At 61.6% G+C, this 110047-nt stretch carries 117 protein-coding genes, 1 other RNA gene and 3 pseudogenes (2 of these 121 running past the window's edge); 73 read left to right on the forward strand and 48 right to left on the reverse strand.

The annotated features are described in order from the left end of the window. The 4 genes from viaA to BN1121_RS05820 form a co-directional block, all read left to right on the forward strand. Positions 1 to 636, forward strand: partial view of an ATPase RavA stimulator ViaA gene (viaA, locus tag BN1121_RS05805; protein WP_043157519.1) — the 3' end only. It extends 813 nt beyond the left edge of the window; the window shows 636 of its 1449 coding nt (coding positions 814-1449); its start codon lies off the left edge, out of view; it ends in the stop codon at positions 634 to 636. 29 nt (positions 637 to 665) lie between these two features. Further along, positions 666 to 2510 carry a tetratricopeptide repeat-containing diguanylate cyclase gene (locus tag BN1121_RS05810; RefSeq protein WP_005352834.1) on the forward strand — a complete coding sequence of 615 codons (1845 nt, stop codon included), beginning with the start codon at positions 666 to 668 and terminating at the stop codon, positions 2508 to 2510. 202 nt (positions 2511 to 2712) lie between these two features. Then, positions 2713 to 4299: a peptide chain release factor 3 gene (gene prfC / locus BN1121_RS05815; RefSeq protein WP_005352828.1), complete on the forward strand. Its 1587-nt coding sequence runs from the start codon at positions 2713 to 2715 to the stop codon at positions 4297 to 4299. A gap of 89 nt (positions 4300 to 4388) precedes the next feature. Further along, positions 4389 to 5342 carry a bile acid:sodium symporter family protein gene (locus BN1121_RS05820; RefSeq protein WP_005352825.1) on the forward strand — a complete coding sequence of 318 codons (954 nt, stop codon included), beginning with the start codon at positions 4389 to 4391 and terminating at the stop codon, positions 5340 to 5342. 22 nt (positions 5343 to 5364) lie between these two features. Here BN1121_RS05820 and BN1121_RS05825 read toward each other — a convergent pair whose 3' ends face one another. Beyond that, positions 5365 to 5832 carry a MarR family winged helix-turn-helix transcriptional regulator gene (locus tag BN1121_RS05825; RefSeq protein ID WP_005352807.1) on the reverse strand — a complete coding sequence of 156 codons (468 nt, stop codon included), beginning with the start codon at positions 5830 to 5832 and terminating at the stop codon, positions 5365 to 5367. Between the two features lie 61 nt (positions 5833 to 5893). Between BN1121_RS05825 and BN1121_RS05830 the strand changes: the two genes are divergently transcribed. Both BN1121_RS05830 and BN1121_RS05835 read left to right on the forward strand, forming a co-directional pair. Then, positions 5894 to 6349, forward strand: coding sequence for a carboxymuconolactone decarboxylase family protein (locus tag BN1121_RS05830; RefSeq protein WP_005352805.1), 456 nt, complete (start codon positions 5894 to 5896; stop codon positions 6347 to 6349). Positions 6350 to 6400: 51 nt separating this feature from the next. Then, a complete protein-coding gene (locus tag BN1121_RS05835; RefSeq protein WP_005352802.1) occupies positions 6401 to 6736 on the forward strand; it encodes a nuclear transport factor 2 family protein in 336 nt (111 codons plus the stop codon). Between the two features lie 113 nt (positions 6737 to 6849). Here BN1121_RS05835 and BN1121_RS19235 read toward each other — a convergent pair whose 3' ends face one another. Both BN1121_RS19235 and BN1121_RS05845 read right to left on the reverse strand, forming a co-directional pair. After that, the gene (locus BN1121_RS19235; RefSeq protein WP_005352800.1) at positions 6850 to 7794 is read right to left on the reverse strand and encodes a bifunctional helix-turn-helix transcriptional regulator/GNAT family N-acetyltransferase; all 945 of its coding nucleotides are present in this window, start codon (positions 7792 to 7794) and stop codon (positions 6850 to 6852) included. Positions 7795 to 7906: 112 nt separating this feature from the next. After that, complete coding sequence (locus BN1121_RS05845; RefSeq protein ID WP_005352799.1) at positions 7907 to 8947, reverse strand: alkene reductase; 1041 nt, start codon at positions 8945 to 8947, stop codon at positions 7907 to 7909. A 147-nt stretch (positions 8948 to 9094) separates the two neighbouring features. On the opposite strand from BN1121_RS05845, the gene BN1121_RS05850 reads away from it, so the two are divergent. Beyond that, complete coding sequence (locus BN1121_RS05850) at positions 9095 to 9658, forward strand: TetR/AcrR family transcriptional regulator (protein ID WP_005352796.1); 564 nt, start codon at positions 9095 to 9097, stop codon at positions 9656 to 9658. A 41-nt stretch (positions 9659 to 9699) separates the two neighbouring features. Here the strand turns inward: BN1121_RS05850 and BN1121_RS05855 are convergent, their stop codons facing one another. Further along, the gene (locus tag BN1121_RS05855) at positions 9700 to 10608 is read right to left on the reverse strand and encodes a LysR family transcriptional regulator (RefSeq protein ID WP_005352793.1); all 909 of its coding nucleotides are present in this window, start codon (positions 10606 to 10608) and stop codon (positions 9700 to 9702) included. A 206-nt stretch (positions 10609 to 10814) separates the two neighbouring features. On the opposite strand from BN1121_RS05855, the gene aguA reads away from it, so the two are divergent. The 3 genes and pseudogenes from aguA (at position 10815) to BN1121_RS05870 (ending at position 14533) form a co-directional block, all read left to right on the forward strand. Beyond that, positions 10815 to 11912 (forward strand): agmatine deiminase, encoded by a 1098-nt coding sequence (gene aguA / locus BN1121_RS05860; protein WP_005352791.1) that lies wholly within the window; start codon positions 10815 to 10817, stop codon positions 11910 to 11912. A gap of 141 nt (positions 11913 to 12053) precedes the next feature. Next, complete coding sequence (locus tag BN1121_RS05865; protein ID WP_005352788.1) at positions 12054 to 13757, forward strand: amidase; 1704 nt, start codon at positions 12054 to 12056, stop codon at positions 13755 to 13757. 195 nt (positions 13758 to 13952) lie between these two features. Next, positions 13953 to 14533: pseudogene (locus BN1121_RS05870) on the forward strand (integrase core domain-containing protein). A gap of 83 nt (positions 14534 to 14616) precedes the next feature. On the opposite strand, the gene BN1121_RS05875 reads toward BN1121_RS05870, so the two are convergent. Further along, a complete protein-coding gene (locus BN1121_RS05875; protein ID WP_005352783.1) occupies positions 14617 to 16146 on the reverse strand; it encodes a KAP family P-loop NTPase fold protein in 1530 nt (509 codons plus the stop codon). A 182-nt stretch (positions 16147 to 16328) separates the two neighbouring features. Here BN1121_RS05875 and BN1121_RS20150 point away from each other — a divergent pair. Continuing rightward, a pseudogene (locus BN1121_RS20150) lies at positions 16329 to 16457 on the forward strand (alpha-amylase family glycosyl hydrolase); the annotation flags it as partial. Between the two features lie 322 nt (positions 16458 to 16779). Next, positions 16780 to 17727, forward strand: a complete 948-nt coding sequence (locus tag BN1121_RS05880; RefSeq protein ID WP_005358774.1) for a transposase — start codon at positions 16780 to 16782, stop codon at positions 17725 to 17727. Between the two features lie 306 nt (positions 17728 to 18033). Here BN1121_RS05880 and BN1121_RS05885 read toward each other — a convergent pair whose 3' ends face one another. From BN1121_RS05885 to BN1121_RS20360, 6 genes and pseudogenes are all read right to left on the reverse strand, one after another. Further along, the gene (locus BN1121_RS05885) at positions 18034 to 19278 is read right to left on the reverse strand and encodes a DEAD/DEAH box helicase (protein WP_005358777.1); all 1245 of its coding nucleotides are present in this window, start codon (positions 19276 to 19278) and stop codon (positions 18034 to 18036) included. A gap of 66 nt (positions 19279 to 19344) precedes the next feature. Further along, on the reverse strand, positions 19345 to 20463 hold the full coding sequence (locus BN1121_RS05890) for an ABC transporter permease (protein ID WP_005358779.1): 1119 nt from the start codon (positions 20461 to 20463) through the stop codon (positions 19345 to 19347). Further along, on the reverse strand, positions 20453 to 21382 hold the full coding sequence (locus BN1121_RS05895) for an ABC transporter ATP-binding protein (RefSeq protein WP_005358782.1): 930 nt from the start codon (positions 21380 to 21382) through the stop codon (positions 20453 to 20455). Before BN1121_RS05895 ends, BN1121_RS05890 begins: the two co-directional genes overlap by 11 nt. Then, positions 21379 to 22323 (reverse strand): HlyD family secretion protein, encoded by a 945-nt coding sequence (locus BN1121_RS05900; protein WP_005358785.1) that lies wholly within the window; start codon positions 22321 to 22323, stop codon positions 21379 to 21381. The genes BN1121_RS05895 and BN1121_RS05900 overlap by 4 nt, the downstream gene beginning before the upstream one ends. Then, on the reverse strand, positions 22320 to 22961 hold the full coding sequence (locus BN1121_RS05905) for a TetR/AcrR family transcriptional regulator (protein ID WP_197065744.1): 642 nt from the start codon (positions 22959 to 22961) through the stop codon (positions 22320 to 22322). Before BN1121_RS05905 ends, BN1121_RS05900 begins: the two co-directional genes overlap by 4 nt. 127 nt (positions 22962 to 23088) lie before the next feature. Further along, positions 23089 to 25202 (reverse strand): annotated as a pseudogene (locus BN1121_RS20360) (AsmA family protein). Between the two features lie 161 nt (positions 25203 to 25363). Between BN1121_RS20360 and BN1121_RS05915 the strand changes: the two are divergent. Then, the gene (locus BN1121_RS05915; RefSeq protein WP_005358794.1) at positions 25364 to 25651 is read left to right on the forward strand and encodes a hypothetical protein; all 288 of its coding nucleotides are present in this window, start codon (positions 25364 to 25366) and stop codon (positions 25649 to 25651) included. A 31-nt stretch (positions 25652 to 25682) separates the two neighbouring features. Here BN1121_RS05915 and cydH read toward each other — a convergent pair whose 3' ends face one another. Both cydH and BN1121_RS05920 read right to left on the reverse strand, forming a co-directional pair. Then, positions 25683 to 25769, reverse strand: a complete 87-nt coding sequence (gene cydH / locus BN1121_RS20330) for a cytochrome bd-I oxidase subunit CydH (protein WP_152424726.1) — start codon at positions 25767 to 25769, stop codon at positions 25683 to 25685. A 102-nt stretch (positions 25770 to 25871) separates the two neighbouring features. Further along, complete coding sequence (locus BN1121_RS05920; RefSeq protein ID WP_005358796.1) at positions 25872 to 26072, reverse strand: hypothetical protein; 201 nt, start codon at positions 26070 to 26072, stop codon at positions 25872 to 25874. Positions 26073 to 26274: 202 nt separating this feature from the next. Between BN1121_RS05920 and BN1121_RS05925 the strand changes: the two genes are divergently transcribed. Continuing rightward, positions 26275 to 26976, forward strand: a complete 702-nt coding sequence (locus BN1121_RS05925; protein ID WP_005358801.1) for an SDR family NAD(P)-dependent oxidoreductase — start codon at positions 26275 to 26277, stop codon at positions 26974 to 26976. Here BN1121_RS05925 and BN1121_RS05930 read toward each other — a convergent pair. Together BN1121_RS05930 and BN1121_RS05935 are read right to left on the reverse strand one after the other, a co-directional pair. Beyond that, positions 26973 to 27437, reverse strand: coding sequence for a 2-amino-4-hydroxy-6-hydroxymethyldihydropteridine diphosphokinase (locus tag BN1121_RS05930; RefSeq protein WP_005358804.1), 465 nt, complete (start codon positions 27435 to 27437; stop codon positions 26973 to 26975). The two genes, BN1121_RS05925 and BN1121_RS05930, sit on opposite strands and share 4 nt — an antisense overlap. Positions 27438 to 27522: 85 nt before the next feature. Then, positions 27523 to 28497, reverse strand: coding sequence for a hypothetical protein (locus tag BN1121_RS05935; protein WP_005358807.1), 975 nt, complete (start codon positions 28495 to 28497; stop codon positions 27523 to 27525). Between the two features lie 169 nt (positions 28498 to 28666). On the opposite strand from BN1121_RS05935, the gene BN1121_RS05940 reads away from it, so the two are divergent. The 3 genes from BN1121_RS05940 to BN1121_RS05950 are packed head-to-tail and all read left to right on the forward strand — an operon-like array spanning position 28667 to position 31876. Next, positions 28667 to 30082 carry a sensor histidine kinase gene (locus tag BN1121_RS05940; protein WP_005358810.1) on the forward strand — a complete coding sequence of 472 codons (1416 nt, stop codon included), beginning with the start codon at positions 28667 to 28669 and terminating at the stop codon, positions 30080 to 30082. Positions 30083 to 30089: 7 nt separating this feature from the next. After that, positions 30090 to 30590: a hypothetical protein gene (locus BN1121_RS05945; RefSeq protein ID WP_043597487.1), complete on the forward strand. Its 501-nt coding sequence runs from the start codon at positions 30090 to 30092 to the stop codon at positions 30588 to 30590. 5 nt (positions 30591 to 30595) lie between these two features. Then, positions 30596 to 31876, forward strand: coding sequence for a sigma 54-interacting transcriptional regulator (locus BN1121_RS05950; RefSeq protein ID WP_005358815.1), 1281 nt, complete (start codon positions 30596 to 30598; stop codon positions 31874 to 31876). Positions 31877 to 31920: 44 nt separating this feature from the next. On the opposite strand, the gene BN1121_RS05955 is transcribed toward BN1121_RS05950, so the two are convergent. After that, the gene (locus BN1121_RS05955; protein WP_005358819.1) at positions 31921 to 32394 is read right to left on the reverse strand and encodes a DUF1097 domain-containing protein; all 474 of its coding nucleotides are present in this window, start codon (positions 32392 to 32394) and stop codon (positions 31921 to 31923) included. 356 nt (positions 32395 to 32750) lie between these two features. Between BN1121_RS05955 and msrP the strand changes: the two genes are divergently transcribed. After that, on the forward strand, positions 32751 to 33728 hold the full coding sequence (gene msrP, locus BN1121_RS05960) for a protein-methionine-sulfoxide reductase catalytic subunit MsrP (RefSeq protein ID WP_005358822.1): 978 nt from the start codon (positions 32751 to 32753) through the stop codon (positions 33726 to 33728). After that, on the forward strand, positions 33719 to 34363 hold the full coding sequence (msrQ, locus tag BN1121_RS05965; protein ID WP_005358824.1) for a protein-methionine-sulfoxide reductase heme-binding subunit MsrQ: 645 nt from the start codon (positions 33719 to 33721) through the stop codon (positions 34361 to 34363). Before msrP ends, msrQ begins: the two co-directional genes overlap by 10 nt. Here the strand turns inward: msrQ and BN1121_RS19245 are convergent. Next, positions 34251 to 34556, reverse strand: a complete 306-nt coding sequence (locus BN1121_RS19245) for a PepSY domain-containing protein (RefSeq protein WP_081606473.1) — start codon at positions 34554 to 34556, stop codon at positions 34251 to 34253. The two genes, msrQ and BN1121_RS19245, sit on opposite strands and share 113 nt — an antisense overlap. Positions 34557 to 34619: 63 nt before the next feature. Here BN1121_RS19245 and BN1121_RS05975 point away from each other — a divergent pair, with 63 nt between their 5' ends. The 7 genes from BN1121_RS05975 to luxS all read left to right on the forward strand — a co-directional run bounded on the left by BN1121_RS05975 (position 34620) and on the right by luxS (position 40154). Beyond that, positions 34620 to 34958 carry a PepSY domain-containing protein gene (locus BN1121_RS05975; protein ID WP_005358828.1) on the forward strand — a complete coding sequence of 113 codons (339 nt, stop codon included), beginning with the start codon at positions 34620 to 34622 and terminating at the stop codon, positions 34956 to 34958. A gap of 17 nt (positions 34959 to 34975) precedes the next feature. Then, on the forward strand, positions 34976 to 35632 hold the full coding sequence (locus tag BN1121_RS05980) for an AHA_4052 family stress response regulator transcription factor (RefSeq protein WP_005358831.1): 657 nt from the start codon (positions 34976 to 34978) through the stop codon (positions 35630 to 35632). Further along, the gene (locus BN1121_RS05985) at positions 35629 to 36978 is read left to right on the forward strand and encodes an ATP-binding protein (protein WP_005358833.1); all 1350 of its coding nucleotides are present in this window, start codon (positions 35629 to 35631) and stop codon (positions 36976 to 36978) included. The genes BN1121_RS05980 and BN1121_RS05985 overlap by 4 nt, the downstream gene beginning before the upstream one ends. A gap of 78 nt (positions 36979 to 37056) precedes the next feature. After that, entirely contained in the window at positions 37057 to 38679 is a 1623-nt protein-coding gene (locus BN1121_RS05990; protein ID WP_005358834.1) for an NAD+ synthase, read from the forward strand. A 9-nt stretch (positions 38680 to 38688) separates the two neighbouring features. Then, positions 38689 to 39027 (forward strand): nitrogen regulatory protein P-II, encoded by a 339-nt coding sequence (gene glnB, locus BN1121_RS05995; protein WP_005358847.1) that lies wholly within the window; start codon positions 38689 to 38691, stop codon positions 39025 to 39027. Further along, on the forward strand, positions 39027 to 39623 hold the full coding sequence (locus tag BN1121_RS06000) for a transglycosylase SLT domain-containing protein (RefSeq protein ID WP_005358850.1): 597 nt from the start codon (positions 39027 to 39029) through the stop codon (positions 39621 to 39623). Before glnB ends, BN1121_RS06000 begins: the two co-directional genes overlap by 1 nt. 21 nt (positions 39624 to 39644) lie before the next feature. Further along, positions 39645 to 40154, forward strand: a complete 510-nt coding sequence (gene luxS, locus BN1121_RS06005; RefSeq protein WP_005358852.1) for an S-ribosylhomocysteine lyase — start codon at positions 39645 to 39647, stop codon at positions 40152 to 40154. A gap of 62 nt (positions 40155 to 40216) precedes the next feature. Here the strand turns inward: luxS and BN1121_RS06010 are convergent, their stop codons facing one another. Next, positions 40217 to 41239: a GGDEF domain-containing protein gene (locus BN1121_RS06010; RefSeq protein WP_043158036.1), complete on the reverse strand. Its 1023-nt coding sequence runs from the start codon at positions 41237 to 41239 to the stop codon at positions 40217 to 40219. Positions 41240 to 41365: 126 nt separating this feature from the next. On the opposite strand from BN1121_RS06010, the gene rnr reads away from it, so the two are divergent. Beyond that, complete coding sequence (gene rnr / locus BN1121_RS06015; protein ID WP_005358856.1) at positions 41366 to 43747, forward strand: ribonuclease R; 2382 nt, start codon at positions 41366 to 41368, stop codon at positions 43745 to 43747. Positions 43748 to 44510: 763 nt separating this feature from the next. Here the strand turns inward: rnr and BN1121_RS06020 are convergent. From BN1121_RS06020 to BN1121_RS06030, 3 genes are all read right to left on the reverse strand, one after another. Then, a complete protein-coding gene (locus tag BN1121_RS06020; RefSeq protein WP_005349564.1) occupies positions 44511 to 45053 on the reverse strand; it encodes a P-loop NTPase family protein in 543 nt (180 codons plus the stop codon). Positions 45054 to 45929: 876 nt separating this feature from the next. Continuing rightward, a complete protein-coding gene (locus BN1121_RS19710; RefSeq protein WP_152424630.1) occupies positions 45930 to 46739 on the reverse strand; it encodes a hypothetical protein in 810 nt (269 codons plus the stop codon). A gap of 163 nt (positions 46740 to 46902) precedes the next feature. After that, on the reverse strand, positions 46903 to 48591 hold the full coding sequence (locus BN1121_RS06030; RefSeq protein WP_043157243.1) for a DUF262 domain-containing protein: 1689 nt from the start codon (positions 48589 to 48591) through the stop codon (positions 46903 to 46905). 853 nt (positions 48592 to 49444) lie between these two features. Between BN1121_RS06030 and rlmB the strand changes: the two genes are divergently transcribed. From rlmB to BN1121_RS06045, 3 genes are read left to right on the forward strand one after another with little or no spacing between them, the layout of a single operon-like run. Then, on the forward strand, positions 49445 to 50194 hold the full coding sequence (gene rlmB / locus BN1121_RS06035) for a 23S rRNA (guanosine(2251)-2'-O)-methyltransferase RlmB (RefSeq protein ID WP_005349571.1): 750 nt from the start codon (positions 49445 to 49447) through the stop codon (positions 50192 to 50194). Positions 50195 to 50196: 2 nt separating this feature from the next. Then, on the forward strand, positions 50197 to 50751 hold the full coding sequence (locus BN1121_RS06040; protein WP_043157253.1) for a Crp/Fnr family transcriptional regulator: 555 nt from the start codon (positions 50197 to 50199) through the stop codon (positions 50749 to 50751). A gap of 56 nt (positions 50752 to 50807) precedes the next feature. Further along, positions 50808 to 51257 (forward strand): GNAT family N-acetyltransferase, encoded by a 450-nt coding sequence (locus BN1121_RS06045; RefSeq protein WP_005349576.1) that lies wholly within the window; start codon positions 50808 to 50810, stop codon positions 51255 to 51257. Positions 51258 to 51260: 3 nt separating this feature from the next. Here BN1121_RS06045 and BN1121_RS06050 read toward each other — a convergent pair whose 3' ends face one another. Together BN1121_RS06050 and BN1121_RS06055 are read right to left on the reverse strand one after the other, a co-directional pair. Beyond that, on the reverse strand, positions 51261 to 51944 hold the full coding sequence (locus BN1121_RS06050) for a hypothetical protein (RefSeq protein WP_005349578.1): 684 nt from the start codon (positions 51942 to 51944) through the stop codon (positions 51261 to 51263). Between the two features lie 163 nt (positions 51945 to 52107). Then, positions 52108 to 52344, reverse strand: a complete 237-nt coding sequence (locus tag BN1121_RS06055) for a PA2433 domain-containing protein (RefSeq protein ID WP_005349581.1) — start codon at positions 52342 to 52344, stop codon at positions 52108 to 52110. Between the two features lie 146 nt (positions 52345 to 52490). Between BN1121_RS06055 and BN1121_RS20335 the strand changes: the two genes are divergently transcribed. Together BN1121_RS20335 and BN1121_RS20340 are read left to right on the forward strand one after the other, a co-directional pair. Then, complete coding sequence (locus tag BN1121_RS20335) at positions 52491 to 52667, forward strand: hypothetical protein (protein ID WP_231553008.1); 177 nt, start codon at positions 52491 to 52493, stop codon at positions 52665 to 52667. Positions 52668 to 52679: 12 nt separating this feature from the next. Continuing rightward, positions 52680 to 52931 (forward strand): EamA family transporter, encoded by a 252-nt coding sequence (locus BN1121_RS20340; protein ID WP_442853265.1) that lies wholly within the window; start codon positions 52680 to 52682, stop codon positions 52929 to 52931. Positions 52932 to 52974: 43 nt separating this feature from the next. Here the strand turns inward: BN1121_RS20340 and BN1121_RS06065 are convergent, their stop codons facing one another. Then, on the reverse strand, positions 52975 to 53826 hold the full coding sequence (locus tag BN1121_RS06065) for an alanyl-tRNA editing protein (protein ID WP_005349585.1): 852 nt from the start codon (positions 53824 to 53826) through the stop codon (positions 52975 to 52977). A 99-nt stretch (positions 53827 to 53925) separates the two neighbouring features. Continuing rightward, complete coding sequence (locus tag BN1121_RS06070) at positions 53926 to 55149, reverse strand: Nramp family divalent metal transporter (RefSeq protein ID WP_005349588.1); 1224 nt, start codon at positions 55147 to 55149, stop codon at positions 53926 to 53928. Positions 55150 to 55374: 225 nt separating this feature from the next. Between BN1121_RS06070 and rpsF the strand changes: the two genes are divergently transcribed. The 4 genes from rpsF to BN1121_RS06090 all read left to right on the forward strand — a co-directional run bounded on the left by rpsF (position 55375) and on the right by BN1121_RS06090 (position 57376). After that, a complete protein-coding gene (rpsF, locus tag BN1121_RS06075) occupies positions 55375 to 55773 on the forward strand; it encodes a 30S ribosomal protein S6 (protein WP_005349590.1) in 399 nt (132 codons plus the stop codon). 30 nt (positions 55774 to 55803) lie between these two features. Next, a complete protein-coding gene (gene rpsR, locus BN1121_RS06080; RefSeq protein ID WP_005308890.1) occupies positions 55804 to 56034 on the forward strand; it encodes a 30S ribosomal protein S18 in 231 nt (76 codons plus the stop codon). 48 nt (positions 56035 to 56082) lie between these two features. Then, the gene (rplI, locus tag BN1121_RS06085) at positions 56083 to 56529 is read left to right on the forward strand and encodes a 50S ribosomal protein L9 (RefSeq protein ID WP_005349591.1); all 447 of its coding nucleotides are present in this window, start codon (positions 56083 to 56085) and stop codon (positions 56527 to 56529) included. 103 nt (positions 56530 to 56632) lie between these two features. Further along, positions 56633 to 57376 (forward strand): ferredoxin--NADP reductase, encoded by a 744-nt coding sequence (locus BN1121_RS06090; RefSeq protein ID WP_005349593.1) that lies wholly within the window; start codon positions 56633 to 56635, stop codon positions 57374 to 57376. A gap of 49 nt (positions 57377 to 57425) precedes the next feature. Here BN1121_RS06090 and BN1121_RS06095 read toward each other — a convergent pair whose 3' ends face one another. Beyond that, on the reverse strand, positions 57426 to 57986 hold the full coding sequence (locus BN1121_RS06095; RefSeq protein ID WP_005349595.1) for a gamma carbonic anhydrase family protein: 561 nt from the start codon (positions 57984 to 57986) through the stop codon (positions 57426 to 57428). A gap of 106 nt (positions 57987 to 58092) precedes the next feature. Beyond that, on the reverse strand, positions 58093 to 59391 hold the full coding sequence (locus BN1121_RS06100; RefSeq protein WP_005349599.1) for an MFS transporter: 1299 nt from the start codon (positions 59389 to 59391) through the stop codon (positions 58093 to 58095). Between the two features lie 184 nt (positions 59392 to 59575). On the opposite strand from BN1121_RS06100, the gene BN1121_RS06105 reads away from it, so the two are divergent. Together BN1121_RS06105 and BN1121_RS06110 are read left to right on the forward strand one after the other, a co-directional pair. Continuing rightward, complete coding sequence (locus BN1121_RS06105) at positions 59576 to 60244, forward strand: Dph6-related ATP pyrophosphatase (RefSeq protein ID WP_005349601.1); 669 nt, start codon at positions 59576 to 59578, stop codon at positions 60242 to 60244. A 74-nt stretch (positions 60245 to 60318) separates the two neighbouring features. Further along, entirely contained in the window at positions 60319 to 60579 is a 261-nt protein-coding gene (locus BN1121_RS06110) for an HAD family acid phosphatase (protein ID WP_005349603.1), read from the forward strand. A 140-nt stretch (positions 60580 to 60719) separates the two neighbouring features. On the opposite strand, the gene BN1121_RS06115 is transcribed toward BN1121_RS06110, so the two are convergent. Genes BN1121_RS06115 through BN1121_RS06140 form a run of 6 tightly spaced genes read right to left on the reverse strand, consistent with a single transcriptional unit; the run spans position 60720 to position 66682 of the window. Beyond that, the gene (locus BN1121_RS06115) at positions 60720 to 61922 is read right to left on the reverse strand and encodes an MFS transporter (RefSeq protein WP_005349605.1); all 1203 of its coding nucleotides are present in this window, start codon (positions 61920 to 61922) and stop codon (positions 60720 to 60722) included. 9 nt (positions 61923 to 61931) lie between these two features. Next, positions 61932 to 63185, reverse strand: a complete 1254-nt coding sequence (locus BN1121_RS06120; RefSeq protein WP_005349607.1) for an ATP-grasp domain-containing protein — start codon at positions 63183 to 63185, stop codon at positions 61932 to 61934. Continuing rightward, positions 63182 to 64342, reverse strand: coding sequence for an ATP-grasp domain-containing protein (locus BN1121_RS06125; RefSeq protein ID WP_005349609.1), 1161 nt, complete (start codon positions 64340 to 64342; stop codon positions 63182 to 63184). Before BN1121_RS06125 ends, BN1121_RS06120 begins: the two co-directional genes overlap by 4 nt. Further along, the gene (locus tag BN1121_RS06130; protein WP_005349612.1) at positions 64342 to 65598 is read right to left on the reverse strand and encodes an ATP-grasp domain-containing protein; all 1257 of its coding nucleotides are present in this window, start codon (positions 65596 to 65598) and stop codon (positions 64342 to 64344) included. The genes BN1121_RS06125 and BN1121_RS06130 overlap by 1 nt, the downstream gene beginning before the upstream one ends. Positions 65599 to 65643: 45 nt before the next feature. After that, on the reverse strand, positions 65644 to 66399 hold the full coding sequence (locus tag BN1121_RS06135; protein WP_005349614.1) for an iron-containing redox enzyme family protein: 756 nt from the start codon (positions 66397 to 66399) through the stop codon (positions 65644 to 65646). Positions 66400 to 66409: 10 nt separating this feature from the next. Continuing rightward, the gene (locus tag BN1121_RS06140) at positions 66410 to 66682 is read right to left on the reverse strand and encodes a 2Fe-2S iron-sulfur cluster-binding protein (protein WP_005349616.1); all 273 of its coding nucleotides are present in this window, start codon (positions 66680 to 66682) and stop codon (positions 66410 to 66412) included. A 165-nt stretch (positions 66683 to 66847) separates the two neighbouring features. Here BN1121_RS06140 and BN1121_RS06145 point away from each other — a divergent pair, with 165 nt between their 5' ends. After that, the gene (locus tag BN1121_RS06145; RefSeq protein ID WP_005349618.1) at positions 66848 to 68254 is read left to right on the forward strand and encodes an aminotransferase-like domain-containing protein; all 1407 of its coding nucleotides are present in this window, start codon (positions 66848 to 66850) and stop codon (positions 68252 to 68254) included. 33 nt (positions 68255 to 68287) lie between these two features. Here BN1121_RS06145 and yjgA read toward each other — a convergent pair whose 3' ends face one another. Beyond that, entirely contained in the window at positions 68288 to 68812 is a 525-nt protein-coding gene (yjgA, locus tag BN1121_RS06150) for a ribosome biogenesis factor YjgA (RefSeq protein ID WP_005349619.1), read from the reverse strand. 118 nt (positions 68813 to 68930) lie between these two features. Between yjgA and pmbA the strand changes: the two genes are divergently transcribed. Further along, positions 68931 to 70274, forward strand: coding sequence for a metalloprotease PmbA (pmbA, locus tag BN1121_RS06155; protein ID WP_005349621.1), 1344 nt, complete (start codon positions 68931 to 68933; stop codon positions 70272 to 70274). Between the two features lie 58 nt (positions 70275 to 70332). Here the strand turns inward: pmbA and murA are convergent, their stop codons facing one another. Genes murA through mlaF form a run of 7 tightly spaced genes read right to left on the reverse strand, consistent with a single transcriptional unit; the run spans position 70333 to position 74830 of the window. Beyond that, positions 70333 to 71589: a UDP-N-acetylglucosamine 1-carboxyvinyltransferase gene (murA, locus tag BN1121_RS06160; protein WP_005349625.1), complete on the reverse strand. Its 1257-nt coding sequence runs from the start codon at positions 71587 to 71589 to the stop codon at positions 70333 to 70335. 18 nt (positions 71590 to 71607) lie between these two features. After that, a complete protein-coding gene (gene ibaG, locus BN1121_RS06165; RefSeq protein WP_005349627.1) occupies positions 71608 to 71865 on the reverse strand; it encodes a BolA family iron metabolism protein IbaG in 258 nt (85 codons plus the stop codon). Positions 71866 to 71873: 8 nt separating this feature from the next. Next, positions 71874 to 72128 (reverse strand): STAS domain-containing protein, encoded by a 255-nt coding sequence (locus BN1121_RS06170; RefSeq protein WP_005349630.1) that lies wholly within the window; start codon positions 72126 to 72128, stop codon positions 71874 to 71876. Beyond that, positions 72125 to 72757, reverse strand: a complete 633-nt coding sequence (gene mlaC / locus BN1121_RS06175; protein WP_005349634.1) for a phospholipid-binding protein MlaC — start codon at positions 72755 to 72757, stop codon at positions 72125 to 72127. Before mlaC ends, BN1121_RS06170 begins: the two co-directional genes overlap by 4 nt. Positions 72758 to 72763: 6 nt before the next feature. After that, the gene (gene mlaD, locus BN1121_RS06180; RefSeq protein WP_005349636.1) at positions 72764 to 73246 is read right to left on the reverse strand and encodes an outer membrane lipid asymmetry maintenance protein MlaD; all 483 of its coding nucleotides are present in this window, start codon (positions 73244 to 73246) and stop codon (positions 72764 to 72766) included. 4 nt (positions 73247 to 73250) lie between these two features. Then, a complete protein-coding gene (gene mlaE, locus BN1121_RS06185; RefSeq protein WP_005349643.1) occupies positions 73251 to 74030 on the reverse strand; it encodes a lipid asymmetry maintenance ABC transporter permease subunit MlaE in 780 nt (259 codons plus the stop codon). Then, positions 74030 to 74830: a phospholipid ABC transporter ATP-binding protein MlaF gene (gene mlaF, locus BN1121_RS06190; RefSeq protein ID WP_043157246.1), complete on the reverse strand. Its 801-nt coding sequence runs from the start codon at positions 74828 to 74830 to the stop codon at positions 74030 to 74032. Before mlaF ends, mlaE begins: the two co-directional genes overlap by 1 nt. Positions 74831 to 75037: 207 nt before the next feature. Here mlaF and BN1121_RS06195 point away from each other — a divergent pair, with 207 nt between their 5' ends. Genes BN1121_RS06195 through npr form a run of 10 tightly spaced genes read left to right on the forward strand, consistent with a single transcriptional unit; the run spans position 75038 to position 81823 of the window. After that, entirely contained in the window at positions 75038 to 76033 is a 996-nt protein-coding gene (locus BN1121_RS06195; RefSeq protein ID WP_005349645.1) for a KpsF/GutQ family sugar-phosphate isomerase, read from the forward strand. Next, complete coding sequence (gene kdsC, locus BN1121_RS06200) at positions 76033 to 76587, forward strand: 3-deoxy-manno-octulosonate-8-phosphatase KdsC (protein WP_005349646.1); 555 nt, start codon at positions 76033 to 76035, stop codon at positions 76585 to 76587. Before BN1121_RS06195 ends, kdsC begins: the two co-directional genes overlap by 1 nt. Further along, positions 76584 to 77144: an LPS export ABC transporter periplasmic protein LptC gene (gene lptC, locus BN1121_RS06205; RefSeq protein ID WP_005349647.1), complete on the forward strand. Its 561-nt coding sequence runs from the start codon at positions 76584 to 76586 to the stop codon at positions 77142 to 77144. Before kdsC ends, lptC begins: the two co-directional genes overlap by 4 nt. Next, positions 77131 to 77652, forward strand: a complete 522-nt coding sequence (gene lptA, locus BN1121_RS06210) for a lipopolysaccharide transport periplasmic protein LptA (RefSeq protein WP_005349648.1) — start codon at positions 77131 to 77133, stop codon at positions 77650 to 77652. The genes lptC and lptA overlap by 14 nt, the downstream gene beginning before the upstream one ends. Before the next feature lie 4 nt (positions 77653 to 77656). Next, positions 77657 to 78382: an LPS export ABC transporter ATP-binding protein gene (lptB, locus tag BN1121_RS06215; RefSeq protein WP_005349649.1), complete on the forward strand. Its 726-nt coding sequence runs from the start codon at positions 77657 to 77659 to the stop codon at positions 78380 to 78382. A 54-nt stretch (positions 78383 to 78436) separates the two neighbouring features. Continuing rightward, positions 78437 to 79885, forward strand: coding sequence for an RNA polymerase factor sigma-54 (locus tag BN1121_RS06220; RefSeq protein WP_005349650.1), 1449 nt, complete (start codon positions 78437 to 78439; stop codon positions 79883 to 79885). Positions 79886 to 79906: 21 nt separating this feature from the next. Beyond that, positions 79907 to 80194 carry a ribosome hibernation promoting factor gene (gene hpf / locus BN1121_RS06225; protein WP_005349651.1) on the forward strand — a complete coding sequence of 96 codons (288 nt, stop codon included), beginning with the start codon at positions 79907 to 79909 and terminating at the stop codon, positions 80192 to 80194. Position 80195: 1 nt separating this feature from the next. Continuing rightward, the gene (ptsN, locus tag BN1121_RS06230; RefSeq protein WP_005349653.1) at positions 80196 to 80642 is read left to right on the forward strand and encodes a PTS IIA-like nitrogen regulatory protein PtsN; all 447 of its coding nucleotides are present in this window, start codon (positions 80196 to 80198) and stop codon (positions 80640 to 80642) included. A gap of 36 nt (positions 80643 to 80678) precedes the next feature. Beyond that, a complete protein-coding gene (rapZ, locus tag BN1121_RS06235) occupies positions 80679 to 81554 on the forward strand; it encodes an RNase adapter RapZ (protein ID WP_005349656.1) in 876 nt (291 codons plus the stop codon). Beyond that, entirely contained in the window at positions 81551 to 81823 is a 273-nt protein-coding gene (gene npr, locus BN1121_RS06240; RefSeq protein WP_005349658.1) for a PTS phosphocarrier protein NPr, read from the forward strand. The genes rapZ and npr overlap by 4 nt, the downstream gene beginning before the upstream one ends. 89 nt (positions 81824 to 81912) lie before the next feature. Here the strand turns inward: npr and degS are convergent, their stop codons facing one another. From degS to BN1121_RS06255, 3 genes are all read right to left on the reverse strand, one after another. After that, positions 81913 to 83001 (reverse strand): outer membrane-stress sensor serine endopeptidase DegS, encoded by a 1089-nt coding sequence (degS, locus tag BN1121_RS06245; protein WP_005349661.1) that lies wholly within the window; start codon positions 82999 to 83001, stop codon positions 81913 to 81915. A 101-nt stretch (positions 83002 to 83102) separates the two neighbouring features. Beyond that, a complete protein-coding gene (locus BN1121_RS06250) occupies positions 83103 to 84482 on the reverse strand; it encodes a Do family serine endopeptidase (protein ID WP_005349663.1) in 1380 nt (459 codons plus the stop codon). A gap of 75 nt (positions 84483 to 84557) precedes the next feature. Then, complete coding sequence (locus tag BN1121_RS06255) at positions 84558 to 84935, reverse strand: Z-ring associated ZapG family protein (protein ID WP_005349665.1); 378 nt, start codon at positions 84933 to 84935, stop codon at positions 84558 to 84560. A gap of 139 nt (positions 84936 to 85074) precedes the next feature. Between BN1121_RS06255 and zapE the strand changes: the two genes are divergently transcribed. The 8 genes from zapE to BN1121_RS06295 all read left to right on the forward strand — a co-directional run bounded on the left by zapE (position 85075) and on the right by BN1121_RS06295 (position 91249). After that, complete coding sequence (zapE, locus tag BN1121_RS06260; protein WP_043157247.1) at positions 85075 to 86166, forward strand: cell division protein ZapE; 1092 nt, start codon at positions 85075 to 85077, stop codon at positions 86164 to 86166. 268 nt (positions 86167 to 86434) lie between these two features. Next, entirely contained in the window at positions 86435 to 86863 is a 429-nt protein-coding gene (gene rplM, locus BN1121_RS06265; RefSeq protein WP_005349670.1) for a 50S ribosomal protein L13, read from the forward strand. A 15-nt stretch (positions 86864 to 86878) separates the two neighbouring features. After that, positions 86879 to 87271, forward strand: coding sequence for a 30S ribosomal protein S9 (gene rpsI, locus BN1121_RS06270; protein WP_005349672.1), 393 nt, complete (start codon positions 86879 to 86881; stop codon positions 87269 to 87271). Positions 87272 to 87567: 296 nt separating this feature from the next. Next, positions 87568 to 88158, forward strand: coding sequence for a ubiquinol-cytochrome c reductase iron-sulfur subunit (petA, locus tag BN1121_RS06275; protein WP_005349674.1), 591 nt, complete (start codon positions 87568 to 87570; stop codon positions 88156 to 88158). Positions 88159 to 88160: 2 nt separating this feature from the next. Continuing rightward, positions 88161 to 89378: a cytochrome b gene (locus tag BN1121_RS06280; protein WP_005349676.1), complete on the forward strand. Its 1218-nt coding sequence runs from the start codon at positions 88161 to 88163 to the stop codon at positions 89376 to 89378. Then, positions 89375 to 90112 carry a cytochrome c1 gene (locus BN1121_RS06285; protein WP_005349677.1) on the forward strand — a complete coding sequence of 246 codons (738 nt, stop codon included), beginning with the start codon at positions 89375 to 89377 and terminating at the stop codon, positions 90110 to 90112. The genes BN1121_RS06280 and BN1121_RS06285 overlap by 4 nt, the downstream gene beginning before the upstream one ends. 85 nt (positions 90113 to 90197) lie before the next feature. Continuing rightward, complete coding sequence (sspA, locus tag BN1121_RS06290; RefSeq protein ID WP_005349678.1) at positions 90198 to 90827, forward strand: stringent starvation protein SspA; 630 nt, start codon at positions 90198 to 90200, stop codon at positions 90825 to 90827. Further along, on the forward strand, positions 90824 to 91249 hold the full coding sequence (locus tag BN1121_RS06295; protein WP_081606402.1) for a ClpXP protease specificity-enhancing factor: 426 nt from the start codon (positions 90824 to 90826) through the stop codon (positions 91247 to 91249). Before sspA ends, BN1121_RS06295 begins: the two co-directional genes overlap by 4 nt. A gap of 50 nt (positions 91250 to 91299) precedes the next feature. Here the strand turns inward: BN1121_RS06295 and dolP are convergent, their stop codons facing one another. From dolP to BN1121_RS06315, 4 genes are read right to left on the reverse strand one after another with little or no spacing between them, the layout of a single operon-like run. Further along, positions 91300 to 91875 (reverse strand): division/outer membrane stress-associated lipid-binding lipoprotein, encoded by a 576-nt coding sequence (gene dolP, locus BN1121_RS06300; RefSeq protein ID WP_005349680.1) that lies wholly within the window; start codon positions 91873 to 91875, stop codon positions 91300 to 91302. A 4-nt stretch (positions 91876 to 91879) separates the two neighbouring features. Next, a complete protein-coding gene (locus BN1121_RS06305) occupies positions 91880 to 92470 on the reverse strand; it encodes a D-sedoheptulose-7-phosphate isomerase (protein WP_005349681.1) in 591 nt (196 codons plus the stop codon). A 9-nt stretch (positions 92471 to 92479) separates the two neighbouring features. Further along, positions 92480 to 92878: a YraN family protein gene (locus BN1121_RS06310; RefSeq protein ID WP_152424632.1), complete on the reverse strand. Its 399-nt coding sequence runs from the start codon at positions 92876 to 92878 to the stop codon at positions 92480 to 92482. Further along, a complete protein-coding gene (locus BN1121_RS06315) occupies positions 92793 to 94721 on the reverse strand; it encodes a penicillin-binding protein activator (RefSeq protein WP_043157250.1) in 1929 nt (642 codons plus the stop codon). The genes BN1121_RS06310 and BN1121_RS06315 overlap by 86 nt, the downstream gene beginning before the upstream one ends. Positions 94722 to 94803: 82 nt before the next feature. On the opposite strand from BN1121_RS06315, the gene rsmI reads away from it, so the two are divergent. From rsmI to ftsA, 15 genes are all read left to right on the forward strand, one after another. Further along, a complete protein-coding gene (gene rsmI / locus BN1121_RS06320) occupies positions 94804 to 95646 on the forward strand; it encodes a 16S rRNA (cytidine(1402)-2'-O)-methyltransferase (RefSeq protein WP_005349686.1) in 843 nt (280 codons plus the stop codon). A 52-nt stretch (positions 95647 to 95698) separates the two neighbouring features. Beyond that, positions 95699 to 96084: RNase P RNA component class A (gene rnpB, locus BN1121_RS18985), an RNA gene on the forward strand. Positions 96085 to 96398: 314 nt separating this feature from the next. Beyond that, positions 96399 to 96857: a division/cell wall cluster transcriptional repressor MraZ gene (mraZ, locus tag BN1121_RS06325; protein WP_005349688.1), complete on the forward strand. Its 459-nt coding sequence runs from the start codon at positions 96399 to 96401 to the stop codon at positions 96855 to 96857. Continuing rightward, positions 96858 to 97796 carry a 16S rRNA (cytosine(1402)-N(4))-methyltransferase RsmH gene (gene rsmH, locus BN1121_RS06330; protein ID WP_005349690.1) on the forward strand — a complete coding sequence of 313 codons (939 nt, stop codon included), beginning with the start codon at positions 96858 to 96860 and terminating at the stop codon, positions 97794 to 97796. It begins immediately after the preceding gene. 3 nt (positions 97797 to 97799) lie between these two features. Next, complete coding sequence (ftsL, locus tag BN1121_RS06335; protein ID WP_005349693.1) at positions 97800 to 98114, forward strand: cell division protein FtsL; 315 nt, start codon at positions 97800 to 97802, stop codon at positions 98112 to 98114. Beyond that, positions 98111 to 99865: a peptidoglycan glycosyltransferase FtsI gene (locus BN1121_RS06340; protein ID WP_005349698.1), complete on the forward strand. Its 1755-nt coding sequence runs from the start codon at positions 98111 to 98113 to the stop codon at positions 99863 to 99865. The genes ftsL and BN1121_RS06340 overlap by 4 nt, the downstream gene beginning before the upstream one ends. Then, positions 99798 to 101330: a UDP-N-acetylmuramoyl-L-alanyl-D-glutamate--2,6-diaminopimelate ligase gene (gene murE / locus BN1121_RS06345; RefSeq protein ID WP_043597440.1), complete on the forward strand. Its 1533-nt coding sequence runs from the start codon at positions 99798 to 99800 to the stop codon at positions 101328 to 101330. The genes BN1121_RS06340 and murE overlap by 68 nt, the downstream gene beginning before the upstream one ends. Next, on the forward strand, positions 101327 to 102682 hold the full coding sequence (gene murF / locus BN1121_RS06350; protein ID WP_005349702.1) for a UDP-N-acetylmuramoyl-tripeptide--D-alanyl-D-alanine ligase: 1356 nt from the start codon (positions 101327 to 101329) through the stop codon (positions 102680 to 102682). Before murE ends, murF begins: the two co-directional genes overlap by 4 nt. Continuing rightward, entirely contained in the window at positions 102676 to 103758 is a 1083-nt protein-coding gene (gene mraY, locus BN1121_RS06355; RefSeq protein WP_005349704.1) for a phospho-N-acetylmuramoyl-pentapeptide-transferase, read from the forward strand. The genes murF and mraY overlap by 7 nt, the downstream gene beginning before the upstream one ends. Positions 103759 to 103762: 4 nt before the next feature. Beyond that, a complete protein-coding gene (murD, locus tag BN1121_RS06360; RefSeq protein ID WP_005349706.1) occupies positions 103763 to 105046 on the forward strand; it encodes a UDP-N-acetylmuramoyl-L-alanine--D-glutamate ligase in 1284 nt (427 codons plus the stop codon). Further along, on the forward strand, positions 105043 to 106227 hold the full coding sequence (ftsW, locus tag BN1121_RS06365; protein WP_005349708.1) for a cell division protein FtsW: 1185 nt from the start codon (positions 105043 to 105045) through the stop codon (positions 106225 to 106227). Before murD ends, ftsW begins: the two co-directional genes overlap by 4 nt. Then, positions 106227 to 107297 (forward strand): undecaprenyldiphospho-muramoylpentapeptide beta-N-acetylglucosaminyltransferase, encoded by a 1071-nt coding sequence (gene murG / locus BN1121_RS06370; protein ID WP_005349710.1) that lies wholly within the window; start codon positions 106227 to 106229, stop codon positions 107295 to 107297. Before ftsW ends, murG begins: the two co-directional genes overlap by 1 nt. Before the next feature lie 9 nt (positions 107298 to 107306). Then, positions 107307 to 108761, forward strand: a complete 1455-nt coding sequence (murC, locus tag BN1121_RS06375; RefSeq protein ID WP_005349711.1) for a UDP-N-acetylmuramate--L-alanine ligase — start codon at positions 107307 to 107309, stop codon at positions 108759 to 108761. 97 nt (positions 108762 to 108858) lie between these two features. Beyond that, complete coding sequence (locus BN1121_RS06380; RefSeq protein WP_043157251.1) at positions 108859 to 109611, forward strand: cell division protein FtsQ/DivIB; 753 nt, start codon at positions 108859 to 108861, stop codon at positions 109609 to 109611. Then, positions 109592 to 110047 carry the beginning of a cell division protein FtsA gene (gene ftsA, locus BN1121_RS06385; RefSeq protein ID WP_005349713.1) on the forward strand. The gene runs 804 nt beyond the window's last position, so only the first 456 of its 1260 coding nucleotides appear in the window; it begins with the start codon at positions 109592 to 109594; its stop codon lies beyond the right edge, outside the window. Before BN1121_RS06380 ends, ftsA begins: the two co-directional genes overlap by 20 nt.

Consider the following 110047-nt stretch of genomic DNA (forward strand, 5'->3'; position numbering starts at 1 on the left):
ATGCTGGGGGACCCGGATCTGGAGTACGAGTTCTATCGCCGCTACCTGGAGCGGCACCTGCTCAGCTACCAGCCCAAGGGGATGCTGCCCCGCCAACGGTTGATCCCGTTGCAGCCCAAGGATAAGGGGCGTGAGGAACAAGAGCGGGGCCCCTTCATCGTCTGTGTCGATACCTCGGGCTCCATGGGGGGCTATCCGGAGGAGTGTGCCAAGGCGCTCTTTCTCGCCCTGCTCAAGGTCGCCATGGCCGAGCAGCGCCCCTGTTTTCTGATGCTCTTCTCCACCGAGGTGGTGACCCTGGAGATCACCGCCGATACCGGGCTGGACAAGGCCGAGCGCTTCCTCTCCATGAGCTTTCACGGGGGTACAGATCTGGTACCCTGTCTGGAGCGAGCCCTGACTCAACTCGAGGCGCCGGCTTTTGCGCGAGCCGATGTGCTGATGCTCTCCGATTTTGTGGCCCAGCGCCTGCCCCAGGCCTTGCTGGATCGGCTGAATCAGCGTCGGGCCGCCGCGACCCGCTTCTATGCCGTGGCCATGTCTCGTCATGCCAAGCAGGCGCTGTTGCGGATCTTCGATCGCAGCTGGTTGCTCGACTGCACCCTGCCGGGGCGCTGGCTGCGGCACTGGCGGTAGCATTGAGGTCGGCCATCATGAGGGGAAACATGAGCATCTATCCACTGGGGTTCCTGCTGCTGGCGCTCACGGCGACCGCCGGCCCCCTCTCGCCGCCACAGCTGGAGCAAGAGTTGTCGGCCATCGAGCAGGCCTACCTCTCTGACGACGAATTCAGGGTGCGGGTGGCGCGCCTGCAGGCCGAGCTGCCGGCCTATCCGGCGGCGCAGCAGATGCGGATCCGTCGCATGGCCTGCTGGACCCAGCCGGCCGATGAGATTGCAGAGTATCGGCAGGCAAGCCAACAGGCCGATCGGGAGTACGGTACGGCCCTCGCCGCAGGGGACCAGGTGGCCCAGAGCGAATTCGCCCTCTGCCGGGGCTGGTTTAATCAGCTCAGTGGGGAGATAGCGCAAGCCAAGCGGGACTATGATCTCGCCTTTGTCCTGGCGCGGGATGCTGGGGCCAAGAAGCAGAAGGCTCAGGCCCTGCTCTATCGGGGGGCGCTCTCTTCGTTTCAGGGGAGTCCGGCCAAGGGGCTCAGCGATCTGATGAGCGCCCAGCGTCTCTACGATGCCCTGGCGCTCTCGAGCTGGTATGGCAAGGTGCAGCTGGATGTGGCGGCCACCTATCGCCGCATGGGGCTCTTTGGCGTCGCTGCGCGACAGCTCGACGAGGTCGAGGGGCAGTTACCCGCCGAGGGCAGTGGCGCGCTCCTCTACGAGCTGCATCGTCAGCGGGCCATGCTCGAGAATGGCCAGGGCCATTTTCACGCGGCCTTGGCGGAGCTGGACAAGGCTCGGGCCCTGCATAAGGATCTGTCGCGTTTCGAGGTCTCACTGCTGCAACTGGATCGGGCCGAAGCCCTGTTAGGGCTGGGCCAGATTGCAGAGGCGTTGCATCAGCTCAACGAGGTGGGGGCCGTCTTTCGGGCCGAGGTCGATCCCCTGCTCAATGGCTACTGGCGCCTGCTGATGGCGCAGACCTATATCCAGAGCGGTGCGTATCAGAGTGCCCTCGAGCACCTCGCCCAGGCCGAGCCGGCCCTGCGGCGGGAAGACAACCTGCGTTATCTCATCAAGCTGGCGTCCCTGCGCAGCCTGGCGCTCGAGGGGGCAGGCCAGCTCAAGGCTGCCCTCGATGAGCAGCGGCTGTTTGTGGCCCTGAAAACCCATTTTATTGACGAGATGCAGGAGCAGAGCGCCGCCTGGGTGCGGGGAGAGCTCGAGCTGGCGCGCCAGGAGGCCGAAAATGCCCTGCTGCGCAGCCGTCAGCAGCTACAGCAGCAGGAGCTGGATCTGGCCCACGAGCGGCGTTTCTGGTTGGGGCTGGTTCTGGTGCTGCTGATGGCGGTAGGGGCGCTGCTGGTGGGCTGGTTGCTCGAGCGTAATCGCCATATGCGCAAACTGGCCTTCACCGACGAGCTGACCGGCACCCAGAATCGCCGCCGGGTGCTGCGTCTGGGAGAGCGGCTGATGACCCGGGCCAGACGGCAGGGGCTGCCTTTCAGCGTGCTGATGTTTGATATCGACCACTTCAAGCGCATCAACGACAACCTGGGCCACCATCAGGGGGATCGGGTTCTCAAGTGGATGGTTGCCTGCGTGCGCTATCTGCTGCGCCAACAGGATGTGCTGGGACGCGTGGGGGGAGAGGAGTTTCTGTTGTTGCTCCCCGGCCTCGAGCTGGCGCAGGCGGCCCGGGTGGCCGAGCGGACCCGTGCCTTCGTCGCCGGCCGCGCCTTCCCGGGAATGGGCAGTGCGGTTACCCTGAGCCTCGGCTGCGCCGAGCTCAAGGCCGAAGATGACGAGCTGAGCGATCTGATCCGCCGTGCCGACGCCGCCCTCTACCGGGCCAAGGGGGGCGGTCGCAATCGAGTGGAGCTCGACCTCTGACGGGCTGGGTATTTTTCACCCGCGCAGGTATAATGCGCCGCGATTTATCCGCCAACCGGAACCGAGACGCCCATGTAAGACGCCACGACTCCCGCCATGTCCACCATGGCTCGCCCGTCACGCTGCGCCCAGCGCAGGTCGTGCGTCCGTCTCATCCTGGTCGCGGTGTGTCTGCGGCCGACCAACTGAAGAATAGTGAATCATGCCATCTGAATTTCTGAGTGAAGTCTCCAAGAGACGCACTTTCGCGATCATCTCGCACCCCGACGCCGGTAAGACCACCATCACCGAGAAGGTGTTGCTGTTCGGACAGGCCATCCAGCGCGCCGGTACTGTCAAGGGCCGTGGCTCGGGCCAGCACGCCAAGTCCGACTGGATGGAGATGGAGAAGCAGCGTGGTATCTCGATTACCACCTCCGTCATGCAGTTCCCCTACGGTGATAGCCTGGTCAACCTGCTCGATACCCCGGGTCACGAGGACTTCTCGGAAGATACCTACCGTACCCTGACGGCGGTCGACTGCTGCCTGATGGTCATCGACGCCGCCAAGGGCGTTGAGGATCGGACCCGCAAGCTGATGGAAGTGACCCGTCTGCGCGACACCCCGATCCTCACCTTCATGAACAAGCTCGACCGGGACATCCGTGACCCGATGGAGCTGCTCGACGAGGTGGAGAGCGAGCTCAACATCATGTGCGCGCCCATCACCTGGCCCATCGGCTGCGGCAAGCTGTTCAAGGGGGTCTACCACCTCTACAAGGACGAGACCTATCTCTACCAGACCGGTCAGGGCCACACCATCCAGGAAGTGCGCATCGTCAAGGGGCTCGATAACCCCGATCTGGACGCCGCCGTGGGCGAGGATCTCGCATCCCAGCTGCGCGGCGAGCTGGAGCTGGTCAAGGGCGCGTCCCACGAGTTCGACCACGATGCATTCCGCGCCGGTGAGTTGACCCCGGTCTTCTTCGGTACCGCGCTCGGTAACTTCGGCGTCGACCACATGCTGGACGGCTTGACCGAGTGGGCGCCGGCCCCCATGCCGCGCAAGGCTGACAGCCGCGCGGTAGAGGCGACCGAGGAGAAGTTCTCCGGCTTCGTGTTCAAGATCCAGGCGAACATGGATCCCAAGCACCGCGACCGCATCGCCTTTATGCGTATCGTCTCCGGTACCTATACCAAGGGCATGAAGATGCGCCACGTGCGCCTCGGTAAGGACGTCAACATCTCCGACGCCGTGACCTTCATGGCCGGCGATCGGGAACAGGCCATTGAGGCGGTGGCAGGCGACATCATCGGCCTGCACAACCACGGCACCATCCAGATCGGCGATACCTTCACCCAGGGTGAGGATCTCAAGTTCACCGGTATCCCCAACTTCGCCCCCGAGTTGTTCCGCCGCATTCGCCTGCGCGATCCGCTCAAGCAGAAGCAGCTGCTCAAGGGGCTGGTTCAGCTCTCCGAAGAGGGCGCGGTGCAGGTGTTCCGCCCGCTGATGAACAACGATCTCATCGTGGGTGCGGTCGGTGTGCTGCAGTTCGACGTGGTGGTGTCTCGTCTGAAGAGCGAGTACAACGTCGAAGCCATCTACGAGGCAGTCAACGTGGCGACCGCCCGCTGGGTGGAAGGCACCGACGTCAAGAAGTTCGAGGAGTTCAAGCGCAAGAACGAGCCGAACCTGGCCCTCGATGGCGGTGACAACCTCACCTACATCGCGCCGACCATGGTCAACCTGCGACTGGCCCAGGAGCGTCACCCCGACGTCAACTTCCGCCAGACCCGCGAGCATTGATCCCGCACCATCAGGCCCACAATCCTGATATAAAAGAAGGCCCTGCGGGCCTTCTTTTTTTTCGCTCGCTCATCACAAGGACACTGCTCATGCTCGGACGCATCACTCGCCTCTTCCCTCTGTGGGCCCTGCTCGGCTCGCTGCTGGCCTATGGCCAGCCCACCTGGTTTGTCGGCCTCAAGCAGCAGATAATTCCCCTGCTCACCGTCATCATGCTGGCCATGGGACTGACCCTGAGGCCGGCTCACTTCCTCGACGTGCTCGGCAACCGGCGCGCTGTGCTGCTCGGGCTGGTGCTGCAATTTAGCGTGATGCCCCTTGCCGCTGACCTGGTCAGTCGACTGCTCGGCTTCGACACCGCCCTGACGGTGGGCATGATCCTGGTCGGCAGCGTGGCTGGCGGCACGGCCTCCAACGTCATGTGCTATCTGGCCAAGGGGGATCTGGCCCTCTCCATCACCATGACGGCGCTGTCCACCCTGGTCGGGGTGGTGGCGACCCCGCTGCTGGTGCAGTTATTGGCCGAGCGCAGTGTCGATGTGCCGGTCTGGGAGATGCTGCTGAGCCTCATCAAGATCGTGGTGGTGCCGGTGGTGCCGGTGGTCGCCGGGGTGCTGCTCAACGCCCTGTTCCACCGGGCGATCGCGCGCATCGAGCCGCTGCTGCCCCTGGTCTCCATGGCGGCCATCGTGCTCATCATCGCCATCGTGGTGGCCCTCAATGCCGGCCAGCTCGCCAGCATAGGCCCCATCGTCGCCCTGGCCGTGATGCTGCACAACGGCATCGGGTTGGCGCTGGGCTACAGCATCACCCGCCTGCTCGGCTTCGACGAGCGGACCTGCCGCACCCTCTCCTTCGAGGTGGGGCTGCAAAATTCCGGGCTGGCCACGGCGCTTGCCATGAAATTCTTCACCCCCGCCTCGGCCGTTGCCGGCACGCTCTTTTCTATCTGGCACAACCTATCGGGCTCCCTGCTGGCCGGGATCTGGGCCCGTCGTTCGCTCACGCGCACGACGCCGCATGCCGCTCTGGAGCGGGAGTAAGCCATGACGTGCCCCCTGAGCGTCAGGGGGTGAGATCGCGCGCCAGACTGGCCAACCAGCCTATGACCTGGGCGAGGGCCGCCTCATCCAGCGACGCGGCCATCTCCTGCTCCAGCCGGGCAACCCTGGCCTTGGCCTCGGCCAGCAGGGCGAGCCCGGCCGGGCTCAACACCAGATGACGGATGCGGCCATGTTGCGAATGGGGCGTGCGGGTCAGCAGGCCGGCGCGCTCCAGCGCCGTCACCATGGGACTCACCGTCTGGGGGGTGAGCAGGGTCAGCCGGGCGAGGTCCGCATTGGAGCAGCCAGGGTAGGCGTCGAGCATGGTCAGCAGGGCAAACTGGGGGGCGGTGATCGGCAGATCGGCCAGGGTTCGCTCCATGCGCTGGCGCTGGGCGGCGGCGGCCTGGCGCAGCAGGTAGCCGAGGTGGCCCTGTTCGCCGCGTTTGCCTTCGCCGGGTAGGGGTATCGATGGGGGCTTGTTTATCATGTCAGGGTGCTGATATGTTGTTCGTGTCCTGATATTACGCCACTGTGAAGGAGACGACCAGATGTCCGCTCGCATCGATTACCCCCTGTTTAACGATCTGCTGCCCGGCGTGCAAGAGGCCCTGGTGGCCGCCGGCGCCGCCCTCAAGCAGGCGGGGCTTGACCCCGCCCTCGGCGAGCTGGTGAAGCTGCGCGCCTCCCAGCTCAACGGTTGCAGCTTCTGCCTGCAATACCACCTCAATCTGGCGCGCCGGGTCGGGGTATCCCAGGCCAAGCTCGATCTGCTGGCCGCCTGGCACGACGCCACCTGTTTTAGCGACGCCGAGCGGGCTGCCCTGGCCTGGGCCGAGTGGCTCACCCGGCTGCCCCAGCCGGCGCAGCCGGACGAGGTGTACCGAGCGCTGGCACGCCATTTCGATGCCAGCGCCATCGCCGCCCTGTCGGTGGCGATCGCCACCATCAACGCCTGGAACCGGCTCGGGGTCGGGCTTGGCTTCGTGCCGCCCGCCCCGCAGTAACGACTGACGAGGGCGGCATGGGCCGCCCCGATGATGAAGAGGAGAGTCGGTATGTCGGTGATCACACCGGTAGAGGCCCAGCTGGCGGCCTATAACGCCCGCGATCTGGAGGCCTTCGTGGCCTGTTTTGCCGAGGAGTTCAAGGCGTACCGCATGCCGGCCGAGCAGCCCTCGATGGTGGGGCGGGCGGCGCTGCGCGCCTTCTACGCCGAGCATCGCTTCAACAACCCGGCGCTGCATGCCGAGCTGCTCGGGCGTACCGTGCTTGGCAACAAGGTATTCGATCACGAGCGGATCCACGGCCTGGCGCCGGACCCCGTCGAGAGCGTGGCGGTGTTCGAGGTGCGCGATGGGCTCATCACCACCGCCTGGTTCTACTTCGAGTAAGGGGCGCCGGGTGGCGCGTGGCCAACGTCGAGATCACGGGTCGTCTTTCGCCCACCCCGGTCACTGACCCCGCCTCGGCGGGGTCTCTGCCTTGACCACCCGGTTTGGGGTTATCAGAGCTCGTCGGCCAGGGTTTCGAGGGCCGGATCGAGGTGAAGGAGCATGCAGATCTCGCAATCTCCGTGCCCCGTGTGGCCGAGGGGGCCGGGCAGGTGTTCGAAACCCAGGCTCTCGTAGAGGGCGGTCGCCTCGCGCAGATTGGCTGTGGTCTCCAGGTAACAGCGGCGGTAGCCCATCTGCCGTGCCCGGGCGAGGGCTTGCAGCACCAGCCGCTTGCCCAGCCCCAGCCCACGCAGTGCCGGCAGGAAGTACATCTTCTGTAGTTCGCAGGTCTCTTGGTCACCCCCAGACAGGGGCGCTATGCCGCCCCCGCCCAGCACCTGGCCATCCGGCCCTTCGATTATCCAATAGCTCCGCCCGACCCCTTGATAGACCTCGTAGAGACGATCGAGATCCGGATCCGCGACGCCATAGCCCTTGTCGGCGGTGAGCCCGTACTCGGCCGAGACGGCGCGGATCACGGTGGCGATGGCGCGGTTGTCCTCCACCTCGATGGGACGGATCCAGTATCCCTGTTGGCGCCGGGCACGGGAGAGGGCGCTGCGATAGAGCTGGGTGCCTCGCCACAGGATGTCGCGCTCCTCTCCGGTCAGCTGTGCCAGGGCCGAGTCCATCTGGGCATCCATTTCGGCGTGCAAGCCGACCAACTCAGCGCGTCCCCGCTCGGTCAGGGTCGCGTGCTTGCTGCGCCCGTCACTGGGATGCTCCTGCCAGACGATGAGGCCGCGCTCGGCCAGACGAGCCAGGGGACGGCTGGTGTTGGACTTGTCGATGCGAAGGCGGTCGGCCAGTTGCTGGTTGGTGGCGGGGGCCCGCTCGAGCTCGATCAGCAGGTGTGCCTCGACCGGGCTCAGGGTGAGGGAGCCGCACTGCTGGGAGAGGAGACCCAGCTCGCGGATCAGCTCCCGGGAGAGGGCGCGCAAGGAACGGCTGTCCATGAAGTGTCCTTTCGTTGTGATGTGCAACAGAATATAGGGTTGAACGTTGCGCATCGCAAGCAGACCGACAAAAAAAGCGGGCCAATTGGGCCCGCTTAGTCGTAGCTTGGGATCAGACGAGTTGCGGTAGCAGCGCCTCGCTGTAGGGAACCAGCTCGGCACCGCTGCGTACCCGCTGCACATAGTCGGGGTTGGCGATAAGGGGGCGGCCGATGGCCACCAGATCGAAGCGGCCGCTGCTTACCGCCTCGTCGGCACTCTCCGGGGTCAGTTGACCCACGCCCACCAGGGTGCCGCGGTAGTGGGCACGGATGTAGTCGCTGGCGCGTCCGTCCAGATAGTCGAAGGTGAGGGCGTCATCGAAGATCCCCACGTGCAGGTAGGCCAGGGTGCGGTTGTCCAACTCGCCCAGCAGGTGATCGAACACGGCGCGATCGCGCGGGTCACCCTTGAGGTGTACATAGGCGCCCGGGGAGAGACGCAGGCCGGTGCGCTCGCCGCCGATGCGAGCGGCAATGGCGTCGACCACCTCCAGGGCGAAGCGGGCCATGTTGGCCGGGCTGCCGCCGTAGTTGTCTTCGCGCCGGTTGGTGTCGTGGTGCAGGAACTGGTCGATCAGGTAGCCGTTGGCCCCGTGGATCTCGACCCCGTCGAAGCCGGCGTCGATGGCGTTGGCGGCGGCCTGGGCATAGTCGCGAACCAGCTGCTCAATCTCGGGCACCGTCAGGGCGCGCGGCACCTGATAGGTGAGCTCGCGCATACGCGGCACTGTGCCCTCATGGGCCAGGGCAGAGGGCGCCAATACCTCGGCTTGATGGAAGAAGGGGTGGGAGAGACGACCCACGTGCCACAGCTGGGCGAAGATCTTGCCGCCGCCGGCGTGCACCGCGTCGGTCACCTTGCGCCAACCCTGGATCTGCTCCGGGGTGAAGAGGCCAGGGGTGTTGGGGTAACCCTGACCGTCCGGGCGGATGATCACCGCCTCGGTGACGATCAGGCCCAGATCGGCGCGGCGGCCATAGTAGGCGGCCATCTGCTCGGTCGGCACCAGGCCGGGGCCGGCCATGCAGCGGGTCAGGGGGGCCATGACGAAACGGTTGGCCAGGGTCAGGGTATCGTTGAGCTTGAACGGGGTGAAGAGAGTGCTGGTCATGATAAACTCCGGCGGCTATTCTTGAATGTGCATTCAAAATCTTTTTGCGCTCGGATGCAACTCTTTTTTGAATGATCATTCAAGAGCAATTGGCCGATGGGGCCGTCTGGGGTAGACTGCCCGCCTTTTTCATCAGGGGGAGAGCCCATGCGCAGTGCCGAATATGACCGGGAGCAGGTCCTCACCAACGCCATGGAGGTGTTTCGTAATAAGGGGTATGCCAAGGCCACCATGCAGGAGTTGGTGGCGGCGACCGGGCTCCATCCTGGCAGCCTCTATGGTGCCTTTGGTAACAAGCGGGGTCTGCTGCTGGCCGCGGTCGATCACTATGTGGACAGTCGCCGCCTGCAGCGTCGCGAGCTGATGGCCGCAGGCTCCCCCCTGGCGGGGATCCGTGCCTACCTGATCCATCTGGCGAACGAACTGACCCAGTGCACCTGCCTGGTGACGCGCACCGTGATGGAGCTGGATCAGGATGACGAGGTGCGTGAGCGGCTAGCCAGGGTCTATCAGGATCTGGAGGCCGATCTGGCCGGTGCGGTGCACGCGGCCATCGAGCAGGGGCAGTTGCCCCCGGCCGAGGTCGCCACCCTCTCGGCCTACCTGCTGGTGGGGGTGCAGGGGCTGGTCACCTTTGCCCAGTGTCGGCGCGATCCGGCCCTCTCGATGGCGGTGGTCGAGCAGCTATTGGCCGGGCTCGCCGCCCGCTGAGGGCCCCGGTCTGCGCGCTTTGCCATGGGGGGCGCGCAGGCTCAGGAGTCGACCAGTCCCTTCATCAGGGCGCGCAGCCAGACCAGGCCGGGCTGCTGCCCCTGGGCCGGGTGCCAGACGCAGTTGAGGTGGTAGCCCGGCACATCGCCGGGCAGTGCCAGGCGGCGCAAGGGCCAGTGGCTGGCCAGCAGATCCGCCACCTTGCTCGGCAGTACCAGCAGGTGATCGGTCTGGCAGACGATGGCCGCCGCCGACATGTAACTCTGGCTGTTGACCGAGGTGCGCCGCGACAGCCCCTGGCTCTCGAGCCAGCGATCCAGGCTGGTCTCCGAGGTGCCGAGCGGCGAGTGGAACACGTGGGCCATGCCGATGAGCTGCTCCAGCTCGAGCCGCTCGCCTACCCCCTCCAGATCGGCGCGCACCAACCCGGCCAGCGGCTCGGTGAGCCAGGTCTCCTTGCCCAGATACCCCGGCACCTGCATGTACTCGTCAAACCCCAGCACCAGATCGATCTCCCCCGAGGCGAGCTCCGCCTCCGGCAACTTGTCGCGCAGAATGCGGATCTCGATGCTCACCCCGGGCGCGAGATCCTTGAGCCGCTGGATGAGCGGCGGAACCAGCACGCACTCCACATAATCCGTGGTGCACAGCACGAAGCGGCGGTGCGAGGTCTGCGGGTCGAACTGCTCCTCGTCGGTGAGCTGCTGCTCCAGCAGGCGCAGGGCCTGACGCACGCCGCTGTGCAGGCGCTGGGCGCGCGGGGTCGGCACCATGCCCTGCGGGGTGCGCACCAGCAAGGGGTCAGCGAAGGCGCCGCGCAGCCGGGCCAGGGCGTGGCTCATGGCCGGTTGACTGATGTAGAGGGACTCGGCGGCCCGGGTGACGCTGCCCTGTGTCATCAGGGCGTCAAGGGCGAGCAGCAGATTGAGGTCGAGCTGGTGCAGTTTCATCGCTGTTATTTGCCTTATTTATGGGGCAATCTATCGTATTCATTTGTTGTATGAAGGTGCAACTTCTTACACTGTGCTGTGCCCTCTTTCTGGCCGCCCCATCACGGCGGCGTGACCGATGACCAGTCGGTGGGCCAAGGCCCGCCCGTTTCCCTCTTACCGGCCGTGTGATGGCCCGCCATCACGCCGCCCGCAAGGATATTGCGATGAGCATCAAGACCATCAACTCCACCCCGGCCGCCGACGGCTTCACCATGCCCGCCGAGTGGGCGCACCAGCAAGCCGTCTGGATGATCTGGCCGTTCCGTCCGGACAACTGGCGTGAGGCCGGTCGCTTCGCGCAAGCCACCTTCGCCAGGGTCGCCGACGCCATCGGTGGGGCCACCCCGGTCTTCATGGGGGTGCCGGCCCAGTTTATGGCGCAGGCCCGCGCCATCATGCCCGCCCACGTCACCCTGGTCGAGATGAACAGCGATGACTGCTGGGCCCGCGATACTGGCCCCACTATTGTCACCAACGCCGCCGGCGAGTGCCGTGGGGTGGATTGGGGCTTCAACGCCTGGGGCGGCCACAAGGGCGGCCTCTACTACCCGTGGGATCAAGACGAGAAAGTGGCAGCCCAGATGCTGGGACAGCACGGCATGGATCGCTACGACGCGCCGCTGATCCTGGAGGGGGGCTCCATCCACGTCGACGGCGAAGGCACCTGCATGACCACCGCCGAGTGCCTGCTCAACGAGAACCGCAACCCGGATCTCACCAAGGAGCAGATCGAAGCGCACCTGCGTGACTATCTCGGTGTCACCAGCTTCATCTGGCTGGACGAGGGTGTCTACATGGACGAAACCGACGGCCACATCGACAACATGTGCTGCTTCGTGCGTCCGGGTGAAGTGGCCCTGCACTGGACTGACGACCAGAATGATCCCCAGTACGCCCGCTCCGTGGCCGCCCTCAAGGTGCTCGAGGCCGCCGTGGACGCCAAGGGTCGCAAGCTAAAAATCTGGAAGCTGCCCCAGCCGGGCCCGCTCTACTGCACCCAGGAAGAGTCTGCCGGCGTCGAGAGCGGCACCGGTGTACCGCGTGAGGCCGAAGGGCGCTTGGCCGGCTCCTACGTGAACTTCCTCATCACCAACGATCGCATCGTCTACCCGCTGCTGGATGCCGCCACCGACGGGCAGGCCCAGCGCATTCTGGAAGAGATCTTCCCGGATCACAAAGTGGTCGGCGTGCCGGCCCGCGAGATCCTGCTGGGCGGTGGCAATATTCACTGCATCACCCAGCAAATCCCTTCTGGTCAGTAAGCTGGCCGAAGAATGTAGACATTCAAAACCCCACGCCGTGGGGTTTTATCGCTTGATGATGTGATGGTCGCAGGCCGCTGATGCGGCGATCATCATGACAAACTGTCACCCTTTTACAGGAGATCCCCAATGATCCCGAAAATGGTAGATGTCACCGAGGTTTCCATTGCCGAGCTGCGTGCCGCGCTCGAAGCAGGCCGCACCACGGCGGTCGAACTGGTCAAGGCCTATCTGGCCCGGATCGAGGCCTATGATGGTCCCGAGACACAGACCCGCCTCAACGCCGTCGTGGTACGTAACCCCGATGCCCTGAAAGAGGCGCAAGCGTCTGATGAGCGCCGCGCCCGTGGCGAGACCCTGGGGCCGCTCGACGGCATCCCCTACACCGCCAAAGACAGCTATCTGGTCAAGGGGCTGACCGCCGCCTCCGGCAGCCCGGCGTTTAAAGATCTGGTGGCCCAGCGCGACGCCTTCACCATAGAGCGGCTGCGCGCCGCCGGCGCCATCTGCCTGGGCAAAACCAATATGCCGCCCATGGCCAATGGCGGCATGCAGCGCGGCGTCTATGGCCGTGCCGAGAGTCCCTACAACGCCGACTACCTGACCGCGCCGTTTGCCTCCGGCTCCTCCAACGGTGCCGGTACCGCCACCGCCGCCAGCTTCTGCGCCTTTGGTCTGGCCGAAGAGACCTGGTCGAGTGGCCGAGGTCCTGCGTCGAACAACGGCCTGTGCGCCTACACCCCGTCCCGTGGCGTCATCTCGGTGCGCGGCAACTGGCCGCTGACCCCGACCATGGATGTGGTGGTGCCTTATGCCCGTACCATGGCCGATCTGCTGGAAGTGCTCGATGTAGTGGTGGCTGACGATAGCGATCCCCGTGGCGATCTGTGGCGCATGCAGCCCTGGGTGCAGCTGCCCAAGGCCTCCGAGGTGCGCCCGGCCTCCTACCTGGAGCTGGCTGCCAAGGCCGATGCCCTCAAGGGCAAGCGCCTCGGCGTGCCGCGCATGTTTATCAACAAGGATGAACTGGCCGGCACCAGCGACAACCCCGGTATCGGCGGCCCGACCGGTCAGCGCATCCATACCCGCGACTCCGTGATTGCGCTGTGGGAGCAGGCCCGTCAGGCACTGGAAGCCGCTGGCGCCGAAGTCATCGAAGTGGACTTCCCGCTGGTCTCCAACTGCGAAGGGGACAGACCCGGCGCGCCTACCGTGTTCAATCGCGGCATCGTGACCCCGGAGTTTCTCAACGACGAGCTGTGGGAGCTCTCCGGCTGGGCGTTCGACGACTTCCTGCGTGCCAACGGCGATCCCAAGTTGAATAAATTGGCCGATGTCGATGGGCCCCAGATCTTCCCCCACGATCCGGGCACCCTGCCAAACCGCGAGGGGGACCTGGCGGCGGGCATGGACGAGTACGTCAACATGGCCAAGCGCGGCCTCAAGCGTTTCGATGAGATTGCTTCTGTGCCGGACGGCCTGCGTGGGCTGGAGCAGACCCGCAAGCTGGATCTGGAAGACTGGATGGACGGGCTCAAGCTCGACGCCGTGCTGTTCCCCACCGTCGCCGACGTCGCCCCGGCTGACGCGGACGTGAACCCGGCCTCCGCCGATATCGCCTGGAGCAACGGCATCTGGGTTGCCAACGGCAACCTCGCCATTCGCCACCTCGGCGTGCCGACCGTCACCGTCCCCATGGGGGTGATGGCCGATATCGGCATGCCGGTGGGCCTGACCTTCGCCGGTCGCGCCTATGACGACAACAAGCTGCTGCGCTTCGCCTCGGCCTTCGAGTCCACCGGTAGCAGGCGAATGGTGCCGCCGCGCACCCCGCCGTTGGGGTGAAGAAGATCTTCGTTATGAATGCAATAAGGCTCCTGATGGGAGCCTTATATGCATGGAGATGGTATTCACCTGACAGTTGCCCACAAAAGGGAGTGGTCATACGGCTTCAAACCGGATAACAAAACGGTACCCCTACCGTGTTATCCGGAGTTACCGTAGACCGGCAACGAGAAAGTAGCACGTCGTAAACTCAGCCTGCTAGAGCTCGCCAAAGAGCTCAATAACGTCAGCAAAGCTTGCAAGCTCATCGGCTACAGCCGCCAGCAGTTCTACGAGATTCGCCGTAACTACCAGACCTATGTGGCTACAGCCGCCACGCCTGGGGGCGGCTCTACACCAGCAAGCTGCCGGTGACCTCGGTCCATGTGCTCAATGAAACAGTGTTGCCGTTCTTCGAGGCTCACGAGGCACGGGTCTATACCATCTTGTCGGACAATGGGTGCGAGTTCTGCGGGCGCCCTGACCATCATCCCTACGAGCTGTTCCTGCAACTGGAGGGGACTGAGCACCGGACCACCAAGGTACGCAGGCCACAGAGCAACGGCTTTATCGAGCGGCTGCATCGAACCTTGTTGGATGAACACTTCCGTATCAAAGGGAGGACAACCTGGTATGAGTCGGTGGAGCAGATGCAGACAGACCTGGACAGCTATCTGGAGCACTACAACAACCAGCGACCGCATCAGGGCAGGATGATGGAGGGTCAAACCCCCTACAACATGTTCAAGAAGGGTCTGAAATTGATACCGAAGGAAGTGCGCACTAAAGTAGCGTAAACAAGACACCGGTTTGAGGCCGGTGTCAGGTGATAACTAGATCTGTACAATCTGATCATAAAGCCGGGATTTCCCGGCTTTATTTAGTCAAGGTGTACTGCCAGCTCTACTAAATTCTTATACGTTGCTAAACGTCGTTCTAACTGTGACAACTCTTTTTCGGCCAAAAGCGAATTTTCCTCCACTGTCAATTTTCTCATACGATTAGAACAATCTCTCGTTAACGAAATAAATCGATAGGAATATCCACCATCAGAAATAGAATTCAACATGCTATCATACGACATAGCCAAGATAATTCTCAAAGACACTAGGAACTCCCCATCTTTAAATGGGTTTAGATATCGTTCATTAGCATCTTCGAAATAATGACCTATCGTGCTACCTGGCTTTATAAAGCATGGGAAGTGTTGTTCCCCATACTCATTGACCAGAACATTGAAACCTTTTAGCTTAGGATGACTATCTGTCGCCGGCATTTTTCCATCCGCTACAGCCCGATAATCTTCATAACTTCTTTCGCACAGGGAAAATAAATAAACAAGAAAAACTAGGTTCAATCTACCGCCATTGTAATTCAGGATTGATGCAATAGTTCTGTCAAGCACTTGCTCTGTTTTTCGCAAGTTTAAAGAGAAGTGATCACAGATAGCACTCAAAATATTGATTAGCACTTGGCTATCAACAACCTCTGGCCACACATTAATATTTTCATAATGCAATGCTTTATCTGAAATTGCCTGCTGAATAAACTCTCGCCGAGAGATACTGCCTAACGTAAATCGTCTATGAAAAAATCGTCCAAGATAGCTCTCCGCATCAAAGCCTTCACCATAAATTACCTTGATAGCATGCTGAAGTTGTTCGGTATCCGTTGCGAGCACAAACACCACACCAGAGATATCGAAGATATGCTTGATGGTTTCCAGCATTTCTACCGCATAGGAGGGACGACAGCGATCCAGCTCATCAATCAAAATAAAGGCGGGATAATCCAAACGACCTTGGTCATCCAATTGATCCAAGTTAGCAGAAACAGCCGCCTCAACCCATTGCCGGATCTCTTTTTTAAGATACTGGATAGATTCATAACGCTCTCTATGATTACTACAGAGCGTATCAACTAACTTATCTGCATCTTCACCTTCCAAAGAGAAATCACCATCCTCCAGCCCAGCCTTTTTAATGGCTGACTTGATCACCAATTTTCCGCCGACCTTAAGCAACCCCAATAGCCTGGACTTGATGCCATCAGGTACGGCAACATTATTTCCGGTGGCGTCTCTTAATTGATCAATAATCGACGAGATCACCGTCAACAAGGGATCATCGGAAAAGTCCTGCTGCCAGGCGTCGATATAAACGGTGGGATAGCACTCTTTAAGCTCCATATACCAGCGCTTGATAAACCAGGTCTTGCCTGCACCCCATTCGGCATTAAGGTTCAGCACATAGTTGCGCTGCTTGCCCTCTGCCGCCAGATAGTTGCTCAAAAACTCGGCATAGCGGGCGCGGTCCAGCCTGTCACCTGCCAAATCCTCCACCACTCCGTCGATGGCTCCCGGACCAGCCCATGGAAGTGGCTCACTCCAATCAAATGCTGCAACCGTCATAGTGTTTTCCTGTTCCGATACTGAGCAGGATATTACCAGAGTGAGATCCGAAAGAGTTTGATGAACATAGGAATTGGCGCCATATCACCCCGAGGCAATATGGGAGATTCTGGGACACCCACCATTTTGACAGGGGCGTAGTGGTCTGCTTGGCTTAACCGAAAGCGCAGAGGGAACTTGCCATGACCATCGCCCGTTCACGTCAAATCAGTCTACAGGATACGCCCTACTACCATGTGGTCAGCCGCTGCGTGCGGCGGGCATTTCTGTGCGGGGAAGATGTCCACTCGGGCCAGAGTTACGAGCATCGGACAGATTCTGGGACACCCACCATTTTGACAGGGACGTAGTGGTCTGCTTGGCTTGAAGCCTCACTGCCGAGGAACTTGCCATGACCATGAAGATTCTGGGACACCCACCATTTTGACAGGGGCGTCGCGGTCTGCTTGGCTTAACCGAAAGCGCAGAGGGAACTTGCCATGACCATCGCCCGTTCACGTCAGGGGAGATTCTGGGAGATTCTGGGACACCCACCATTTTGACAGGGGCGTAGGGAGATTCTGGGACACCCACCTTTTTGACAGCGGCGTAGCGCTCTGCTTGGCTTAACCGAAAGCGCAGAGGGAACTTGCCATGACCATCGCCCGTTCACGTCAGATCAGTCTGCAGGATACGCCCTACTACCATGTGGTGAGTCGCTGCGTGCGGCGGGCCTTCCTGTGTGGGAAAGATGCCCACTCGGGCCAGAGTTACGAGCATCGCCGTCAGTGGGTGGTCGACCGGCTGGGCCAGTTGTCGCGGATCTTTGCCATCGGCATCTGCGCCTATGCGGTGATGAGTAACCATTATCACCTGGTGCTGAGAGTGGATGCCGAGCAGGCCCAGGGCTGGAGCGAGCGGGAGGTGGCCGAGCGCTGGTCCGGGCTGTTTCAGTGGCCGCTGCTGGTGCGGCGCTGGTATCAGGGGGATACCCTGATTGAGCCAGAGCTCTCGGTGGTGCAAGGGCTGATAGCGGAGTGGCGCGGACGGCTCTACTCCATCAGCTGGTTCGTGCGCCTGCTCAATGAAGGACTAGCCCGTCAGGCCAATCAGGAAGACAGCTGCAAGGGCCATTTCTGGGAGGGGCGCTTCAAGAGTCAGGCCCTGCTGACAGAGTCGGCGCTGCTCGCCTGCATGGCCTATGTGGAGCTCAATCCTATCCGCGCCAAACTTGCCGACCGGCCCGAAGAGAGTGACTACACCAGCATCAGTCAGCGTCTGGGAAGAGCCCAAACCACCGAGCTACCGCCCCTGCTGCTCCCGTTTGCCAAGAAGGGTGAATCCAAGTCACTGCCCTACACCTTCACCGACTATCTGGCGCTGGTTGACTGGACTGGCCGCGCCATTCGCGACGACAAGCGGGGCCATATCCCAGCGGCGCTTTCCCCCATCTTGCAACGGTTGCAACTCGACGCTGACGACTGGCTCAAGCAGGTGAGGCTGTTCAAACGAAGTGGCATTCGGGCCATCGGTCACGGCATAGCGCGAGAGCGTTACGCCCACCACTGCGGGCAGCAACGGTGTCATCAACCCACCCACTGATTTCACTTCAACGCCACCTGCAACTAGGTATGCCCGTGACACCTGCGTCATTGGCTGGCCGTTATCTGGCTCTTCTTTCGGCACCTTCCATTTCTCGCCCTGAAATGGTGACTATTCCGGCTGTATCCTGCTGAAACCACACCGTCAGCCGATTAGCCCGGTCTTCATTACAGCGATAGGTAAAAAGATGGGTGTCCCAAAAAAGAGGGGCGACGAGGTAAAAAAGGTGTGTCCCAAATAGAGAGACCAAAGCGCCAGTAAAAAAACGCCCGATTGGGCGTTTTTTTTATGGCGTCGCGGAGGGGGTTAGCGCCGCCCTTTGCTGCCTTTATTGCCCCCCAGGGCTTGGCGTCTGGCTTTCTGCTTCTGGGCTCCCTTGCTATTGCGGCTCGGGGTGGGGATATCGCGGGTCAGATCCGGCTCAAAGCCCGGGAACCACTGCTGGGGCAGCCGGGTGTCGAGCACCGCCTCGACTTTTTCCATGAGCGGCGTGTCTTCCGGGCTGAACAGGGTAATGGCGAGCCCCTTGTTGCCGGCGCGGCCGGTGCGGCCGATGCGGTGCACATAGTCCTCGGCGATAAAGGGAAACTCCATGTTGATCACATAGTTGAGATCGCTGATATCGAGCCCGCGCGCCGCCACGTCGGTGGCCACCAGAGCTTGCAGGGTTCCGGCGCGAAACTCGATCAACACCTTCTCCCGCGCCCCTTGCGTCAGGTCCCCGTGAAAGGCCAGCGCATTGATGCCGCCCTGGGTGAGCCGCTGGGCCAGCTTGTCGGCCCCTTGGCGGGTGCGGCAAAAAATCAGCGCCGGCGCCCACTCCTTGACCTTGATAAGGTGCTGCACCAGCTCCACCTTGCGATCGCTGTCCACCGCATAGACCCGCTGCTCCACCTCGGCCGCCGTGGTGTTGCGCGGTGCCACCTCAATCAGCTCGGGGTCCTGCAGCAAGACCTTGCTCAAGGCAAACAGGTTGTCATCACAGGTGGCCGAGAAGAGCAGGGTCTGGCGGGCCGCAGGCAGGTGTTTCAGCAGCGCGGTGATCTCGTCCATAAACCCCATGTCGAGCATGCGGTCGGCTTCGTCAAACACCAGATGGGTCACCGCCGACAGGCTCACCGCCCCGTGGCGCAGGTGATCGAGCAACCGGCCCGGGGTGGCGATCAGAATATCCGCGCCCGTTTTGAGGGCCTCCACCTGAGCGGCGATGCTGACCCCGCCGTAGACCAGCGTGCTGGTGAGCGTTGTGCCCTTGGCGTAACGCACGACGCTCTCTTGCACCTGCACCGCCAGCTCGCGGGTCGGCACCAGCACCAGGGCGCGTACCGGGCGGGTCTCGCTAGCGGGTGTCTGCTGTAGCCGTTCGATCAGCGGCAGCACGAAGGCGGCGGTCTTGCCGGTGCCGGTCTGGGCTCCGGCCAGTAGATCGCGCCCGGCCAGGATGAGGGGGATGGCGCGCTCCTGGATCGGGGTCGGCGTGTGATAGCCAAGCTCGCAGAGGGTCTGTTGCAGGTGGAGAGAGAGGCCGAGTTCGGCAAAGGGGGTGGACATGGGGGCTCCTTCGGTTAGGGGCGGCCAGTGATGAATGGCCGCCATGGTAACAGAAGCGTGCGGCCCCTAGTCCAGGTGTTTGGTGAAGCGGCGCGAGGCGGTCAGCAGGCCGAGGGCGGTAAAGCCGAGCAGCCACAGGGCGTCGCGGCCGAGCTCGCTCACCTCGGCGCCGCGTAGCACTATGGCCCGCACCATCCGCATGAAGTGGGTGGCGGGCAGGGCCTCGGCGATCCACTGGGCCGCCACCGGCATTGCCTCGTAGGGGAACATAAAGCCCGAGAGCAGGATGGAGGGGAGCAGGATAAAGACCGTCATCTGCATCGCCTGCAACTGGGTCTGTGCCAGGGTGGAGATGACCAGCCCCAGGGTCAGGCTGGCGCAGATAAAGAGCAGCGAGGCCAGCGCCAGGGAGTCGAGGCCGCCGCGCACCGGCACCGCAAACAGCAGGTGGCCGGCCCCGAGAATGATGGCCACCTGGATAAAGCCCACCAGCACGTAGGGGACTATCTTGCCCAGCATCAGCTCCAGGGGGCGTACCGGTGTGGTGATGAGAAACTCCATGTTGCCGTGCTCGCGCTCGCGCACTATGGCGGCCGAGGTGAACAGCACCATGGTCATGGTGAGGATCACCCCGAGCAGGCCGGGCACTATGTTGACCACGGTGCGCTGCTCCGGGTTGAAGTACTGCACCACCTCCAGTGTCGGCTCTGCCTCGGCCACAGGGCGGCCCAACACCTCGTCGATGGGCATCTTGCGCAGGGTGCGGATGGTTGAGGCGACGACCGTGTCCGACCCATCCACCAGCCACTGGCCGAGAGGGGCGGGCGTGACGTGCCCCCCGCTCTCGGGCCGGCGCATCAGGCGGGAGGCAAAGTCCGGTGGCAGGTAGAGCACCCCCTTGACCTCGCCCCGGGTGATGGCCGTCTCGGCCTCGGCGGCGCTGGCATAGGTGCGGGTGAAGCGCACCACCTGGCTCGCCTCGATGGCCTGCACCAGGGCGCGCCCCTGGGAGGATCCGCTGAGATCCACCAGCCCCGCCGGGAGCTGGCGCACGTCGGTGTTGATGGCGTAACCAAACAGCATCAGCTGCACCAGGGGGATCATGACGATCATGGCGAAGGTCATGCGATCCCGGGCGAGCTGCTGAAACTCCTTGATGATGATCGCCAGCATCCTAAGCCCCATGGTGACCCCCTCTCTCCCCGGTGCAGGTGACAAACACATCCTCCAGGCTGGGGCGCACCTCGGCCAGTGGCCGCCCCTCTACCCGACCGGCCAGCCAGCCCAGAGGGTCGGGGAGATCGCTGCGTACCAGCACCCTTAGCCGGCTTCCTATCTGGGCGGCGCTCAGCACCTCGGGGGCCTGGGTCAGGCGTTGACGCAGGGGGCGCAGGGCCTCACCCGCCACCTCGATGACCCGGGCCCCCATGGCCGCCATCAGCGCCTGAGGGGCGCCGTCGGCCCGCTTGACGCCGCGCTCCAGTATGGCCAGGGCATGGCAGCGCTCCGCCTCGTCCATGTAGTGGGTCGAGACCAGTATGGTGGTGCCGGCGGCGCAGAGATCGAACAGCCGCTCCCAGAACTCCCGGCGATTCTCGGGATCGACCGCCGAGGTGGGCTCGTCGAGAAAGAGCAGCTCGGGCCTGTGCAGGGTGGCGGCCGCCAGGGCCAGGCGCTGCTTCTGGCCACCGCTCATGGAGCCCGCCATCTGGCGCTCTCGTCCGCCGAGCTCATAGAGGGCGATCAGCTCGGCGATCCGCGCTTTCGCCTCGCGCCCGCCTAGGCCGTGAATGCGGGCCACGAAGCCCAGATTCTCGGCCACCGTCAGGTTCTCGTAGAGGGAGAACTTCTGGGTCATGTAACCGATGCGTCGGCGCAAGGGCTCCTCGGCGCCGGGCAGGGATTCTCCCAGTACCCGGATCTCGCCGCTGGTGGGGCGCAGCAGGCCGGTCAACATGCGGATGGAGGTAGACTTGCCGCAGCCGTTGGGGCCGAGAAAGCCATAGATGGCGCCGCGGGGGATGGCGAGGCTCAAACAGTCCACCGCCTTGAGATCCCCGAAGCTGCGGCTCATGCCCCGGGTCTCGATGGCCAGCTCGCTCATGGGGTCGGCTCCTCGAGTATCACCTCCAGGGCCAGGCCGGCGGGAAGGTCTGCCCCCCCTTCGATGTCGATGTCGGTCAGGTACATCAGGCGAGCGCGATCGCGCTCGTTGAGAGCGTAGTAGGGGGTGAAGGCGGGTTCGCTGCGGATGGTGCGCACCCGGCCCGACATGAGATCGGCGCGTCCATCCACCCGGATCTGCACCCGGCTGCCGGGGGCGAGCCGGGTCAGGTAGGGGGCTGGCAGATAGACCCGCACATAGGGGGCATCCTCGGCCAGCAGACCGACGAGCTGGCTGCCGGCGGCCACCCTGTCTCCCACCCGCCAGGGCAGCAGCTCGACCCGGGCGTCCCGGGCCGCGCTCAGGGTGAGATCGGCGAGCGCCTTGCGCGCCTGGGTCAGGGCCGCCCCGGCGGCGGCCACGGCGGCGCGCGCCTGATCGATCTGCTCGCTGCGGGTGCCGTTTTCGAGCTCGTTCAGGCTCTGGGCCGCCTGCTCACGGCTGGCTCTTGCCCCATCGCGGGCGGCGCGGGCGGCATCGAAGTCGGCGACGGTGAGCACCTGGGTCTTGAGCAGCCGCTCGGTGCGGCCATAGTGCAGCTCGGCTTCGCGAAGGGCCGCCTCGGCGCCATCCAGGGCGGCGCGGGCACGGCCCAATGCTTCGCTGCGGGCGCCCTTGAGCAGCTCGGCCAGCCTGGCTTCGGCCTGAGCCAGCTCGGCCTGGCGGCGATCGACCTCGGCCCGGGCCGAGCGCGAGTCCAGGGTGAGCAGCACCTGCCCCGCCTTGACTCTGTCCCCCTCCCGCACCGGCTGGGTGGCGATCTGCTCGCCGACCGGAGCGGTCAGGGTGAGGCGATCCCGCTCCACAGTGCCATAGATATGCGGCGCGGGGCTGTCGCAGCCGGCGAGCAGGGCGAGCAGCAGCAGGGAAACGGCTCTCATGGGTGGCTCCTTGTGGCGGCGGGGGCGCACAGCCCCTCGGTCAGCAGTCGGGTGTTGTGTTCGATGAGGGGGCGCATCCCCTCCGGGGTGAGCGAGAGGCCAAAGCGGGCCATCAGCACGGGGGGAGCGATGAGGGGGAAGACCATCAGGCTGACCAGGCTCAGGCGCGCCAGCTCGGGGTCCGTCCCGCTCTCGAGGCGAGCCCCGAGCAGGCGGTCGAAGCCTTGATGAGAGTGCTCGATGATCTCGTCAAAGACGCTCAGCATGGCCCTGTGTGCCTCACCGCCCGGGGTCTCTTGCAGGACGCGCACCACCAGGCGTGGCAGGCCGGGGTGGGGCAGCATGATGTCGTAGTAGAGGGCCATGAAGCCGGCCAGATCGGAGGGGGTTTCCTCTCGGGAGAGCTGGCGCAGGCGTTGCACCACAGGGGAGAGGGTCTCACGCACCATCTGTTCAAACAGGCCCCCCTTGCTACCGAAGTAGTAGCGGATCAGGGCGGCATCGACGCCCGCCTCCCGGGCCAGGGCGCGGGTCGATACCTGGCGGTAATCCTGACGGCTAAACAGGTTCAGGGCCGCCTGAATGAGGCGCTCACGTGCGTCTGACTCTCCCTTCGGCCGTCCCGGTGTGCTCTGCATGGGGCTCTCCATTAACTCCTCGCTTGATGAAGATGCTAATGAAGGGGAGGGGTAAAAGACACGGTTTTTATTCCCGCTTTTGGCGCAAATGGGGAATAAGGGCCGGCCCTGGCGGCCGGCCCAGGGCTCAGTTAAACAGCCCCTTGAGCAGCTTGTCGGCGGCGTCCTTGATGGCCGGATCGCCCTTGTCTCCCATCAACTTGTTGAGTCCGCGCTCGGCCTCCTTGCGCGCCTTCTCCTCCAGCAGTTTGTTGTTTTGCAGCAGCGCCTTGAGATCGAGGGCGTAGCTGGGCTGACTCCAGGTGCCGGCGATACGCACCGGTATGGTCACATCCGCGAGCTCGTCCAGGTCGCGCCCCCCCTGTCCCTTGCTGGTGCCGACCACTGAGGTGTTGAAGAGGAAATCGAGCCCCTCGCTCACCAGATCGGTCTCACCGCTGCCGTGCACCCGCAGAGCCGGTGCGAAGAGCTGGATGTCGTTGCTGCGTGCTTTGCCGCCCCCGAGCCGGGCGCTGGCGGTGAGGGCGCTGAAGTCGGTCTTGCGCTCCTCCTTCACATATTCGGCGCGTTGGCCCTTGAGGGTCGCCTTGGCCTCGCGGATCATCTCGGGCAGGTTGACCCCGTGCAGGGCACCATCCTCCACCTTGAGGTGAGCCTGCCCCGCGATGCCGCGGCGCAAGGCGGCCTGGGAGAGACCATGCCCCTGCACCGCCAGGCTCAGGCTGGTGCGCCCCGACAGCAGATCGCTCTGGGCCAGTCGTTGCAGCAGGGGGCGGATCTGCAGATCCTGCCCCTGGGCATTGAGGCGATAGGCGGCGGGCACCTGGCGGGCGTCGAGCTGGCCGCTGGCACTCAGGCTCCCCTGATCGAAGCCGCTCTTAAAGCTCTTGAGGGTGAGCAGCCCCTTGTCCAGCGTCAGGGCGATCTCGGGCTGGGTCAGGGTGAGACCAGAGTGGCTGAGCCCCTCGAGCCTCAGGTGCCCGTCGAGATTGAGCGCCTTGAGGGCCGAGAGATCCGGCTCATCCTGAGCCAGTGTGGGTGGCTGCGCGCCCAGCGGGGCCTTGCCTGCCGTGCTCTCCTGGGCCGCCGGTGGGGCATGGGTGAGCCACTCATCGAGATTGACGGCTCCCCCTTCCAGGTTGAAGCGCAGCAGCGGGGTCGCTAACAGGGTGAGTGAGGCCTCTCCCCCCAGCGTCAGGTCGCCACTCTGTGCCTTGAGGGCGGTGAGCGTGAGCAGATGCGCCGTGCTGTCCAGGGCGAGATCGCCGCCGAGATCCAGTGTCAGAGGGGAGCGGGGGAGCCCGGCGCCCTCCAGCGTTGCGGTCAGTTGGCTCTGGGCGAGGCGCAGTCGCTGCAGCCCGCTATCCGCCGAGAGGGTGGTGGTCAGCCGCAGGTCAGCCTGGCGAACCCCGTCCCCCCCTTGAGGGTCAGGGTCAGGGGAGAGGGGGTGGTCAGAGCGAGACTCTCGGCGTCGAGGGTGAATGCCTCAATCTTGAGCGGGCCGCGATTCAGACTCCCCTCCACCGAGAGGCGGCGCAGCGCCGTGTCGGCGAGCGCGTGGCCGGGGCGAAGCTCGCTCTGGCCGGTGAGGCGATACTGCCCCTCCTGCTCCTTGGCAAAGAGCCGCCAGGTGAGGGGCATCCACCCCTCGCCATCGGCACCGCCCAGGGTGAGGTCGAGCTCATCGATGGCGAGGCGGCGACCGCTGCGCTGATCGATGAGCAGGGCGCTGGCCTGCTCAAGGGCGATGCCGCCGAGCTGGATCTGCCAGCGGGTGGCACCGTCGTCGGTACCTGCCTTGGTCTGACTGATGCCTGCATCCGTCGGGGGCACCGGGTCTTCTGCGGGGGGGCTCTGGGTCATCCCCTCCAGATTGTTGCGACCGTCCTTGCGGGTCTCCAGTAACAGGTGAGCCCCTTGCAGGCTGATTTCGCCTATCTCGAGCCGGCGTGATAACAAGGGGAGCAGGGCGACCGAGGCGCTGGCGTGCTCGAGGCGGATGAGATCCGGCTCGGAAAATCCGGTCGGATTGCTCAAGGCGACCCGCTCCAGTGTGAGTCCGAGGCTGGGCCAGAAGCGCCAACCAATAGCGCCCTCCAGCCTGAGTTCACGCCCTGTGCTCTGACGAACCTTGTCGATCAACAGGGGTTTGAACTGTTCTGTGTCTATGGTGGCAAGCAGAGCGCCGCCGGCCAGCAGGGCGAGCAGCAGGCTGAGGGGCAGGATGAGCAGCTTCTTCATGACTGGCTCCATGGTCTGGGTATCGTTCAGACTATAACATGGCTGAGGGAGGCGCTTGGGCCACCCGGTTGCCCCTGCGATCGATGCTGACGGGGGCTGCCGGTCGCAGGGGTGCCATGTTAGGCTCTGGAGTCAGTTGGAGAGTGAAAGGAGAGGTGAGGATGCGTATCAGCCTGTTGGTGGTGTCGGCCCTGCTGGTCGGTTGTAGTCCGGCCACGGATCGTGAGGCGGACATGGCGCGCCTGTTGGAGATCTGTCAGCAGCAGGCCCTGCCCAATACCCTGGCGGCGGGCGAGAAGAGCGACCCGGAGCGGCTTGCCGACGAGCGTGAACGGATCGAGGCCCGCTTCGCCGATGAAGACAACCGGGCCTGGCTCGAGACTCAGCACAGGGACAGCGAGCTGGAGCAGACCTGCCTCGAAGAGACCCTGATGCGGTTGGAAAAGTAAAGAAAGAGCCCGCCAGTGGCGGGCTCAGGGCTCAGGCAAAGATCAGGGTACACAGGGCGATGATCATCACCAGGGCCCCGCTGGTGGTCAGGGTGGCCAGCTTCAATTCGGTACTCATCGACGGCTCCTTCTTAAATGAGTCATATGGACCTCGTCAATCTAGCGCATTTTCCCCTATGCCTCTGTGAGCTGGCGCCAATCCTCGATCTTGGATCCATCTTCAGTGATGAATTTGCCAGAGGATCTCCTGAAACAGCGCCCCCGAGGCGACCATCACAATGGCTGGTAGCAGCCACCCCAGCAGGGATATCTGCTTGCCCCTGGCCCTGGGAAGCGCTCGCTCGGGGCGGGGGCCTGCGGCCTGTTTGATTCGGCGTTCGAAGCGTTCCAGACGCAGCAGCAGATCTTCTTCATGGCTCATGATCTCTTCCCCCCTCGTTCTTTCTACTGGGCTAATGCAAGGGGTTTGCCAGAAACGGAAAGCGCGTGGTGACGCCTTCTGGGCGAAGAAGAGCCGCGCGTTCTATGCAAATTGCAAAGCAGCCGGGGAGTCTTGTTGAAAAATGAGAGCTCAGTGGAGCTGTCGCGCTATGCTGGGCTCATGCCACTGACAGGAGAGAGAGATGCGAGCCTTGGTGACCGGTTGTGGTCGACGATTGGGATTCTATCTTTGCCAGCGACTGCTCGAGGCCGGCTGGCAGGTGGTGGGCAGCTATCGCAGCGAGCGGCCCGAGCTGGCGCTGCTGCGAGAGGCGGGGGCCGAGCTGTGGCTGGCTGACTTCACCCGTCTGGAGGAGGTTGAGCAGTTGGCGCAGGCGGTCGCACCGGCTGGGCTGGACCTGCTCATTCACAATGCCTCCGGCTTCGAGAACGGGTCGCCGGATCCGGCCGAAGAGGCGCGCCAGTTCGAGCGTTTCTTCCGGGTGCACATGCAGGCCCCCCATCTGCTCAACCGCCTGCTGGGCGAGTCCCTGGCCAGGAGTGGGCGCGGGCTCATCGTCCACATCACCGACATCTATATCCACTCCCCGCCCCCCGAGCTGGCCGCCTATGTGGCGACCAAGGCGGGGGCCCACGCCATTGCCATGAGTGCCGCCCGTGAGCTGGCCCCCGGGGTGCGGGTCAATACCATAGAGCCGGGACCCATCCTGTTTCTCGACGAGCATGGGGAAGCATGGCGGCAGGAGGTGCTGTCACGCACCCCCCTCGCCAAAGAGGGGGGGCTGGCCCCCATCTGGCAGGCCATAGAGATGCTGATCACCAACGACTACATGACGGGTGCCAGCCTGAGGGTGGACGGGGGGCGCGCTCTGGCCCGGATCTAGTGAAGGGGGTGTGCCAACTGGCAGGGGCGCATGCCGATTTGCATCCCCAGAGTGGAGAGCGAGATCTTGCCCGGGGGATCCACCGCCTCGCCACACAGTTCGGCCAGCAAGGCTTCCAGGTAGCTGTCGACCCGGGCGGCGCTGAAGTCGCCATGGGGGTGGCTGGCCAGGATGTCGATATCGAGGGGACGGTCTTTGACCTTGCAGAGGGGATCGCTGCGATCCCGCCCGTGTGCCTGCTCCATCGCCACGAACCGCCCCTTGAGCTCGTGGTTGGAGAGGGGGCTCTCCACCACGAACAGGCAGTTGAGAAAGTCGTGGCGGCTGGTGATCCCCACCGGCGTGGTCTGGATCACCGAGCTCAGCGAAAGCTGTCCAAACTGGGTGACCAGCTCATCGATGGCCAGGCTGACGTGGTGATGGGGCTCCATATTGGAGCCAATGCTGCACAGGTAGTACATGCCTCCTCCTTGGCATAGTGGCCGGGATGAATCCCGGCCTTCGAGGAGAGGCTAGCGCATCGTGTGAGCGATTGCTCGTTTTACCTCAACACGCCTGGGCGGTACTGAGCGGTTCGGCGCGCAGGAAGTAGTGGCGGTTGGGGGCCTGAGCGAGGACGCCCTCGCCCAGTAGCTGGGCAAACAGGCGATCGACCTCTTCCATCGGCAGGCCTAGGTGAGCGGAGACCTGACGCTTGCTCGGGCGCAGGCTGCCCTCCATCAGGGCCGAGCGCAGGGCGGCCAGATGGGGAGAGGCGGGCTCAGGGGGTGTTCTGCCGTCGCTCTGAGGCGTGGTTTGGCCGCGGGAAAAGGTGCGCCGAAAGCGTTGTTCCTCGCCGATCAGCCCGACGAAGAAGGCGCCGAAGACGTCGAGCAGTATCGAGAGGAAGCAGACCAGCAGGAACTGCACCTGCCCCACCGCCAGCCCCATCCCCTCCGACAGGCTCTGGATCAGCCCCATCATGGCCGACTGGCGGTCGGTGGGGATCTGGTCGCGCTCCTGGCGCAAGGCATCCTGCTGCAGGCGCAACCGGCTGTTCTCCTGTTGCAGCCGGCTCACCCCGCTCGAGATGCGCTGCATGTCGATGTACTTCTTGGCGGCCTCTTCGTTGAGGCGGATCTGCCGCTCTATGCTGGCGATCTGCTGGTCGAAACGGGCCAGCTCACGCTGATGGCGCGCCTCCTGACTCATCAGGGTGTTGGTCGCGCTGTTGATGCCGCCTATGCTTCCCCCGACCGAGATGGCCGCCAGGATGGCGTAGAAGATCAGGGCCCAGGCCGAGCCGCTCACGTCGCGGCGGGCACGGCGTTCACCGTACTCATACCAGACATAGAACTTGCCCAGTTCGAAGATGATGGCGAGCCCTCCAAACAGCATCTGCATCACCGGCTCCTCGTGGAGCGAGAGAAAGAGCAGCAGGGAGAAGACGATGGAGGCGGCGATGGCGGCACCGGTGAAGCTGTAGACGGTGGCCAGGGCGAACCAGCCCTTGGGATAGCGGATGAACGGCTCGGTAGTCATGGGACGGTATCGGGATGGAGAAAGGGGGCGATTATAGTGGCGTCAGGCGGCGAGAGAAGGGGGAGTGGCGCCAAGCGCCGACTATTTGATCAGCCTCGGGGGGATCGTTGCTTTTGTGGTCGCAGGGGCTATCCTGTCACCCCTCGATTGTGCGGAGGCTGGCTCGAACATGTTCAAGGTGGGTAACAAGTTTCAACCCCGCTCCCTGTTAACCCTGGTGTTGACCGGTTATCTGCTGGTGCTGTTGCCGCTGATCCTGATGATCTGGCACGACTACAACACCCTGACGCGGATCAGTCAGCGGGTGGAAGAGGGGTCGGTCCGCATGGTGCAGGATACCCGGCGCGCGATCCGCCTGACCGCCCTGAGCGAGGAGCTCGAGCGTACCCTGCGCCGCTTCGCGGTGCTCGAGGATGAGAGCCTGCTCGGCCGCTATCGGGAACAGCTGACGACCTATCTTGCCCTGTTTGACGAGCACAAGGCAGGGGTGCCGGCCCCCGAGGCGTACCGCGAGCTGGACGCGGATCTCGCCTGGCTGCAGCAGCTGGAAGGGCTCGAGCAGGCCAGGGAGCATGCCGACAGCCCGCGTTTTCTCGAGTTGCATCGCCACCATGAGGCACTGGAGGAGGCGACCAATGCCTGGGTCGATACCATGGTCAATGACGCCAAGGCGCGCATCACCCGGCTGCAACGGGAGCTGTGGTGGGTCTCCGGGGTGGTGGGGGTGCTCACCCTGCTGGCGGCGCTGCTGTTTACCTATCTCATCATCCACCCCATGCGTCAGCTGGAGAGCCGTATCCTGAGCCTGGGCGCCGGCATCGAGCCGGAGCGTACCCCGGTGGAAGGGCCCGCCGAGCTGGTGCTGCTCGGCGAGCGGCTGACCTGGTTGCACGACAAGTTGCAGGAGCTGGAGCAGCAGAAGTACCGCTTCCTGCGCCACGTCTCCCACGAACTCAAGACCCCCCTGGCCTGTCTGAGAGAGGGGGCCGATCTCCTCGGCGAGGGGGTGGTGGGTCCGCTCACCGGGGATCAGAAAGAGGTCTGTGGCCTGCTCTCGGACAATAGTCGTCGCCTGCAGAGCCTGATCGAGCGGCTGCTCGACTTTAACCGCTTGAGCCAGCAGGAGTCGTTTACCCTGAGCACTCTGCCCCTGGCCCCGATCATGGCCTCCTTGCTCGACACCTATCGGCTGCCCCTCGAAAGCAAGCGGATGCGGGTCGAGCTGCCCCCCCTCTCGCTCTGCGTGCGGGGAGAGCCCTATCGCCTCGGCCTCATCCTCGATAATCTCTTCTCCAATGCGGTGAGTTACGGGCGCGATGGGGGAACCATCTGGCTGCGTGCCCGTCAGGAGGGCGAGCGGGTGGTGATCGACGTCGCCAATCAGGGGACTCCTATCGATGAGCAGGAGCGGGCTCGCATCTTCGAGCCCTTCGAGCAGGGTTCGTCGCGGCGCCACGGGCTGCTCAAGGGGTCGGGGATCGGCCTCTCCATCGCCCTGGAGTCGGCCCGCAGCCTGGGGGGAGAGCTCACCATAGTGGAGGATGAGATGGCCGATGTTTGTTTTCGTTTGACCCTGGATGCGTGACAAGAACATGAGATACGCGATCGTTTTATGTGCCATGGCGATGGGGGGCTGCTCCATGCTGGGCAGCGTCAATACCGAGCCCACTCCGGCCGTGATGGCCCAGCGCCAGGCCGATTCGCTCCATCAGCTGCAGCTGCGGATGCAGTACAGCAACTGGCTGCTGGGCAGCCATCCCCAGCAGCGGGAGCAGGAGCGCCGGCGCCTGCGAGGGCAGGGCTCTCTGGCCAACCGGCTCAATCTGGCCATGGTCAACAGCCATCCCGATGAGCCGCTGGCCCGCCGCAATGAGGCGCTGGCCACCATGGAGCGACTGCTGCCCGAGACCGGGCTCGACGAGCAGGCCTACCTGCGTACCTGGCTGCTGCTCTCGCGCAGCCGTCCCGAGGAGGCGGGGCAGGAGGCCGAGGTCGCCCGGCTCAAGTCCAGGGTCCGGGCCCTGGAGGAGAAGATCGCCAAGCTGTCGGCCATCGACGAACAGATCAATTCCCGTAAACAGGGAAAGGGGTAAGACCCATGGCAAAGGGACGCATTCTGCTGGTCGACGACGATCAGAGCCTGCTCAAGCTGCTCACCCTGCGTCTGCGCGGTGAGGGCTATGAGGTCATTGCCGCCGAGAGCGGGGAGCAAGCCATCATGGCCCTGCGCCAGCAGAGGCCGGATCTGGTGCTCACCGATCTGCGCATGGAGGGGATGGACGGTCTGAGCCTGTTTGAACGCATCCAGGGGGAGTGGCTGGGGATGCCGGTCATCATCATGACGGCCCATGGCACCATCCCGGACGCCATCACGGCGACCCGCTCCGGCGTGTTTAGCTTCCTCACCAAGCCCATCGACAAGCAGATGCTGCTGCAAACCCTGGAGCAGGCGCTCAGCATCACGGCGCCCGTGGTGGTCGACGAGCTGGAGAGCCAGTTCCCGACCCGCAGCTCGCGCATGCAGCAGAGCCTGCAACAGGCGCGCAGCGTGGCGGCGATGGAGGTGAACGTCCTCATCACCGGTCCCTCGGGCTGTGGCAAGAGCCGGCTCGCCGAGGCGCTGCATCGGGGGAGCCCGCGTCGCGCGCATCCCTTCCTGGCCATCAACTGCGCCGCCACCCCGTTCGCCGAGCTGGAAGAGGCGCTGTTTGGTCACCCAGGGGCGCCCGGCCTCTTCGAGCAGGCCCAGGGCGGCACCCTCTGTCTCGACGAGATCGGCGATCTCTCCGCCTCGTTGCAGGCCAAGTTGCTGCGGGTGATGGGGGAGCCGGGTGCGGCGGACCGGGTGCGGGTCATCGGCACCACCCACAGGGATCTGGTCAAGGGGATGGAGGAGGGGACCTTTCGCGAGGATCTCTACTACCGCCTCAACGTCGCCAATGTCACGCTCCCCCCGCTCGAGGAGCGCAGCGAGGATATCCCCCTGTTGGCGCGGCTGGCGCTTGATCGGGTGCGGCTGCGTCAGGAGGGGGTGGCCGTCGGCTTTGCCCCCGAGGCGCTGGCCCTGCTGGCCAAGGCCTCCTGGCCGGGTAACGTGCGCCAGCTCTGCAACCTGGTGGAGCGGCTCGCCGCCCTCTGCCCGAGCCCGGTGATCGGGGCCGCCATGGTGGAGTCGGCCCTGTCCGGCGCCGAGGTGGCCGTCCCCTCGTTCAATGACGCCAGGGCAGAGTTCGAGAAGGAGTATCTGATCCGGCTGCTGCGGATCACCGAGGGGAACGTGACCCTGGCCGCCAGCATGGCCGAGCGCAATCGCACCGACTTCTACAAGCTGCTCAGTCGCCACAACATAGAGGCGGCCCACTTCAAGCCGAAGGGGTAGCAAACGATGAGGGGTGACCTTGGTCACCCCTCTTTCATTGCCCCTCAGGCGGCGTCCGGCAGCGCCTCGCGCGGCTGGGTGCGGCGATGCAGCCAGAGGCCAGAGGCCTTCATAGCCCAGCCAAACAGGGCACCGATCACCAGAGAGGGGAGCACCAGTTGCCACTGACCGGCGGCGCCGAAGGTGGCACAGCAGCCGGCGAAGGTGCCGGGGATATAAGAGAGCCACTGCTGGCGTCCCTGTACACACATCAGGGTGGCGACGATGCCGGTCATCAGGTAGCCGGCGGCGCCGTTGCCCCACCAGTCGCCGCCGTGGATCAGCAGCAGGGCCCAGAGCATGCCGCTGGTGTTGCACAGCAGGGTCTTGAGCAGCGCCTTGTAGCCCCCTTCCGAGGCGAAGTAGCTGGTGCAGCCGAGGAAGCCGACCCAGGAGAGCAGGCCGAGCAGGGTGGCCAACCATCCCCAAATAGCAGAGAGCAGGCCCGTCGTGAGGGCGATCGCGATAAGCGGTGACACGAGATTGACTCCGTCCGATGCGAAAAGGAGGTCAGCCTACTCCGGTCGGGGTAGGCTGCAATTTGGTGGGTGAGGAGGTGTGATCCCCGTCACTATGAGCTCATCAGGAATACGCTTGCGCTCGCGAAAAAGTTTCATGGAACGGGGCGCGGGTCTGGTTCATAGTTAGAGGCCCTGTCACAAAGAGGAGTGAGCATCATGCTCAAGGGTCTCATCCTGCCCCCTCTCATGGTGCTGGTGCTGCTGTTTCTCTCCGCCCACCTGAGCCGGGTTCTGGCCTGAAATAGTATCTGTGTAATTTTTCTCTTCCTCGTCGGGTCTAGTCTGTATCAAGGTCCCGTCGAGGAAGAGAACCCATGCTCATCAAACGTCGCCCATCGCTCACCGAGCAAGCCGTCACCCCGGAATCTGTCTATCAGGATCGCCGCCGCCTGCTCAAGGGGCTGGGTCTGGGGGCCGCCTCTCTGGCGCTGCCGGCCCAGGCCGGTGTGCTCGACCTCTTGCTCCCCTCCGAGCCGCAGAATCCGGGGCGTCCCCTCAAGGCCAAGGCGGCGGCGCGCGGCGATCTGGTGCTCACCCCCGAGAGCAAGGTGATCAGCTACAACAACTACTACGAGTTCGGCACCGACAAGGCCGAGCCGGCGCGCAATGCGGGTTCGCTGCGCACTGAGCCCTGGACCTTGCGGATCGAGGGGGAGGTGGAAAAACCCCTGACCCTGGATGTGTGGGAGCTCATCAACCGGCGACCCCTGGAGGAGCGAATCTATCGCTTTCGCTGTGTCGAGGCCTGGTCCATGGTGATCCCCTGGCTCGGGGTCGGGCTCGGGGAGCTGCTCAAGGAGGCGGCCCCCACCAGCCGCGCCAAGTACGTGGCCTTCGAGACCCTCTACGACCCCGAGCAGATGCCCCTGGCCCGCCGCAGCGGGATCGAGCTCCCCTATCGGGAGGGCTTGCGTATCGACGAGGCGATGCACCCCCTGGCGCTGCTGGCGGTCGGCCTCTATGGCAAGACGCTGCCCCCGCAAAATGGCGCCCCCATTCGGCTGGTGGTCCCCTGGAAGTACGGCTTCAAGAGCATCAAGAGCATAGTGACCATCCGGCTGCTGGAGCAGATGCCCCCCACCACCTGGAACATGCTGGCGCCACAGGAGTACGGCTTCTACGCCAACGTCAACCCGCAGGTGGATCACCCGCGCTGGAGCCAGGCCAGCGAACGCTTCATCGGTGAGGGGGGAGCCTTCGGTGCCAAGCGCCAGCCCACCCTGATGTTCAACGGCTATGCCGACGAGGTGGCGAGCCTCTATCAAGGGATGGATCTCGGTCAATGGTATTGAAAATCAGCGCACGGCAGGCTCGTGGCCTGCAACTCATGGTCCATCTGGGGGCGACTTCAGCCCTGATCTGGCTGGGGTGGGCTATCCCGAGCGGCTGGCTCGGCGGCGATCCCGTGCCCGGGATCATTCACTGGCTCGGCAAGGGTGCGCTCAACCTCTTGCTGCTCTGCCTCTGCGTCTCCCCTCTGGCCAAGGGGCTCAAGGCGGGGGGCCTGATGCGGCTGCGCCGCCCTCTGGGGCTCTGGGCGTTGGCCTACGCCTCTTTGCATCTGGCCAGCTGGCTGCTGCTCGATCTGCAACTCGACTGGGCCCTCATCGGCGGCGAGCTGGTCAAGCGCAGCTACATCGTCGTGGGGATGACGGTCTGGGGCATACTGCTGACGCTCGGGATCACCTCGCTGCCCAGGCTGGTGCGCGCCCTGGGGCCGCGCTGGCAACGGCTGCACAACTGGGTCTATCTGGCGCTGCTGCTGGCGCCGGTGCACTACTGGTGGTCGGTCAAGAGTGGTTGGGTCGAGCCGCTTATTTACCTGCTGCTGGCGCTGGGGTTGCTGGGGCTGCGCCGGCAGAAGCTGCTGCGGGGATGGCGTGGGTCTCCAGCAGTTGCCCGCTGTCCGAGTCCAGATAGACGGTGACCTTGCGCTCGCGGGCATCGAGCGCCTCTATGTGGTAGTGTCCCTCTTCCAGAACAATCTCGCGGATATCGTGATAACCCTGCTTGAGCAGGAGCCGGATCACCGCCTCTATCTCCAGCACCTGATCATTGGCCTTGACCAGCAAGGGGGCCAGGCCGAGAAACAACAGAAGAGTGCGGGGGATCATATTCATGACGGATTCATGGCTGGCAAAATATAAACGCCATTATGTTATGAACCAGGAGATTAATCACCCATGAACAGGGTTCTCCCCCTGCTGGCCTTGACGCTGCCCTGCTGGGCCGCGGCTCTGGCGCCGAGTGACCAGATGCTGCAGCGGGCCCTGACCGAGGGCAAGATCCGCCCCTTCAGCGAGGTGATGAAACAGGCGCGCACCCTGCCCGGTGAGCTCCTTCGGGTCGATCTGAAGGAGGAGGCGCCGGGACGCTGGATTTATGAGCTCAAGCTGCTCGACCGCACCCAGAATGTGGTCAAGGTGGGTTACCGGGCCGACAGCTTGCGCATGGTCTATCTCAAGGGACATCATCTGGAACATCTCTTCTTTCCTCCCGCCGCTCCAGGCGATGCCCCCTAATCATCAGGTAAACACAGATGCGAATTCTGATTGTTGAAGACGAAAAGGCCCTCGCCGCCCAGCTTGCCGAACAGCTGAACCAGGCCGGTTTCGTGGCCGATCTCTGCCACGACGGGAACGAGGCCGCCTTCCTCGGGGCGACCGAGCCCTACGATGCCATCGTGCTGGATCTTGGCCTGCCCGGGCGCGACGGGCTGAGCGTGCTCAAGGAGTGGCGCGCCCAGGAGATGGCCTGCCCTGTGCTGGTGCTCACCGCCCGCGGCCAACTGCACGAGAAGATAGAGGGGCTCAACGCCGGGGCCGATGACTACCTCACCAAGCCGTTCCAGATGGCCGAGCTGGTGGCCCGGGTCCACGCCCTGGTGCGCCGCGCCGCCGGCAACGCCAGCTCTGTGCTGGAGATCCGCGGGGTGCGCCTCGACATGGCGGCCTCTCAGGTGTGGTACGAGGGGACTCCAATCAAGCTCACCGCCCACGAGTTCCGGGTGCTGGCCTACCTGATGCAGCACAAGGGGCGGGTGGTATCGCGCAGCGAGCTCATCGACCACATCTATGCCCAGGATTTTGACCGCGACTCCAACACGGTCGAGGTCTTCATCGGGCGGATCCGCAAGAAGACCCATCCCGATCTTATCGAGACGGTGCGAGGCCTCGGCTACCGGATCGACGAATGAGGGTGGTGCGCACCCTGCGCGGTCGCCTGCTGGTGATCGCCCTCATCTGGTGCGGCCTGTTCCTGTTCGCCACCGGATTCAGCCTGCAGCGGATGCTCACCAACTACTGGCAAGAGGCGGAGGCCGATGGCCTTCGCCTGCAACTGTTCGATCTGCTCTCCCGTCTCGAGCTGGGCGAAGACGGTCTGCCCATGCTGACCGAGCCCCTCGCCGATCCCCGCTTTCGCCAGCCCTACTCGGGTTTCTATTGGCAGCTAGAGGCCCGTGGCCTGGTGGTGGCCAAGTCCCGCTCCCTGTGGGACAGCCAGCTGGTGAGCGATCGACTGAAACCCGCCTTCGGCGACAAGGGGCTGTTTCTCGGCAAGGGGCCGGGGGGAGAGCCTCTGCTGCTGATGACCCGCAACGTCCTGCTGCCCGGCTCGGATCTCCCCTTGCGTCTGGTGATGGCCAAGGACAGCAGCGTGTTGACCCAGACCCTGAAGAAGACCCGTCTCAGCCTCTTCTTCGGCCTGGGCTTTGCGGCCGCCGGGCTTATCCTGGGCTTTTTGTTTCAGGTGCTCTACGGCCTGCGCCCCCTGCACCTGCTGCGGCGCGAGCTGGCCCGCATCCACAAGGGGCATCAGGAGAAGTTTGAGCAGCGCTATCCCCTCGAGATCCAGCCCCTGGTCGAGGACATCAACCGCCTGTTGCATCACTACGGCGAGCTGCTCTCCCGGGCCCGGGCCCACACCGGCAACCTGGCCCACGCCCTCAAGACGCCGCTCTCTATCCTGCGCAACCAGGTGCCGCAGCTTCCCGCGGCCGAGCAGCCGGCCATCAACGAGCAGCTCGATCAGATCCAGCGCCACATCGACTACCACCTCGGCAAGGCGCGGGTGACGGGGGCCGCCAGGGTGCTCGGCGTCTCGACCCCCTTGCGCGCCCGCATCGAATACATCTGCCGCGCCTTCTCCCGCCTCTATCCGGGTCGTGAGCTGGCCATCGACGTGCCGGCCACGCTGGCGGTGGGGGTGGAGGAGCAGGACTTCGACGAGATGGTCGGCAACCTCCTGGAGAACGCCTACAAGTGGTCGGCCGGGCAGATCCGGGTCTCCACCGCCGAGCTGGGGGGCTGGATCACCCTGCGCATCGAGGATGACGGCCCCGGCATGACGGAAGAGCAGATGGCCCGGGCCATCGAGCGGGGGGTGCGTCTCGATGAGAAGGTGCCCGGCTCCGGGCTCGGGCTCAACATAGTCTCGGATCTGGCCGAGGCTTATCGGGGCAGCCTCATCATGGGGCGTGCCGAGCTGGGCGGGCTGGCCGCCTGCCTCTCCCTGCCCAAGGTCGCGCGGATCGAGCGCTGATCCCGGGGCGCCCTGGCTGGCACAGGGCGCCCCTTTTCTTTATCATTCCTCATCATTTCGGTTTAAAGACGCACCATCATGGCCAGAGCCCTCTCTCTCCAGCTTGCCCAGTTGAATCTGACGGTAGGCTCCATCGAAGAAAACTGTGACAAGATCCTGGCCGCGGCCCAGCGGGCCGACGAGCAGGGGGCCGACCTGCTGGTCTGCTCCGAGCTGGCCCTGACCGGCTACCCGCCCGAGGATCTGTTGCTGCGCCCGGATCTGATGAGTCGCGTCAAGGCGGCCCTGGCCCGGTTGGCGGGCTGGGGTGGCAAGGCCGGGATCCTGGTCGGCCACCCCTGGCGCGACGGAGAGCGGCTCTACAACACCGCCTCCCTCTATGAGAACGGCAAGCTGTTGGCCCGCTACTACAAGCGTGAGCTGCCCAACTACGGGGTGTTCGACGAGAAGCGCTACTTCAGCTCGGGGGAAGAGACCTGCGTGGTGCCGTTCCGTGGCCACCTGCTGGGGCTGCTCATCTGTGAGGACATCTGGAAGCCGGGCCCGGCCCTGGCGACCAAGGAGGCCGGCGCCGAGATCCTGGTGACCATCAATGCCTCCCCCTATGACATGCACAAGCCCTGGCTGCGCCGGGAGCTGTTCAGCGAGCGCTGCGCCGCCACCGGCCTGCCGCTGGTCTATCTCAACCAGGTGTGTGGCCAGGACGAGCTGGTGTTCGACGGCTGCTCCAAGGTCTTTAACGGGGCCGGCGAGTTGACCCAGCGGCTGGCCGCCTTCGCCGAGGAGGAGGCGCTGGTGCGCTTCCACGATGGCCAGCCGGTGCCGAGCGGCGAGGTTGACTACGCCCTGCCGCCCCTGGGCGAGGTCTATCAGGCCCTGGTGCTGGCGGTGCGCGACTACGTCAACAAGAACGGCTTCCAGGGGGCCGTACTCGGCCTCTCCGGTGGCATCGACTCGGCCCTGACCCTGGCCATTGCAGCTGACGCCCTCGGCAAGGAGCGGGTACAGGCGGTGATGATGCCGTTCCGTTACACCGCCCAGATGAGCGTCGAGGATGCCCGCGAGCAGGCCGAACGGATGGGGGTCGAGTTCGATATCGTCTCCATCGAGCCCATGTATGAGGCCTTCATGGGCCAACTCACGCCCATGTTTGAAGGCACGGCGCGCGACACCACCGAGGAGAACCTGCAGGCGCGCTGCCGCGGTGTGCTCTTGATGGCGCTCTCCAACAAGCGCCGCCGCATCGTGCTCACCACGGGCAACAAGAGCGAGATGGCGGTCGGCTACGCCACCCTGTACGGTGACATGGCCGGCGGCTTCGACGTGCTCAAGGACGTGCCCAAGACGCTCGTCTTCCAGCTGTGTGAATACCGTAATTCCCTCGAGTATGTGATCCCGCAGCGAGTCATCGACCGTCCTCCTTCGGCAGAATTGGCGCCGGATCAGGTGGATCAGGACAGCCTGCCCCCCTACGACATTCTCGATGCCATCCTGCAGCGCTACGTGGAGCAGGATGCCTCGGTGGCCGACATGGTGGCCGAAGGGTTCGAGGAGGCGGTGGTGCGCAAGGTCATTCGCCTCGTGGATCTCAACGAATACAAGCGCCGTCAGGCGGCCGTAGGGCCGCGCATCTCGGCGCGTAACTTTGGTAAGGATCGCCGCTACCCCATCACCTCCGGGTTTGGCAGACAGAACTGGTAAGGAGAAGTCATGAAGAAGATCGAAGCCATCATCAAACCCTTCAAGCTCGACGACGTGCGCGAGGCGCTCGCCGAGATCGGCATCAACGGCATGACCGTCTCCGAGGTGAAGGGATTTGGTCGCCAGAAGGGCCACACCGAGCTCTACCGTGGTGCCGAGTACATGGTCGACTTTCTGCCCAAGGTGAAGGTCGAGCTGGTGGTGCAGGACGAGGATCTCGACGCCTGCATCGAGGCCATCCAGAACACGGCGCGCACCGGCAAGATCGGGGACGGCAAGATCTTCGTCTGTGACGTGGAGCGGGTGATCCGCATCCGTACCGGTGAAGAGAACGAAGACGCCATCTGATGAGGCTGCGTCTTCTCACGGCGGTGGGCCTGCTGCTCGGCCTCACCGCCTGCAGTTCCACGCCACCGGCCCAGCCGGAGAACCTGTGCCAGATCTTTCGGGAGAAGCCCGAATGGCACGAGGCGGCGCTGAAGATGAACGAGAAGTGGGGCACGCCGGTACAGGTGGTGATGGCCATGATGTATCAGGAGTCCTCCTTCGTGCATGATGCCAAGCCGCCCATGCAATATTTCCTGTTCATCCCCACAGGCCGGGCCAGTTCGGCCTACGGTTATGCTCAGGTGAAAGACGAGACCTGGGCCGACTACCAGAGGGAGACCGGCAACGGCTGGAGCGATCGCGACGACTTTGCCGACGCCATCGACTTCATGGGCTGGTACACCACCAAGGCCCAGCGCATCAACGGCACCTCAAAATGGGATGCCTACGGCCAGTATCTCAACTATCACGAAGGGTGGGGTGGCTATCGGCGCGGATCCTATCGCAGCAAGGGGTGGCTGATGCGCACCTCGCGCAAGGTAGAGGCGCGCGCCCAGCGCTACGGCGCCCAATATCGACAATGCAAGAGTCAGCTCCCCTCGGCGGGCTGGTTCTAGTTAACCAATCAGGAGTCACAGATGCCATTACTGGACAGTTTCAAAGTTGATCACACCCGCATGGAGGCTCCTGCGGTGCGGGTTGCCAAGACCATGCTGACCCCGCACAAGGACACCATCACAGTGTTCGACCTGCGTTTCTGCCTGCCCAATCAGGAGATCCTCTCCGAGCGCGGCATTCACACCCTGGAGCACCTGTTTGCCGGCTTCATGCGCGATCATCTCAATGGGGAAGGGGTCGAGATCATCGACATCTCGCCCATGGGCTGCCGCACCGGCTTCTACATGAGTCTCATTGGCACGCCGAGCGAGCAGAGCGTGGCCGGCGCCTGGCAGGCCGCCATGGAAGATGTGCTCAAGGTGGCGGATCAGAAGCAGATCCCCGAGCTCAACGAGTACCAGTGCGGGACCTACTCCATGCACTCCCTGGAAGAGGCCCAGGCCATCGCCCGCCACGTGCTGGGTCGCGGCATCGGGGTGAATCACAACGAGGCGCTGCTGCTGCCGGACGAGAAGTTGCAGTCCCTGTAACGAATACGCCAAGGGCCGGTCACTGACCGGCCCTTGTGGTTTCTGGGATGCCGGTTTGGCACCTAGATGGCGAGCGGCATCACCCGGTTGCGGCCGAGCTCCTTGGCCTTGTAGAGCAGTTGGTCGGCCCGCTCCACCAGATCGTCGCCGTGCTCGCTGCCGTCGAATTCGGCCACACCGAACGAGGCGGTGATGTTGTCGACCCGGCGCCCGCTCTTGCGATCGAGCACAGAGAGCTTCTCGGTAGCCCGGCGCAGGCTCTCGGCGAGCTGACGCGCAAGCTGGAGCCCCTTGCCCGGCACCAGCAGGGCAAACTCCTCGCCGCCGAAGCGAAACACCTGGGCCCCCTCCTTGCAGCCATCCTTGAGGCGCCGCGCGAAGGCACGCAGTACCTGATCCCCCAGCAGATGACCGTACTCGTCGTTGAAGCCCTTGAAGCGATCGATGTCGGCCAGGATCAGAGAGAAGCCCTTGCCGCTGCGGCACTGGGCCTCGAGCTCATGGTTGAAGGCACGGCGATTGGAGAGGCCGGTCAGGGGATCCTCGTTGGCCTGCTTGCGGGTCTCGTCGAGGGCCTGGCGCAGCTCCTTGATCTCCTTCTCGGCATTGGTGATCTGGCCGCGAAAGTGCAAAGTCGCCATGCGAATCTCACGTGACTCGCGCACCAGTTCACGCAGCACCCCCATGGTCTCTTCCAGGCTCAGCCCCTCTTCATCGATCTGGCCGAGCTTGCCAAAGCTCTTGTCCAGCATCTCCTGGAAACAGCCGGTATCGGTCAGGGCATCCTGCATGGTCTGGGCTATCTGGGTGGTCATGGTGGCGAGATTGAACCTGACCGTCTCCAGCTCTCTCTCCTGGGCGCTGGCCAGATGCTGGTGATAGAGGCGCTCACAGGTGACCTGGGAGCAGGTGCCCTGCTGCTTGAGGGCCTCGTCGAGCGCCTTGGTCAGGTCGGGATAGGTGGCGGCCACATAGTTGTACCAGACGGCGTAATTGGCCGGGGTGGTGGGGATCTGATACTTGGTCATCAGGGGGATGGCCTGTTTAAGATAACCCGCCGACTGGGTAAAGAGATCCTTGCTCATGGAGACCATGTCTTAACTGCTAGAAAGTGCTCTCTAGTATGACAGAGGCATAACAGAAACGGCAGGGTGCCATTGCGCCCCTCACTGGGGGTATAATGACGCAGAATCCTACCAGAAGGCCTGCCTATGTCTCATAACGATCCCTTCCTCGAACGCGAGGCCGAAAAATACGAGAATCCCATCGCCAGCCGCGAACTGCTGCTGAAGATAATCGAGGACCATGTACGTCCCATGTCTCGCGAGGAGATCGCTCGCGACCTCAAACTCAAAGACGAAGAGCATCTGGAGGCCCTGCGCCGGCGCCTGCGCGCCATGGAGCGCGATGGTCAACTGGTCTTCACCCGTAACCAGTGTTATGCCCTGCCCGATCGCCTGAATCTGGTGAAGGGGTATGTGCTCGGTCACAAGGACGGCTTCGGTTTTCTGCGTCCGGATGGGGGTGGGCAGGATCTCTATCTGAACAACCGCGAGATGCAGCGTCTGATGCACGGGGACTACGCCCTGGTGCAGCCGACCGAGATCGACCGCAAGGGGCGCCAGGAGGCGCGTCTGGTGCGCGTGCTCAAGCCGCGCGAGATGGATATCGTCGGGCGCTACTTCGTCGAGAACGGGGTGGGGTTCGTGGTGCCGGACGATAGCCGCATCGGCCAGGACATCCTGATCCCGGAAGGGGAAAACAAGGGCGCGCGCCAGAGCCAGGTGGTGGTGGTGCGTCTGACCCAGCGGCCGACCGGCCGCCTCAACGCCCTCGGCACCGTGCTCGAGGTGCTCGGTGAAAACATGGCGCCGGGCATGGAGATCGAGATCGCCCTGCGCAACCACGGCATCCCCCACACCTGGCCGGAGGCGGTGACCCAGGAGATCGTCAACCTCACCGACGAGGTGCCCGAGAAGGCCAAGCTGGGCCGGGTCGACCTGCGTACCCTGCCGCTTGTCACCATCGACGGCGAAGACGCCCGCGACTTCGATGACGCCGTCTTCTGCGAGAAGAAAAAATCCGGCGGCTGGCGCCTCTGGGTCGCCATCGCCGACGTCTCGGCCTATGTGAAGCCGGGCACCGCCCTGGACGCCGAGGCCTATCAGCGCGGCAACTCGGTCTACTTCCCCGAGTTCGTGGTGCCCATGCTGCCCGAGGTGCTCTCCAACGGCCTCTGCTCGCTCAACCCGCAGGTGGACCGCCTGTGCATGGTGTGCGAGATGACCATCTCCGCCAGCGGCCGCATGTCCGGCTACACCTTCTATGAGGCGGTGATGAACTCCCACGCCCGGATGACCTACACCAAGGTGGCGGCCATTCTGGACGGGGATCCCAAGCTGCGTCAGCAGTACGAGCCGCTGGTGGGTCACCTTGAAGAGCTGAGCCACCTCTACAAGGCGCTCAAGCACGCCCGCCACCTGCGCGGCGCCGTGGAGTTCGAGAGCGAAGAGACCCGCTTCATCTTCAACGCCGAGCGCAAGATCGACCGCATCGTGCCCCTGGTGCGTAACGACGCCCACAAGATCATCGAAGAGTGCATGATCCAGGCGAACGTGGCCGCCGCCCGCTTCATCGAGAAGCACGAGGCCGCCGCCCTGTTCCGGGTGCACGACCGTCCGGGCGAAGAGCGCCTGACCGGTTTCCGCCAGTTCCTCGCCGAGCTGGGGCTGGAGCTCAAGGGCGGCCTCGAGCCCGAGCCGCGCGACTTCGCCGAGCTGGCCGACCAGTTCGAGGGGCGCCCGGATGCGGAGCTGCTCTCCACCATGCTGCTGCGCTCCATGCGTCAGGCCATCTATCAGGCCGACAACATTGGTCACTTCGGCCTGGCCCTGAAGTCCTACGCCCACTTCACCTCGCCGATCCGCCGCTATCCGGATCTGATCCTGCACCGGGCCATCAAGTACCAGCTGGCCAAGGCGCAGGGCACTCCGCGTCACAAGTGGACCCCGAGCGGTGGCTATCACTACAGCCAGGACGAGATGGACCCCATGGGGGAGCACTGCTCCCTGACCGAGCGCCGCGCCGATGACGCCACTCGCGATGTGGCCGACTGGCTCAAGTGCGAGTACATGCAGGACCACGTGGGTGACGAGTTTGACGGCGTCATCGCCAGCGTCACCGGCTTTGGCTTCTTCGTGCGTCTGGCCGAGATCCATATCGACGGCCTGGTGCACGTCAGCACCCTGACCAACGACTACTACCAGTTCGACCCGATTCACCAGCAGCTGATCGGCGAGAACTTCCGCCGCCGCTATCGCCTCGGTGACAAGGTGCGGGTCAAGGTGATGGGCGTGAACCTGGACGATCGCAAGATCGACTTCGTGATGGTCGAGGAGCCCCTCAAGGTCACCGGCAAGGGCGCCAAGCAGGCCGTTCGCAAGATGGCCGACATCAAGAAAGAGAAGGCCAAGACCGAGCGTCGCCGCGACAAGCGCAAGGTGGAGAGCAAGGACAACAAGAAGAGCGGTGGCAGCGCCAAGCCGAGCAACCGTCGTCCCGGCAAGCGCGCCCGCGACAAGGCCAAGGGGTAACCCATGGCGTGGGTCTGGCGAGCCGGGCCCATGCTAAGGGTCTGATGACCCTGGGTTATCTCCCTCAAAGGCTGACAGCCCCTTGAGAGTAAAAAAATCCGAACCCTGTTACCGGGGTTCGGATTTTTTATGGTCATCGAAAAGGGGGACTCAGATTGTGGGCGGAGCTCGGCCAAGCTCCGTGCCTATGGCGAGCATCTTGATGCGACTGCGCCGCATGGGGCGCGAAGGCGTTTCGCCAGCCCTTCGGGCTATGGCGAGTGACTTTTCTTTGCGTGGCCAAAGAAAAGTCACCAATCGAGCGGCCAACCCCGCTGATTCGCTCTCCTGCGTCGAGTCCCCTCGCCACCGCCACGATGCCGACGGCACGCGCCGACGGGCCTTTGGCCTACGCCATCCATGGCTTCGGCCAAAGCCCGCTTCGAACTTCCTTGTTCTCGCGCCAAATCGGGGTCGAGCAATGCTCGCCCTGACCCGATTTAGCCCTTGGCCCGCCGCCGCTCGCTCGACATCCCTGTCTCGCGGCCTGGCAGCGTGCCTTCGTCTCGGCGAATCAGAGGGGGAACCAATACCGTGCCCACCTGTGACTGGGTTGGCTGGTTGCTGGTCTGTTGGCCGCTACGCGACGCTCAGAATGGTGGGTGTCCCAATTTCACCCCAATTTCACCCTTACAGGGGAAGCCAATACCATGCCCGCCTGTGACTGGGTTGGCTGGTTGCTGGTCTGTTGGCCGCTACGCCTCTGATTGGTGGGTATCTTTCATTAGCTTAGGTATGTGTGCAGGCTTCGGATAAATGCCTTTACCATAGTGGGGCTCTGGAGGCGAATAAACCGAATGTGGCTATATTTGGGGTCTGAAAAAACCTGTTGATAGCGAACGCGATTATTTTTATAGGTCTTGCATGTCCAGATAATCACCGAGTCTTTACTGAGAAACGACTTCCTGAAGGACTCTACATTTCCCGAGTTTTCCCACAACTCCTGCTTTGTCAATGAACGAAGCAGTGCTCTTTTTACAGCCTGATACAAAGTTCTTGCGAAGGAGTAGTCAATCCATATAACCGTATCGACCCGCTCCCACTTGATCGGCACAGTGCGATTATAGTTTCCATCCAAGACCCAGTACTCATCAGCTAACTTACTTTTTAGCGTAGAGAATAACTCTTCATCGGTAGAGCCCTGCCAATTAGGCTTCCAGAACAGAGCATCCATTTCTAGATATGGATAATTGAGCTTGGCGGCAAGCATCTGGCTAAACGTACTTTTACCGCTGCCACTCGTGCCGACGACGTTGATTCTCTTCATGCGCTTACCTGCATTTAAACTCTGGCATATATCGCCAATCTATCGCACAGGATAGCCTGCGCCTCTAAGGCGTTTCACCCGCTCGCGGTACTTCGCTCTCGAGGGGCGAGCTCTCCCACCTCAGCCACGATGCTGATGGCACGCGCCGACGGGCCTTTGGCTTACGCCATCCATGGCTTCGGCCAAAGCCCGCTTCGAACTTCCTTGATCTCGCGCCAAATCGGGGTCGAGCAGTGCTCGCCCTAATCCGAATTGGCCCTTGGCCCGCCGCCGCTCGCTCGACATCCCTGTCTCGCTGCCTGGCAGCGTGCCTTCGTCTCGGCGAATCAGAGGGGGAACCAATACCGTGCCCGCCTGTGACAGGGTTGGCAGGTTGCGGGTCTGTTGGCCGCTACGCGGCACTCAAAATGGTGGGTGTCCCATTTTCGCACCCTAATCCGAATTGGCCCTTGGCCCGCCGCCGCTCGTTCGACATCCCTGTCTCGCGGCCTGGCAGGGTGCCTTCGTCTCGGCGAATCAGAGGGGAGCCAATACCGTGCCCGCCTGTGACAGGGTTGGCAGGTTGCGGGTCTGTTGGCCGCTACGCGGCGCTCAGAATGGTGGGTGTCCCATTTTCGGTCGCCCGCCTGTGACTGGCTTGGCAGGTTGCGGGTCTGTTGGCTGCTACGCGGCGCTCAAAATGGTGGGTGTCCCATTTCTCCGCCATCGACGGGATGGGGAACGACTATCCAACGACGGATTTGATCAACAACGCCAATCAGAGGGGGAACCAATACCGTGCCCGCCTGTGACTGGGTTGGCTGGTTGCGGGTCTGTGGGCCGCTACGCGGCGCTCAGAATGGTGGGTGTCCCTTTTCTGCTTCGTTAACGGAGGAGTTAAACATCATCACAGACCGACGAAATGTCCTTTATTCTCGTTCTTGTGATGTCAAAGTTCTCATAATCAACATCTAGGACAGCGAGAAAACCTCGGTCAAGAGCATTCTCACCATCCTTCTTGACCCTTGCATGTAACTTCTTCGCGTTCTTTCTCAAATGATCCGATGCTCCCCATGTCCCCCGACCACGAATTCCAGCGAGAACAAGTATAGTGGACACCGGGTTCCGTGGATTCGGGCGACGTAGGATGAAACCAATGTCTGGAATCTTGTCCTGTGCATTGACTGGTCGAGGGCTAGCGTATGACGGGGATGTGTAGGTAATCGAATCTCCGCGTTTCAGGACTACCTGATCCGGGTGGGTCTCGCTACGCTTAAAGTCTAACTTCCCATCAGCCAGCGGTAGCTCGAGGACCTCGGCTGTGAAGCTGTTAGTCATTGAACCGCCGATTGAAATGATATTACGCTTCCTGTCTGACTCGGATAGGTTTGATGGATGGCGTATCTTCGGATGCTTTACTCCAATATCGCCCAATATTTCGAGCACATTTTTCAGTGCGAGAGCATCTTCCACTGCAATCTGTGGTAGTTCTCGACTTTTAGATTCGGTCTGGTGAGGCAATACAATTATAACTTCTTCACGACCTAACTGAAGTAGCTTTCTAAGGTCACCGCTTTGCACCCATCCTTTGAAAGATTCCGTATGCGGCCCAGAAAGTACGTTTGTAAGGTATCCACCGACATAGGATGCGACGACACTAAGTCCGTAGAGGGTGTTACCGATGGTGAAATAGTCTGATAGCGGCATTGTTCAGGCCCTCTCAATGTTGAGTTTGGGTCGATGAGTAACGGTGCAATACACTGAGGTCTAACGCTGTATTCAGTAGCTTGTCCACTGCAATACATTGTTAGGCGCAGCCTAGCTATAAACTAACGCTCAGATTGGTGGATGTCCCAATCTTTCCTCTCAATTAGTCATAATTTAGGGACCAAATTGCTTTTGCTTGTTTAGCTAGATTCTTTTGACGATAAAGGATGTTATCCGGGTCCCAAATCTTGAACGCTATCTGTTTGGTTATAGCGTATCTACTTTTCTCATAGTGAGGCTTCTTCTCTGTGTATGTCTTGTTGCCGATAACTCTATTCGCATCAGGTTCTAAGATTGTGAAATTTCCAATTTTATAAATAAAAGATTCTTCGCTATCTCTTGGGAAAAATTCAAACCATTCATCCGTTGGGTTTTCTGGTAGTATGTGTTCGAGGGTTCCATTATCAAATTCATAATCCAAGCTTGAATTGTTTATGTGATTTTCTATTGAGTAAATTATGTATTTAGCTTGTTTTGATGATTTTCTTGTTTTGATAGAGGCACTTTCGAAGTTTCTAACGAAGTCTTCATCATTAACATATATAGGCTTAAGTATGTTGAATATTTCTCTTGCGGTTGTTGCTGTGCCGGTGTTTATAGACTTACATGCGTCATTGTATTTTGACTCTAGAGCATTCGGGTTAAGGCCTGATATGACCATGTATCTAAAAGAAATAATTGAACAAATCCTCAGAACTCCAATCCACTCATCTTTATCTAGGTATAAATAAGAGTTCAAAAGCAAAGGATAACACTGAGTAACATTAAACATGTTTAACTCTCGTATGTGTTTCTTTACTTTTTCATCATTATTCCATAAGTCGTGATTGTAGTCATTGAGTGCTTGATATATTTCCGCAACCTCACTCATGTCTTCAAGGAGTTTAAATGCTGATTTGGCTGTATTAACATTTTGCTTTACAACCTTATATAGTTCTTTTTCAGCTAAAATACCGTTCTGCATCATCCAGTAGTGGCGGAGGAATTTTGGAAAACCAGAATATGACACATAGTTTATGGTGGCGTCCCATATATTCTTTACATGAGGCCGATCGGTATCATCAACAATTGAGAACAGATAGTTCTTCAGTAAATCAGTGACAGAAAGTTCTAAGCCTCGATCATTTAGCGTTTCAAAAATAAGATATGCACTTAGATCATCAGTTGCGGAGATTTTAATAAATAATAAATTATCAGAAATATATTCAACAAATGAAATCAAGTGCTCAATGTTATCGTCTTTAAGCACATCATCTTTAATCTTCTTTTTGAAATAATCAAAACATTGCATTAATAGCTTATTGCTTTTATGCTCACTTCTAAGGTTGTTAACCTTGCGGCCATTTGTAATATATGTTGAAAAAAAAGGATTGTTGTGTTCGTTTAGCTGTATCTTGTTTTCGTAATTTAATGATTTTAGAGACTTTTTCCCTATGTAATCACTGGTTAGTAAGTCAACTCTCTTTTGGTTGTTATCAATATCAATTTTCTTGTCTATCAATGACTTTATTGTGTCAATTATTGATAGTATTAGTATAGTCAGTGTGGTTAATCGTTGCTGACCATCTATTATTTCATATTGTTTATTCTCTCGTGCAACTAGAACAATAGAGCCCATATAGTGTTTGTTTTTGTTTGCTCTATTATTTTCAATATCAAGCCATAAGTCATCCCAATTGTTAGGTTCCCATGAGTAATCTCTTTGGTAAATAGGTACAATATATTGGTTGTCACCTTTTATTATTCCACCAAAGGATTCTGTTTCTGCATTTAGAAAGTTTTCTACTGCCATATATTTTCTCCATAGAAAAAGAAAATGACGACTGCACTCGTAACTAGTTATTTGTGCGATGAAACCTAACTCGAAGAAATGTTAGGACTCAGTGACGCATAGTGAATCGCTGCTCGTTTATCTATTCCATCAGGCAAGGCTACCGCCCCTGAATTACAGCCTTCAGTCTGCTGCTTTTTACCTGCGTGGTTTCGCTGACCTGGCTCATGGGTGATTCCGACGAGACGGTTGCCAAACGGGTATGGTAGCGAACGCCGCCGGGGAGAAAAGGGGGAGATGATGGTTTCCTGAGCAGGATCAACAAATTACTTGGTATGGGGGGCTTTGTGCGTAGTGCGCCAATACGAGATTCTGGGACACCCACCGTTTTGAGCGCCGCGTGGCGAGCCCACTTAGCTACTGTCGGGCACGGTATTGGTCCCCCCTGCAATCCGCCGAGGGGAGGGCGCAAGGTCAGGAGCGCCATCAGGGATGATGGCGCAGCCACAGCGGGGCATGGATGCCCCATCTGCGGCGGTCCGTCCGACCTGGCGACCGAGCCGAGGGAAACCGCGTAGCGGTCGGATTGGCGGGGTTGGCCTTTCTTTTGGTGACTTTTCTTTGGCCACGCAAAGAAAAGTCACTCGCCACAGCCCGCAGGGCGGGCGAAACCCCTTCGAGGGCAGCGCCCTCGCGTGCAGGGTGCCCGTCATAGGTCAGGAGCTTGACCGAGCTCCTCCCCCGTCGGTGTCTCTGGTATGATGCCCCATCATTTAGCGACCGGTGACGCCGCCACCCCATGGCGGTCGGGCTACCGGTAGGGCCATTTTCCCCAGGGGCGCATTCATGCGACCCGACACCACGGATTTTGAACATGAGCAGTGAACTGATTTACGGCATCCACGCCGTGGCCGCCCTTCTCGAGCGCGAGCCGGAGCGTTTTATCGAGGTGTGGGCCCTCAAGGGGCGTGAAGACGAGCGTCTGCTGCCTCTGCTGACCGAGCTGGAAGGGCTCGGCATCCGGGTCCAGCCGGTGGGTCGCAAGGCTCTCGATGAGAAGAGCGAAGGCAACAACCACCAGGGGATCATGGCCCGGGTCAAGGAGGCGCCGCGCCTGTCCGAGCACGATCTCGCCACCCTGCTCGACGAGATCTCTGCCACGGCCGAGGCCCCCTTCCTGCTGGTGCTGGACGGGGTGACCGACCCCCACAACCTGGGCGCCTGCCTGCGCAGCGCCGATGCCGCCGGGGTGCACGCCGTGGTGGTGCCCAAAGACAAGGCGACCGGGCTGACCCCGATCGTGCGCAAGGTGGCCTGCGGCGCCGCCGAGGTGATCCCGCTCATCCAGGTGACCAACCTGGCGCGCACCCTGCGCGAGCTGCAAGAGCGCGGCGTCTGGATCGTTGGCACCGCCGGTGAGGCGGACCACGATCTCTATCAGGCCAAGCTCACCGGCCCCATGGCCCTGGTGATGGGTGCCGAGGGCAAGGGAATGCGCCGCCTGACTCGCGAGCACTGCGACGAGCTGGTCAGCATCCCGATGGCGGGTGCCGTCTCCAGCCTCAACGTCTCGGTTGCCACCGGCGTCTGCCTGTTCGAGGCGGTGCGCCAGCGTAAGGCCTGATGGTGGATCGTCCGCCCTTTGACTGCACCGACGAGGAGGCCGCGCGCCTCCTCTCGTTTTCCCGCGAGTTGACGCTGGCCCCGCGCCAGAGCCTGTGGCATGCCGGCGACAGTCCGGATCTGCTGATCCGGGTGGAGCAGGGGCTGCTGCGGGCCCGGGTGGTGCTGGCCGAGGGGCGTGAGTACATCAAGGAGTTCTACTGGGAGGGGGACGAGTTTGTCGACTTTCACCACCTGCTCAGCGGCGAGCCCGCCCGCTACAGCGTGGAGGCACTCGAGCCCTGCCGGCTACAACTCTTTCGGGTCAGTGATCTGCGCCGGCTCCCGCTCTGGGACGCCTGGTATCAGCATCTGCTTCAGGTGCAGCTGCGTATCAAGGAAGAGAAAGAGATCCTGCTGCTCACCACCGGGCCCGAGGAGCGCTACCGCCACTTTCTGGCCCACTTTCCCGCCCTCGATGCCCGACTGCCCGATCATCAGGTCGCCGCCTACCTCGGCATTACTCCCATCAGCCTGAGCCGCATTCGCAAGCGCCTGAACGCCATTAACAAAGGTTAATGTCCGCTGCGTGGTTCCCGTTTATCCTGAGCCTCCCGTCTGATAAGGAGTCGATGATGAACTGGAGCCTGAAACCCTGGAGTGCGCTTTCCACCGACGAGCTGTATGACCTGCTGGCCCTGCGGGCCGAGGTCTTTGTGGTCGAGCAGACCTGCCCCTTTCAGGATCTGGATGGGCTGGATCGCCGGGAGGGGGTCTGGCATCTGATGGGGTGGCAGGGAGAGACGCTGGCGGCCTATGCCCGCATCATGGCGCCGGGGATCGGTGACGAACAGGGCGCTACCATCGGTCGGGTGGTCACGGCGCCTTCCTGTCGGGGAGGGGGGCTGGGCCACCGGCTGATCGCCGAGGCGGTGCAGGTGTGTGAGACGCACTGGCCAGGGCACTCCATCTGGCTCGGCGCCCAGGCGCATCTGCAGGGCTTCTATGGCCGCCACGGCTTCGTGCCGGAAGGGGCCGAATATCTTGAGGATGACATTCCTCATATAGGCATGCGCAGGGGGTGAGTGTCAGGGGCGGGCCGGCTCCCCCTCCGTCCCTTGGTTGGCAAACAGGGTGAGCAGCCTCTGTTGCATCTGTCGCCAACGGCCGCTTAGCATCAGCCGCTGCTGGGCCTCCTCCAGTCGCCGGGCTGCCGGCTCCTGATCCCGCCGCAGATAGAGAAAGTAGTCGAGGCGAGCGATCTTGTGCCCCTGCTCACTCCCTCTCTCCTCGGCTCCGGGCCAAAAATAGATCAGCCACTGGATTCGCCCCCGCTTGAGCATCAACTCCCCCTGCTCCTGATCGTTGAGCCAGGTGAGCCGCTGCGCCGGGAGCTGCCGGCGGCACCAGAGGGAGCCGCGCTGGCAGCCATATTGATCTCCCTCGGCCGGTGGCCAGCTGCCGCTGCCACTGGCATAGACCCTGACGCTGCCGATGGGGGCACCGACCGCTTTCAGCGCGGGGTGGGCACTCTCGTAGCCACTGACTCTGACCAGCTCGCCGTCTATCTGCTCGCTCCCCTCTATTAGGCGCTCGCAGCGGGCCGGCGTGCAGGGGGTGAGCGCATATTCCAGCCCTGCGGCCTCAAACCACTCCTGATAGAAGGGGGTGTGCAGTGGCTGGTAGCGGGCGATCACCAGCAGTTGCAGGGGACGAGCCCATACCAGCAGGGGGAGCCAACACAGTGCGAATGCCACGGCGACTCTGTTCATCTTCCCTCGTCCATGCCGTCACGATCACAGCTAGTGTAGTCGCGGCCATAGGGTCGGTGATGTTCGCTCGCCCGTGCCAGACAGTGGGGGCGTATGATGCGCGGTGGATGGGAGGGGCATGCCCGTGAGCGGGCAAGAGAGGCGGGGGACTGGCCCCCGCCCGCTACTGACCGAGCAGCTTGAGCGCCTCGGCCAGCTTGTCAACCGAGGCCTGGTGCTGCCCCGCTTTATGCAGCTTCTCCCCTTCGGCGCGCAGCGCCTTCACCTTGGCGAGATCGCCTGCATTGAGCGCCGGCTTCTGGGCCAGCAGGTCGTCTATCTTCTTCATGTCGGCCGGGCAGTGGAATGCCATTGCCGGAGCCGCCAGCAGCAGGGCCAGCAGCGCCATCTTTCCCTTCATCACCGTCTCCCTGATTGGTCACGGGCGCGGCCGCGCCCGCTTCAAGGATAGACCCGGGTGTGCACGGGTCGCCGGGTTAAGCACAGGGGTCACCGGATGCAGGGTTGCCATCCGCCGATACTCACATGCCAGTGACGCAAACGGGTATGATGGCGCCCCCTGTCGATCGGAACCCCGTCGTGACCCTCTCCATCTTCGCGGCCATTTTGCTGGCCGCCCTGCTGCATGCCCTGTGGAATGCGCTGGCCAAGCGCCAGGCCGAGGGGCGGGTCTGCGTGCTGCAGGTTTCCCTCTGCTCCGGCTGTTTTCCCTGCGGTTTCTGACTCTGGTGGGGGCTGCGGCTGCCACCGAATATTCCTGACTCGCACCGACTGGTTCTGGGGGGCGCCCTCTCGCTCCTGGCTTATGGCATCGTCATCTGGGCCATGACCCAGGCGCCCATCGGCCTGGTGGCGGCGCTGCGCGAGAGCTGCGTGCTGCTTGCCGTGCTGCTCTCCTGGGGGTGGCTGGGCGAGCGGCCGGGGCGTGTCAGCTTGATGGCGGCTCTGGTGATGCTCGGCGGGATCCTGCTGATCCGCCTCGGCTGAGGGGGACGACACCGGGCCGCAAGGTGTCGGCCCAGTGTCTCACTCAGGGGGCGACCCGAGTGTGCAGGGTGAAGCCCTCATCGCAGGGGGCCAGGGTGACCTCGACCCGGCCGAGCTCGGCGAGCGAGCCGGCGTGGGTGCCGCCGCAGGGGATCGTCACCTCGCGTCCCCCCAGGGTGCAGTGCCACCAGCGTGAGTCGATGATGGCCTCCCCGTCGCGGCTGCGGCGGATCTCTCCCCCCTCGACCAGCCAGTCGGCGAGCCGGACGTTGACCGCCTGCTCGATGGCGGGCAGGGCCGCCAGCAGCTCGGGCCCCATCACCCCCTTCTTGCGCAGGCTCTTGCCGATGCGGTAGTGCTCGCGCGAGCCGTGGGGCTCGACCCGCGAGATTTGAATGGCGAGGCGGTCGAAATCGGGCTGGTCGAGGGCGTCGCGCTCGGCCGGATCTTTCTTCCAGAAGGGGATCAGGGCCTGATTGAGCGCCAGGGCCGCCAGGTGGCAGCCGCTATGACCGAGCGAGAGGGGACGGCGCACCGCCGGGTCGACGCGCAGGGTGACCGGCGTGCCGGCGGGCAAGGTGTGTACGCCCGAAAGGGGATGCACCACCACGAAGGCCCAGCCCGGCTCACCGCGCTTGACCGGGATGGCGGCATCCACAAACAGCTCGCCGCTCGGGCTCACGGCCCCCATGCGGCAGGGGGCGATGGGCGCTTGGCCCCCCTCCCACTGGACTGTGCCGACGTCGCCCGGCTGATCGGGCCAGAGGTGGCTCTGGGGGTGACAGGGGGTGAGATCGGTCACCACCAGGGTCTGGTCGCCGACAACCTGGGCAAGCAGGACGCGGGCCTGCTCCTTGAGATGGCCCAGCACGAAGCTGGCGCGGGTGTGTTCCATGGGATCCTCCATCGATGATGGGGGCAGGATACCGCAAAAACGGCGGGCGCCTCATTAACCGAGGTTAACGGGCGCCGCGACATCCGGGTGATGAGGCCTCTAGAGCAGGGAGACCAGCAGATAGGCGTTGAGGCCCACCACCAGGGTGACGATGACCCGCCCCAGAGCCTGGGTCAGCGGGTGGTTGCGGTGCGCCCCCATCAGGGCGCGCTCCCCGGTCAGCATCAGGAGCGGGATCAGCGCCAGCGCGATGCCAAAGCTCAGCACCACCTGGCTCATCACCAGGATCTCCGTGGTGTTGAGCCCCATGGCGATCACCACGAAGGCGGGGGCCATGGTGATGACTCGGCGCAGCCAGAGCGGGATGGTGAAGCGCACGAACCCCTGCATCACCACCTGGCCGGCCAGGGTGCCCACCACGGTGGAGCTGACCCCGGAGGCGATGAGCGACAGGCCGAACAGGGTGGCGGCGGCCTGGCCCAGCAGGGGAGTCAGGGTCGCGTAGGCGGTCTCGAGCCCGGCCACCTGCTGATGGCCGCTGGCGTGGAAGGCGGCGGCCGCCATCGCCATCATGGCCAGGTTGACGAAACCGGCAATGGTCATGGCAATAGCCACGTCCACCTTGGTCGAGTGCAGGCGCTGCTCCACGCTGGCGCCGGCCTGCGGGCCCTGGGTCAGGGCCGAGTGCAGGTAGATGACGTGGGGCATCACGGTGGCGCCGAGCACACCGGCGGCCAGATAGACCGCCTGATCGTTCGGCAGGCCCGGCAGCAGGGCCCCCTCGAGCAGGCTCGGCAGGTGCGGGCGGGAGAAGAGCAGCTCGACCAGGTAGGCAGCGGCGACAAACAGCAGCAGGGCGCCGACCACGAACTCCAGCGGCTTCTGGCCGCGGCTTTGCAGCATCAGAATGGCCCAGGTGATGACGGCGGTGATGCCGGCCCCCTCGAGCAAGGAGACGCCGAACAGCAACTGAAAGCCGACGGCGGCACCGATGAATTCGGCCAGATCGGTGGCCATGGCGATGATCTCGGCCTGCACCCAGTAGGCCCAGACGGCGGGGCGCGGCAGCCGGTCGCGGATATGCTCGGCCAGATTCTTGCCGGTGACGATGCCGAGCTTGGCCGACAGCGTCTGCACCAGCATGGCCATCAGGTTGGCCCACACCACCACCCACAGCAGTTGGTAGCCGAACTGGGAGCCGGCCTGGATGTTGGTGGCGAAGTTACCCGGATCGATATAGCCGATGGCGGCGATGAAGGCGGGTCCGAGCAGGCTGAGCCTGAGTTTTCGTGGCTGCGTTAGCGCCAGTGCCGTGGGTTGCATGATATGACCTCCCAAGTCTGATAGAGAGAGCATATATGCAATTAAGAATTATTATCAATTGGTGTTGTGGATAGGATCCATCGGCATCGCCTTACCTGTTGCAGTCGAGGAGCGCATTTCGTACAATACGCCGCCCTAGAAAGCAGCGTCTACACATACACGTTCCTTGCCTCCGAGGTTTGGCTGCACCCGGGCGGAGGCTGATTAACCCGTAAGGAGCTGATAATGCGTCATTACGAAATCGTCTTCATGGTTCACCCGGACCAGAGCGAGCAGGTTCCTGGCATGATCGAGCGCTACACCGGCGCCATCACCACTGCCGGTGGTAAGATTCATCGCCTGGAAGATTGGGGCCGCCGTCAACTGGCTTACCCGATCGAGAAGCTGCACAAGGCTCACTACGTTCTGCTGAACGTGGAAGCCGAGCAGGCTGTCATCGACGAGCTGGAAACCAACTTCCGCTTCAACGATGCCGTTATCCGTAACATGATCATGCGTACCAAGCACGCCGTGACTGAAGTTTCTCCGATGGCCAAGGCCAAGGAAGAGCGTTCTTTCCGCCGTGACGACGTTCGCAGCGAAGAGTCTGCCGAAGCTGCTACTGAAGCTTCCGCAGAAGAGTAATTTCGGATCACTGAATAGAGGATAAAGGCAATGGCACGTTATTTCCGTCGTCGCAAGTTCTGCCGCTTCACCGCTGAGAACGTAACCGAGATCGACTACAAAGATATCGTTACCCTGAAGAACTACATCACTGAATCTGGCAAGATCGTACCGAGCCGTATCACCGGTACCCGCGCCAAGTATCAGCGTCAGCTGGCTCGCGCCATCAAGCGCGCCCGTTACCTGGCTCTGCTGCCGTACACTGATCTGCATAACAAGTAATCAGTCCGGCGCTTACGCCTAACTCAACGAATTTAAAGAGGAAAGGTAATGCAAGTTATCCTGCTCGATAAGATCGCCAAACTGGGCGGTCTGGGTGATCAAGTCAACGTTAAGCCTGGCTTCGCCCGTAACTTCCTGATCCCGCAAGGCAAAGCTGTGATGGCCACCAAGGCTAACATCGCTTCTTTCGACGCCCGTCGTGCCGAGCTGGAAGCCAAGCTGGAAGCCACCCTGGTTGCCGCTCAAGAGCGCGCTGCCAAGCTGGGCGAACTGGCTGCCGTTGTTATCGCCTCCAAGGCCGGTGACGAAGGCAAGCTGTTCGGCTCCATCGGTACCCGCGACGTGGCTGACGCCATCACCGCGGCTGGCGTAGCCGTGTCCAAGAGCGAAGTTCGCATGGGCAACGTTCTGCGTTCCACCGGTGAGTACGAAGTTTCCGTTCAGCTGCACGCTGACGTGAAGGCTACCGTACAAATCCAGGTTGTTGCCGAGTAATCGACAACCACTCTGGTTGAAAAACCCGCGCATTGCGCGGGTTTTTTATTGCCTGCGCTCGGGGTAGAGTGGATCGGGTCGTCAATCGAAGAGGAGGCTCCCCATGGCCGACTGGGTTGAGGGTCGGGTGCTTGAGCGCATCGACTGGACCGATACTCACTTCTCCCTGCGGGTGCAGGCAACCCTTCCCCCCTACAAGGCGGGACAGTTCACCAAGCTGGCCCTCTATGACGGCGAGCAGAAGGTGCAGCGCGCCTACTCCTTCGTCAATCCTCCCAGCGCCTCCTGGCACGAGTTCTATGTGGTCGAGATCCCGGACGGGCAGCTGACGCCGCGGCTCGGCACCCTGCAGGCCGGTGATACCCTGCTGATCGCCGCCAATCCCACCGGGTTTCTGACCCTCGACGAGATCCCCCCCGCGCGCGATCTCTGGATGCTCTCCACCGGCACCGCCATCGGGCCGTTTCTCTCGATCCTCTCCGACGGCGAGGTGGCCATGCGCTTTGACAACCTGGTGCTGGTGCACGGGGTACGCCAGGGGCGCGAGCTGGCCTATCGTCCCCTCATCGAGCGCCTGGCCGAGCGCTACGGCCCACGCTTTAGCTATGTGCCCATGGTGAGTCGTGAGGCCTGGCCCGATGCGCTGTCCGGGCGCATCCCGGCAGCCATCGAGGCGGGCACGCTGGAGCAGAGGGTGGGCCTTGAGATCAGCGCCGAGGCGAGCCAGGTGATGATCTGTGGCAACCCCGAGATGGTACGCGACACCCAGCGGGTGCTCATCGAGCGGGGGCTGACCAAGAACCTGAGGCGCAAGCCCGGCCAGATCAGCGCCGAGAACTACTGGTAAACAGACAGGGGGCCGATGGCCCCCTGTCTCGTTAGGTGCGGGCGAGCAATCAGAACTCGTTGGAGAGCGCCTTGTAGCCCTTCACCAGATCGATGTTGGTGTGGGCCACGTCTTCCGAGAACTCGGCGGCGTCCACCGTCACCTTGGGGATGGTGGCCAGATCGCTCTGCTGGTTGATACGGGTGGTGGAGGGGACGTAGAACTCGGGGGGCAGATCGCAGCCGTCCACCACAGAGTTGTGGCGCACCACGCAGCCGTCGCCGACGTGGCAGTTGAACAGCACGCTGTTGAAGCCGATGAAGACCCGATTCCCCACGACGCAGGGACCGTGCACTATGCTGCGGTGGGCGATGGAGCTGTATTCGCCAATGGTGACCGCGGCGCCGGATTTGGAGTGGATGACGACCCCATCCTGGATGTTGGAGTTGGCACCGATGACGATGGGCTCCATGTCACCGCTCTCGTCCACCTCGTCGGCACGGATCACGGCGTAGGGGCCGACGAAGACGTTCTCGTGGATGATCACCTTGCCGCAGATGATGGCGGTCTTGTCGATGTAGGCGGATTCGTGGATGACCGGCAGGTGGCCGGAGGGGTTCTTGCGGATCATGAGGCTTTCCGTGGGTTGGGAACAGAACGCTCTCCAGCTTACGCCTAAAAGGTAATAGGTGAAACTGCCAACCCAACTCAGCAAAAGGGCCCTGACGGGCCCCTGCTTACGCCAGTGAGGTGGTCGGTTGACGGTCGCGCCGCTCCTGATACCACAGCCAGAGCCCGACGATGAAGCCGATGCCGCACAGGGCCGTCACATAGTGGGAGGGGGCCAGCACGTCCTCTTTCATCCACAGGGTCACCAGCATGGGGGTGAGGCCACCGAAGATGGCGTAGGCGACATTGTAGGAGAACGACAGGCCGCTAAAGCGCACCACGGGCGGGAAGGCGTTGACCATCACATGGGGGACGGCGCCGATCACACCTACGGCAAAGCCGGCCAGCATGTAGTGCAGAACCATGGAGCCGGTGCCAGCGGCCAGACCGTGATAGAAGAGATTCACGCTGATGACCAGCAAGGCCGTGCCGAGCAGGAAGGTGCGGCCACTGCCGATGGCATCGATCAGGCGGCCATAGAAGATGCAACCCAGGGTCAGGGCCAGTATGGCCAGTGAGTTGGCCTGCAGGGCGTCAGCCGGGGCGATGGCGTGGATCTTCTGCAGGTAGGTGGGGGTCATCAGGATCACCACCACGATACCGGCGGAGAGCAGCCAGGTCAGCAGCATGGAGACCACCACGCTGCCCTTGTGTTCGCGCAGCACGGTGCGCAGTGGCAGCTCTTCGGCCAGGGCCTTGTTGGCCTGCATCTCGGCGAACACCGGGGTCTCGTGCAGCCAGCGGCGCAGGTACATGGCCACAATGCCAAAGACCCCGCCCAGTACGAAGGCCAGGCGCCAGCCCCACTGGCTGACATCGGCCGGGCTCATGCCCTTGTTGATGGCGGTGGCCACCAGGGAGCCGAGCAAAATGCCGGCGGTCAGTCCACCGGTCAGCACGCCGCAGGCGAAGCCGACCCGCTTGGCCGGCACGTGCTCGGCCACGAAGACCCAGGCGCCCGGCACTTCACCACCGATGGCGGCGCCCTGCAGGATGCGCAGGGCCAGCAGCAGGATGGGGGCGAGGATGCCGAGCGTGGCGTAGGTGGGCAACAGGCCGATGAGCAGGGTCGGCAGGGCCATCATGATGATGCTTAAGGTGAACATCCGCTTGCGACCGACCAGATCGCCGAAGTGGGCCATGATGATGCCGCCGAGCGGGCGGGCCAGATAGCCGGCGGCGAAGATGCCGAAGGTCTGGAACTGGCGCAGCCACTCGGGGATGTCGGCCGGGAAGAAGAGTTCACCGATCACCACGGCGAAGAAGACGAAGATGATGAAGTCGTAAAACTCGAGGGCTCCACCGAGGGCGGCGAGGCCGAGGGTCTTGTAATCCTGGCGGTTGAGGGGGCGATGTTGTGCCGTCATGGGCTCTCCTTATCGTTATTGCGGCGGCTATCCGTGCTCTCCCGTGCTGGGATGGCGAATCTATCGAGAGTAAGATGCGCCGGCGTATCAAGTAAATCGCGCAATCTGCAACACAGTCTTGCGATTCTCGAGACTTGACCGGCTCCCTGAGGCACACAGTATGGGCGACCACGGAGGATTTCACATGGCCAAGGTTCTGCTCTCCTGGAGCAGCGGCAAAGACAGCGCCTGGGCGCTGCATCGGCTGCGTCAGCAGCCGGAACTCGAGGTCATCGGCCTCTTCACCACCACCAACGAGGCGTTCGGGCGAGTCGCCATCCACGGGGTGCGCGACGCTCTGCTGCGCGCCCAGGCCGAGGCGGCGGGGCTGCCGCTGCACGTGATCCCGCTCCCCTGGCCCTGCAGCAACGCCGATTACGAGGCGCGCATGAGCACCTTCGTCGAGCATTGCCACCGACTCGGGGTGACCCATTTTGCCTTCGGTGACCTCTTCCTCGAGGAGGTGCGCCGCTACCGGGAGGAGAAGCTCGCAGGCACCGGCATCACGCCCCTGTTCCCACTCTGGGGAACGCCGACCGACGCCCTGGCCCGCGACATGCTGGCCGCCGGTCTCAAGGCGACGGTGAGCACCTGCGATCCGGCGCGGGTGCCGCATCAGCTGGCCGGCCACCCCTTCGATGCTGCGCTGCTCGCGCTGCTGCCGGCCGGGGTGGATCCGTGCGGCGAGCACGGGGAGTTTCACACCTTCGCCTGGGACGGCCCCATGTTCCGTCACCCGGTGGCGTGCCATACCGGCGAGACGATCGAGCGGGAGGGGTTCCTCTACACCGACCTGCTACCGGGCACCCTGTGACCGGGACCACCCCGCTTGGGTCTGGATTGGGGCAGAATCGCTCCTCTCGATTTGATGCTCAAAGGAGCCCGGTGATGCGTCTCTTCCCCCTCTCCCTCTTGGCGGCCGTGCTGGCCTGCGCCCCCCTGACCTGGGCCGAGCCTGCTCAGCAGGGCACTACCGTGGTCCAGTTGGCCCACCAGGCACCGGTGCACTGGGTCTCGGTCGACCAGATTGCCACCAGCCTTGCCGGCCAGCCCCCCATAGCGGTGGGTTTCGACATCGACGACACCCTGCTCTTCTCGAGCCCGGGTTTATACCGGGGCAAGCGTGAGTTCTCGCCCCACGATGCCTGAAGAACCCCGCCTTCTGGGAGAAGATGAACAATAGCTGCGACAGCATAGCCAAGCAGATCACGCTCTACTACGGCGATTCGGACGGCGACATCAGGGCCGCCCGCGAGTTCATGCCACCGACTATCGGGCGGACGCCAGCATCAACCCTGGGGCTGGGCGGTGCGGGCCTCGCCCGCCAGGGGGCCACGCAGGCGCAGGTAGATCAGGGTGCAGCCAGTCACCGCCACCAACATCAGGGTCTGCACCGGGACTCTGTCTCCCAGCAGGGTGACGATGAGGCCGGCCAGGGGCAGGCTGAGCTGGTTGAGCAGCACCATCAGGCTGATGACCCGTCCCCGCTGCTCCGGCGCGATCCAGTGCAGCCGCTCGGTGCGGATGAAGACGTTGAACAGGCCGCACAGCCCGTAGCTTAAGGCGCAGCCCAGCAGGTAGAGAGGGAAGCTGTTAGCCAGCCCCATCAGCAGGCCGCCCCCCAGCACGGCGAGAAAGGCGAACTGGCCGATCCCGTAGACCGAGGTCCGGCGCAGTAGCCAAGGCATGAGGGCGAAGGCACCGATTGAGATGAGTCCCATGGCCATCTGCACGCTGGCAAAGATCTGGTCCCCTTGTCCGAAGTGACCGAGGGTCATGGGGGCGGCGGTGGCCATGATGAGGCCGACCACCAGGTTAACCATCATGGCCAGCAGCACCAGGCGTAGCAGGATGGGGTGGACGAGCAGGCTGGCCATGCCGGTGCGCAGCTCCTGGCGCACCGAACGACGTGGCCCCTGGGGAAGCGTCTGGCCACGACCGAGACCAAACACCCCGAGGGCACTCAGGGCGAAGACCAGGGCGGCGCCCCACAGTAACTCATTGGGGGCCAGCCAGAGCAACAGACCCGCCGCCAGGGCCGGGCCGAGGACGCTGGCGCCGTTATTGATAAGCTGCAGCCAGCTCTGGGCCTTAGGCATCTCGGCTTGGCTCACCATCAGGGGCAGGGTGGTCTCGAGGGCGATGAAGGCCTGGGCGTAGCAGAAGGCGCACAGGGACATCATCAGTACCAGCGGGGCGATGCCGGCCTCGGCCCAGCTCACCATGGCCCAGGCGGTGCCAAGACACGCCAGGGCGCGCAGGGTGTCAGCCATGACGTAGACGCGACGCCCGCCAATACGGTCCGCTAGCACCCCCGCCAGCGGCAGGGATACGAGCCGCGGCAGCCACTCGCAGAAGAAGGCGAGCCCCGACAGGGAGAGGTTGCCGGTGGTGCGGTAGACGATCAGCGGCACCGCAAACTGCAGCAGCTGGTCGCCCAGGTTGGAGAGGGCCCGCGAGCCGAGAAAGAGGGTGAAACGCATGCTGTGCATAGGACCTCCTTATGGCGTGCTGACAGGTTGGGTAATGTCGATCCGACGTTCGATGGCGTCGGCCAGGTTGTCCAGTTGCTGACGCAGGGTGTGATAGTCCCGTGCGTGCAGCACGATGTGGCCGATGAAGCCGGCATTATCGGTGACTCGCTCACTGACCTGTGCCCCACACTCTTTGCTGTAATGGCCCTCGTACAACTGGATCCCCTGCTCGGCTGCCAGCGTATCCATATCAGGCAGGGTGCGGAGTTCGCCAGAATGCCGAGCGCGCAGCATGCGGATGCCGCTGTATCCTCGCAGTGACAAGGGCATTTCGTTGTGGATCCCCTCTCGCGCCCATGCCAACCAGGTAGCCCAGGGGTCGAAGCGATCAAAACTCAGGCGGGCAAGGTCCCAGATGTGCATGCCGGCCGGGCGCATATTGGTCTCAACGGCACTGACGCCTTGTGCATGCAGGAAGAGTTCATTGTGGTAAGCCCCGTTGGTGGGTGAAACCAGAGCCTGCATGAAGCGCCCCCCCTGGTGTAAGGCCGCAGACTCGCTCTCGGTCAGGTAGGCCGGCACTATCTGCTGGTATTCGGCGCGAAAGTCGCCGTGGGTCGTGAATTTCTCGGTCAGCCAGCAATGACCGGCCACGTAGTCCCAGCTGAACTCTCGGGCCGCCTCAATCAGGGGTTCAACCATGAGGCCGCTGTCGTGGTAGGGGGACAGCGCCCCCCAGACCCCGGGGCAGGCATCGAGACTGGGTACTTGCTGACAACCCCGGCTGTTGCCTTCACCGGTCGGCTTGACGAAAGCCCGTCCACCGAACTCGATGACGGCGGCTTGGAAGGCCGACAAGGTGGCGACTTGCCGGCAGGCCAGCGGCTGGTAACCGGTCGGTGGCGTGGTACTGGCCTCCAACTGTCGAAAACGCGGCTTGTCCAGGCCGGCCCAGGCGGCTTCGGGGGCGGCACCGGGCAGGGCGTAATGCGCCGCCAGTCGTGCTCCTAAGGGAACCCCCTTGTCTGAGAAAGGAAGTATGCCAACTGGGGTGAGTCCAAGGCGTGCCAACTCGTCAGCCACCTTTGGCAGGCTGCTATTTGGCTTGCCGAGGCGAGCCTGGATAACATGGTCGGCGGCCTGCCAGTCTTGGGGCGTGGCGCTCTCTACCACCAGGACCAGTTGGCTGTCATGGAGCTGACGGGCCATGCGGCGCAACTTATCCACATCGTAAAGGCGTACGTTGTTGTAGCCGACGATGATAAAGCAGGAGGGGGTCATGGGATGTTCCTTATCCGGGTTTCACGAAAAATGGCCTGCAGGGTTTCATGCACCTGCTGTGCAGACCCTTGCACCACGCCGGAGAGAGGGGTGGCGCCCGTGGCATAACTGATGCTGCCGTAACGGACATGGGCTGGCGGCATGTGATGCCAGTTGTGAAGACGGGGTTGCCAGCGCTCGGGTTCGAACAGAATGTCCTGTTGGTCGGCGCAGTGGTGGGCCGGGTAGACGAACCAACCATAGAATCCATCGGCAAGAGTGGGAACATGGCGCTCAATGGTGCCATTTAACTGGTATTCGAGATCTATCTGGTAAAGATTGATACCGGTGCGCAGGGCAACGGTCTCAGCCACCCCGGCACCGCCTACCCGGCAGGCGGTCTCGAGGAACCAATAGTGACCCTGTTCGTCCAAGATGGCCTCAAAATGGAAGCAACCGTTGCGCTGCCCCAACGCGTTCAGCGTCTGCTGCAGGAGCGAGAGCGCTGGCGGATCATTGCTCACCTGTGCGGACCCCAACGGTGTGCCGCCAGCATATTCGAGGCAGCTACCCACATAGTGGCTGCTGACCACCAGACCGATTTCGCCTTCCCGCATGAAGCCATCGAGGTGGCATACCTTGCCGGGGATAAAGGCTTCGACCAGATACTCCTGTGCCGTGGCGAGGGCATCGATCGCGGCATTGATTGCGGTGTGGGGGCCCTTGATGATGCCGGTGCTGGAAGCTTCCAGTCTGGGTTTGAGGACAAACAGCCCATCGCGCGGGGGGAGTGTGCGAAACTGGGCTGCGGACCAATAATCGGGTTGACGCAACCGTGCTGCGGCACACTGTTCGCGCATCAACAGTTTGTCGCGCAGGGGCAAGACCTCGACTCGGGTGTCGCCAGGGATGGCAAAGTGCTCCCGCAGCTCGGCTGCGGCCAGCAGCTCGTACTCGGAGCGGGCAATCAGGCGATCCGCTTGGCTGAGCCAATCGGCGTGCTCGGCAGCGAGATGTGCCGCATCGAAAGAGGCCACCTCCCGTTTGATGGCAAAAGAGGGCAGATCTTTATCGCCACCGGGCAGGTGCAAGTAGTGCACGATATGGCGGGTATGATCGATGGCCAGATCGTAGCGAATTTTCGAATAGGGGAGGCGATGCAGTATGACGATGTGCATTACTGGTACTCCACGTGGAAATGTTGCTGGCTCGCGGTAAAGAACGCCTCGTGCTGCTCGGGAGGAAGATGGGTGATATCCCATAGCACCTGACCGATGAAGATCTCGCGCTCGACCTGAGGCAGCGTCTCCCCCTCCTGGATAAAGAGGCGTTCATCCAGTACCCGGGCCTCACCGGGGGTTACCCCGCGTTGCAGATGTTGCACCGTGCGGCCTGCTTGACCGAAAAAGACCCGGAAGAAGGAGCGACGGAGGGGGGCCGGTGGCGTGGGCAACGGTTTGCCCTGGAGCAGAGCGATCCAGTGGGTGAGTAGGTCGACCCCTGCATGATGCTTGATGCTGTCGAGAATGTAGGCACCGCCAACTCGGGGATTGATCTCGATAAGCTCCCAACCCAGTGACGGGTGATACTTCGCTTCCACATGGAATAAACCTGTGGTCGCACCCAGAGCGGACAGGCACGCTGAGACATAGCGGGTACCTTGCGTCTGCACTTCCTCACAAAGGGAGCGCGGGGGGCAAACACAGGCATTTTCCAATACGGTGAACCGTTGCTGCAGGACATCCAGTTTTTCATGAATGCCGTGTACGGTGGCGATCCCGTCATTGAGGGTGACTTCGAAGCAACACTCCTGCCCTTCAATCAGATCTTCGATGATGAACTCGGGTTCACCGCTGAAGACCCCGGCATAGGCATCATCGTTACAGGCGGCCTGCCAGAGCGGCAACAAGGCGTCCGGATCGCTCAGCGTGCTGGCTCGAAATGCACCCAATGAGGCGAGCCCTACGCGGGGCTTGATAAAGTACCGATCCGGTTCCACGAGTGCCTGGAAGGACGAGCGAGTCAGCAGGCGAGTGCTGATCCGCGAGAGGCCACATTCAAGGAGCCGTTGGCGCATTCGATATTTATCCCGCAGCAATTGCACCGTCTCTTCCTGCAGGTCGACGGCACCCAGCATGCGATTGGCACTGGCCATCAGGTTGCGGTAGCCATCCCAGACCGACAGGCAGCCCACCAGATGGGTCTTGGATTGCAAGCGGGCGATACAAGCGGTGACATCGGCTTCAGTGAGGGCATAGCCTTGCGTGATCTCGACCTTGGCGACCTGATTTAACCAGGGCGGTGTCATCCCTCTGGCGGAGCGGGAGGAGAGAACATAGCACTCCATTCCTTGAGCGGAAAGGCTCTGGAGCAGCGGGGCTACCATGGAGAGCAGTTGGTGTGAAAGAACAAGCAGTCCTGGCTTGGTATTCATGATAAGACTCCTGTTGGGCCCGGATGTGCCGGGCCCGACCCGGCATCAAGCAGCCTGGGTCTCCTTGTCGGCATAGCGTTGGTACAGATCGACGAAGAACATCTTCAGCAGCTCCTGAATTTCGGCGAAGTAGCGCTTGATATCGGTGATGTCCTGCTCTTCTTCGATCAACTGGCTGAGGATGTTCCACATATCCTGGGTGTGGTCTTCCACTAGGTCGGTGTTGAGGTGCGCGGCTTGACCGATGATCTTGTCTTTACCGAGCGATTGGCTCATGGCGGCGATCTGCTTTGGCGTGATCTTCTGAGTGGTGTATTCCACCAGGTAGCTGTAACAGACGACACCCAGCGGCTTCTCGTGCTCGGCAACAAAGTAGAGATAGCCGGCAAGGAGGCGGGTATAGAAATTCGGCTCAGTCGCAAAGATCTGCTCAGGCGTGATGCCGACCCGCTCGGCGTCCTGCATAAAAAGGGTGTCGTGCAGCATCTCTTCATCCTGATAGGCCGCATAGAGTTGGGCTGCTTCGGCATTGGTCTTGGTGATCTTGTGCAGGTTGTTGCATTGGGCGCTGCGCATCAGGCGGATGCGCCATGCATGCTCAATCAGGGTTTGACGGTAGTACGCCAAGTTGACCTGTTCCCCTTCCAGGTGACGGGCAAAGGGAACGGTACGGTTCCATTCGTCAATCTTCCCGTCCAGGAAGCTATCGAGTTCCTGCTTGATACGAATGCTCTCCTGACGCGACAGGAAGGGCTTGGTCCGCAGCAAGGCGCGGTCGGTAATGCGATTTTTCAGTTCCATCTGATGGTCCTCAGTTGATCTCATGAAGTACTACGTCTCCGTATGCCTTGCATTGGCATGCCAGACGTACGGAGGGATCGGTCTCACCGGTCAGTGTGAAGAGTCGTTTTTCCCGCGGTGTCGTGGCGGAAAGATGTTGATGCCCCTCAACGACGCGAATGGTGCACGCGCCACAATTACCGGCACGGCAGCCGAAGGTGACGTGTTCGTCCAGCTCAAGCAGTCGTATTGAGGTGTCAAAATGCACCGTGACGCCTGCCTTGAGAAACTTCAGGTACGGCATGCACACGCTCCTGTTGTACGGATGATGGGGAAACACCCCGGTATGATTGGGGCTCGGAGGGCGATTCTAGAGAGCCGCGAGAGGGGCGTTCAGGTAAAGGAGGTATTCATTTGGCATTGCTTTACCGGTAGAGTGACCGGCACAGTGAGCAGGGAGTGCACGCAGATGGAGATTGCCGAGCTGGAATGGGTCGTTGGCGTGCCCAAGGTGGCACAAATTACCGAGCATTTGGCCGCGACGATCCGAACGGGCAGCCTGACGCCGGGGGCGCGGCTCCCCTCGATCCAGGCACTGACCCGCCGCTTTGGGGTCAGCAAGTTCACCGTGGTGGAGGCGTTGGAGCGGCTCAAGGCACAGCAGTTGATCCAGTCGAGCCAGGGGCGGGGGTTCTTTGTCACACACCGCCATCCATCGCCTATCGGCGTGGCAATGGGGGAGCTGCTACCGCAGGACTTTGTCAGCGTACTGCGCCGCTCCCTCATCGGCGAGCGGGCAGGGATGCGCCCCGGCTGTGGTTTCTTGCCGGAAAGTTGGACCGATGGGGAAGGGATCCGCCAAGCGCTGCGTCAGGTCAGCCGGCAACCTCGACTGCGCTTGGCAGAATACGGCGAAGCGGCAGGTTACCTGCCGCTGCGCCAGGCGTTGCAGGAAAAACTGAGCGCCTTGGGGATGAGCCTGGCCGCCGATCAAGTGGTGACCACGGCCAACACCATGCAAGGGATCGACATGTTGCTGCGCCTCTTACTGCGCCCCGGAGACGTCGTGCTGGTGGACGACCCTTGTTACTTCAATCTGCATGGCATACTGCGCCTGCACGGTGCCCGAGTGGTGCCCGTGCCGCGCCCGCCCGAGGGGCCCGATCTTCAGGCGCTGCGCCGTGTGCTCGCCGAGCATAAGCCGCGTCTCTATCTCACTGCTGGTCTGCTGCACAACCCGACCGGTCACTCACTGGTACCAGCCCAGGCCTTTGGCCTGCTCCAGTTGCTCGCCGAGTTCGGCTGTCACCTGATTGAGGATGACTTGTACGGGGATCTGCTGGACGGCGGTGCGCCGCGTTTGGCGAGCCTGGCGGGGCTGCGTGGGGTGACTTATGTATCGGGCTTCTCCAAGTTGCTGACGGCCAATCTGCGGGTCGGCTATGTGGCGGCGAGCCCTGAACTTGCCGCCGATCTGGCGCATCTCAAGCTGGTATGCGGAGGGGTGACCTCGGAGGTGAGCGAGCGGGTGGTGCTGCAGCTGATGCGTGAGGGGTGCTATGAGCGTAACCTGCGCCGGGTGCGCCATCGCCTGCAAGAGGCCGGCGCAAGGACGGATGCCTGGCTGCTGGCGTGTGGTTGTCAGCTGCCCTATGCGGCGCCTGCCGGCCTGTTTCGCTGGGTACGCCTGCCGGTTGGATGCGACAGCGAGGCATTGGCGCGCGCCGCCTTGGCCCACGGCATGGTGCTGGCACCGGGCACCTTGTTTACCCGTGAGCCATGGGGCCACGACTTTATGCGCCTGAACCTGGCTCACTGCGACGAGGCGCCGGTGCGCGAGAGGCTGGGCGCGCTGCTCGCCAGGGTGCGCGGCTAACAAAACGGGGATGCCTTGGCATCCCCGTGTCGGTTACAGCAGATCCTCGATCTCGCTGCGCAGGTATTGGAACAGCTCGCGATAGGCGGCGGGCGGTTTGTTCTGCTCACGTTCTTTTTGCACCGAGCGCAGCAGCTGGCGCAGCTTCTGGCGATCCAGCTCATGGAATTGAGCCAGCAGCTCGTTGATGGCCACGTCTCCCTCGCTGACCAGACGCTCGCGCCACTGCTCCAGGCGATGCTGGCGCGCGTTGGCGGTGGCGTGACGGTTCTTGATGATGGCCAGTGCCTCGGCGATGGGCTCTACATCGCGGCTGCGCATCAGGCGGCCGATGAACTGCAGGTGGCGGCGATAGGCCTCGTTCTTCTTGGGCTTGAGCTTGTGGGCCATGGCCACGGCGTCAGCCAGCTCCTCGTCGAGGGGCACCTTGGCCAGCTCGCTCGGTTTGAGATCGACGATCTCCTCACCCATGTTCTGCAGGGCTTCGGCGTCGCGTTTGAGCTGGCTCTTGCTGGGGCCGTCCCACTCGTCATGCTGGTCGTCGTTGAAATGACTCATTAATTCTGGATCCTGTGATGTTGTTCGCATCGGTTTGGCCGATATGGTACCAGCTTCTCCCGCCCTTTGCTGGGCTCTGTTATGCTTAGGCCCTTTCCCCACCTATCAGACTGGATGTATGGATCAGCAAGCGCAAATCCGCCAGGAGCAGGCCCAGCTCGAGAGCGCCGTGGCCGAGGCTCTCGACATTGCAAAGGCGTTGGGGGCCTCCTTGGCCGAGGTCTCCATCAGCAAGCAGACCGGATTGTCGGTCAATACCCGTGGCGGTGAGCTCGAAAGCATCGAATTTAACAAGGATGGGGCGCTGGGCATCGCCGTCTATCGGGATGGCTGCAAGGGATCGTCATCCACCACGGATCTCGGCCGCGATGCGATCCGCGCCTGCGTCGAGGCTGCCATCGAGATCGCCCGCCACACCTCCCGCGACGAGGCCGCCGGTCTGGCCGAGCCGGAGCTGCTGGCCTGGGACGCCCCGGATCTCGAACTCTGTCACCCGGTGGCCCTCGACCCGGCCGAAGGCACGGCGCTGGCGCTGGAGTGCGAACGGCTCGCCATGGGGCGCGATCCGCGCATCAAACACTCAGACGGGGCCGGCTTTACCAGCCATCTTGGGGTCAAGGTCTACGGCAACAGCCACGGTTTCGTGAAGGGGTATGCGGCGTCGCGTCACTCCTTAAGTTGCGTGCTGATCGGCGAGCAGGACGGCGAGATGCAGCGCGACTACGGCTGGAGCTGCAGCCGCCGGATGGGCGATCTCTGGAGTCCGCAGCGCATCGCCGACGAGGCGGTGGAGCGCACCCTGTCCCGTCTCGGCGGGCGCAAGATCGGCACCTGCCAGGCGCCGGTGCTGTTTCACCCGGACACGGCCTCGGGTCTGTGGGGCCACCTGGTGATGGCCATCAGCGGTGGCAACCTCTACCGCAAGTCGAGCTTCCTGCAGGAGCAATTGGGTCAGGTCATCTTGCCCGAGTGGCTCACCATCACAGAGCACCCGCATCTCAAGGGCGGGCTCGCCAGTGCACCATTCGACGGCGAGGGAGTACGAACCCGGGATCTCGACATCATCCGCGATGGCCGCCTGATGACCTGGCTGCTCACCTCCTACTCGGCGCGCAAGCTGGGGCTTACCACCACTGGCCACGCCGGCGGGATCCACAATTGGCAGGTTTCCCACAGCGGCCAGGATTTCAAGACGCTGCTCAAGGAGATGGGCACCGGATTGCTGGTGACCGAGCTGATGGGGCAGGGGGTCAACATCGTCAACGGCGACTACTCCCGCGGGGCGGCAGGCTTCTGGGTCGAGAACGGTGAAATCGCCTATCCGGTCGAGGAGATCACCATAGCCGGCAACCTGAGCGACATGTTCCGCCAGATAGTGGCGGTGGGCAGTGATGCCGACGAGCGCTCCAGCCTCAAGACCGGCTCTGTGCTGGTCGAGAACATGAAGCTGGCCGGCCACTGAGACCGGTCGGACAAATAAAAACGGCACCCCAGGGTGCCGTTTTTGTTGGGCGCAAGGATTACTCCTTGATGCGCTCGATGCGACCGCCAAGCCCTTGCAGCTTCTGCTCGATGTGCTCGTAGCCACGGTCGATATGGTAGATGCGATCGACCAGAGTGGCCCCTTCGGCCACGAAGCCGGCCAGCACCAGGCTGGCAGAGGCGCGCAGGTCAGTCGCCATCACCTGGGCACCCTTGAGCTGCTGGGCGTCGCGGCAGATGGCCACGTTGCCTTGCAGCTCGATGTCGGCACCCATCCGCACCAGCTCGGGAACGTGCATGAAGCGGTTCTCGAAGATGGTCTCGGTGATCATGCCGGTGCCCTGGGCCACGGCGTTGAGCACGGTGAACTGGGCCTGCATGTCGGTCGGGAACGCCGGGTAGGGGGCGGTCTTGATGGTGACAGGCTTGAGGGTGCGGCCGGTCATGTCCAGGCTGATCCAGTCCTCGCCCTTCTCGATAAGTGCGCCGGCCTCTTCCAGCTTGACCAGCACCGCCTCGAGCAGGCTCGGGTCGGTGTTGCGGCAGACTATCTTGCCACCGGTGACGGCGGCACCGACCAGGAAGGTCCCGGTCTCGATGCGATCCGGCTGAACCGTGTAGCTGCCACCGTGCAGGCGCTCGACCCCGTCGATGGTCAGGGTGTCGGTGCCGGCGCCCTGAATCTTGGCGCCGAGCGTGTTGAGGAAGTTGGCGAGATCCACCACTTCCGGCTCACGGGCAGCGTTTTCGATCACGGTGCGGCCGTCGGCCAGGGCGGCGGCCATCATCAGGTTCTCGGTGCCGGTGACCGAGACCATATCCATCAGGATGTGGGCACCCTTGAGGCGGCCGTCGACGCGGGCCTTGATGTAACCGTCTTCGATGGTGATCTTGGCGCCCATCAGCTCCAGACCGTGCACGTGCAGGTTGACCGGGCGGGCACCGATGGCGCAGCCACCGGGCAGGGAGACGTCGGCCGCGCCGTAGCGGGCGGCCAGCGGGCCCAACGCCAGGATAGAGGCACGCATGGTCTTGACCAGCTCGTAAGGGGCCACGTGGTTGTTCACGGCGCCGGCCAGCACGGTGACGTTACCGTTCACCTTGGTGGTCGCGCCCAGCATCTCCAGCAGCTTGACCGTAGTGGCCACGTCTTTGAGGCGCGGCACGTTGGAGAGCTGAACCTCCTCGTCGCACAGCAGGGTGGCGAACAGGATCGGCAGGGCGGCGTTTTTGGCGCCGGAGATGGTCACTTCACCGGAGAGGGTGCAAGGGCCGGTGATCTTGAATTTATCCATTTTTACTTCTTTACCAAATCAGGAGGGCAGCTGGAATTTACGCTCACGTTTCCACTCGGCCTCGGTATAGGCCTTGATCGAGAGCGCGTGGATCTCGTTGGTGGCGATCTTGTCCATCAGGGGGGCATAGATGGCCTGCTGTTTTTTGACACGGCTCATGCCGTCAAACAGGTCGGCAACGGCGATCACCTGGAAGTGACTGCCATCACCCGTTACGTGAACCTCGGACAGGGGCAGGGCCTCACGCAGGATTGCTTCAATTTCAGAGACTTGCATAGTCGTCCTTAGGCTTGGGTAGTAAATAGCCCGGCCACGCCGTAGAGGGCGGCCAGCTTGTCGAAGTCGTCGGGAGTGCCGATGAGGCCAGGCGTCTGGCCGCGCTCGCGCACGGCCTTGGCCCACTTGACCAGGATCGCCACGCCGGCCGAGTCGATGGCGACGAGTTCGCGCAGATCCATGGTCTCATCTTGCCACCACTGGTCGCGGATGGCCCAGAGGCGCCGGACCTGCTCACCCTGCAGATCGCCGCTCAGTCTCATTTCTTCAGCACCAGCGGCTTGGCGTTGTGTGCGTTGAGCTGCTGGATCACCGCATCGATACCGTTTTGGCGAATGAGGCCACCGAGCTCGCTCTGCTTGGCAGAGAGCAGACTGATCCCCTCGGCCACCATGTCGAACGCCTTCCACTGCTCGGTCTTGTTGTTCTTGCGCAGCTTGAACTCGAGGCTGATGTCGGGCTTGCCGGCTTCCTTGACGCTCAGATTGACGGCGGTGATCTCCTTGCCATCGAGCGGCTTGGCCGGCTCGACCTGTACTGTCTGCTTGTTGTAGTGAGCCAGCGCATCGGCATAGGAGCTGATCATGTACTCGGTGAAGGCGCTGACAAAGGCATCGCGCTGGGCCGGCGTGGTCTGCTTGATCTGGTTGCCGAGCACCTTGTAAGCCGCGAAGCGGTTGTCGATGTAGGGCAGTAACTCCTCACGGATGATCACCCGCAGATGGTCCGGGCTGGCCTTGATCTTCGGCTGATCGCTCTTGAGGCGGGCGAACGTCTTGTCGGCCGCCACCTGAATAAGGGTGTAGGGGTCGGCCGGATAGGTCTCGGCACGGGCCACCAGGGAGCAAAGCAGGCTGGCCAGAACGCCAAATGCCAACAGAATCTTTTTCATCTCTTGTTACTCCTTGCCGCCGTCAGACTTGCTGTAGAGGAATTTGCCGATCAGGTCCTCGAGGACGATGGCGGACTTGGTGTCTTCCAGTGTGTCCCCGTCCTTCAGGTCACGGGTGCCCATCTCTTCGTCGCTAAAGCCGGGTACCAGACCGATATATTGTTCACCGAGCAGACCCGACGTGAGGATCGACAGGGTGCTGGTCTCGGAGAACTGGCCCGCCGATTTCTGCATCTGCATGGTCACCAGAGGCACCTGGCTCTTGGGATCCAGGGTGATATCGGTCACCCGACCGACCACCACGCCACCGACCTTGACCGGGGAGCGTACTTTCAGGCCGCCGATATTATCGAAATGGGCGTGAATGGTATAGGTTTCCCCTTCGCTCTTGAAGCTCAGCCCCGCCACCTGCAGGGCCAGCGCCAGTATGGCGCCCATACCGGCCAGCATGAAGCTGCCAACCAGGAATTCTGTCTTGCTGAATTTCATCGTTTTATCCAAACATGATGGCTGTGAGTACGAAATCCAGGCCGAGCACGGCCAGGGATGAGTGGACCACGGTTCGGGTGGTCGCCTGGCTGATGCCGGCCGAGGTGGGTTTGGCGTCGTAGCCGTTGAACAGGGCTATCCAGGTCACCACCATGGCGAAGATGAGGCTCTTGATGGCGCCTTGCATGATGTCCTCGTGCCAGTCGACGGCGGCCTGCATGGCAGACCAGAAGCCCCCTTCGTCCACCCCAAGCCAGTCGACCCCGACCAACTTGCCGCCCAGTATGCCGATGAGGCTGAACATGAAGGCGAGCAGCGGCATGCTGATGACGCCCGCCCAGAAGCGCGGTGCCACCACCCGGCGCAGGGGATCGACCGCCATCATCTCGAGACTGGAGAGCTGCTCGGTCGCCTTCATCAGGCCAATTTCGGCGGTCAGCGCCGAGCCGGCGCGGCCGGCGAAGAGCAGAGCGGTAACCACGGGGCCGAGCTCACGTAGTAGAGAGAGCGACACCAGGGGGCCCAGGCTCTGCTCGGCCCCGAAGTCCACCAGTACGTTGTAGCCCTGCAGGGAGAGCACCATGCCGATGAAGAGGCCCGACACCAGTATGATGGCGACCGACTGGACGCCGACCACATAGAGTTGCTGAACCAGCAGCGAAAAGTGCTTGCGCGGGGCCGGCTTACCCACCAGGGCGTGGAACAGCATGATGCCGGCGCGCCCGACGGCGGTGATGGCACGCACCCCGCGGTGACCCAGCTGGCCAATCAAATCAATCGACATCAGAGATCCTGTAGCAGTTCGCCTGCCGGGAAGTGGAACGGCACAGGGCCGTCCGGCAGACCGTTGAGAAACTGTGCCACCTCGGGATTATCCTCGCGGCGCAGCTGCTCCGGGGTTCCCTGGGCCACCACCTTGCGGTTGGCGATGATGTAGGCGTAGTCGGCGATGGTCATCACCTCGGTGACATCGTGGGTGACGATCACGGAGGTGATGCCCAGCGCGTCGTTGAGATCGCGGATGAGCTTGACCAGCACCCCCATGGTGATGGGGTCCTGTCCGACAAACGGCTCGTCATACATGATGAGCTCGGGGTCGAGGGCGATGGCGCGAGCCAAGGCGGCGCGGCGGGCCATGCCGCCGGAGAGCTGGGAAGGCATTAGCCTGGCTGCGCCACGCAGGCCCACCGCCTCCAACTTCATCATGACGATGGTGTGGATGATCTCCTCAGGCAGGCCGGAGTGCTCGCGCAGCGGGAAGGCAACGTTGTCGAAGACGGTCATGCCGGTGAAGAGGGCGCCGCTTTGGAACAGCATGCTCATGCGCTTGCGCAGCTCATAGAGCCGAGTGCGGGGCAGTGCAGGCACATTCTCCCCATCGAACAACACCTCGCCACTGGCGGGCCTCAATTGCCCACCGATGAGGCGCAGCAATGTGGTCTTGCCGATGCCGCTGGGCCCCATGATGGCCGTGACCTTGCCACGAGGAATATGCAGGTTGATGCCGTCATAGAGGAGGCGATCCCCATGACTGAAGGTGAGGTTGTTGATGGTAATCAGGTCGGAATTCAAGCCTTGGTCCATCCAGTTGTGACAGGGGGCAAATTTTAGGGGCTAGTCTAGTGGGAAGCAATCTTTTGGAACAACTATTGAACAGGGGGAGAGCGCCGTCTATGCGACAAATTTGTGTTGCCAAATGTGTCAGTAATGACCAAAGCGGGACCGATTCGCTTATCCTGTCAGAGTTTTTTATAATCCCGCCTTTCCACTCTGTTTCGGAGCCGCCTTCCCATGTCCGGTGTCAGCGAAAAAGTGTCTGTGATCTCCCGTTTTAAGCTCAGTGCCAGCCGGGTGCTGGAGATAGAGCAGGAGGCCATCGCCGGCCTGCAGCAGTACCTTGATGAGGCCTTTGACCGGGCCTGTGAGATGATACTGCAGTGTGGAGGAAAGATAGTGGTCACCGGCATGGGTAAGTCGGGCCACATCGGCAGCAAGATCGCCGCCACCCTAGCCAGTACCGGTACCCCGGCGTTTTTCCTGCACCCCGGTGAGGCGAGCCATGGAGATCTGGGCATGATCTCCGAGGGAGATCTCATCGTCGCCATCTCGAATTCGGGGGAGAGCGATGAGATCCTGGCCCTGCTGCCTGTGCTCAAGCGCCGCGGTGTGCCCCTTATCTGCATGACAGGCAACCCCGCCTCCACCATGGCCCGTGAGGCCAATGTGCACCTCTGCATTCGGGTAACGCGTGAGGCCTGTCCGCTCGGGCTGGCGCCCACCTCCAGCACTACGGCGACCCTGGTGATGGGGGATGCCCTGGCTGTCGCACTGCTCGAGGCGCGTGGCTTCACCGCCGATGACTTTGCGCTCTCCCATCCGGGCGGCTCTCTGGGCAAGCGCCTCCTGCTGAGGGTATCTGACATCATGCATACGGGGGCTATGTTGCCCTTGGTGGGCGTCGATGCCACCATCAGCGAGGCCTTGCTGGAGGTGAGTCGTAAGGGGCTCGGCATGACTGGTGTTGTGGGTGCCGACGGTACCCTGGCGGGACTCTTTACCGACGGGGACCTGCGCCGCATTCTGGATCAGCAGGTGGATATTCACCACACCCCGATCAGCCGGGTGATGACGGCAAACTGTATTACCGTTGGGCCCGACATGATGGCCGCCGAGGCAGTCAAACTGATGGAAACCCGTAAAATTAATGGTCTACTTGTGGTAGATGCGATGCATCGTCCTCTGGGAGCCTTTAATATGCACGACCTGCTGCGCGCGAGGGTCATTTGATGTCTGATGTGATGACTCCCTATGGCGCCGTTTCGGCCGAGCTGATGGCCCGTGCTGCCCGTATCCGGCTTCTGGTGTGCGATGTGGATGGGGTGCTCTCCAATGGCTTCATCTATATGGGGAATAACGGTGAGGAGCTTAAAACCTTCTGCACCCGCGATGGCGCCGGCATGAAGGCGGTGATGAGAGCAGGCATCGAACTGGCGATCATCACGGGTCGTAGCTCGCGGATCGTCGCCGATCGGATGAAGAGCCTGGGTGTCCGTCATCTGGTCCAGGGGGCCGATGAGAAGTTACCCCACTTCGAGCGGCTGCTGGCCGAGCTGGGGTTGACGCCCGACCAGGCCGCCTATGTGGGGGATGATACCATCGACCTGCCGGTGATGCAGGCGTGCGGCCTGGGCATTGCGGTGGCGGATGCCCATCCGCTGGTATTGGCTCGTGCGAACATGGTGACCCGGATTGGTGGTGGTCTCGGCGCGGTGCGCGAGGTGTGCGATCTGCTGCTGCAGGCCCGAGGGCTGCTGGGTGATGTGGTGGAGGTATCGGCATGAGTCGCCAGACACTGCTCTTTGGCGTGCTCTTTATTGTGGCGTTGGCTTGCTGGCAGGTGCTGAATAAACCGGTAGCGAGTCAAGGGCAGGTCCAAAAGGAACACTTTCAGCCCGACTTCGTGGCTCGGGACATGGTAACCCTCCAGTACGATCAAGAGGGGCGTCTCCAGGATCGTCTCGAATCTGTCTATGCGGAATATTTTCGTGCCATCGAGATGGTCACTATGACCCAGCCCATCTTCTATCGCTACGATGAAGAAGGGCGAGCCGAATGGCGCCTGACTGCAGAAGAAGGGGTGCTTAATGTTGGGGATAACGCCATTTTGCGCCATAAGGTGCAGTTGGACGGACTGCGGGAAGCGGGGCCGGTGAAGCGGCTCGATACCGAATACATAGAGCTGGACCTGAACAATCAGGACGTGCGTAGCAATCAACAGGTCAAGATGCTTGGCCAGGCTTTCCAGACCGAGGGACTCGGTCTCAAGGGTAACCTGGACAAGCGCTATTTTGAGTTACTGGAACAGAGTCATGCGATCTATTTCAATGAAAAACGTTAATCTCGCCCTGGCTGCCCTGCTCTGCTGCGGCGCCCTGCAGGCGAAGCAGTCTGACTTCTCCGAGCCGGTCTATGTCGATGCGGTAACTCAGACGGCCGAGCTTCAGGACAATCGCCTCACCTTTACCAAGGATGTGATCATCACTCAGGGGACCATCAAGATCCATGCGGACAAGGTGGTGGTCGTGCGGGGGGCCGAGAAGGGCTCCGAGGTGATGACGGCCTATGGCAAGCCGGCCACCTTCTTCCAGATCCTGGATAACGGTAAGCCGGTCAACGCCCACGGCAATACTATCCGCTATGAACTCAAGCAGCGCCTGGTCACCATCACGGGGAATGGCCAGCTCAAGCAAGAAGATAGCCAGGTTAATGGAGAGGTGATCCGCTATGACATCGTCAAACAGAAGATGATGGCCGAGAGTGGTGATACCGGATCCCGGGTCAAGACTGTGTTCCTCCCCGATCAGGTTGAAAGTTTTGACAAGCCCGCTGACGGCAAGAAGGAGTAAGCCCATGGCGGTATTGAAAGCGGTTGGTCTGCAAAAGAGTTATAAGGGACGTCAGGTTGTCAGCGATGTCAGCCTGGAAGTGGGTACCGGCCAGATTGTGGGTCTGCTCGGGCCCAACGGTGCCGGCAAGACCACCTCGTTTTATATGATTGTCGGCCTGGTCCAGCGTGATGCCGGCAACATTACCATCGATGACCGTGATATCAGCGCTCAGCCGATGCATCTGCGTGCGCGCAACGGTATCGGTTACCTGCCTCAGGAAGCCTCCATCTTCCGTCGTCTCTCCGTCTATGAGAACTTGATGGGCGTCATGGAGACCCGTAAGAAGCTTTCTCGTGAGGAGCGAGTGGACCTGGTCGAGCAGCTGCTGGAAGAGTTCAACATCACCCATATTCGAGACAGCCTTGGGCAGAGTCTTTCCGGTGGTGAGCGTCGTCGGGTCGAGATCGCCCGCGCCCTGGCGGCCGATCCACGCTTTATCCTGCTTGACGAGCCCTTTGCCGGGGTCGATCCCATTTCTGTGATAGACATCAAGAAGATCATCCAGCACCTCAAGGATCGCGGACTGGGTGTCTTGATCACAGACCACAATGTCAGAGAGACTCTGGATGTATGTGAGAAGGCTTATATTGTCAGCCATGGCAAGATGATCGCCGAAGGTACCCCGGAGCAGATCCTGACCGATGAACAGGTCAAGCGTGTCTATCTGGGGGATCAATTCAGTCTATAGTAAGGGTGATCCACCCCTCGCCTGAATGCTGAACATAAGGACATTCCAACGTAGATGAAGCCGACACTGCAGCTGCGTCTGGGTCAACAGCTGACCATGACGCCACAATTACAACAGGCCATCCGTTTGCTCCAGCTTTCGTCTCTGGAACTTCAGCAGGAAATCCAGCAAGCCTTAGAGAGTAATCCGCTGCTGGAGCAGGAAGAAGCGGAGCTGGATTCAGATCCCCGCGATTCGATGCCGGAAGCCGGCGATGCCAGCCAGATGGATAGCTCCGAGGCCATGTCTCAGGAACAGATGCCTGACGATCTACCGGTTGATACCACTTGGGATGAGGTCTATTCAGCCGGAACGGCTCAGCTGGCCGCCCCCTCTTTTGAAGGTGAAGATAACGTCTATCAGGGCGAAACCACCGAAAACCTGCAGGACTATCTGCTGTGGCAGATGCGTCTTACCCCTTTTTCCGATCTCGATGCCGCCATCGCGCTCGCGATTATCGATGCCATCGATGAGTCAGGATATCTAACTGTTTCACTTGAAGATATTCAGACTGCGGTCAGCTCTGAGGAATACAGTGTTGAGATGGATGAGGTGGAGGCCGTCCTCAAGCGAGTTCAGCATTTTGACCCCGTCGGTGTGGCCGCTCGTTCGGTGCAGGAGTGTTTGCTGATCCAGCTCGGGCAATTCGAGCCGTCTCTGCCCTGGCTCAAGGAAGCGATTGAGGTCGTGACCGAGCACATGGACTTGTTGGGGGCTCGTGACTACCGTACCCTGGCCCGTAAGACCAAGCTCAAGGAGAGTGAGCTCAAGGAGGTGCTGGATATGATTCAGCAGCTCGAGCCGCGCCCCGGGAATAGCGTGGTGCAGAGCGACTCCCAATATGTGATCCCGGATGTCTCCGTGGTGAAGAAGGGGAACCGCTGGGTGGTTGAGCTCAATCCCGACAGCGCTCCGCGTATCCGGGTTAACGAGACTTATGCCGCGATGGCCCGCAATGCACGCAGTAGTACCGACAGCCAGTTCATCCGTTCCCACCTGCAGGAGGCGCGTTGGTTCATCAAGAGCCTTGAGAGCCGCAATGATACGCTGCTCAAGGTGGCCAACTGCATCGTTGAGCAGCAACAGGGCTTTTTCGAGTATGGCGAGGAGGCGATGAAGCCCATGGTGCTGAACGATATCGCCGAGGCCGTCGAGATGCACGAGTCGACCATCTCGCGGGTGACGACCCAGAAATTTATGCACACTCCTCGCGGCATTTTTGAGTTGAAGTATTTCTTCTCGAGTCATGTGAATACCGAGGGAGGAGGTGAGTGTTCATCGACCGCCATCCGCGCCTTGATCAAGAAACTGGTGACGGCCGAAAACCCTGCCAAGCCGCTTAGCGACAGCAAGATCACCGATTTGTTGGCAGAGCAGGGGATTATGGTGGCGCGAAGGACCATCGCCAAGTATCGCGAGTCCCTCATGATTCCACCCTCCAATCAGCGCAAACGCCTGGTGTAGGCAAAACAAAAGGAAGACGTTATGCAAATCAATCTGACTGGACACCATGTAGAGATCACCGAAGCACTGCGGGAGTACGTCAATAGCAAGTTTGCCAAGCTGGAGCGCCATTTCGACCATATCAACAATGTGCATGTCGTTCTCAACGTCGAGAAGCTCAAGCAGATCGCCGAAGCCAAACTGCACGTCAATGGTGGTGAAGTTTTCGCCAATTCAGAACATGCCGACATGTATGCCGCTATCGATACCCTGATCGATAAGCTGGATAGACAGATCATCAAGCATAAAGACAAGTTACAGCAAAAATAAGATGCAACTGGAACATATATTGAGCAGGGACTGCACCCGGAGTGCAGTCCCTTGTAGTAGTAAGAAGCGGGCGCTGGAACTCATTAGTGAGTTGGCTGCGGATCATCTTGGTACCTCTCGCCAGATCCTGTTTGAATGCCTACTGGCTCGGGAAAAGATGGGCAGTACCGGTATTGGCGGTGGTATCGCCATCCCCCATGGCCGCATCGGTGATGAATTGCCGCCAACCGCCGTACTGCTTACCTTCGAAGAGCCGATCCCCTTCGACGCGATCGACAATCAGCCGGTCGACCTTCTCTTTGCATTGCTGGTTCCCGAGAGCGAATGCAAGCAGCATCTCAAGACCCTCTCCATGATGGCTTCTCGGCTGGGCGATAAGGGCATATGTCGTCAGCTGCGCCAAGCGGCCAGCGATGAAGAGCTCTATCAGATCATGATCTCTGCCTGAGTGCCGTACTGACGTCTCCAGGATGTAGGAGGAATAATGCAACTGATTGTCGTCAGTGGCCGCTCCGGAGCCGGTAAGACGGTTGCTCTGAGGGTACTGGAGGATCTTGGCTACTACTGCGTCGACAACTTGCCGGTTGTCCTGCTGCCCCAGCTTATCGTGGCGCTGGAGGGACAGTATGACAAGCTGGCGGTGAGCATCGATGTGCGCAATCTGCCCACAGTCCCCGACAAACTCGATGAGCTGCTGCGCCAGGTTCGCAGTGAGAAACGGGTAGACTATTCCAGCTTCTTCTTTGATGCGGACAACAGCACCCTGCTGCGCCGCTATGGGGAGAGTCGCCGCCTGCACCCCTTGTCACGTAACCAGCTAACCCTGGACGAGGCCATTCGGGAGGAAACCCACCTGCTTTCCCCCCTCTCTTCCAGTGCCGATCTGCGGGTGGATACGACGAATCTCAGCATCCATGACTTGAGCGAGCTCATCAAGACCCGAGTGCTCGGCAAGAAAGAGAGCGAACTGGTCATGGTATTTGAGTCGTTTGGCTTCAAATATGGCATCTCGAAGGATGCCGACTTCGTTTTTGATGCCAGGTTCCTGCCGAATCCGCACTGGATCCCGGAGCTGAAACCCTTTACCGGTCGTGACCAGCCAGTCGCCGATTACCTTTCGAGCCAGAGCGATGTGATGCTGTTTATCCAACAGATTGAGAGCATGCTCACTACCTGGTTACCCCATCTGGAGCGCAACAACCGCAGCTACCTGACGGTGGGTATAGGTTGTACCGGTGGTCAGCACCGCTCCGTCTTTATTGCCGAACGTCTGGCAGAGAGTTTCCGGAAAATGGGAAAAAATGTGCAGCTGCGCCACCGCACTCTGGAGAAAAGCGGTGCTGGCAAGGAGAGACAATGACACTGCGAGCCTCGGTCGAAGTGAAAAATCGGCTGGGTATGCACGCCCGGCCTGCCATGATGCTCTACGAGTTGGTGCAGAGATTCGATGCTCAGGTATTGCTGCGCAATGAAACGGGTGTCGAGGCCGAGGCCAACAGCATTATCGCCATGCTAATGCTGGAATCGGCCCAGGGTGGGCATATCGAGGTGGTGGTTGAAGGGCCGGAAGAAGATCAAGCCCTAGATGCCGTCGTGGCGCTGTTTGCCTGCGGGTTTGATGAAGAGTAACCGAGTTGCCCGTCACCTTGGCAAAACCCTGAAATGAGAGCCAGCAGCGACCTGCTGGCTTTTTTGTTGCGTCTCGTATTCAAGCAGGCTTATTGCTGGGGATAACGCATATCCTCTTCGATGGTCACCGGCAGCTCCAGCGTCTTGCCATCGCGCGCTATGCTCAGGCGCAACTGACTGCCGGGGCGACTCTCGACGATGCGATCCATGGCGCTGCGGATCCCCGTGATGGCCTCGCCATTGATCTTGAGCATCACATCGCCACGTTGAAGGCCCGCCTTGGCTGCCGGCCCATTCGGATCGATGCTCTCGATCACCAGACCACGCAGATCACCCAGGTTCATCATGCGCGCTATGATGGGGTTGATCTCGATGCTGGAGATACCGAGGTAACCACGGATGACGCGGCCGTTGGCGATCAATTCGTCCATGATGCGTTTGGCCAGCTTGTAGGGGATGGCGAAACTGATGCCATAGCTCTCCTGATTGCCGTTGATGTGGTAGGCCGCGGTATTGATGCCCACCAGATCACCTCGGGCGTTGACCAGGGCACCTCCCGAGTTGCCTTCATTGATGGCTGCGTCGGTCTGCAACAGGTCCTGTCGACCATTGCTCTCGGGGCCCATGCTGGAGAGGCCGATGCGACCGGTGGCGCTGATGATTCCCTGGGTGATGGTCTGACCGACGTTGTAGGGGTTGCCGATGGCCAGCACCACATCCCCCACGTCGGGCTGATTGTCTGGGTTTTGCGGGATCACCGGCAGGTTGTCGGCCTCAATGTAGAGCACGGCAAGATCGGTGAGTTTGTCGGTGCCGACCAGCTCGGCGGTAAAGATGCGGCCATCTTGCAGGGCGACGATGATCTGATCGGCCTCGGCAATGACGTGGTAGTTGGTGAGGATGTGGCCACGCTGGCTCATGATGACGCCAGAGCCAAGCCCTTGTGGTCTCAACTCGGACTGGTTGTTGCGATCGCGGCTGAAGCTGCGGGTGTAGATGTTCACAACGGCGGGGCCGGCCCGATGCGCCGCATAGGAGAAGCTCAGATCGCGACCCGAGCCAATGGTAATAGGCTCACCGCCCCTCAGCTTGGGAAAGAGCAGCAGCAGTATGGCTGCCATTACGAGTCCAAAGCCGATGGCTTTGCCCAAGTAACTGAGAAGTGGTGGGATTTTCATGAATCTCTCGTCCGAAGCGCGCACCGGCAGAGGATACCATCATCCATGGATAAAAATAAGCCGCGGGGCGAGCCCGCGGCTTGATTGGCAAGGGGAGGGGATTAGCGGATCACTAGATAGAGAGAGGCTTCGCCGCGCTGGATGTTGAGAGCCAGCACGTCGCTCTTCTGTTTAAGCACCTTGGCCAGATCGCTCAGGTTGTTCACTCGCACCCGGTTGACACCCAAAATAATGTCGCCCTTCTGCAGGCCTGATGCGGCGGCGGGGGAACGCGGATTGATATCGCTCACCTCTACACCGCTCACCGGCTCGGTGACGTTGCTGAGCTTGGCGCCGTCCAGAGCCGGGTGGAGTACGTCGGCGCGCACGTCGCTGTCATCTGCCTGTTTGAGGGTCACGGTGACGTCCTGTTGTTTGCCGTCACGGATCAGCCCCAGTTTGACCTGCTTACCGGCGCCCATGGTGGCAATCTTGGCACGCAGCTCGCCGAAAGAGCGCACTTCCTTGCCATCGATGCTGACGATGATATCGCCGGCCTTGATACCCGCCTTCTCGGCGGCAGAGCCCGGCATCACCTGATTGACGAAGGCGCCGTACTGCTTGTCGTAACCGAAGGTCTTGGCGATGTCTGAGGTGAGCTCCTGCCCCTGGATCCCCAACTGGCCACGACGTACCTCGCCAAACTTGACGATCTGATCGGTCAGGTCGCGCACCATGTTGGAGGGAATGGCAAAACCGATGCCGATGTTGCCGCCATTGGGCCCCAGGATGGCGGTGTTGATGCCGATCAGCTCGCCCTTCAGGTTGATAAGCGCGCCACCCGAGTTACCGGAGTTGATGGCGGCATCGGTCTGAATGAAGTTCTCGAAGTTTTCGATATTCAGGCCGCTGCGGCCAAGTGCCGAGACGATGCCCGAGGTGACAGTCTGACCCAGGCCGAACGGGTTGCCGATGGCGATGGCGTAGTCACCGACCCGCAACTTGTCGGAGTCGGCCATCTGGATCTGGACCAGATTGTCAGCCTTGATCTGCAGCAGGGCGATGTCTGACTGTTTGTCTTCACCGATCTTCTTGGCCTTGAACTCGCGGCCATCCTTGAGGCTCACCTTGATCTCGTCGGCCTCGTGCACCACGTGGGCGTTGGTGATCACATATCCCTTCTTGGCATCGATGATGACACCGGAGCCAAGTGCCTGGAAGGGTTGCTCCTGCACCTGCTCGGCCGGCATGTCGGGACCGAAGAAGTAACGGAACGGTTCGGGCAAACGCTGGCGGGTGATCTTCTTGCCAGAGACATAGATATTGACGACCGCAGGAGTAACCTGCTCGATCATGGGGGCCAGGCTCGGCATCTCGCTGTTATTGGAGGCATTGTCAGAATTGCCAAACAGGGAAGGCAGAGCGGCCTGAGCCGGCGCGGCGGAGAGCGCCATGCCGACACTCAGAGCGACAACACTAAGCAAGGAGAGAGATTTACGCATAGATGAGAATGCTCCCGAGATAAAAAACAGTGCGTTACGACAGTGTCAGACCACAAGGACATCCTATTAGTTCAATCAGCTCTGTCCTGACTGCTTGAGCAGGCCCGACGCGTCGGCATAGTCACGAGGCGGGAAATCAGGCTCGGCGTTCTGGGGCTGGGGCGCGTCTTCAACGACCTTGAAGGGGCTGTCACCGTGTTTGGCCAAGAACTGGCTCTGTTGAGCCATGTGGCGATAGAGCTCCTGATACTGCTCCGCCATCTGCTCCATCAGTGCCGCACTGTCGGCAAAGTGAGTGCTGATCTGGTTCTGGTAGCTATCAAGCTCCTTATGGGCCTTTTTCAGATCTTGCTCCAGACGCCCGGCGTCACGGCTGCGTACGCTGAGTCGCCCCAGCACTATGCCCAGCACGAGGGCGATAATGGCTACACCAATGGCACTTATCAGACTCATAAAAGCTCCTTAAAACCAATATAAACAAGGGGTAACGACCATCCCGGCCGGTTTTATCCCGCTTGGCACTATACAGCGCCACCTGGGGGCGTGGTACCATTTTGTACCACATTCAGGGACTTGGAAGCGCGACATCGGGATGACAGTGCAACAGCGATATCAGCAGGATCTACAACGATCAGGTTACGTGGCTGACCCGGCTCAGGGGGCCGCCGTGGCCGAGCTGGAGCGACTCTATCAGGATTTGCTGCGGCGCCCGACTCCGACCAGCCAGAAAGTATGGTGGCGTCCCTGGCAAAAGCCCCAATCCGTAGTCCCTGTCACGGGACTCTATATGTGGGGCGGAGTGGGTAGAGGCAAGACCTGGCTGATGGATCTTTTTTTCGATGCATTACCGGGCGAACGCAAACTGCGCATGCATTTTCACCGCTTCATGTATCGTATTCATGGTGAGCTCAAAGCGCTCAGCGGGGTGCCGGATCCCCTCAAACAGGTGGCTGAACATATCGCCACAGAGGCTGATGTCCTGTGTTTTGACGAATTTTTTGTCTCCGACATTACCGATGCGATGCTGCTCGGAACCTTGCTGCAGGAGCTCTTTGCTCGGGGCGTTACGCTGGTTGCGACCTCCAATATTCCACCCGCAGAGCTCTATCGCAATGGTCTGCAGCGAGCCCGCTTTCTCCCTGCCATCGCCCTCATCGAGCAACATTGTCGTGTTCTTAACGTCGATGGGGGCACCGACTACCGGTTGCGTACCCTTGAGCAGGCGGAGATCTATCACTATCCCCTGGATGAGAGAGCGGCAGCAAACCTCGACCGTTACTTTCAGCAACTCAGCAGCTCGGCCCCGTTGGCAGGAGAGTTGGAGCTGCTTGGGCGACGGCTCTGCACGCTGGGTGCCCACGATGATTTGCTCTACATGGAGTTCACCGAACTCTGTTGTACTCCTCGCTCCCAGGCCGACTACATCGAGATTTCGCGTTGCTACCAGACAGTACTGCTGGCCAATGTTCAGCCCATGGGGGTGGGCAGTGATGATGCGGCCCGCCGCTTCATTGCCATGGTGGATGAGTTCTACGAGCGGCATGTAAAACTCATCATTTCTGCGGCGGTCCCCATGGATGATCTCTATGGTCAAGGGGCGCTCAATTTCGAGTTTTCCCGATGTCTCTCACGACTCCAGGAGATGCAATCGCACGAATACCTTGCCAGAGAGCACCTTCCTTAGTCACAATACCGCGCCTGCCAGTCGGATGGGCATCTGCGGCAGGTAGGGCCGGGCGACACTCGATGATGTCATGGGCAGTGAAATTGGAGAGTGATCTTTAAGGTAACTTCACTTATAATCGCCCGGCCCACGTTACAAGCTGCTAATCTGGCAGCACTCTATCAGGTTTTACTTGTATTCGAAGGGGTACAGGTAGGCCATCGTTTGTTGTTTGTGGGTGAGCCCCCATAAGCAATTGGGTCTGTAACAGGTAATTGGGTTTAACTTAATGAAAACTTTCGTTGCCAAGCCAGAAACCGTAAAACGTGACTGGTACGTTGTTGACGCAGAAGGCAAGACTCTGGGTCGTATCGCCACTGAGATCGCTGCCCGCCTGCGTGGTAAGCACAAAGCTGAGTACACTCCGCACGTTGACACCGGTGATTACATCATCGTTGTAAACGCTGAGAAGGTATGTGTAACCGGTAAGAAAACTACCGACAAGATGTACCATGCTCACTCCGGTTTCCCGGGTGGTATCAAGTCCATCAGCTTCGACAAGCTGATTCAGCGTAAGCCGGAAATGGTCATCGAAGCTGCCGTCAAGGGCATGCTGCCGAAGGGCCCGCTGGGCCGTGCCATGTTCCGTAAGCTGAAAGTTTACGCTGGCGCCGAGCACAACCACGCTGCTCAGCAACCTCAAGTACTGGATATCTAATCGGGAACTGGCAACATGGCAGAAAATCAATACTACGGTACCGGCCGTCGCAAAAGCTCCACTGCTCGCGTTTTCATCAAGGCAGGCAGCGGTAACATCGTAATCAACCATCGCTCCCTGGAGCAGTACTTCGGCCGTCCGACCGCTCGCATGGTCGTTCGTCAGCCGCTGGAACTGGTTGAGATGACCGAGAAACTGGATCTGTACATCACCGTTACTGGTGGTGGCATCTCCGGTCAAGCCGGTGCGATCCGCCACGGTATCACCCGTGCTCTGATGCAGTACGACGAGACTCTGCGCTCCGAACTGCGTAAAGCTGGCTTTGTTACTCGTGATGCCCGTAAGGTTGAGCGTAAGAAAGTCGGTCTGCACAAAGCTCGTAAGCGTCCGCAGTACTCCAAGCGTTAATTCGCACGAGTCGCGAGCTCTTATCGGCTCTCAAAAAGCCTGGCGCAAGCCAGGCTTTTTTTATGCGTATAAATTCCCCAAACCAAACCCAACCCCGCGTCACAAAAGAGAAAAATTCTTTTTGTTATTGGTTTTACCTGCTGCTTGTCTTTCTTGTCAACTTGTTATCTTTTCTTTAAAATTTCCTCGATTTTTCTGTGACAATTGTAACTCCTGCTTCCGCCGCTGTTGTCACCGGAAAACCTTGAACAGGGAAACTATAAGAATGCGCGGAGTCCACATGGGAGAGTTTTTGGATGAGCAATGCGCCTGTTGATACCGGTCGCCGCAGATTCCTTACCTGGTCAACCATAGCGGTTGGTGGGGTAGGAGCTGCATTTACCGCAGTGCCTTTTATCAAGTCATGGAATCCGAGTGCCAAGGCCAAGGCCGCTGGTGCGCCGGTGGAAGTGGACATCAGCAAACTGGAGCCGGGTCAGCTGATCCGGGTAGAGTGGCGTGGCAAGCCGGTATGGGTGGTGAACCGTACCAAGGCGACGCTCGATGCGCTGCCCGAGCATGACGGCAAACTCCGGGATCCTGGCTCGGAAGAGCCGCAGCAACCGGATTATGCCCAAAATGGCTATCGCTCCATTAAACCCGAGATCTTCGTCGCCGTGGGACTCTGTACTCACCTGGGTTGTTCTCCGACCTATCTGCCCGACAGCTTCGGGGAGCAGGTGGAAGGGGTTACATCGGGCTTCTTCTGCCCCTGTCACGGTTCCAAGTTCGACATGGCCGGCCGCGTATTCCAAGGGGTTCCAGCTCCGCTGAACCTGGTGATTCCGCCCTACCAGTTCCTCAATGACACCACCATTATGGTGGGTGCCGACGGCAAGGAGGCCTGATCATGTTTGCCAAGTTGATGGGGTGGATCGACGATCGCTTTCCGCTCACCGCCATGTACAACGAGCACATGGCCAAGTATCCGGCACCCAAGAACCTGAACTTCTGGTACTTCTTTGGCTCCCTTGCCATGCTGGTGCTGGTTAACCAGATCCTCACAGGTATCTGGCTGACCATGAACTACAACCCCTCTGCAGAGGGTGCCTTTGCCTCTGTCGAGTACATCATGCGCGACGTGGAGTTCGGCTGGCTGCTGCGCTACATGCACTCCACCGGTGCTTCCGCCTTCTTCGTGGTGGTCTACCTGCACATGTTCCGCGGTCTCATCTACGGCTCTTATCAGAAGCCGCGTGAGCTGCTGTGGATCTTTGGCATGCTGATCTTCCTGGTGCTGATGGCCGAGGCCTTCATGGGCTATCTGCTGCCCTGGGGCCAGATGTCCTTCTGGGGTGCCCAGGTTATTATCTCGCTGTTTGGTGCCATTCCGGTCATCGGTGACGATCTGACCCTGTGGATCCGGGGTGACTATGTTATCTCGGGTGCGACATTGACCCGTTTCTTTGCACTGCACGTTATTGCGCTGCCGCTGGTGCTGGTCATGCTGGTCGCCATGCATATCCTGGCGCTGCACGAGGTGGGATCCAATAACCCTGATGGCATCGAGATTAAAAAGCACAAAGATGAGAACGGCTGGCCGCTGGATGCGGTGGCATTCCACCCCTACTTCACCGTTAAAGATATGATCGGTGTGGCCGGTTTCCTGTTCTTGTTCTGCGCCATCATCTTCTTCAAGCCGGATATGTGGGGTTACTTCCTCGAGAAGCCCAACTTCGAAGTGGCCAACGGCCTGAAGACGCCTGCGCATATCGCCCCGGTCTGGTACTTCACCCCCTTCTACGCCATTTTGCGTGCGGTGCCGGACAAGTTGCTCGGGGTCATCATGATGGGTCTTTCCATCGTAGTGCTGTTCCTGTTGCCCTGGCTGGATCGCTGCAAGGTGCGCTCGGTGCGTTATCGCAGTGCCCTGCACAAGCTGAATATCGCCCAGTTCGTGGTCTGCTTTGGCATCCTTGGTGTGCTTGGTGTGCTGCCGTCTACCCCGATGCTGACACTGATCGCACAGATCTGTACGCTGGGTTACTTCGGTTTCTTCGTCCTGCTGTTCTTCTATAGCAAGAATGAACGTACCAAGCCGCTGCCGGAAAGGGTGACATTCAAATGAAAAAAATGATTATTGCCGTGCTCGCCCTGCTTCCGACTCTGGCCCTGGCCGCAGGGGGGGAGAATATCAAGCTCGATAAGGCTCACTATGATCTGAGTGACAAGGCTTCCCTGCAACGGGGGGCCACCACCTTCATGAACTACTGCTCCGGTTGTCACAGCACCCAATATCAGCGTTATAACCGGGTGGCTCAGGATCTCGGCATTCCGGAAGAGATCATGAAGGAGAACCTCATCTTCAACGGTGCCAAGATTGGCGATCTGATGAAGAGTTCGGTATCCGAGAAGGATGCTGCCAAGTGGTTTGGCGCCGCACCGCCGGATCTGACCCTGGTGGCCCGGGTCCGTGGTGCAGACTGGATCTACACCTATCTGCGCTCCTTCTACGTCGATCCGACCCGCCCGTTTGGGGTCAACAACCTGGTGTTCCCCTCCGTGGGCATGCCCCATGTGCTGGAGCCTTTGCAAGGGACCCCGCGCCTGCACTACTCCTCCGAGGTGATCAATGGTGAAGAGGTGAAGGTGCCCCACAGCGTGGTCTCCGACGGGAATGGTGAGCAGAGTAACGAAGAATATGACCAGACCGTGCGCGATCTGGTAAACTTCTTGGTCTATTCGGGTGAGCCGGTCCAGCTCGAGCGTGAACGCATGGGCTTCTGGGTGCTCGGCTTCATCGTCATCTTCTTCATCTTTACTGTGTTGTTGAAGAAGGAATACTGGCGCGACGTTCACTAAGCGACCAGAAAAGAGTAAAATCGTGTACGGCAATGAGGCCCGTCGCTTCATTGCCGTTTCTGCTTTTAAATGACTGGAGGGGTCAATGGCTGTAGCTGCCAATAAGCGTTCTGTGATGACGCTGTTTTCCGGTGCCAACGATATGTTCAGCCATCAGGTGCGTATCGTATTGGCCGAGAAGGGTGTCACCGTAGATATTTGCCAGGTTGATATGGATCACCTGCCGGAAGAGCTGGCCGAGCTGAACCCGTACAACTCTGTCCCTACGCTGGTGGATCGCGAGCTGGCGCTGTACACCTCTCGCATCATCATGGAGTACCTCGATGAGCGTTTCCCCCATCCGCCCCTGATGCCGGTCTATCCGGTGGCCCGTGGCAACAGCCGTCTGATGATGCATCGCATCGAGCTCGACTGGTACACCCTGGCCGACAAGATCATGGCGGGGGTGGATGTTGAGGCCTCCCGTAATGAGCTGCGCGACAACCTGCTGGCCATTGCCCCCATCTTCACCGAGATGCCTTACTTCATGAGTGAGGAGTTCGGTCTGGTGGATTGCTACATGGCTCCGCTCTTGTGGCGTCTGCCGAGCCTGGGTATCGACCTGACTGGTCGCGGAGCCAAAGAGCTCAAGGCTTACATGGTGCGTCTGTTCGAACGTGAGTCGTTCCAGGCCTCCCTGACCGAGGTCGAGCGCGAAATCCGTCTCGGCGCATGAGCATGGAGATCAAGATGACGCCCAGCCGCCCCTATCTGCTGCGGGCGTTTTTCGACTGGCTGCTCGATAACGATCTGACCCCTCATCTGGTGGTTAACGTCAACGTGCCTCACGTGGCAGTACCCCTGCAGTTTGCTCAGGATGGTCAGATTGTGCTGAATATCGCGCCCCGTGCGGTGGCGGCATTCCAGATGGATAACGAGGCCGTCAGCTTCAGCGCCCGTTTCGGAGGTGTCTCCCAGCAGGTCTACATTCCGATGGCCGCCATTGTTGCCATCCACGCCCGCGAAAACGGCGTCGGGACCCTGTTCCCGCCCGAGCCGGCGTATGAGGCCTGGCTGGAGTCGGCAGAGGTGCCGCCACAGCCGGATCCCGAGCCGCCACGCCCCACTGGCCGCCCGACCCTCAAAGTGGTCAAATAATGACATAAGAAAACGCAGCCGATTGGCTGCGTTTTTTTATGGGCTCGTCATCACTGCTGGGTATATTCGAAGGCCTTGATGACCTGCTTGACGCCGCTTACATGGCGGGCGATGTTAACCGCCTGCTCCCCTTCCTGGCGAGTCACCAGTCCGATCAGGAACACTTCACCATTTTCGGTCACCACCTTCACCTTGCCGCTATCGAAATTCTTGGCAGCGAGCATATCGGCGCGCACCTTGGAGGTGATCCAGCTGTCGTTGCTGCGGGTTGAGAGGCTGACCGGTTTGCCAATGCGCAGCTCGTTATAGACATGGCGAACACCCTCGATGCGTCCGACGATGCGCCCCGCTTCGGCCTTATGGGCATCACTCGGGGTCTGGCCTATCAGGATGGCGCGACCGTTATTGCTGTAAACGCTGATCTTGCTGCCCGAGAGTTGCTTGTTATCGCCGATCAGATTGGCCGCTTTGAGCTCAATGTTTTGATCGTCCCACTGTGACCCGACGGTGCGGCGATCGCCCGCCATCTTGGCGGTCGTCGCGGCGCCACCGACGAAAATGGCCGCACAGCCCTGCAGGAGCAGGGTGCCAGTCAAAAGAGCAAGAAGCAGGGTAGGCTTGCGCATGGTCTTAATCTTCCTGTTGCGGGAAAAGAGTCTGGTCGATGAGATCACACAGGCAGTGCAGGGTCAACAGATTGACCTCGAGAATTCGGGGGGTGCGGGTCGAGGGAACCCGGATCTCAACATCGTTTGGCCCCAGTAATCCGGCCATTTCACCCCCGTCTCCGCCACTGAGCACCACGATCGTCATATCCCGTGACAAGGCGGCTTCGGCGGCCTTGATGAGGTTGCGACTGTGCCCCGACGTGGTCATGGCCACCAGAATGTCGCCGGGTTGTCCCAGGGCGCGGATCTGCTTGGCATAGATCTCTTCAAAACCACTGTCGGTGGCGATGGCACTGATGGTGGCCATGTCCGGCGTGAGCGCCAGACCTGGCAGGGAGGGCCGCTCGGTTTCATAGCGATTGACCAGCTCGGCGATAAAGAGCTGGGCCAGTGCCGCCGAGGGGCCATTGCCACAGGCCAGCACCTTGTTACCGTTGAGCAAGCAGATGGTAATCATCTGAGCCGCAGTGTGAATGGCTTCGGATAGCGCCTCAGCAGCGGCAATTTTAGTCTGAATGCTCTCGGTGTAATTCTCTTTGATGCGGTCTGTCATCTTTTCCTCTTAAAACGCATTGGGGATCCACTCCGGTGTCTCCCCCTCAAACAGCACCACGTCGAAACGGCAGGATTGATTGGCTTCGTTGAGTCCATGCTGTTGCAGGTAGTGGCGAGCGGCCAATTGTACCCTGTGTTGCTTGGTTTTGGTGATGGATTCGGCGGCGCCTCCGTGTGAGCGACTGGCGCGATAACGCACCTCGACGAAGACCAGGGTCTGCCCCTGGCGCATGATAAGGTCGATCTCGCCGCCACGGCAGCGGTAATTGCGCCAGAGAGGCTGCAGCCCGGCGGCTTGCAGCCTCTGTTCTGCCATCAACTCAAAGCGACTGCCCGGATGAGTCGGGGACGGCGTCGGCAGCAGGTTCTGCAGGCGTTGCTGCATCTGCTTCAGGAGTCGCTTCATCGGTCACTTCGGGGGTGGGGGCATTGTCGTCACGCAGCGTGCCGTTGCGATAGGTGGCCCAAACGGGCTGGCGCTGGATCACGCCGTCATTGGCCACGCTGAGCTCACCGGTCAAGCCCGGCATGCTCATGGTGGGCACACTCCTCAGTTGTTGCAGTTTTCCTGTCAGAGAGAAGGCGTCATAGCCCATAGCAAACAGCCGCAGCGCATCGCCCTGGAGCTGTGGCCACAACTGCTGCACCTGGGCTTTCAGTTCATCGTGATAACCCAGCATGATCGGCATGTCGGAGATATGCAGGCCGTTGAGTTCTGGCAGCACCTCGCGGGCCTGACTGTCGTAGCCCCGTGCCGCGGTGAAGGTGGCCAGCCCGCCATTAGCCTGGCTGACGTTGAAGTCGATATAGGGCTTGATGGTGCGGGTCTCGGTGGGGTTACCCACGACATAGGCGGCATCGATGCCGTTAAAGGTGTTATGCGAAGGTTGCTCCCCCCCTTGCAGCGGGGCGACTTGCTGCACGCGACCCGCTGCACTGCCACTCAGGGCGTTGCGCACCATGCCCTGGATCTCCTGCCGGCCGCCATAGGTGGCGACGATGGCCCGCCCCTGACTGACGGCTTGCCAGGCCTTCTCAAAGCTTTGAACACTGGCATAGCCGATGCGGTCCTGCGCGGCCAGCACCAGAGGTTGACGATATCCTTGCTGGTGCAGGTAGCGGGCTGCCTGAGCGGCATCGGCGCTGGCCGAGAGGGAGAAGAAGTAGAGCTTGTCACCGGTGACCGGTTTGTCGAGCTCGTTGAGGGCCAGCACGGGCACTGTGGGTTTGAGCGCCATCAGTGCTTGCACGCGATCCTTCAGCAGAGGGCCGATGATCATGTCGGCGCCCTCGGCCAGCGCCTGCTGATAGAGGGCCGCAATGGCCTTGCTCTGGGTGTCGTAAAACTTCACCTTGAGCTCGCTGCCACTCTGCTTGTAGGACATCAAGATGCCATATTGAATGGCCTGCCCCTGGGAGGCGAGATTCCCAGAGAGGGGAATGAAGACGGCGGCCTGCAAGGGCGTCGTCAACTCGCTGTTTAGCAGCGCCCCCAGCCCGGCGGGCATGTCGGTCAGGGCCGGATGTTGCGGGAAGCTGCGCTTCCAGATATGGAGCTGGCGGGTGAGCTGATTGGGCTGGGCGCCATACTGATTGACCAGCGCCGCCAGTTGCAGCCAACCGGTCGTCACATCGGGAGCCGGTGCCTCTTGCAGGGATTGCAGGGTTGCCGGGGTGATGCCTTGCAGTAGCGTCCAGATCTGGCGGTGGTTTTCCCCCAGCGCTGTACCCTGCAGGATGGGCTCCATGGCGATGAGGCTCTTGGCAGCACCGAAGCGATCGTTTTTGTCGAGCTGCAGGTTGGCCCGCTGCAGATACCACACCTTGTCGGTCTCCTTGTCGAGGACGGTGGCTGGCTTCTGCTCCAGCAGCGCCAGGGCGCCGGCACTATTGCCCTGGGCCAATACGAGCTGAGCCTCCAGCAGTTGCAGTGCGGCCAGCTGCTCGGCGCTCTTGGCTTGTTTACGCAGCTGTTGCAGCAGGGCGGCGGCAGGCGTTGCCTTGCCGGCGGCCAGATGGCTACGGGCAGCCAGGATCTGCCAGGTAAACGCCTCGCCGGGCTTGTCTTCATCAATCTGATCCAGATACCACTCGGCATTTTGAGTCAGCTTGGCAAAGGGAGAGGACGGGCCCTGATGGGCATCCTGCTGAGCCGGGCCAGAGGCACAGGATGCAAGCAACAGAGCGGCAGCCAGGATGCTGGCAAGTCGTGGTACACTTAGCTGTTTTGTAAACCGGTTCAAGTTCATTCCCCGACCAGTGTTGAAAATTCCCCATAGTGTAAACGGGGCATAATGACGACACAATTGTGTCGGGGCACGCGGAGACTTCATGAGCGCAATCCCCACCCTTTATATTGTTCCCACTCCCATCGGAAACCTGGCGGACATCACCCAGCGTGCCCTCGATACCCTGCGCAGCGTCGATCTGGTGGCGGCCGAGGATACCCGGCATACGGGAATCCTGCTCAGTCACTACCAGATCTCGGTGCCCACCTTCGCTCTGCACGACCATAACGAGCAGCAGAAGGCCGAGGTGCTGATTGCCCGCATCAAGGAGGGCAAGAGCGTGGCACTGGTCTCTGATGCCGGCACCCCGCTTATCAGCGATCCTGGCTATCACCTGGTCACCCGCTGTCGTGAGGCCGGGGTCAAGGTGGTGCCCTTGCCTGGCCCCTGCGCCGCCATCACTGCGCTCTCTGCCGCCGGCCTGCCCACCGATCGTTTCACCTTCGAAGGCTTCCTGCCGGCCAAGGCCAAGGGGCGTGACGACAAGCTGCAGGATCTGGCCGAAGAGGCCAGAACCATGGTCTTTTACGAGTCCCCACGGCGGGTGCTGGAGACGGTCGATGCCATTGCCCGTATCCTGGGTGAGCGTCAGGTGGTGCTGGCGCGTGAGTTGACCAAGACCTTCGAGACCATTCATGGCCTGCCCGCTTCTGAGCTGCTCGCCTGGTTGGGCGAAGATGAGCATCGAACCCGTGGCGAGATGGTGCTGATGGTGGCCGGGGCGCGCAAGGATGCCGACGATCTGCCTGCCGAGGCTGTCCGCACGCTGGGGTTGCTGGTGGCCGAACTGCCCCTCAAGAAGGCGGCGGCTCTGTGTGCCGAGATCCACGGGGTGAAGAAGAATGCCCTCTATAAATATGGTCTCGAGCACCTCAGCGGCGAATAATCGGGATTTAACGGTTTACCCGCAGCGGACGCTGAGGCTATAATCCGCGCCCGGAGTTGGCCGGGCAATCGCTGCTTCGTCGTTGTGTCCCTCGGGACAGACGGGCGGAGGGGAGGAAAGTCCGGGCTTCATAGGGCAGGGTGCCAGGTAACGCCTGGGAGGCGCGAGCCTACGACCAGTGCAACAGAGAGCAGACCGCCGATGGCCCGCAAGGGATCAGGTAAGGGTGAAAGGGTGCGGTAAGAGCGCACCGCGCGACTGGCAACAGTTCGTGGCACGGTAAACTCCACCCGAAGCAAGACCAAATAGGCCCCCTTTGGCGCGGCCCGCGTTGGGGGCGGGTAGGTTGCTGGAGCCTGCGAGTGATTGCAGGCCTAGAGGAATGGTTGCCACCGGGGAAACCCGGTACAGAACCCGGCTTACAGGCCAACTCCGACCTTATATCTGAACCCCGCACTTGTTGCGGGGTTCTCTTTTTTACCCGGTTCAGTATGCCCGGAGCCGTCAATCGGTGCTGAATTTGTCTCTCTTTGGTATGGCTGACGGCCCTTTTCCATTCGGTGTGGCAGCAATATCTGCTGTAAAATCAGCACCCTTTATTTATTTCCTCGAATTACCCCGTCTTTTGGCTCCTATTGTGGCCCCACGTTGCTTGAAAAGGGCCAGCCCCCTCCTTAAACTTTACCGTGGAGAAAAGTGGATCAAAGTGGTTTTTAGATCCAGGGATAGGGCGAGCAAGGGATAACTAGCGGGTGTTGCGTGGCGCTCATGCCATTAGCCTCGATACCAAGGGGCGACTGGCCATACCGACCAGATTTCGTGATTGGCTTCGTGATGAATGCGAGGGCCAGCTGGTCTGCACCATCGATCTGACCCACCCCTGCCTGCTGCTTTACCCACTGCCCGAGTGGGAAGAGATTGAGCGCAAGCTGCGCACTCTATCCAACATGAATCCCATGGAGCGGCGGGTACAGCGCCTGTTGCTCGGTCATGCCAGCGAGTGTGAGCTGGATGGTAATGGACGTTTGCTGCTGAGCCCCCCCCTGCGTGCCCATGCCGGGCTGGAGAAGCGGGTGATGCTGATAGGGCAGCTCAACAAGTTCGAGCTGTGGGATGAAGAGCGTTGGCTCAAGCAAGTGGACGATGATATTCGGGGTCTGCCGCAGGATGACTGGTCTGGCTCCGACCGACTACAGGACTTCTCTTTATAAATGACGCAAGGCTTTGAACACATCACGGTACTGCTCGACGAAGCGGTGGAAGGGCTGGCCATCAAGCCGGATGGCATCTACGTGGACGGCACCTTCGGTCGCGGCGGTCACTCCCGCCTGATCCTGCAGCAACTGGGGCCGACGGGGCGTCTTATCGCCATCGATCGGGACCCCCAGGCCATTGCCGAGGCGTCAACCATCGACGATCCCCGCTTCGAGATCGTGCACGGCCCCTTCTCGGGGGTGGCCGGCTATATCGCCGAGCGTGGCCTGACCGGCAAGATCGACGGCTTCTTGATGGATCTCGGGGTCTCCTCGCCCCAGCTCGATGATGCGGATCGTGGTTTCAGTTTCATGAAGGACGGTCCCCTCGACATGCGGATGGACCCGACCAGTGGCCAGAGCGCCGCCGAGTGGCTGGCTCACGCCGATATCGACGATATCGCCTGGGTGCTCAAGACCTTTGGCGAGGAGCGCTTTGCCAAGAAGATAGCGCGAGCCATCGTCCACGATCGGGATGAGACCCCCTTCACCCGCACCCGACAGCTGGCCGAGATGATTGCCCGGGTCAATCCGAGCAAGGAGAAGGGCAAGCACGCGGCCACGCGCAGCTTCCAGGCGATCCGTATCTATATCAACAGCGAGCTCGACGAGATTGAGAGCGCGCTTAATGCCTCTCTCGCGATGCTCAAGCCGGGTGGCCGCCTGTCGGTGATCAGCTTCCACTCCCTCGAGGACCGGTTGGTCAAGCACTTCATTCGCAAGCATGAGAAGGGACCCGAGATCCCTCATGGCCTGCCGCTGACCGAGGCTCAACTCAAGGGTGATCGCAAACTCAAGGCCGTCGGCAAGGCGCTCAAGCCCTCCGATAACGAGATCAACCAGAACAGTCGCTCCCGCAGCTCGGTGCTGCGAGTAGCCGAACGTTTGCCGGAGTAGAGCATGGCCGAAGAGCGTATCAACCTTTCCCGCGAGATCCTCTCCGATCTGGGACGTCACAAGATCCAGCTCTTCCTGATCCTGGCGGTCTTGGTGACCGCCTTCGCCAGTATCCTGGTCACCAACATGACGCGCACCACCACCTCTCGTTATAACGAACTGATGGCAGAGCGGGATTCGCTCGAGATCGAGTGGCGCCACCTGCTGCTCGAGCAGAGCACCCTGGCCGAACACTCCCGCGTCGCGGCCCTGGCGATGGAGAAGCTGCAGATGGCGCGTCCCATCGTCACCACCGAGAAGGTGATCATAGAGCCATGAGTCGCAAACCTACTCCCAAGGCAACCAAAAACGCCAAACAGACGACCACGGTCCACCCGTGGCGCTTCCGCACCCTGATCGTCTTCATCGGGATCGCCTTTGTCGGTTTGATCCTGCGCCTTGCCTGGATCCAGGTCATCGATCCCGACCGTCTGCGCCAAGAAGGGGATATGCGTTCCCTGCGTACCACAGAGACCCAGGCGGTGCGTGGCATGATCACCGACCGCAATGGTGAGCAACTGGCGGTTTCTGTGCCGGTTGAGGCGGTGTGGGCGGATCCCAAGACGGTGCACGAGTCCGGTGCCGTCAACAATGAACGTGCCTGGCAGGCGCTCTCCGAAGTGCTCAAAGTGGATCTCAAGAGCCTCAAGCACAAGGTGGCCAATCCCAAGAAGCGTTTCGTCTATCTGCAGCGCCAGGTCACTCCTGCCGTGGCCGAATACATCAAGGGGCTCCGGCTGGGTGGTGTCTATCTGCGCCCCGAGTCGCGCCGTTTCTATCCGACCGGCGAGATCAGTGCCCACCTGGTGGGGGTGACCAACATCGATGGCCGGGGTATCGAGGGGATCGAACGCAGCTACAACGACTGGCTGACCGCCACGCCGGGCGAGATGCGGGTGCGTAAAGACAGGCACGGTCGGGTCATCGAGCACCTGGGCGTGGTCAAAGAGGGGAAAGATGCCAACGACTTGAGCCTGAGCATCGATCAGCGGGTTCAGTCCATCGCCTATCGGGCACTCAAGAAGGCGACCGATGAGAACATGGCCACCTCAGGCTCCATGGTGATGCTGGATATCAAGACCGGCGAGGTACTCGCCATGGTCAACACCCCCTCTTATAACCCCAACAACCGAGGCCAATATCAGAGTTTCCGGGTGCGTAATCGGGTGGTAACCGACACCTATGAGCCGGGCTCGACCGTCAAACCGTTGATCTTGCTCAGTGCCCTGCACGCCGGGGTCACCAGCTGGGACGACTTCATCGATGCCAAGCCCCTGTTTATCGGCGCCAAGCAGATCAAGGACGTGAGTATCCATCACGCCAATAACCTCCACGATATCCTGCGCTACTCCTCCAACATCGGCATGTCGCGGATCGCCCTGCGCATGCAGGCTCAGGACATGATCAACACCCTCAGTCTGCTTGGCTTCGGCATCGAATCCGGCAGCGGCCTGATGGGAGAGAGTGGCGGCATGTTGCCGCAGCGCCGTCGTTGGTCTGATATCGAGCGCGCAACTCTCTCGTTTGGTTATGGTCTGCGGGTGACCCCGCTACAACTGGTCTCGGCCTACTCCACCCTGGCCAATGGTGGTTGCCGGGTTCCCATTTCGGTGACCCGCCTCGACAAGGCACCGACCTGCGAGCAGGTGATCAATCCCAAGGATGCCAGGGCGATGCTCGGTGCACTCGAATACGTGGTCGATAGCGCCATCCCCAAGGCCAAGGTGCCGGGCTTTCGCATCGGCGGCAAGAGTGGTACCGCCAAGGTGGCGGTCGCCGGTGGCTATGGCAAGGACTACATGGCCTGGTTTGCCGGTTTTGCCCCCGCCAGCGATCCCCGTTTTGCCATGGTTGTCGTGATCAATGAGCCCAAGGGTAAGGCCTATTACGGTGGTGCGGTCGCGACCCCACCGTTTGCCGAAGCCATGGGTGGTGTATTGCAACTGTTTAATATCAGGCCGGATGCCGACACGGCGCCTCAGGCCGGAAAACTCGCCCGCCAGGAGGCTCCCCTTGTTCCGCGCACTTGATCTACTGTTGCAACCCTTCGGCGTGACCGCACCCGCGGTCTCGTTGACCGGCATAACCCTCGATAGTCGTGAGGTGCGCCAGGGCTTCCTGTTTGTGGCGGTGAAGGGGCATCAGGTGGATGGCCGACGCTTCATCGAGCAGGCGGTGGCCCAGGGGGCCGCCGCCGTGTTGTTCGAGGCAGATGAGGGCTACGTCGCCCCCGCCGTGGGCGTGCCCTGTGTTGGGATTCCCGACTTGTCCGCTCATCTTTCTACTCTGGCTGGTCGCTTCTACGGTGAGCCTGCCGCCGAGCTTCAGCTGGTGGGGGTAACCGGAACCAACGGTAAGAGTACCACGGCGCTGCTGGTGGCCAACTGGCGTACCCTGCTTGGGGGTCGTGCCGGCGTGATGGGCACAGTGGGTAATGGCCTGTTTGGCGAGCTGGTCGAGGCGGCCAACACCACCGGCAGTGCCATCGAGGTGCAGGGCACCCTGCGCGCCCTGCGCGACCAAGGGGCAGACTTGGTGGCCATGGAGGTCTCCAGTCACGGCCTGGTACAGCACCGAGTGGCCGGGGTGCGTTTCGCCGCTGCGGCGTATACCAACTTGAGTCGCGATCACCTGGATTATCACGGCACCATGGAGGCCTATGGTGAGGCCAAGGAGCGGCTGCTGGATCTGGTCGCCGAGCGGTGCGCCGTCATCAATGGTGACGATGAGCTCGGGCGTCAGTGGTTGGCGCGTCGACCCGCCGCCGTGGCCTACAGCATGGAGGGGGGCGTCACGGGTCATCAGGGCCCCCAACTGCTCGCCTCCGAGCTGGAATTTCATCAGCAAGGCTTCCGTGCCCGCATTACCTCACCTTGGGGGAATGGTGTATTATCCGCCCCCTTGCTGGGCCGCTTTAACGTGGCGAATGTGTTGGCGGCCATGGGGGTCATGCTGGTGCTGGGTTATGACTTCCAGAGCCTGCTCGACAGCGCCCCTCGCTTGCAACCGGTGACCGGTCGAATGGAGTGCTTCGGCGGCCAGGGTAAGCCCCTCGCCGTGGTCGACTATGCCCATACCCCCGATGCCCTCGAGAAGGCGCTGGCTGCCCTGCGTGTGCATTGTCACGGGCGCCTCTGGTGCCTGGTCGGGTGTGGCGGAGATCGGGATCGCGGCAAGCGTCCCATGATGGCGGCCATGGCCGAGCGTCATGCGGACCGCGTTATCCTGACCGACGACAACCCGCGCACCGAAGAGCCGCGTCAAATCATGGCCGACATGGTGGCGGGGCTGAGCCAACCCGAGACGGTGCAGATAGAGCACGACCGGGTGACGGCCATTCGTCTCGCCCTGACTCAGGCGGGCCCGCAAGATATCGTCCTGGTGGCCGGTAAGGGTCACGAGGATTACCAGATCATTGGCAAGGACAAGCGCCACTACAGCGATCGCGAGACGGTCGCTGCCGTGCTGCAAACACTACCGGAGTCATTCAGATGATGACCCTTCAACTCTCCGACATCGCCAGCGTCATCGAGGCTCGCCTGGTCGGGGAGGATTGCACCATCAAGGCCGTCAGCACCGACACCCGTCAGCTGGCGAGCGGATCCCTGTTCGTTGCCCTGCGTGGCGAGCGCTTCGATGCCCATGACTTCTGCGACCAGGCTCTTGCCGCCGGTGCCAGCGCCCTGTTGGTCGAGCGTGAGCTGCCGTTGGCTGTGCCGCAGCTGGTGGTCGACGATACCCTGCGCGGCCTCGGTCGTCTGGGGCGTCTGGTGCGCCAGCGGGTCAACCCCAAAGTCCTCGCCATCACAGGTAGCTGCGGCAAGACCACGGTCAAGGAGATGGCTTCCGCCATCCTCTCTCAGGAAGGGCGCGTGCTGGCCACCGCCGGCAACTTTAACAACGAGGTGGGGGTGCCGCTGACCCTGCTGCGCCTCGAGCCCGAGCACAATTTCGCTGTGATGGAGCTGGGTGCCAACCACAAGGGGGAGATCGCCTGGACCACCTCCCTGGCCCTGCCCGATGCCGCCATCATCAATAACGTGGCGGCCGCACATCTGGAAGGCTTCGGCTCCCTCGAGGGGATCTATCACGCCAAGAGCGAGATCTTCGAGGGGCTGAGCGAGGGCGGCACCGCCATCGTCAACGCCGACAACGAATTCTGGCCCAAGTGGCGGGAGCGGGGGATCGCCTGCGGCTTCTCCATCGAAGATCAGAGCCAGCCGTTCCACGCCCGCGACATCCGCATCAACGGAGCCGGGTGCGCCGAGTTTGTCATGGTCACCCCCGAGGGGGAGGTGGCGCTGACGCTGGCCATTCCCGGGCGGCACAACATCGCCAACGCCCTCTCTGCCGCCGCCGGCTGTCAGGCGCTCGGTGCCTCCCTGGCCTCTATCAAGGCCGGATTGGAGGGAATGGCGCCGGTCAAGGGGCGTTTCTGCGTCCAGCGCTGGGGTGGCCTCACCCTGATCGACGATACCTATAACGCCAGCGTGGAGTCTGTGCTGGCGGGGATCGATGCCCTGCGCGAGATGGCGGGCTATCGGGTGCTGGTATTTGGTGACATGCGGGAGCTGGGGGCCGAGTCGGCCGAACAGCATGCCCGGGTTGGGCATCATGCCCGTGAACGCGGCCTGGATGCCGTGCTCACGGTCGGAGAAGAGAGTCGCCACACCGCAGATGCCGCGGGTGGTCGTCATTTCGATAACAAGGCATCGCTCTATGAAGTGCTGGCAACCATGATTGAGAATCACGCAGAGATAGCGGTACTGGTGAAGGGGGCGCGTGGCTCCCGGATGGAAGAGATCGTCGAGATGGTCAAGCACCATCAGGAGCAGGCCCAATGCTAGTCTGGCTGGCGGAACTGCTCACCCCGCACTTTACCTTCTTTAACGTCTTCTCCTACCTGACGTTTCGTTCCATCCTGTCGATCCTGACGGGGCTGTTCGTCGCCCTCTGGATGGGGCCGCGCCTCATCCGTCGCCTCCAGATCCTGAAATTTGGCCAGGTGATCCGCAACGATGGTCCCGAGTCGCACCTCAGCAAGAAAGGCACCCCGACCATGGGCGGCCTGATGATCATCGCCGCCATCTTCACCTCGGTGCTGCTCTGGTGCCGTCTCGACAATCCCTATGTCTGGCTGGTGCTATTCGTGCTGGGCGCCTATGGCGCCATCGGTTTCGCCGATGACTACCTCAAGGTGGTGCGCAAGAATACCGATGGCCTCATCGCCCGCTGGAAGTACTTCTGGCAGTCCGTGGTCGCCCTTGGCGTCGCCTTCTATCTCTATACCACGGCGACCCACGACGGTCAGACCCAGCTGGTGGTGCCCTTCCTTAAAGAGGTGATGCCGCAGCTCGGGCTGCTCTTCATTCTGCTCACCTACTTTGTCATCGTAGGCACCTCCAATGCGGTTAACCTGACCGATGGTCTCGACGGTCTCGCCATCATGCCGACCGTCATGGTCGCCGCCGGCTTCGCCCTGATCGCCTGGGCCACCGGCAACGTCAACTTCGCCAGCTATCTGCACATCCCCTACGTGCCCTATACCTCCGAGCTGGTGGTGGTGTGCACCGCCATCATAGGCGCAGGGCTGGGCTTCCTCTGGTTTAACACCTACCCGGCTCAGGTCTTCATGGGCGACGTGGGCTCTCTGGCTCTCGGCGGGGCACTCGGCACCATAGCCGTGCTGGTGCGTCAGGAGTTCCTGCTGGTCATCATGGGCGGCGTCTTCGTGATGGAGACCCTCTCGGTGATCCTGCAGGTGGGCTCCTACAAGCTGCGTGGCGTGCGGATCTTCCGCATGGCGCCTATCCACCACCACTACGAGAAGAAGGGCTGGCCGGAGCCGCGCGTCATAGTGCGCTTCTGGATCATCACGCTCGTGCTGGTATTGCTGGGTCTGGCGACCCTGAAGGTGAGGTAAGCCCATGGTCATCATCATCGGACTCGGCAAGACGGGCCTCTCCTGTGTGGAGTACTTCCTCGCCAAGGGCGTGACGCCTCTGGTGATGGACACCCGCGCCAATCCGCCGGGCCGTGACCAGTTGCCGCCCGAGGTCGAGCTGATCCTGGGACTGGATGGGGAGCGTCTGAACCAGGCGCACCTCATCGTCGCGAGCCCCGGCATCGCTTTGGCGACCCCAGAGCTCAAGGCTGCCGCCGAGCGCGGCGTCGAGATCGTCGGCGATATCGAGCTGTTCGTGCGCGAGGCCAAGGCCCCCGTCGTGGCCATCACCGGATCCAACGGCAAGAGCACGGTCACGACACTGGTCGGTGAGATGATCCAAGAGGCCGGCCTTCGAGTCGGCGTGGGGGGCAACATTGGGGTGCCGGCACTGGCGCTCCTCAACGCGCCTGCCGATCTCTATGTGCTGGAGCTCTCCAGTTTCCAGCTCGAGACCACCCATAGCCTGCAAGCTGCCGCCTCAGTGGTGCTCAACCTCTCCGAGGATCATATGGATCGCTACGAGGGTATGGCCGACTATCGCGCCGCCAAGCAGAAGATCCATCAACACTCCCGTCACATACTGATCAACCGCGACGATCTGCAGACCCAGCCCGATGTGGGTACCGTCTGGAGCAGCTTCGGTCTCGACTGCAACGCCTATGGCCGCTGCGAGATTGAGGGGCGCTGCTGGCTCACCCTGCACGGTGAGCCCCTGCTGGCGGTGGACGAGATGAAGATAGTGGGTGCCCACAACCAGGCCAACGCACTGGCCGCCATGGCCCTGTGCGATGCGGTGGGCATACCGCGCGAGCCGCAGCTCGCCGTGCTGCGCCGCTTCGAGGGGCTGGCCCATCGCGCCCGCTTCGTACGCGAGGTCGGCGGCGTGCGCTGGATCAACGACTCCAAGGCCACCAACGTGGGCGCTACCCTGGCGGCCGTCGCCGGCGTGCGCGAGGCGGTCAAAGGCAAACTCATCCTGCTGGCGGGGGGCCAAGGCAAGGGACAGGATTTTGGTCCGCTACAGGCCCTGCTTGGCACCCAGATCGACAAGATGTACTGCTTCGGTCAAGATGGCGCCCTGTTGGCTGCTCTCGGTGCTCAGACCGAGCTGGTGGCCGACATGGATGAGGCGATCAGCCGCGCTGCCGCTGAGGCCAAGTCTGGTGATTGGGTGCTGTTGGCACCGGCGTGTGCCAGCCTGGATCAATTTAAATCCTTCGAGGAGCGGGGTGACCGCTTCAGTGCACGGGTGATGGGTCTATGAAACAACTGCTGCGATCGACTGCGGTCTGGGTATGGGGCGTCTTGATGCCCCAGCGGCCCGGCGCGCTCTATGATCGCCAGCTGGTGACCCTGGCCTTCTCCCTGATGATGGTCGGCCTCGTCATCGTCGCCTCTGCCTCCATCCCCGAGGGGATCTCCCTGGCGGGTGACCCCTTCCTGTTTGTGAAGCGTCACGCCACCTTCCTGGTGATGGCGCTCGGCATCGCCTGGTTCGTGTTGCAGGTACCCATGGTGCGTTGGCAGCAATACAACGGCTCCATGCTGCTGCTGGCCATCATCATGTTGGTGTTGGTGCTGGTGGCGGGACGCAGTGTCAACGGCTCGGTGCGCTGGTTGCCGCTGGGCCCCTTCAACCTGCAGCCGGCAGAGTTCGCCAAGCTGGCCCTGTTTGTCTATCTGGCGGGCTACCTGGTGCGGCGTCAGCACGAGGTGCGGGAGCGCCTCATCGGCTTCATGAAGCCGCTGGCGGTGCTCTTCGTGCTGGCCATCCTGCTGTTGCTGCAGCCCGATCTGGGTTCTGTGGTGGTGATGTTCGTCACCACCCTCGGCATGCTGTTTCTGGCCGGTGCCCGCATGATGCAGTTCATCGGCCTCATTCTGGCCGGTGTGGGCGCCGTGGTGACCCTGATCATCGCCGAGCCCTACCGGATGCGTCGTGTGACCTCCTTCCTCGACCCCTGGGCCGATCCCTTCGGTAGCGGCTATCAGCTGACCCAGTCCCTGATGGCGTTTGGTCGCGGCAGCTGGCTGGGGGAGGGGCTCGGCAACTCGATCCAGAAGCTCGAGTACCTCCCGGAGGCCCACACCGACTTCGTGTTCGCCATCCTCGGCGAAGAGCTTGGCTACCTCGGTGTGCTGGCGGTGCTGGCGCTGCAGTTTTTCATGGCGGCCAAGGCCCTGCGCCTCGGCCACGCCTGTCTCCAGGCCCAGCGCCTCTACGAGGGGTACCTCGCCATCGGCATCGGCATCTGGTTCAGTTTTCAGACGTTCGTCAACGTGGGCGCCGCCAGCGGCATGATGCCCACCAAGGGGCTGACCCTGCCACTGGTGAGCTATGGCGGCTCCAGTCTCATCATCATGTCGGTGGCGGTGAGTATGTTGATTCGTATCGATTTTGAGTTGCGCCAGGCGAGTGCCCAGGCGCGCGTGCGGGAGGCATAGTGAGCAAGACCTTGTTGGTGATGGCCGGTGGTACCGGGGGGCACGTCTTCCCAGGGCTGGCCGTGGCCGATCGATTGAAGGCGCAGGGGTGGACCATTCATTGGCTCGGCACCGCCGACCGGATGGAGGCTGAGTTGGTGCCTGCTCACGGCTACCCCATCTCCTTCATCGATATCCAGGGTGTCCGTGGTAACGGCCTCAAGCGTCTGCTCGAGGCGCCTTATCGCATCGTCAAGTCGATCCTGCAGGCGCGCCGCGTATTGAAAGAGATCCGCCCCGACGTGGTCCTCGGTATGGGGGGCTTCGCCTCCGGTCCGGGTGGCGTGGCGGCCTGGGTCTCGGGGATCCCCTTGTTGCTGCACGAGCAGAATGCCTCAGCCGGCATGACCAACAAGCTGCTGGCCCGTATCGCCAAGCGCGTGTTGATGGCCTTCCCCGGTGCCTTCGCACCAAGCCGCCGTACCGCCGTGGTGGGTAACCCGGTGCGTCCCGAGGTGGTTGCCCTGCCAGCTCCCGAGCAACGCATGGCGCGTGGTGAGCGCCCGCTTCGGCTGCTGATCATTGGTGGTAGCCTTGGGGCTCGTGTGCTCAATGAACAGGTGCCCCTGGCCGTGGCCGCCGCCGGCCTCCCCATCGAAGTCCGCCATCAGACCGGTAAGGGTAACCAGGACGCCGTGGCCATGGCCTATGGCAAGCTGGGGCTTGAGGCCGAGGTGAGTGACTTTATCAAGGACATGGCCGGGGCGTACGCCTGGGCCGACCTGGTGGTCTGCCGTGCCGGTGCCCTGACCGTTTCCGAGGTGGCTGCCGCCGGCGTCGCCGCCATTTTTGTGCCGCTGCCCCACGCGGTGGACGATCACCAGACCCGCAACGCCTTGACCCTGGTCGATGGCGGTGCGGCCGAGTTTCTGCCCCAGTCCGATCTGACCCCGGCATCCCTGGCTGCCCGTCTGGTCTGGCTGGCTGGGCGCAGGGATACATTGTTGAAGATGGCCCAGGCGGCTCGTCGCATCGCGATCGTCGATGCGGCAGAGCGCGTCGCTGACGAATGCAAACGTCTGGCCGAGTGAGAGAGAGCTATGACCAAGGTTGAACTGGCAAAACTGCGTACCATGATCCCCCAGATGCGCCGCGTGCGTCGCATCCACTTCATCGGCATCGGTGGTGCCGGTATGGGGGGGATCGCCGAGGTCCTGGCTAATGAGGGTTATCAGGTAAGCGGCTCGGATCTGGCGCGTAACGCCGTGACCGAGCGTCTCGTCGCCCTGGGGGCCGAGATCTTCCTCGGCCATAGCGCCGAGCATGTGCAGGGGGCCAGCGTCGTGGTGGTCTCTACCGCCATTCGGCAGGACAACCCCGAGCTGCTGGCCGCTCGCGAGCTGCGCATCCCCGTGGTGCGCCGTGCCGAGATGTTGGCCGAGCTGATGCGCTTTCGCCACGGCATTGCCGTCGCCGGGACCCACGGCAAGACCACTACCACCAGCCTGGTGGCCAGTATCTATGCCGAGGCCGAACGTGACCCGACCTTCGTCATCGGCGGCCTGCTCAACAGTGCCGGCACCAATGCGCGTCTGGGGAGCAGCCGTTACCTCATCGCCGAGGCCGACGAGAGCGACGCCTCCTTCCTGCATCTGCAACCTATGGTCTCTATCGTGACCAATATCGAAGCGGATCATATGGATACCTATGGCGGTGACTTCTCCAGGCTCAAGGCCACCTTCATCGAGTTTCTGCACAACCTGCCCTTCTACGGACTGGCGGTGGTGTGCGTGGATGACCCTGTGATCCGTGGCATGTTGCCCGAGATTGCGCGTCCCACCATCACCTATGGCCTCGCTGATGATGCCGACGTGCAGGTGCTGGATTTTGCCCAGACCACCAACCACAGCAGCTTCAAGGTGCGTCGTAAGGAAGGGGGTGAGCTGGCGGTGAGACTCAACCTGCCAGGAATCCACAATGCCTTGAATGCCGCCGCGGCAATTGCCGTCGCGACCGAGGATGGCATCGCCGACGAGGCCATCGTCCGCGCTCTCGAGAAGTTCGAGGGGGTGGGACGCCGCTTCCAGCAGTTTGGTGAGTTCGAGACCGGCCGTGGTAAGGCCATGCTGGTTGACGACTACGGCCACCATCCGAGTGAGGTGAAGGTGACCATCAACGCCGCCCGTGCCGGTTGGCCCGAGAAGCGGCTGGTGATGGTGTTTCAACCGCACCGTTACACCCGAACCCGTGATCTCTACGAGGATTTTGCCGAGGTGCTCTCCAAGGTAGATGTGCTGGTGATGCTCGAAGTGTATGCTGCCGGTGAAGATCCCATCCCTGGTGCCGATGGTCGGGCACTGTGCCGCTCAATCCGCTCTCGTGGCAATCTCGAGCCCATTTTTGTGGCTGCGACCGAGGATGTGCCGGCAGCGCTGGCCGACATCGTCGGCGAGGGGGATCTGGTGTTGACTCAGGGGGCGGGCAACGTTGGAGCCCTCAGTCGACGTCTTGCAGAGATGAAATTGGATATAAACCGCATGAAATCTGGCGTTTGAGCCAGTCATGGGGGTTTTGCCCCCCATGTCGGGGCCTATATAATGGCGAGTCCGGCACTGGGGCCGGCGAGACAAGGGGTTGAACGGGGAGCGCAGGTTGGAGGCAAGGGCACAGCCGCGCACCAAAGGAGGCTTCCTCGCAGGGGTTCTGTTTTTCCTGCTGGTGATTTGGGGCCTCTACCGGTGTGCATTAAATGTCAGCGACTGGCTGACGGATGCGAATCGGTTGCCCATGAGTGAGCTGTTGCTGCAGGGGCAACACGACTATGTGAAGCCCGAAGAGGTGCGAGTCGCTGTGCTTGATGGCGCAGAGTCGCGTAACTTCTTCGAGCTGGATGTCAATGCGGTCCAGGCCCGTCTGAATGCCCTGCCATGGGTGGCTCAGGTGTCGGTCCGCAAGAAATGGCCGAACAAGATCAAGGTGTTCCTGACCGAGCAGACGGTGGCGTCGCGTTGGAATGGAAATCGCTTCCTGAGCAAGGATGGCGTGGTCTTCAAGGCGCCCGACCGGGTCAAGGTTCCTCTGGTTTCCCTGTCGGGGCCGGACGATCAGGCCAAGCGGGTTTTGGAGGCTTATTACGGGTATCAGGCGCTGCTCTCGGCGAAAGGATTCAGGATCGCCAAGGTCAATCTCACGGCCCGTCATGCCTGGGAGTTGACCCTGGAGGGGGGCACCCAGCTGTTTCTTGGGCGCTCGGATGAGCTCTCTCGTTTGCAGCGGTTTGTCGATGTCTTTCCGGATATCCAGCCCCGTGAGCTGATCGCTTACGTGGATCTGAGATACGACACCGGATTGGCGGTTGGATGGAAGAAGAACGAAGAGAAAGTGAATGACCAAAGCCGCAGATAGAAACCTGATTGTCGGACTGGACATCGGCACCAACAAGGTGGCGGTTCTGGTGGGTGAGGTATTGCCGGACGGTGAGTTGAATGTCATCGGCATGGGCAGCCACACCTCGCGCGGCATGGACAAGGGGGGCGTGAACGACCTCGACTCCGTGGTCAAGTCGTTGCGCCGCGCCGTCGAAGAGGCCGAGATGATGGCCGACTGCCAGATCAGCTCCGTCTATCTGGGGCTGTCGGGCAAGCATATCGACTGTCGCAATGAGACCGGCATGGTGCCCATCTCCGATGAGGAGGTGACCCAGGAGGATGTGGACAACGTGATCCACACCGCCAAGTCGGTGCGTCTCTCCGACGAGCTGCGCGTACTGCACGTGCTGCCCCAAGAGTTCGCCATCGACTACCAGGAGGGGATCAAGAACCCGGTCGGTCTCTCCGGTGTG

It is taken from the genome of Aeromonas diversa CDC 2478-85, from assembly GCF_000819805.1.
Taxonomy (GTDB): domain Bacteria; phylum Pseudomonadota; class Gammaproteobacteria; order Enterobacterales; family Aeromonadaceae; genus Aeromonas; species Aeromonas diversa.

Coding starts and splice junctions, on each gene's coding strand:
- BN1121_RS05810 (WP_005352834.1), top strand. CDS start 666: ATGAGCATCTATCCACTGGGGTTCCTGCTGCTGGCGCTCACGGCGACC.
- prfC (WP_005352828.1), top strand. CDS start 2,713: ATGCCATCTGAATTTCTGAGTGAAGTCTCCAAGAGACGCACTTTCGCG.
- BN1121_RS05820 (WP_005352825.1), top strand. CDS start 4,389: ATGCTCGGACGCATCACTCGCCTCTTCCCTCTGTGGGCCCTGCTCGGC.
- BN1121_RS05825 (WP_005352807.1), bottom strand. CDS start 5,832: ATGATAAACAAGCCCCCATCGATACCCCTACCCGGCGAAGGCAAACGC.
- BN1121_RS05830 (WP_005352805.1), top strand. CDS start 5,894: ATGTCCGCTCGCATCGATTACCCCCTGTTTAACGATCTGCTGCCCGGC.
- BN1121_RS05835 (WP_005352802.1), top strand. CDS start 6,401: ATGTCGGTGATCACACCGGTAGAGGCCCAGCTGGCGGCCTATAACGCC.
- BN1121_RS19235 (WP_005352800.1), bottom strand. CDS start 7,794: ATGGACAGCCGTTCCTTGCGCGCCCTCTCCCGGGAGCTGATCCGCGAG.
- BN1121_RS05845 (WP_005352799.1), bottom strand. CDS start 8,947: ATGACCAGCACTCTCTTCACCCCGTTCAAGCTCAACGATACCCTGACC.
- BN1121_RS05850 (WP_005352796.1), top strand. CDS start 9,095: ATGCGCAGTGCCGAATATGACCGGGAGCAGGTCCTCACCAACGCCATG.
- BN1121_RS05855 (WP_005352793.1), bottom strand. CDS start 10,608: ATGAAACTGCACCAGCTCGACCTCAATCTGCTGCTCGCCCTTGACGCC.
- aguA (WP_005352791.1), top strand. CDS start 10,815: ATGAGCATCAAGACCATCAACTCCACCCCGGCCGCCGACGGCTTCACC.
- BN1121_RS05865 (WP_005352788.1), top strand. CDS start 12,054: ATGGTAGATGTCACCGAGGTTTCCATTGCCGAGCTGCGTGCCGCGCTC.
- BN1121_RS05875 (WP_005352783.1), bottom strand. CDS start 16,146: ATGACGGTTGCAGCATTTGATTGGAGTGAGCCACTTCCATGGGCTGGT.
- BN1121_RS05880 (WP_005358774.1), top strand. CDS start 16,780: ATGACCATCGCCCGTTCACGTCAGATCAGTCTGCAGGATACGCCCTAC.
- BN1121_RS05885 (WP_005358777.1), bottom strand. CDS start 19,278: ATGTCCACCCCCTTTGCCGAACTCGGCCTCTCTCTCCACCTGCAACAG.
- BN1121_RS05890 (WP_005358779.1), bottom strand. CDS start 20,463: ATGGGGCTTAGGATGCTGGCGATCATCATCAAGGAGTTTCAGCAGCTC.
- BN1121_RS05895 (WP_005358782.1), bottom strand. CDS start 21,382: ATGAGCGAGCTGGCCATCGAGACCCGGGGCATGAGCCGCAGCTTCGGG.
- BN1121_RS05900 (WP_005358785.1), bottom strand. CDS start 22,323: ATGAGAGCCGTTTCCCTGCTGCTGCTCGCCCTGCTCGCCGGCTGCGAC.
- BN1121_RS05905 (WP_197065744.1), bottom strand. CDS start 22,961: ATGCAGAGCACACCGGGACGGCCGAAGGGAGAGTCAGACGCACGTGAG.
- BN1121_RS05915 (WP_005358794.1), top strand. CDS start 25,364: ATGCGTATCAGCCTGTTGGTGGTGTCGGCCCTGCTGGTCGGTTGTAGT.
- cydH (WP_152424726.1), bottom strand. CDS start 25,769: ATGAGTACCGAATTGAAGCTGGCCACCCTGACCACCAGCGGGGCCCTG.
- BN1121_RS05920 (WP_005358796.1), bottom strand. CDS start 26,072: ATGAGCCATGAAGAAGATCTGCTGCTGCGTCTGGAACGCTTCGAACGC.
- BN1121_RS05925 (WP_005358801.1), top strand. CDS start 26,275: ATGCGAGCCTTGGTGACCGGTTGTGGTCGACGATTGGGATTCTATCTT.
- BN1121_RS05930 (WP_005358804.1), bottom strand. CDS start 27,437: ATGTACTACCTGTGCAGCATTGGCTCCAATATGGAGCCCCATCACCAC.
- BN1121_RS05935 (WP_005358807.1), bottom strand. CDS start 28,497: ATGACTACCGAGCCGTTCATCCGCTATCCCAAGGGCTGGTTCGCCCTG.
- BN1121_RS05940 (WP_005358810.1), top strand. CDS start 28,667: ATGTTCAAGGTGGGTAACAAGTTTCAACCCCGCTCCCTGTTAACCCTG.
- BN1121_RS05945 (WP_043597487.1), top strand. CDS start 30,090: ATGAGATACGCGATCGTTTTATGTGCCATGGCGATGGGGGGCTGCTCC.
- BN1121_RS05950 (WP_005358815.1), top strand. CDS start 30,596: ATGGCAAAGGGACGCATTCTGCTGGTCGACGACGATCAGAGCCTGCTC.
- msrP (WP_005358822.1), top strand. CDS start 32,751: ATGCTCATCAAACGTCGCCCATCGCTCACCGAGCAAGCCGTCACCCCG.
- msrQ (WP_005358824.1), top strand. CDS start 33,719: ATGGTATTGAAAATCAGCGCACGGCAGGCTCGTGGCCTGCAACTCATG.
- BN1121_RS19245 (WP_081606473.1), bottom strand. CDS start 34,556: ATGAATATGATCCCCCGCACTCTTCTGTTGTTTCTCGGCCTGGCCCCC.
- BN1121_RS05975 (WP_005358828.1), top strand. CDS start 34,620: ATGAACAGGGTTCTCCCCCTGCTGGCCTTGACGCTGCCCTGCTGGGCC.
- BN1121_RS05980 (WP_005358831.1), top strand. CDS start 34,976: ATGCGAATTCTGATTGTTGAAGACGAAAAGGCCCTCGCCGCCCAGCTT.
- BN1121_RS05985 (WP_005358833.1), top strand. CDS start 35,629: ATGAGGGTGGTGCGCACCCTGCGCGGTCGCCTGCTGGTGATCGCCCTC.
- BN1121_RS05990 (WP_005358834.1), top strand. CDS start 37,057: ATGGCCAGAGCCCTCTCTCTCCAGCTTGCCCAGTTGAATCTGACGGTA.
- glnB (WP_005358847.1), top strand. CDS start 38,689: ATGAAGAAGATCGAAGCCATCATCAAACCCTTCAAGCTCGACGACGTG.
- BN1121_RS06000 (WP_005358850.1), top strand. CDS start 39,027: ATGAGGCTGCGTCTTCTCACGGCGGTGGGCCTGCTGCTCGGCCTCACC.
- luxS (WP_005358852.1), top strand. CDS start 39,645: ATGCCATTACTGGACAGTTTCAAAGTTGATCACACCCGCATGGAGGCT.
- BN1121_RS06010 (WP_043158036.1), bottom strand. CDS start 41,239: ATGAGCAAGGATCTCTTTACCCAGTCGGCGGGTTATCTTAAACAGGCC.
- rnr (WP_005358856.1), top strand. CDS start 41,366: ATGTCTCATAACGATCCCTTCCTCGAACGCGAGGCCGAAAAATACGAG.
- BN1121_RS06020 (WP_005349564.1), bottom strand. CDS start 45,053: ATGAAGAGAATCAACGTCGTCGGCACGAGTGGCAGCGGTAAAAGTACG.
- BN1121_RS19710 (WP_152424630.1), bottom strand. CDS start 46,739: ATGCCGCTATCAGACTATTTCACCATCGGTAACACCCTCTACGGACTT.
- BN1121_RS06030 (WP_043157243.1), bottom strand. CDS start 48,591: ATGGCAGTAGAAAACTTTCTAAATGCAGAAACAGAATCCTTTGGTGGA.
- rlmB (WP_005349571.1), top strand. CDS start 49,445: ATGAGCAGTGAACTGATTTACGGCATCCACGCCGTGGCCGCCCTTCTC.
- BN1121_RS06045 (WP_005349576.1), top strand. CDS start 50,808: ATGAACTGGAGCCTGAAACCCTGGAGTGCGCTTTCCACCGACGAGCTG.
- BN1121_RS06050 (WP_005349578.1), bottom strand. CDS start 51,944: ATGAACAGAGTCGCCGTGGCATTCGCACTGTGTTGGCTCCCCCTGCTG.
- BN1121_RS06055 (WP_005349581.1), bottom strand. CDS start 52,344: ATGAAGGGAAAGATGGCGCTGCTGGCCCTGCTGCTGGCGGCTCCGGCA.
- BN1121_RS20335 (WP_231553008.1), top strand. CDS start 52,491: ATGATGGCGCCCCCTGTCGATCGGAACCCCGTCGTGACCCTCTCCATC.
- BN1121_RS06065 (WP_005349585.1), bottom strand. CDS start 53,826: ATGGAACACACCCGCGCCAGCTTCGTGCTGGGCCATCTCAAGGAGCAG.
- BN1121_RS06070 (WP_005349588.1), bottom strand. CDS start 55,149: ATGCAACCCACGGCACTGGCGCTAACGCAGCCACGAAAACTCAGGCTC.
- rpsF (WP_005349590.1), top strand. CDS start 55,375: ATGCGTCATTACGAAATCGTCTTCATGGTTCACCCGGACCAGAGCGAG.
- rpsR (WP_005308890.1), top strand. CDS start 55,804: ATGGCACGTTATTTCCGTCGTCGCAAGTTCTGCCGCTTCACCGCTGAG.
- rplI (WP_005349591.1), top strand. CDS start 56,083: ATGCAAGTTATCCTGCTCGATAAGATCGCCAAACTGGGCGGTCTGGGT.
- BN1121_RS06090 (WP_005349593.1), top strand. CDS start 56,633: ATGGCCGACTGGGTTGAGGGTCGGGTGCTTGAGCGCATCGACTGGACC.
- BN1121_RS06095 (WP_005349595.1), bottom strand. CDS start 57,986: ATGATCCGCAAGAACCCCTCCGGCCACCTGCCGGTCATCCACGAATCC.
- BN1121_RS06100 (WP_005349599.1), bottom strand. CDS start 59,391: ATGACGGCACAACATCGCCCCCTCAACCGCCAGGATTACAAGACCCTC.
- BN1121_RS06105 (WP_005349601.1), top strand. CDS start 59,576: ATGGCCAAGGTTCTGCTCTCCTGGAGCAGCGGCAAAGACAGCGCCTGG.
- BN1121_RS06110 (WP_005349603.1), top strand. CDS start 60,319: ATGCGTCTCTTCCCCCTCTCCCTCTTGGCGGCCGTGCTGGCCTGCGCC.
- BN1121_RS06115 (WP_005349605.1), bottom strand. CDS start 61,922: ATGCACAGCATGCGTTTCACCCTCTTTCTCGGCTCGCGGGCCCTCTCC.
- BN1121_RS06120 (WP_005349607.1), bottom strand. CDS start 63,185: ATGACCCCCTCCTGCTTTATCATCGTCGGCTACAACAACGTACGCCTT.
- BN1121_RS06125 (WP_005349609.1), bottom strand. CDS start 64,342: ATGCACATCGTCATACTGCATCGCCTCCCCTATTCGAAAATTCGCTAC.
- BN1121_RS06130 (WP_005349612.1), bottom strand. CDS start 65,598: ATGAATACCAAGCCAGGACTGCTTGTTCTTTCACACCAACTGCTCTCC.
- BN1121_RS06135 (WP_005349614.1), bottom strand. CDS start 66,399: ATGGAACTGAAAAATCGCATTACCGACCGCGCCTTGCTGCGGACCAAG.
- BN1121_RS06140 (WP_005349616.1), bottom strand. CDS start 66,682: ATGCCGTACCTGAAGTTTCTCAAGGCAGGCGTCACGGTGCATTTTGAC.
- BN1121_RS06145 (WP_005349618.1), top strand. CDS start 66,848: ATGGAGATTGCCGAGCTGGAATGGGTCGTTGGCGTGCCCAAGGTGGCA.
- yjgA (WP_005349619.1), bottom strand. CDS start 68,812: ATGAGTCATTTCAACGACGACCAGCATGACGAGTGGGACGGCCCCAGC.
- pmbA (WP_005349621.1), top strand. CDS start 68,931: ATGGATCAGCAAGCGCAAATCCGCCAGGAGCAGGCCCAGCTCGAGAGC.
- murA (WP_005349625.1), bottom strand. CDS start 71,589: ATGGATAAATTCAAGATCACCGGCCCTTGCACCCTCTCCGGTGAAGTG.
- ibaG (WP_005349627.1), bottom strand. CDS start 71,865: ATGCAAGTCTCTGAAATTGAAGCAATCCTGCGTGAGGCCCTGCCCCTG.
- BN1121_RS06170 (WP_005349630.1), bottom strand. CDS start 72,128: ATGAGACTGAGCGGCGATCTGCAGGGTGAGCAGGTCCGGCGCCTCTGG.
- mlaC (WP_005349634.1), bottom strand. CDS start 72,757: ATGAAAAAGATTCTGTTGGCATTTGGCGTTCTGGCCAGCCTGCTTTGC.
- mlaD (WP_005349636.1), bottom strand. CDS start 73,246: ATGAAATTCAGCAAGACAGAATTCCTGGTTGGCAGCTTCATGCTGGCC.
- mlaE (WP_005349643.1), bottom strand. CDS start 74,030: ATGTCGATTGATTTGATTGGCCAGCTGGGTCACCGCGGGGTGCGTGCC.
- mlaF (WP_043157246.1), bottom strand. CDS start 74,830: ATGGACCAAGGCTTGAATTCCGACCTGATTACCATCAACAACCTCACC.
- BN1121_RS06195 (WP_005349645.1), top strand. CDS start 75,038: ATGTCCGGTGTCAGCGAAAAAGTGTCTGTGATCTCCCGTTTTAAGCTC.
- kdsC (WP_005349646.1), top strand. CDS start 76,033: ATGTCTGATGTGATGACTCCCTATGGCGCCGTTTCGGCCGAGCTGATG.
- lptC (WP_005349647.1), top strand. CDS start 76,584: ATGAGTCGCCAGACACTGCTCTTTGGCGTGCTCTTTATTGTGGCGTTG.
- lptA (WP_005349648.1), top strand. CDS start 77,131: ATGAAAAACGTTAATCTCGCCCTGGCTGCCCTGCTCTGCTGCGGCGCC.
- lptB (WP_005349649.1), top strand. CDS start 77,657: ATGGCGGTATTGAAAGCGGTTGGTCTGCAAAAGAGTTATAAGGGACGT.
- BN1121_RS06220 (WP_005349650.1), top strand. CDS start 78,437: ATGAAGCCGACACTGCAGCTGCGTCTGGGTCAACAGCTGACCATGACG.
- hpf (WP_005349651.1), top strand. CDS start 79,907: ATGCAAATCAATCTGACTGGACACCATGTAGAGATCACCGAAGCACTG.
- ptsN (WP_005349653.1), top strand. CDS start 80,196: ATGCAACTGGAACATATATTGAGCAGGGACTGCACCCGGAGTGCAGTC.
- rapZ (WP_005349656.1), top strand. CDS start 80,679: ATGCAACTGATTGTCGTCAGTGGCCGCTCCGGAGCCGGTAAGACGGTT.
- npr (WP_005349658.1), top strand. CDS start 81,551: ATGACACTGCGAGCCTCGGTCGAAGTGAAAAATCGGCTGGGTATGCAC.
- degS (WP_005349661.1), bottom strand. CDS start 83,001: ATGAAAATCCCACCACTTCTCAGTTACTTGGGCAAAGCCATCGGCTTT.
- BN1121_RS06250 (WP_005349663.1), bottom strand. CDS start 84,482: ATGCGTAAATCTCTCTCCTTGCTTAGTGTTGTCGCTCTGAGTGTCGGC.
- BN1121_RS06255 (WP_005349665.1), bottom strand. CDS start 84,935: ATGAGTCTGATAAGTGCCATTGGTGTAGCCATTATCGCCCTCGTGCTG.
- zapE (WP_043157247.1), top strand. CDS start 85,075: ATGACAGTGCAACAGCGATATCAGCAGGATCTACAACGATCAGGTTAC.
- rplM (WP_005349670.1), top strand. CDS start 86,435: ATGAAAACTTTCGTTGCCAAGCCAGAAACCGTAAAACGTGACTGGTAC.
- rpsI (WP_005349672.1), top strand. CDS start 86,879: ATGGCAGAAAATCAATACTACGGTACCGGCCGTCGCAAAAGCTCCACT.
- petA (WP_005349674.1), top strand. CDS start 87,568: ATGAGCAATGCGCCTGTTGATACCGGTCGCCGCAGATTCCTTACCTGG.
- BN1121_RS06280 (WP_005349676.1), top strand. CDS start 88,161: ATGTTTGCCAAGTTGATGGGGTGGATCGACGATCGCTTTCCGCTCACC.
- BN1121_RS06285 (WP_005349677.1), top strand. CDS start 89,375: ATGAAAAAAATGATTATTGCCGTGCTCGCCCTGCTTCCGACTCTGGCC.
- sspA (WP_005349678.1), top strand. CDS start 90,198: ATGGCTGTAGCTGCCAATAAGCGTTCTGTGATGACGCTGTTTTCCGGT.
- BN1121_RS06295 (WP_081606402.1), top strand. CDS start 90,824: ATGAGCATGGAGATCAAGATGACGCCCAGCCGCCCCTATCTGCTGCGG.
- dolP (WP_005349680.1), bottom strand. CDS start 91,875: ATGCGCAAGCCTACCCTGCTTCTTGCTCTTTTGACTGGCACCCTGCTC.
- BN1121_RS06305 (WP_005349681.1), bottom strand. CDS start 92,470: ATGACAGACCGCATCAAAGAGAATTACACCGAGAGCATTCAGACTAAA.
- BN1121_RS06310 (WP_152424632.1), bottom strand. CDS start 92,878: ATGAAGCGACTCCTGAAGCAGATGCAGCAACGCCTGCAGAACCTGCTG.
- BN1121_RS06315 (WP_043157250.1), bottom strand. CDS start 94,721: ATGAACTTGAACCGGTTTACAAAACAGCTAAGTGTACCACGACTTGCC.
- rsmI (WP_005349686.1), top strand. CDS start 94,804: ATGAGCGCAATCCCCACCCTTTATATTGTTCCCACTCCCATCGGAAAC.
- rsmH (WP_005349690.1), top strand. CDS start 96,858: ATGACGCAAGGCTTTGAACACATCACGGTACTGCTCGACGAAGCGGTG.
- ftsL (WP_005349693.1), top strand. CDS start 97,800: ATGGCCGAAGAGCGTATCAACCTTTCCCGCGAGATCCTCTCCGATCTG.
- BN1121_RS06340 (WP_005349698.1), top strand. CDS start 98,111: ATGAGTCGCAAACCTACTCCCAAGGCAACCAAAAACGCCAAACAGACG.
- murE (WP_043597440.1), top strand. CDS start 99,798: ATGCCGACACGGCGCCTCAGGCCGGAAAACTCGCCCGCCAGGAGGCTC.
- murF (WP_005349702.1), top strand. CDS start 101,327: ATGATGACCCTTCAACTCTCCGACATCGCCAGCGTCATCGAGGCTCGC.
- mraY (WP_005349704.1), top strand. CDS start 102,676: ATGCTAGTCTGGCTGGCGGAACTGCTCACCCCGCACTTTACCTTCTTT.
- murD (WP_005349706.1), top strand. CDS start 103,763: ATGGTCATCATCATCGGACTCGGCAAGACGGGCCTCTCCTGTGTGGAG.
- ftsW (WP_005349708.1), top strand. CDS start 105,043: ATGAAACAACTGCTGCGATCGACTGCGGTCTGGGTATGGGGCGTCTTG.
- murC (WP_005349711.1), top strand. CDS start 107,307: ATGACCAAGGTTGAACTGGCAAAACTGCGTACCATGATCCCCCAGATG.